Here is a 115,343-nt window from a genome sequence, read left to right on the forward strand (position 1 = left end):
AGACAAGAACATCAACAAGTTACCTATAAAAAAATCTGATGATAAAACAAACACCGTATTTTACTCTTTTCACTAAGCTAAACAGATAATTTTTCTTCTTCACAGACAGCGATTCATTTCCACTTCTCTGACCGACTGGACAGACCAGAGTTCAAAAAACAACCCCTCATTTACATTTTGAAACACTTTGTTGCAAATTCTTACTAAATTTTCTTTTTTGTAGCACTTTGTGAGTGGATAAAAATAACAACCAATGAAACACTTGACAGAGAAACAGACGACACTAAACTCTCACAAATAGTTCCGTAGATTTTTAAAGAATTATTTTTGGCAGTGGCGGGTGTCCGATATAACACCAATGAGGGTAATAATAATGACGAAGTGCAATGTTCTTGCAGTGATAATTCCAGCTCTGTTGGCTGCTGGCGCAGCAAATGCAGCTGAAATTTATAATAAAGACGGTAACAAACTGGACCTGTACGGTAAAGTTGAAGTACGTCACCAATTCGCTAACAACAACAGCGGCGAAGATGGTGATAACTCTTTTGCCCGTCTGGGTTTCAAAGGTGAAACTCAAGTCAATGACCAACTGACCGGTTTTGGTCGTTGGGAATACAATATCAAAGGTAACCGTGCAGAAGCCGTTGATGAAGAAACCAAAACGCGTCTGGCTTTCGCGGGCCTAAAATTTTCCGACTACGGTTCACTGAACTATGGTCGTAACTACGGTGTTGTTTATGATGTCAACTCTTGGACCGACGTGTTGCCAGTATTTGGTGGTGACTCTATGGCTCAAACTGACAACTTCATGACTGGTCGTTCTACAGGTCTGCTAACTTACCGTAATAGCGATTTCTTCGGTCTGGTTGATGGTCTGAGCTTTGCCCTGCAATATCAGGGTGAGAACAGTGACAACACCTCAAATAATCGTGGCAACCGTAAAGACAACGGTGATGGTTACGGTTTCGCTGCGATTTATGACGCAGGTTACGGTATCAGCGTCGGTGGCGCATACTCTAACTCTGCCCGTACTTCTGCACAAAAAACCACTTTTAGCTATGACCCGAAAGAAGGACCTGCTGGTTCTGCTGCTCTAGGTGACCGCGCTGAAGCGTGGAACATCGGTGCTAAATACGATGCCAACAACATCTACCTGGCGGCAATGTACGGTGAAACCCGTAATATGACTCGCTTCGGTGGAAAAGTTGATAGTGAAAACTGGGAAAATATCGCCAACAAAACCCAGAACATCGAATTAACGGCTCAGTATCAGTTTGATTTCGGCCTGCGTCCATCTCTGGCATACGTACAGTCTAAAGGTAAAAGCCTGTTCGGTGACATTAAAGGGGAAGAGAAAGAATCTGGCAACCACGATCTAGTTAAATATGTCTCTGTTGGTACTTTCTACAGCCTCAACAAAAACATGACTACCTATATTGATTACAAAATCAACCTGCTGGATGAAAACGAATTCACCAGAGCAATGGGCATCAGCACTGACAACGTTGTTGGTGTCGGTATGGTCTACCAGTTCTAATGACCATTGATAAATATGTTTAGCTGAATAAGTTAACCATCTTTAAACGAAAGCAGCGCTCAAGCGCTGCTTTTTTATTCTATCTTTTCTTGCTGTTATCTAAACTTTTTCTCACTCCGCAAACTGCCTCACAAGATTTTATTCTTTTTGCTACAAACAGTTGGCAAACTGTTTCTGCGGCGTTAACCTGACTACCCTTTTAGGCTTAACCCTGAGCTTTGGAATCACAAACATGTTTGAGAAAATCACAGCAGCGCCTGCCGACCCCATTCTTGGCTTGGCCGATACTTTCCGTTCTGATCCTCGTACAAATAAAATCAACCTTGGCATCGGTGTCTATAAAGATGAAACAGGAAAAACCCCGGTTCTGCCCAGTGTCAAGAAAGCAGAACAATATCTGCTGGAAAACGAAGCAACAAAGAATTACCTGCCGATTAGCGGCTTAGCCGAATTTGGCATTGTGACGCAAGAATTGCTATTTGGTAAAGATCACCCGGTGGTAACAGACAAACGCGCCCGTACAGTGCAAAGCCCAGGTGGTACAGGTGCTTTGCGTATTGCTGCGGATTTTATTGCCAAACAGACTAACGCTAAACAAGTCTGGATTAGCAATCCAACCTGGCCGAATCATAAAAATGTTTTTTCTGCCGCGGGTCTGGACATTCGCGAATATAAATACTACGACGCTGAAAAACACGCCCTAAATTTCGAAGACATGCTGGCAAGCCTGTCTGACGCTCAGGCGGGTGATGTTGTTCTGTTCCACGGCTGCTGCCACAACCCGACGGGTATCGATCCAACCCCAGCCCAGTGGGCCAAACTGGCAGAAATGTCGGCGGAAAAAGGCTGGCTGCCCATTTTTGATTTCGCTTACCAAGGATTTGCCAAAGGTCTGAACGAAGACGCAGAAGGCCTGCGTATTTTTGCGAAAAATCATAATGAACTGATTGTTGCCAGCTCTTATTCCAAAAATTTTGGCTTGTACAATGAACGTGTGGGAGCCTGTACTATCGTTGCCGGTGACAGCGATACAGCAGAAAAAGCGTTCAGCCAGGCTAAAGCCATTATCCGTGCTAACTATTCCAACCCACCCTCTCATGGTGCATCGGTTGTCGCTACTATTTTGTCAAATGAAGAACTAAAAGCCGCCTGGGAACAAGAGCTGACCACCATGCGCGAACGTATTCAACGTATGCGCCAACTGTTTGTGAACACCTTACAAGAAAAAGGTACAAAACAAGATTTTAGCTTCATTATCAACCAGAATGGTATGTTTTCATTCAGTGGACTGACAAAAGAGCAAGTTGAACGCCTGCGTACAGAATTTGGTATATACGCCGTCAGTTCCGGTCGTATTAACGTCGCTGGCCTGACACTGGAAAATATGGCTCCACTGTGTGAAGCCATTGTTACGGTACTCTGAATCAACATTCACCTGACTATGAAAAAGCCGCTCAATTTCAGCGGCTTTTATCGTCTGATATCGTTGCCAATCGGACAACTATCCTCCAAAACCCAAACCGACTCTTATTCAATTCCACATCACCAACTTGGTACTTCATCCTGTAAAAATGGATTAGTCTGCCGTTCATAACCCAGCGTAGACATTGGCCCGTGCCCTGGAATAAATTTATAATCATCACCAAGTGGCAGAAGTTTATCTTTAATTGAATTAATTAACTGCTGGTGATTACCACGTGGAAAGTCGCTGCGTCCAACCCCCCCTTTAAACAGTACATCCCCCATATAAATCAATTTATCTGCATGATTCACAAATACGACATGCCCGGGTGTATGGCCCGGACAGTGCAATACAGACAAACCGACCCCGCCAACATGTAACTCATCACCTTCATTCAGCCAGCGGTCAGGTTCAAATGATGCACATTCCTCAATGCCAAACATCCGGCTCTGAGCCTGCAAGCCTTCGATCCAAAAAGCATCTTCCTGCTGTGGTCCGTAAACCGGAACATTAAAATGTTCAGCGACTTCGGCTGTTGCACCAACATGGTCAAAATGACCATGAGTCAATAAAATCTGGGTCAATTTCAGGCCACGGCTTTCGATCTCAGTAATCAACTTTGCCGCTTCACCGCCCGGATCAACAATTGCCGCTTCCTTACTCTCATCATTCCAAATAAGGGTACAATTTTGCATAAAAGCAGTCACAGGAATAATTTGGTATTTCATTATTTCATTTACTCCATAGTCAAAACAAAATAGTTACTCACCAGATTACCACGTCCTGACGGGACCTGTATCAATATGAACAAAATTACTGTGTGGATAGTACCCCACACCACCCGCTTTCATTTTCAGAGCAGCTTTACAAATATGCCTAAGATCAACACCTTCAATATGGAAATCCATCGCCCGCCCGCGAGTATGGTAACTCTGTTTAGCCACGCCTTTACTTTTCTTGCGCAACTGATTGTTGGTCACCAGTGAGCGGTAACCAGAAATAAGTTGTACAGGCTTATTTATGCCCATCATCATTTGCAGCAAATAAATCTGATCAAATAACTGAGGATCAATAGTTTTGACTTTATTTTGCCGGTAATCCCGAAACAGATGATTCAGGCGAGCCAGCTCATCATTATTGTAACGATGGCCATCGAAAAATTCGGCTTTAATCGTTTCGCCCGTATGTAAATTGTCAAAACGTAAGATCCGGGGGCGGGGAGTGGTCAACGTCGCAAAAACATGCCCCGGTAACAAACTCAAGCCTAACGCAGCAGCCCCCACACCCAGCCACTTGCGGCGATTATGATCGATTATATCCATGAAGAAACATCTACCCAGATTATGAAAAAATAGGCCATCAGGCAACTGGTCTCTGTGACAACGCATAATGAAAATTAGTTGCATTTAGTTTTGTAAATGCAACAACTTTGACAAAAACGGGGAACCCTGTCGCACACTGTTATCATAGCCATAAATATCAGTGCGATACTGAGGCACACCCTGCTCATCTACCCAAGCAGTCAAATAATACAAATAAACAGGAACACGCTGTGGGATCTTGACATAAGCGGTATTGCCCTGTTTCAAAGCACTATCTACCTTGCTTTGAGTCCAGCCAGCATCTCCCAGTAACATACTTGCCAATTCTGACGCCTTATTAACCCTGACACAACCAGAACTGATCGCCCTGATATCTTTGCTAAACAGGCTATGATTCGGCGTATCGTGCAAATAAATGGCATCAGAATTTGGCATATTAAACTTATAGCGGCCTAATGAGTTAGCTGGCCCCGGAGCCTGCCATACCCGATAAGGAAAATTAGCCGGTGTAATCACATTCCAATCAATAGTGTAAGGATCAATCACACTGGCATCAGCACGCCAGTTTGAAAAAATAACGTACCCCCGGCGCTGGAAATATCCGGGATCATTAACCGCCCGCGGCGCAATATCTTTTCTTGTCAGGCTGGTTGGCACACTCCAGGGAGGATTAATCACGACATTATTCAGCACATTACTCATCATTGGCGTTTTACGGCTTGGACGACCAACGATCACTTTCGAGTTCAACACTTCCTGATCATTAAGATAATAATGCAACGAATAATCAGGAATATTGACCATAATTCCAGTGGAAACATGCCCTGGGACAATCCGCAAACGCTGGATATTAAGCGCCATTAACCCAGCTCTGGTTTGAGGTGACGTATTCAGCCAATCTCTGGTGCGTTTACCCATCACGCCATCGGGTGCCAATCCCTGCCACTGCTGGAAATTTTTTACTGCGGCTACCAATTCAGCGTCATAGATATTACCTGATTGAGTTGTCGCATTCTTCAGCATGCCGGTACGGATAAGTATTTCTCTTAAAGCAGTGATATCCGGGCTACTCTGCCCCGGTTTTAATGCACCTTTGCCAGAAACCTGTGGCCACGATTTACTTTCAGCCAATAGTTTCATCATCTCCTTATGCATATTTTCATATTGAGAGTGCTGTGGCATCCATGCTGCAACATAAGCGGCCACATTGCGATCTGTAATCGCTTGCTGCCACCGGTCTATGATTGCAGGTGAAGGTAAAACAATTTTGTATGGTGTCGTGCGATAGAGCCAGTTTTCACCCTGATGACTGACATCGGAGACAAATTGCAAATAACCTAACATAGCATCAGATAAAATGAGATCACGCCCCCTATCGCTCAATTGAGGATCATTGAGTTCAATCAGCCATTGGCCGAATTGCGGCTGAAACCCCGCCAATGCCAGTTCTAAAAGTTGTTGTTCAAAACGCTGAATAGCCGTTTTGTCCTGCCATAAAGGTTGCATCTGGTTAGATGAATACAGACTAACCAATCGGTCAAAGAAAATGGGCTTAACTTGCTCCGGTAACCAGCTTCGAAGCACTCTGCGATTCTCTTCTTGTGCAACCGCAGAAGTTTGAATGTGTACTTGTTTAAATATTGCTGTCTCAGACACCTTTTCAGTCTGCATTTTTGACAGATCCTGCATATCACTTTCCATCAGCCTATTCTGCTGATGGGCTAAAGCATAGCCAGCCACCATTAATGTACTGTAAATAACCAAAATGCACAGCGGCTTTATCGCTCTTTTTACCATAATCAGCATACCCACCCTCAGAACATTCTCATAAATTAATTCTAACTATGGCAGATCCAGAATCTAATCTAAGGAAAATAATAAGTTAATTACTTTATAAATTATTTGTCCACACAGGAAATATAATCAGCAACCGCAAGAAAACCAAATAAAAAAGTACCAAAAGACGCCGAAACGTCTTTTTCAAGAAATTTAAGCCTTGTTCCTAGCTCAACCAACATAATTAACATGGCATTAAAACTGTGAATTAACAATGACTTCCTCACCAAATCGGCCTGCTTTAGGCAATGGTTGATAAGTAGAATTTGCAGCACGCAGGATACGGACACCCCGAATATTCAACTCATGGGCGGCAGCAATATCTGCATCTGAATCACCGTAATAAATTTTCAATTTATTTTCTTTCATCCAACTGACTTTATTATTCTGACCAGGTTCATCTCCGGCAAAAATAACCGGATTCATTTTATCTGCGGGAATATTCAGACCTTCCTGCAAGTAATGCGTAACATTTTCAGTCGTGGTTTTACTGCGACCAGTAATGAAATAGATGTTATCACCGCGTTTCAAGTGCATTGCCACCAACTTAATCCCCACCTTCTTGGGAATACTGAACTGATCCCAACCGTTATTCATTTTTTCCCAGAACTTAGGATTTTTCAGATAACTAAAATCGTTTGGGGAAAACGCTAACTTACCGCGATAGAAACCTGGACTTGAAAACATAACAGTATCATCAATATCAAAACCAACAGCCATAGGTGGCTGACCTGACAGGCTTTTCTCGATTTGCTCGATAGAAACCCAATTCACTGCCTGCTGTTGAGCTAATTCAACAACCGTGACACCTTGATTAACCTGAGCAGGCATCAATATTTTTGCTTGCGAAAATCCATTCAGGCCAAAAGCAAAAACAGCGGTAACCAGTGTTAAAGTGACTTTACGCATGATCATTCTCTTGTCTTTATTCGACGGTATAGACGTTCCCTACCTGGATAACAGGAGGGTCCTTATTCAATTCCTCCCAATGGCTTCCATGATGGTGCAACCATTGTTGAAGAGGTATTATAATACAGCGAGAAACGACCAAACTGCGATCACAATTCGCTGAAATCTCTCCTCCGGGGTTGGTAAGCCACTCAGATTATTCAATTGTCTGGCTGCGCTGGGATTGACCACAGGGAATTGAATCCCCTCCCGCTGCTGCGATCATGTAATAAATAGCTGGGATTGATTTATTTAAAATAGAAACTGCTGTGCAATGAATTGCATGATTATGGACGGCTGCATTTGCATCAGATCTGGCAGGATAAACCGCCTGATGAAAGCGCCATTCTAAAAACGGTTTATTCCCTGCCATGTTTAATGTATTCACCAACAATGTTATCCTCCGGTTATTCTACATTTAACTGCCCTGCCATGACTATTTAAAGGGATACGAACATGTTTACTTCCAGATTAACGATCTGGCACTTATTATGTGAATCTACCCCTTTTATTTAAATTTGTGCCTTGAATCATTAAAAGTCCGTAAAATTATTCAGACTTTTAGTCAGTCAGTTTATTTAAAAACACCGCTAAACAATCAAATCACACTTGAAAACTGACGCCGCTATTCTATTATGAGCTTCCCGCCAATAGTGAAAAGCTGCCGGAAATACTGTCGGCTAAAAGTATCTTATTACACAGTGGAGAAATCACCCTCAAAGATAAAATCAACGCGGCTAATGATTTAAACATCATTTCTGAAAACGATATTACCCTTAAAAATTCAATACTTTCGACAGCCAATAATTTATCTATGGCTGCCGTCAATAATATCAATATCTGGCAAAGTGATATAAAAGGAAAGGATATCACCGCTATTAGCCGTCATGGAGATATTCTATTTCATAATGGTGATCAATTCGGTTATCTTTGGCGCCAACACAGTACCCATGATCATCCTGTATCCAATAAACTGGATGCTGTTAATAATTTAACTATCCACTCGGGTAAAAATCTCCTGTTACAAAACGTCTATTTACAACCGAGTAAAAATATCGCTCTGATAGCAAGTAATAATGTGACCGTAGAAAACCATGCGGACACCTATAATTTTGCAAAATTAAAGACAGCAAACAGGCATAACGCACCCATATCAGGGGTGTTAAATACCCTTGAATCACTGACAATCCATGCTGGAAATACTATTTCCGCTAAAGGCTCAGATACCTCTTCGGGGAAAGATATTGATTTGAGCTCCGCAGAATTAACCTGTCAAGATCATATCCTGCCTCTAGACTCAACAGAACTCAGCAGCAAAATCACCGCAAAGAATAATATCAGTATAATGAGTGGCGGGGATATTAATGGGAAAGCGGTTCAGATACAGGCTAACGGTAATACATTACTATCCGCCGGAAGAAATATCACATTACCGTCCCTGGCATATGCTGTAATTAACCCGGCTAATGATAACAACAAAGATGACCGACATATTATTGCTCAAATCCGGAGTGATAAAAAACTGACGATAGCAGCAAATGGGACCCTCACCACCGTGGGCGCTCAATTGACTTCTGATGGTGATGTCACCCTCTCCTCCGGCGGCAATATGCGTTTTGAACCGGTTCAGAACCACACCTACCGGGAAGGTCACAGGGAATTCACCGAATCCGTGACTCAGCAGGGCACTGAACTGACCAGTGGCGGCATACTCACGGTTATCTCAACCGGCAGTATTCTTTTCCAGTCCACCAAACTGGCTGCTAAAGGGGCGATGGATATCGCGGCACAAGGCGGTTATCTGTACGCTCAGGCGATGGAAGAATCCAGTCACTATGAGAAAACAGAGACCAAACGTCGGTGGTATGGCAAAAAGAAAACCACCACACGCACCCGTCATGATGTCACGAACAAAGTGACTGAATTTACCGCCGGCGGTGATATTAACCTGTTAAGCCGGGATGACAGCACTTATGAAGCCAGCACGCCACCCATCAAAATGCCAAACTGACCAGTACTCACGGTCAGGTTAATTTTAAAGCGGTAAAAAACAGCACCTTTGCGCAAACGATTACCCATTCCAAAGGGTTCTACATCAAGCAAACAGATAAAGGTTACACCGAAAATACCTGGGTGCTTCCCGCTATTCATCTCGGTGGAAAACTCACCGTAGAGGCCGCCAACGGGATCAACGCGGATATTAAAGCTAAAAATGGTCAGTCGTTACAAAATGTTGTCTCCGTCCTCGGTAATACCCCGGAAACCACCTGGCTGAAAGGGCTCAATGAAAGTCAGGATGTGCAATGGAACTTAGTCAAAGACGCGTATGACCGCTGGGATTATAAGAGCCAACATTTGAATCCGGTGGCTTCAGCGGTGATAGCGATTGCGGTGGCTGCTGTGACAGCAGGCGCAGGCATAACGGCTTCGGTGGCCGGATCAGCCGCAGGCACGGCAGGTTCAGCGGCGACGGCAGCGGGGGCGACCGCCAGCACCGCCGCTACCGTGGGCTCAATGGCTTACGGCGCGACGGCTTCCGGCATGGCGGCGCTGGCCTCTCAGGCAGCGGTCGCTCTGGTGGAGAATCAGGGAGACTTATCCAAAACCTTAAAGGCGATGGGCAGCAGCGACACGGTTAAATCCACTTTCACGTCCATGGCAATGGGCGGCGCACTGGCGGGCTTTGACACGGTGATGGGATGGGATAATGCGACAAAAGCCACCTTACCCCAACTGAGCAATCATGACTGGAGTAAGGTAGCTCAACGGGTCGCGGGCCAGTCCATTATCGGTGCCAGTCTGGGGACAACGATTAATGGCGGCAGCTTTAAAGACAATTTCACCACGGCTTTGCTGTCTAATATTGGTAGTCAGATTAATGCGGAAGGGGCCAATTTAATTGGGAAAAACGGCCAAATATTAGGTTTACCCGGCAAGGCGATTAGCCATACTGCGGTATCCGCTCTAGGTAGCGTCCCTTAATTATATAATCTCCGGCAAAAGAGTCGAATACAGCCTAATTTCACCATCGACAGATAGTTTCGTGCTGTTTTTTCATAGCGGGTGGCAATACGTCGATTACCTTTCAAAAAACCAAAACAGCGTTCGACAACATTACGGTCACAATAAGCCTGTTCATCAAATTGTGTACGACCATCACTATGCCCTTTTTCATTGATTTTATAAGGAATAATGCTCTTTATTCTCAATTTGCGCAGGTAACCGCGGAGTTTTCTTCCCGAATAGCCTTTATCTGCCAACACCGCTTTGCCACGCCGTTTCATAAAGCCATTCTTGCGTTGGACGCCAATGCCATCAAGCAAAGGAATAGCCGTTTGACTCTCATGGGCCTGGCCTGCCGTCAACATCAGGTTGAGTGGGAATCCCTTTCCGTCAGTTGCCAGGTGGATTTGGGTGCCATAACCACCGCGTGAGCGACCCAACGCATGGTCGTCAGCGATATCGGGATGTTTTTTTTCGCCCCGGCAGCCTCTTTACTGGCACGAACATGGCTGCCATCCAGACAAATTTCAGACCAGTCTATGAGGCATTTTTCATCCAGAGTAGACAGTAATCGGTTAAATATCTTATTGATAATGCCTGATGTTGACCAACGGTTAAATCGGTTATAAACCGTTTTCCAGGGACCGTAGCGTTCAGGCAAATCGCGCCAGGGCGCACCTGAACATAACACCCAGAACATCCCATTCATCACACGGCGGTGTTCAACATGTGGACGTCCTGCCCGCCCTGAACGTACAGGGGGCAAACAAGATTCTATCAATATCCAGGCGTCATCAGAAATGTCGTAACGTGCCATCATTTCGTTCCTGCATCGAAATCAATCAGATAATAATACTATTAATTGATATTAAGGGACACAACCTAGGATGGTATTTTTATGTCATACATGATTTACTTGTCTTTAAATGGTAAAAACCAAGGTCTCATATCTGCGGGGTGTTCAACCCTAGATTCAATAGGAAATAGATATCAATACGGACACGAGGATCAAATACAGGTACTCAGTCTGAATCATTCAATTACACGACAACAGAATGTCGGTCATCAACCCATACAATTTATTAAACCCGTAGATAAATCGTCACCATTATTAGCGATGGCTATAGATTCAAACGAATCTCTAAATGGCGCTTTTGTTTTTTACAGAACAGGCCAAGCTGGTCAATTGGAATTATTCTATGAAGTCAAAATCACGGAAGCCACTATCACAGATGTTTCTTGTATATACCCGCATTCTATAAATGATTTTGATGCCATGCCATATGAAAGAGTTACACTCAATTATAAATCCATCTCATGGAATCATATAACAGCCGGCACATCTGCTTATAGCATATGGGAAGATAGAAATTATTAATAAACATAAAACACTAAATACTTTTTCATGCAAGTGTCCTGCAATTTTGAAATCTTATTTAGTTATGTCGAGTAGCCTTCTGGTTACTCGACATAACTAAGCATATGCTCTTTATTATTAATAATTAGTGACAAAGTGAAATATCCCTAACATATTTATTTGGTGCCATCCACGAAGATTTATCACATGTTACATACCCCTCATTTTTTAATTTATCATCAACATAAAAAGATACAAATAAAGTAAGAATAAACCCTGTTATTGACACATATGAAACATAATTCCCTATTTTACTATTAAGACGTTTCACTTTACCCAATGAAATTCTATATAAAATAGAAGAAATATAAATCAATACAGGACTAAACCAAATAGCTCCCGCGCTTTTCCATGAAAATGTAATAACACCATCACTATTAAAAAAACCGACATAATCATTCAATGAAAAAAACACAGATAACACTACCATAAAAAGAATTAATAAAACCCCCAAATATAATTTAGTTTTATTTTTATTAACCACGGCTAAACCTACCCCACATATTAAAAAATTGATCTGCCGTAGGTGTTCCTACAGGAATATTATTTCTTTTACCATTTTTTAAATGTTTAATTATAGTTTCACTAATTTTAAAATGGTCATCTAACCAATATAAAGAAAGAGAAGCTAATAACCCAATAGCAAAAACTCCAAGAGATACAAGCATAAGACTTCCCCCTACAGCTAAGATTGGAGAAATAATTAGAGTCTTAGCAGCCGTAGCAATACCTATTGATACAGCTAATTTTGCACCATCCATTGTTAAATTAACAAACAAATCAACCAGTCCATATTCATCTTTAAATATTAATTCAACTAGTCTATATGCAGCTGAGAATACTATACCGAATCTAGCACCTTGCGCAATTCCAGCTTCAACACCTAGTGTACCTACCCCAAAATTCACTATATGTGGATTATTAGCAAGGTATCTTGCGGCGTTTAAATAGTCTCGTACACTAGGGTAACCTGATAACCTTATATATCTTCTTCCATCCTTACCAAAATGCTCTGTTGCGTTCACACCGAAACTTCTTAAGTCATTTGCTATTCTTGCTACTCCAACAGAATCATGGATATTACCAGCAAATGATGAAACTGGGTCAGTATATGAATAGATAGTTTTAATATTATTCTTCCATGAATTATAGAAATTATGATCTAGTGTTTTCATATAAGCTATAGCTTCCTCTTCTGTCAATAAAGCAATTAATCTCTTGGTTTAGTTTAAATTGACTCTCCAGCTCCAATAGCATACGGTTATATTTTTGATCTTCTATTTGTTTTTTAAAATTAAGATGATCTTCATATTTATAATCATCTTCAACAAATGTTCTTAAGCGTGGGTCATATTTCATTTTACAACTCCATTTATATTATATATTTCATTTGAATTTTGTCTCATATTTTATCGGACTCCGCTATTTTTTCTTTAGATTTCCTGAGTTATTGGGAACCGGATCAAGTTTCCCTGTTGGGGTATGGCATTGCGTTTTAAGCTGCTCGACCAGCTGATAAGTGTTGTATATGGCGGAGTAATTTCTGTCCACACCTTGCACTGAAGAAAAATTTGGCACTCAACCCAACGACAAGAGTCGTAACCAGCGCTGTAGACAGTATCGTTCCTCCGACAATTTTCCAAAGGTTCTTTTTCAACTGGTCATAAAGCGATGTAAGATCACGTTCCGCGCTCGCAATTTTATCCACAAAGCCACTACCACGCTGAGTCATCGTGTCAACCTGTGTGACTATCGCCTCCATCTGGGCATCCGTTCTCTGCCGGACAGCCCCCGCAATATCCGTTTGTTGGATAATAGCCATAATATTCTGGCCAAGTTCATTCGGTACGGTTTTAGCCAGTTCTCTAAACTGGAGTGCTGTCATATCCAATGAATTTATAGCACTCCGTTTAACCACATCCAGCTCTGCCAATTGCTGTTTCAGTGCCTCCGTTGCCAGATTCAGCGAAGCTTTAGACTCCAAGATGGCATCAAAAGCATCATTCTTGGCTTCTGCCATCTCGTTTATCATGTCCGTCACAATCGCCTGCTGTTCTTCCAGCACCGTGAGATAGCCGGCTATTTTTTCAAAGTCCGTTGACGTTTTCATGTGTATTCCTGCTAAAAGCCCAGGTCATAACCTGGCTTAGGGACGACGTTGCCATCTCAACGGTTTTCTCGGGTATGCCATAACCGCAGCACGTAGATGATTGAATCAACAACCTCGTAACGAATCTCGTACTCCCCAACCAAAATCCTCCTAACCTCCCGTGGTTCGAACTGGAACAGTTGTTCCCCAATACGAGGGTTGGTTAGCAAAATGGTCGGAACCTGAGTCAGTGCCTGCACGGCTCTAGCAGCAGCTGGCTTGTTAGCCAGAGACAGAAATTCATACAAGCGCGCCAAATCAGAGAGCGCCTTACTGGTCCACTTCAGTTCCATCAACATGGCACCGGCAGTTGCATGTCGGTACCGAGGCTGTCAGCCCAAGCCTGCACCTCCAGATGATCGATAACCCGACCCGTATCCACGTCTGCCAGCGCCTCTTGGGTCAGGCGATCCCGATCCTCTTCCTGGGCGATCCATGCAGAAAGTGCCTGTTTCATGATCCAGCCACGTGAACGTTCAAGTCGGGCTGCCATCTGGTCAACTTTGTCGGCCATCGGCAGTGGCACGTGTGCGGTCAGTACCTTGGTTGTTGCTTGTGTCATGTTGCTCTTCATTTACCGACTCCTTATTTTTATTTGATTCAAAGTTAATCATACTGATTTATTTTAAATCAATCAAGATAGTGTCAGCTTGGGCTATACCCTATCCTGATGTCAGATACCTTATACAAAGAGTGTCAGAATACAAAGAGTGTCAGAATAGAATCAGTTTTTGAATTTATTGACACCAATCATTAAAGGTCATAGAGTCTTTCCTGACACTTCAGAACACAAAAGGCAATGAAATGGGCGAACTTGTCATTTATCAACCAAGCAATGGGGATAAAGTTTCGGTAAGGCTGGAAGGCGATACACTTTGGCTCACACAACGGCAACTGGCGGAAATTTTAGAAACATCGACCGATAACATCAGCCTGCACCTCAAAAACATTTATGCCAGTGGTGAATTGACGGAAATAGCAACTACCGAGGATTTCTCGGTAGTTCAACAAGAGGGGCCTCGATCCGTTTCCCGAAAAATCAAACATTACAATCTTGATGCCATCATTTCTGTCGGCTATCGTGTCAATTCGAAACGGGGTACGCTATTTCGTCAATGGGCAACCGGTGTTCTACGCGACCACTTGATGCAAGGGTGGTCGCTGGATCGCACCCGTTTCGAGCGCAACGCAGCCGAACTGGAAGCCGCGCTGGCATTAGTCAGGAAGACGGCGCAATCTCCCAGTCTCATTGTCGAAACCGGCAGAGGTCTGGTTGAAATTGTTAGCCGTTATATTCAAACCTTCTTGCTATTGCAACGCTACGATGAAGGTTCATTGATTGAGCCCAAGGGAACAACGGGCGGGCTTATGCCCTCTATTGACGAAGTCAGACGTTCCATCACTGGGTTAAAAGCGGATCTTATATCACGGAATGAGGCCAGTGAGCTTTTTGGTCTTGAACGCGGTGATGCACTCGAAGCTATTCTCGGTAACCTCGACCAGACCGTATTCGGTGAGCCTGCTTATCCAACCATTGAACGTAAGGCGGCACATCTACTGTATTTCGTCATCAAAAATCATCCTTTGTCTGATGGTAACAAACGTACCGCTGCTTTTTTGTTTGTTGACTTCCTCAGCAATAACAACGCACTGATGCGAGATGGACAGCCTGTTATAAACGACATTGGACTCGCTGCGTTAGCGTTGCTTGTCGCAGAATCAGCACCGACGCAAAAAGAAACAATGACCCGTTTGATTGAAAACATGTTGGTTGGTGTCAGGTAAATTAGCATGAAAGGACAACGCATTGGCTACATCCGGGTGAGTACGTTCGACCAAAACCCAGAACGGCAACTTGAAGGTATTCAGGTTGACCGAACCTTTACCGATAAGGCATCGGGAAAGGACGTGAAGCGCCCGCAATTGGAGTCACTCATCAGTTTCGCACGTGAAGGCGACACCGTCGTGATACACAGTATGGATAGACTGGCTCGCAATCTCGACGATTTGCGTTGTATCGTACAAACGCTGACGCGGCGCGGCGTACTCATCGAATTTGTTAAAGAGCATCTCTGTTTTACTGGGGAAGATTCACCGATGGCAAACCTGATGCTGTCTGTCATGGGAGCGTTCGCCGAATTCGAACGGGCGTTGATCCGCGAGCGACAACGCGAAGGTATTGCTCTTGCTAAGCAGCGCGGGGCTTACCGGGGGCGCAAGAAAGCACTAGAACCAGATCGCCGTGCCGAACTACGGCGTCGCGCTGCTGCCGGTGAAAAGAAAACGCAGTTGGCGCGCGAGTTTTGTATCAGCCGCGAAACACTCTATCAATACCTGAAAATGGATAACTGACGATGCCGCGCCGCTCAGTTCTTTCCATCAATGAACGTATCAACCTACTTGCTATGCCGGAAAATCAGGAGGATTTGATCCGTTTTTACACCTTCAATGAGTCTGATATGGCGCTGATTCAACAATACCGCGGGCAGGCCAACCGACTGGGTTTTGCAGTTCAGCTTGCCCTGCTGCGCTATCCAGGGTATGCGCTGGGAACCGACACTCAGTTGCCAGCGTTGATCATCGAATGGATCGCCAGACAGATACAAGGTGATGCAAGCACATGGGAAAAGTATGGGAAACGCGATGAAACCCGGCGCGAACATTTTCAGGAACTGCGTACTTATCTCGTGTTGTCAACGTTTGGAATGGCTCGAATTTTGGTACAAACAGTCGCTGAGCTTGCGATGCAGACCGACAAAGGACTGTTACTCGCAGAACATGCGTTGGAGATACTTCGCCAGCGACGGGTCATTTTGCCAGTACTGACTGTTATTGAGCGAGTTTGTGGAGAGGCAATTACACGCGTCAATCGGCGCATTTACAAGATATTAAATGCGCCTCTGAGCGAACATCATCGGCACCGCCTTGACGACTTATTACGAAAGGTCTCCTTTGGCGCAAATCCATCATAGCTATAGAGAGCATAAAAATGTGTGGGGCACTTATGCGGCCAAACAGTTAAAGAAGTTTCACCTGGCAACCTAAAGCGTCGCAAAACCAGAGGGTTGACATGGATGAGAACCACTTAACGGTATAAGTATTCATGGGTCATAATCCGGTTGAATTACCTATTTTACAGCCAAACAACTCAAGTGCCCACACATTTTTATGCTCTCCATGGAGACATCTGGATACTGTTGTTGAAAAACGTATGCTCCGGCGGGATGCTGCCCGTCAGCTGAATCTACCGGAACGCCAGACTCAGCGTCTTATGAACCGCTTTCGTGAATCTGGTGCTGCAGGACTTGCCGGGTTATGTGGTGCTCTGTTACGAAATTGACTATTATCACCCTTTTTTATAGTAAGAAGATGCTTTAAAAATAATATTCTCACGACTAATTTTTTCCAACTTTAAACTCGTTCCATGGAATGTGTAGAACATCACAGTCATATATTTCCTGAATGGTCAACGCAGTCTTTTTCATTGTGGGGAAAAATACCAGAAAAAATAATTTCATTGAAGTAAAACCAAGCTGGGCATCTATATTTCCCCTATTTATAGAAATTTTACAAACAGTGTCGAAATATTATGGTTATTATTGAGGCATATATAAAAATAAGAATGTGAAAAAATTTTTTATGATCTAGGGGCTGTTGATGTTTTAAAGTCATTATTCAATCAACCCACATCGGCAACCAGACAATGATGAATGCGAGTGCCACCATACTGGTATAATTCCGTTCAAGTTTATCGTATCTCGTTGCTATTGCTCGAAAATGCTTAATTCGAGCAATAGCATTCTCGACTAAATGGCGATAACGGTATAAGCACTTATCAATACCCTGGTCTGTTTTTCGACTATTTTTACGATAAGGGAGCACTGGAGTCGCATCCCGTTGTTTAATAAACATCCTGAAACGCTGACTGTCATATCCTTTATCAGCAATAACTGCTTCGGAAGTGGGAGACTTGGAAATAAGGCTTTCTGCGTGAACACTGTCATGAACCTGCCCCCCCGAAAGTTCAAAATGAACGGGCAAGCCTCCGCTGTCTACCGCTAAATGGATCTTGGTTGAACGTCCACCACGACTTTTGCCTATCGCCTCGTCGTTATCTGAAGCAGCTCCAGCACTATGTTGATGAGCCCGAACGATAGTCCCATCAATGAACAACCACTCTGTATCTGCAATCTCAGATAACCCTTTGAAAATAATCTGTAAAATACCTCTCTTTGACCAAGCGTTGAAACGCGAAAAGACCGTATTCCATTTGCCGAATTCTGTGGGTAAATCGCGCCAGGGGATGCTTGTTCTCATCCGATAAATAATGCCTTCCAAGGTCAAACGGTGTTCAGGTTTATCATAAATCCAACCGGTGTGTTGCATGAATGCGGATAGCTTATTCCAGTAGAGATCTGTTAACATTGTTCTCGGCATGATGGTGAGGTCTGGTTGTTTTTTGGCGAAAGTAATTATATCAAATCATCATGCTGTCTAATAATCCCCCGAAAAACATCAACAACCCCTAGTATATCACGTGCTGTTTTAATGGTTTTTATAGACAAATGTTCTAATGCTGGATAAACAAGATCCCACTCTGACTGTGAAATACGTTTAATCTTCACATTTACCTCTTAAAGCACTTTACAAACTCTGAATTATATCAACTTATTGTAAATTATCGTTTTATTAATTATTTCATTTTGAAATAGAGAAAGTGAAACCCGACGCGGCAACGTGCGGGGTTTCTAGTTAAAACTTTACGAAGGGTAAAATACCCATTCATAGTATAAATCAAACTCACTTTATTTAACACTTCAAGCTATATACACTTCCCTTGTTCATGCTGCTTTGATCAGTTGTAGCTCGATGCCGGCGTTTGCTTATTTTATTTTTTACAGTGAGTTAGAGGTTTTACTATGCGAAGAAAGATGGTGATTATGATTTCATGGTGAAATTGTTGGGTCCTCCCCTTGTCGCCTAAACAAATGGAGAACCTTTTCTGAAAGTTGATAATTAGACTTGGTATTTAAACGGCTCTTTCTCTCACTATATATAATTCCATCCGGTGTTATATACTTGATTATTAACAAATCTGCTTTTCTTAAACGACTGCATAAACCGGATAGATTTTCTTTTGCAACGTTAGTTACATTGACTAATTCATCAATGCTAACCAAATTCACACCATCGTCATATTTATCTAGCATATAAAAAAATACAGCTATAGCCGTTCCTTTCCGACCAGTTTGTGAAAAAATGTCACCAATATCTGAAAATTTCATGTAGATTTGCCTAGTTTCTTTTCATGCCACTTAACAATGTTAAAACGCTCTAATTCTTCTATTGCAGCACATAACCAGCCAGTAATCGCTACATGAGAAGAGATATGTTGTGGTAATTGTACAAGTAAATCAGCTAACTGTGTTGATTTACTCATCGTCAAAAATATCGTTGCTAAACCAGCCCATTCTTCATCATTTGAAGGCATCCATTTGGATTCAAGTAGCATCAATAGTACCACTTTAGCTGCCCATAGTGGAGTTTCAACTTTTCTCATAGTCCATGATGTAAAGGGCGCACCAAATACAGGCTTATCGCGTCCGATAAGCCCATTTTCAACAGCAACTTTGGTTAATTGTGCTGCTCCCTGTGCTGCTGATAGGTCAGTCCCCATAATCCACATTTTGACAACTTTAGCCCGGAACGTTTTGGACATTGTAATTAATGGAGTTTGAATTATCATAGTTCAACCTTACTGTTTATTTAAACTGGTATTCCCCGCCATTCGCGGCGGGATTCATCATATCAGCGATTAATCTCACCATTGATAAAGTTCAACAAATAGATCCCCGCTGCACTAGGTACATCAAATATGCGCCTAGTAGCATCATATAATGGGGAACCTCTAAAAACTCTCAATACAAAAAATAAGATCAATTTTGCACTCACCAATAAATGACCTTATTGTGTATGACTTTTTCTTGCTTTTTCAGGGGAAAAAATAAACTCATCGCTTTTTCATCACATACCGGAATTAAAAGGCATGAATGCCCGATTTTCCAAAATAAACCAAACGTGGCAAATCATAGCAGGTTGACTTCAAAGTCATCACAAAATTGGCTCGCAGCTGGCCTATCGTTCGGATAAATTTTTCACCCATCTGAGAGAATGAGCCAAAGATATGTTCTACTCGTGCCCGGGTTTTCGCTATTTTCTTATTTCGGCCGTCTGATAAGGGCTTATTGCGTGACGCTTTCCTCTGAATATGAACACGATAGCCCTGTTCCTTCAGCCCACGTTCACGCATCTGGCTGGCATACCCTTATATCAGCATAAATGTCCCGACTTGTATTTGACCGATCCAAAACGGCTTCAAAAAAGGACAGCTGCGGTTCCTGTCGCGATGTGGCGGATCACTTTATATTTTGTATCGACATTAATGGTCAGTTTATAGCCAAAATAACTTTTACCGTTCTTTTTCGTCCAGGTTGCCTCGGTGTCTTTCTGGCATCGTTTGTTTGCTGTCCAGTTATCCGGGGTTTTACCCTGACGGATTTGTTCATACTCTTCCTTCTTATTGTGCTGCTTAGGAACTGGAATCAACGTGGCATAAATGATTTGACCACCTCCAGGAATGAATCCCTGTGTCGAAAGCTGATGCTTCGCCTTTCAAACAACGCTCTGGCACCTTCCAGGCCAATTCGTTTTTCGAAACACCAAATCGTGAGTCGGGAATGGCGGGCGTCCACCTTTGGGAGAAATAATACGTGGCGCGACACGGTCTATGGTGTCAGCCAGTGCCGAGAAATCAACATACTTATCAAGAACAAGTAGCGGATCACCTAATTCATCGATTTTTCGACGGTGATATTCAGATGCCAGCTTGTCTTTTTTTTAAGCAGAACGAGGCGGCGATTTTATTGTTAGCGTCAAAGGGAATCAAAAAACGCTCTCTGGGTTTGTTAAATCGCATTTTGCTGCGCATTATGATAACGACGAACTGGCTGAGTTTACGGAGAAAAGCAAGGGGCATGGACGGACAGAATTCCGTCATGTTATGCAAATTCATGCGGCATTGCCAGCAGCACTTCAGGAAAAATGGCCATCAATACAGTCTGTTATCGAAGTGGTCAGTGAACGCAGTGTGAAAGGCCAACCCGCCCACCGTGATTCACGCTGGTATGTGAGTTCGTTGCCTTTAGATGTGGAGCGGGCGGCCACGGCAATAAGAAAGCATTGGTCAGTGGAAAATGAGCTACATTGGGTTTTGGACGTCACCTTTCGGGAAGATGCTATCTCGCTTAAAGATCCTGATGGTGCAGCACAAATGGCTCTTTTTAATCGAATAGCATTAAATGTGATTAAACAAAATACGAGTATAAAAGATAGTCAAGCAGCGAAACGTCGAAGAGCGACTTGGTCAGGGGAATTTCGTAGCCAGCTTATCTTTGATTAAATTAAATACAAAGTGGAATCCCGCCCTGCCCCTGAACAGGATGAAGGCAGGCATCCTGTGACGAATATTAAATGGCTAGATACCGTTCTTTTTTCAAATGCATTAAGTGAGAAATTAAAACTCACTCCAGTATATTTTCAAAAAGGAAAGAGCGGATTCGACTAATAAGCGAAATATACACCGTTCCTAGAATTGGGTTGAGTCTTATCACCAGTTACGATCAGCCGTTGCCAGAGTGGGTAGAAAGAAGGAATTAACCGGAAAAACTGACATTGAAATCGAAATCAGCAACCAGTGCGGCCGATTGATCGCCAATGCGATCATTTATTACAACTCGGCCATCCTGTCACGAAAGACTATACTTTGAAGTATTGTTCACTTTCCTGAAATATACTTTTTCGAATAACCTCTCGTGGTTTACACATTATGGAATTAGAGTCATCATAACTAATAAGACAATGCTGGGAGTCCATCATTTTTTCCGAAACTTCATCCAAAAAATAATATAAGCTATCACTCAAGTTGCCGGATTCATAAGGGGATATAACATAGTCATAAACAGATAATACTAAGTTATTAATCATTGCTAAATCATTAATAAGAATTCGAGCTACTTCCTTTAATACACCATTATGATCATCAACGTTATTAATGCCACGCTACTCGCTTACCGGGCAACAAATGCGCTGGAGAATAGTCAGCAGGATGCCGCACACCTGCTGGATTTGGGACACAATACCATTAAGTAACTTAAAGAATTGATATTGATGTATAAGAGATTACCTTCATCCTTATCACCACTTTACAGCATTTAATATATCCCATTGCCCATTGTCAGGATTAAAGATCTAGACATTGATCGCATTTAACACTATCCATTCAGACGATAAATTAATACCACATTAGAATGGTTTAATAATGTCATTATCAAATTATTAATTATTACCTATGGGAAAATTACCGTTTTATCACCGCAGTCTGACCGGGCTTATTCTGCTGACAATCTCCGCACTGGCACCGGCGGCAATTCCTGTCAGCTCGGCGGATCAAGAAACGATCACGCAACAACAAAAAGCCTTGTTGCAGCAAGCCCAACAACAGCGGGAAGCGCTGCGCCACAATATCACCGTATCCCCATCCCCCGTTTTAACGCCGGATGCAGCTGAATCTGTTTGCCACACCATTCAACAGATTGAATTTGTGGGTGCAGAAAGCCTGTCAAGGTCAGTCAAACAGAACTTGACTCACCCTGACTTATCTCATTGCTTAACTTTGCAGCAGATTAATGCGCTGGTGCGTAAAGTATCGAATGCCTATATCGAACGGGGTTATGTCACTTCCCGTGCCGGCCTCAAAGCGCAGGATGTATCCTCCGGTACCCTCATGATTACCGTGAATGAAGGCAAAATTGAGTCAATCAGCCTTGATGATGAAACACCACGTTCACTCAAAATGGCCTTTCCGGGCATGATTGGCAAAACACTCAATCTGCGGGATATTGAACAAGGCATGGAACGCCTGAACCGCCTGCCCTCACAACAGGTCGCCATTGATATTCAGCCAGGAAAACAACCCGGTTATTCTGCGGTTATCTTAAAACGAACCTCGACGCGCTTACCGATCAGTGCCAGCTTGGGTGCGGATAACAGTGGTCAGAAAAGTACCGGCACCGGGCAAATCAATGCCAGTGTAAATCTGGATAATCCATTACATCTCGCTGATCAGTGGTCATTGTCTGCCAGCCATAACAGTGATTTTCGCCATAACCATCAAAACCGAAGCCTCACTTCTAATGTAACGATCCCTTATGGTTACTGGCTGTTCAGTTATCAGTACGCGTGGAATGATTCTTTTCAGAATATTCCGGCTGACTCGCAGGCCTATCGCTACGAAGGCGCCAGCCAGACGCACCGGCTGGCAATAAACCGGGCGTTATACCGTGATGGCGAACAGAAGCTGGCGCTGGATCTGGGATTGACGCGCCGCCAGACGACCAATTTGCTGGCAGGAGAGAAATTATCCATCAGCAGCCCGACGTTAAGCGCTATCAACCTTGGCATTAATTACAGTTCAGTACTGGCCGGTGGCTATATCACGTTTAACCCGGCAATCAGCCACGGTTTACCGGTGTTCAGTGCGACAAAAGAGGATCCCCATTTCCCGGATGCACCACGGAGTCAATTCCGTAAATTTAGCCTGAGTGCCAGCTATTTTATGCCGGTCACGGATTCCATTTATTACCTCTCATCCCTTTACGGCCAGACCACGCCCGACAACCTTTACGCCAGCGAACGCCTCATTCTGGGCGGACAATATTCCGTCAGGGGATTTAAAGAGCAATCTCTCACCGGCAATCGCGGCGGATATTGGCGCAATGAGCTGAACTGGCGAATCTCAGCGCTGCCTGTACTGGGAGAGCTCACCTTAACCGGGGCGCTGGATACGGGATGGTTACGAGGAAAAGCAGGACAAATTGATGGCGGTAATGTCACCGGCACCGCACTTGGTCTCGCACTGACTCACCGCCGATTCAATCAGGCGATAACTGTTGGTAAGCCACTCACTCACCCTGACCACCTGAAACCGGATCACTGGGTGGTTTACTGGTCTGCATCACTGATTTTGTAACAACGCAAGACATAACTTATTGAAACAAAACATTTCCATTGCAATAAAATAAGGACTGATACATGAGTCAACGTAGCACCCCTTTAACAAGGGCCACGAGTTATCTTTTAATTTACCTGACCGCCGTTTATCCCCTTCATCCGGCTATGGCGGCTGGGATAACGCCGGATAATCACCAAACACAGGTACAACATCAGGGCGATGTCCCGGTTGTCAATATCGCCACCCCGAATAACGCCGGGATATCCCATAACACCTACCAAGCGTTTAACGTTGCCACTCCGGGGGCCGTGCTGAATAACGCCACTCAAGCAGCCCAATCACAACTGGCCGGGCAACTTAACGCCAACCCTAATCTGCATGGCAACGCGGCGGAGCTGATTATCAATGAAGTCACCGGCAACGGGCGCTCTGAGCTGCAAGGTCAGCTGGAAATTGTCGGCAATAAAGCCAATGTGATGATTGCCAACCCTAACGGCATTACCTGTGATGGCTGTGGTTTTATCAATACTGCCAGTGCCACCCTGACCACCGGTAAACCCCAGTTTGACAAACAGGGCGCGCTGGAAGCATTGGAAGTTAAACAAGGCCAGATTACCATTGGCGGCAAAGGGCTGGATGGCAAAGCGACGGATTATGTCGATATCATCAGCCGGGCGATGGAATTAAACGGAAAGATTCAGGCCAACACGCTCTCTCTGACGCAGGGCGCCAACCGCATCAGCTTAAAAGACGGCACGGTTAACCCGCTCACCGGAGAAGGCGCTAAACCGCAATTAGCCATTGATACCAAAGCATTAGGCGGCATGTATGCCAATAAAATCCGGCTTGTCGCCACTGAGGATGGCATTGGGGTTAATTTGAAAGAGATGGTTAGCGACCAGCGTGAGATTACTTTAAACGTTAATGGCAAAATTGAATTAGGCAATGCCAAGGCTAAAACCGACTTCAATATTATGGGCAAAGAAACTGATATTGCCCCGAATATTACCGTGCAAGCAGAGCGGGATATTACCCTGGCAAACACCACGCTGGAGAATAAAGGCAGCGTAACCGCTGGCCGGGATATGCGGGTATTCGGAGATACCGTGCGAAACACCGGTGATAAAGCCTTACTGCAAGCCAGCGATAATCTGTGGATACAGAAAGATGCGCAGGGGAATAAAGGTCAGTTAGTTGAGAACAGATCGGCGACGATAAAAACTGTAAAGGGGGATTTGGTTGTCAGGACTCATGAGCTGAATAATGCCCGCAGTCTCTATTTTTTTGAAAAAAGAGAAGTCGCTCCTAACCCGGCAGATAAAAATTTCAACATCCTCGAAGCACAACATAAACATGGACATAATTTAAAAAGTATGCAACCCAGTGTCCTCACATCGGGTGGAAATATTTATATTAACAGTGAGATATTATCAAATCAGGAATTGAGCAAAATTGAAGCCGAAAAAGATATTTTCCTGACGGGGAAAAAACTTTTAAATACAAGCAGAATATTGGAAGAGGCATCAGGGTATTTTAATCTGTTTGAATACTTCCCTCAGGACACTTATGTCTCTATCACCGATTCACTGAATACCCCTTCCGGTATTTATAAACTCTCGTCTAATAAGCTCCTGGAAAAAATCAACACATATCACCCATGGGATGATAAAAGTTATCATATTTTACCGCCGGGTGAAGTAAAATACGATATAAAAAAAGACAACCTTATTCTTGAACGGGCAAGTATCATCGCAAAAGGTAATCTTATCGCTGACTTTAGCGACAGCATTAATATTGATACTGACTACCCACGTAAATCGCCGCCCAGTTCAGATTTCTATTATGAGCTTCCCGCCAATAGTGAAAAACTGCCGGAAATACTGTCGGCTAAAAGTATCTTATTACACAGTGGAGAAATCACCCTCAAAGATAAAATCAACGCGGCTAATGATTTAAACATCATTTCTGAAAACGATATTACCCTTAAAAATTCAATACTTTCGACAGCCAATAATTTATCTATGGCTGCCGTCAATAATATCAATATCTGGCAAAGTGATATAAAAGGAAAGGATATCACCGCTATTAGCCGTCATGGAGATATTCTATTTCATAATGGTGATCAATTCGGTTATCTTTGGCGCCAACACAGTACCCATGATCATCCTGTATCCAATAAACTGGATGCTGTTAATAATTTAACTATCCACTCGGGTAAAAATCTCCTGTTACAAAACGTCTATTTACAACCGAGTAAAAATATCGCTCTGATAGCAAGTAATAATGTGACCGTAGAAAACCATGCGGACACCTATAATTTTGCAAAATTAAAGACAGCAAACAGGCATAACGCACCCATATCAGGGGTGTTAAATGCCCTTGAATCACTGACAATCCATGCTGGAAATACTATTTCCGCTAAAGGCTCAGATATCTCTTCGGGGAAAGATATTTATTTAAGCGCAGCAAAAGATATTGATTTGAGCTCCGCAGAATTAACCTGTCAAGATCATATCCTGCCGCTAGACTCAACAGAACTCAGCAGCAAAATCACCGCAAAGAATAATATCAGTATAATGAGTGGCGGTGATATTAATGGGAAAGCCGCTCAGATACAGGCTAACGGTAATACATTATTATCCGCCGGAAGAAATATCACATTACCTTCCCTGGCTTATGCTGTCATTAACCCGGCTAATGATAACAACAAAGATGACCGACATATTATTGCTCAAATCCGGAGTGATAAAAAACTGACGATAGCAGCAAATGGGACCCTCACCACCGTGGGCGCTCAATTGACTTCTGATGGTGATGTCACCCTCTCCTCCGGCGGCAATATGCGTTTTGAACCGGTTCAGAACCACACCTACCGGGAAGGTCACAGGGAATTCACCGAATCCGTGACTCAGCAGGGCACTGAACTGACCAGTGGCGGCATACTCACGGTTATCTCAACCGGCAGTATTCTTTTCCAGTCCACCAAACTGGCTGCTAAAGGGGCGATGGATATCGCGGCACAAGGCGGTTATCTGTACGCTCAGGCGATGGAAGAATCCAGTCACTATGAGAAAACAGAAACTACACGCAGGTGGTATGGCAAAAAGAAAACCACCACACGTACTCATCATGATGTCACGAACAAAGTGACTGAATTTACCGCCGGCGGTGATATTAACCTGTTAAGCCAGGATGACAGCACTTATGAAGCCAGCAAAATCGCCACTCATCAAAATGCCAAACTGACCAGTACTCACGGTCAGGTTAATTTCAAAGCGGTAAAAAACAGCACCTTTGCGCAAACGATTACCCATTCCAAAGGGTTCTACATCAGGCAAACAGATAAAGGTTACACCGAAAATAGATGGGTGCTTCCCGCTATTCATCTCGGTGGAAAACTCACCGTAGAAGCAGCCAACGGGATCAACGCGGATATTAAAGCCAAAAACGGTCAGTCGTTACAAAATGTTGTCTCCGTCCTCGGTAATACCCCGGAAACCGCCTGGCTGAAAGGGCTCAATGAACGTCAGGATGTGCAATGGAACTTAGTCAAAGACGCGTATGACCGCTGGGATTATAAAAGCCAGCATCTGAATCCGGTGGTTTCAGCGGTGATAGCGATTGCGGTGGCTGCTGTGACAGCAGGCGCAGGCATAACGGCTTCGGTGGCTGGATCCGCAGCAGGCGCGGCAGGTTCAGCGGCGACGGCAGCGGGGGCGACCGCCAGCACCGCCGCTACCGTGAGTTCAGTGGCTTACGGCGCGACGGCTTCCGGCATGGCGGCGCTGGCCTCTCAGGCAGCGGTCGCTCTGGTGGAGAATCAGGGAGACTTATCCAAAACCTTAAAGGCGATGGGCAGCAGCGACACGGTTAAATCCACTTTCACGTCCATGGCAATGGGCGGCGCACTGGCGGGCTTTGACACGGTGATGGGATGGGATAATGCGACAAAAGCCACCTTACCCCAACTGAGCAATCATGACTGGAGCAAAGTGGCTCAACGGGTCGCAGGCCAGTCCATTATCGGTGCCAGTCTGGGGACAACGATTAATGGCGGCAGCTTTAAAGACAATTTCACCACGGCTTTGCTGTCTAATATTGGCAGTCAGATTAATGCGGAAGGGGCCAATCTGATTGGTAATAACGGCCAGGTTCTTGGTGTGCCGGGTAAAGCGATCAGCCATGCTGCTGTATCCGCTTTGGCCGCTGAGATAAGTGGCGGCAATGCAAAAGGTGCCGCGGCTGGTGCTTTAGCAGCAGAACTGGCAGCGATAACACTGGATAAAACTTTCAGCGACCCAATGAGCATTCAGGCTGGCGGTAAAATTATCGGCGGCGTTGCCGGGGCAATCGCAACCAATAGCACAGAAGGCGCTAACAGCGGTGCTAATGCTGGGGAAATCGTGATCCTCTTCAATCACCTGCATTCCATGAATGTTTACAATCTAACCAGAGAACTTCAAGAGGCCAATAAGCAAGGCACCGCTACCGAAGCCATCTGGAATAAATACGGAGAACTGAGCGCCGCGCAACGGGCAGAAATGTTGTCTGACTGTGCCGGGAGCGGTGGGTTATGCACACTGACCTACCAAGCCGAAATGGAAGGTGGGATAAAAACAGCCGATGCCATTAGTGGCCTGAGATGGATGTTTGGCTTGTCGGCGGAAGATGCTCAACGTCTTAGCCAGTTTGTGACCACCGAAAACCAAAACGATTTAGGGCTGTTATATAACTCACTGCCTGCCTGGGAAAAAGGTGCATTAATAGCCAAAGAAGCGGTAGAATCTGCCGGTATTGGTGGTGCTATTGGTAGTCAGGTTTCAGTTGCTTCCATTATTGGGAAGAATAAACAACCTTATCAGCTGAATAAAGGTGCTGTTGGTAATATGAATGAATTTCTGAAGCAACCGGGATTTGGGCACCAAATTAAAGGAAATACTCAAAAAACCAGCAAGATATATGATGGACAGAGTGTTTACTCTGCAAAAGATGACATTGATAAATATATCAAGAAAGGCGATCAGATTTACTTAGATGGCGATCATAAAAATCATCTTGAAGTTTTTGATAAAAGAGGAAATTTTAGAGTTGTACTTAACTTAGATGGTTCAATTAATGAGGCTAAAACTAAAGCTGCGGAAGGGAGAAAATTAAAATGATGGAAACTTTAAACAAGCTTAACTATTGTCTTAACTGTCTCTCACTTAGGAAAAACATCCGGGTTGAGTTGAATATGAATTCAGATATTATTGAAAAATATAAGGAATATATTTACGATCTTGAACAGGCCACAATGTTACTTAACAAAACCATTGAAGATAATGATCAAATAGCTATTCAATGTGCGCTAACAAGAATTCGGATTGCATCATTGAATCTGTCTAATCTATATGAAGATATTATTGATGATGTTGTATTAATAAATAATCAGGACTCTTGGCCGGAGATTCCAGAAGACTATAAAATTCCTGAGCACTACGATTATCCTTCGAAGAAGTAAAATAAATCCCGCCCCTATGAGCTGTCTCTTAATCAGATCTCTCGGTTAAGAGACAGAACAAAACAGCCGATGCCGTTAGTGGCCTGAGATGGATGTTTGACTTATCGGCGGAAAATGCTCAACGTCTTAGCCAGTTTGTGACCACCGAAAACCAAAACGATTTAGGGCTATTGTATAATTCATTGCCCGCTTGGGAAAAAGGTGCATTAATAGCCAAAGAAGCGGTAGAATCTGCCGGTATTGGTGGTGCTATTGGTAGTCAGGTTTCAGTTGCTTCGATTGTTGGGAAACACCGAAGAAGCGCAATACCGGTACCGGAGCCAATAGTCGCTTCTAATGGGCTGACTTATAAATCGAATCCCAAACACACTCTTGGTCAGCAAGGTAATCGACCTAATGCAGGAATTGAACCTAAAAACTCAGTGGATTTATTTAATCACTCTATTCCTTCTACATCTAAAGAAAAGCAAAGATATTCCTTTGATTCTGAAAGAAATGTTCATCGCTTTTCTTACAGCAATGATGGTACATGGCATTGGTCTGGTAGTACTGGAGATCAAAAAAACCCATTAGATAGACAAGAAATTCCTAATGATGTGAAGAAAAGTTTTGGCTTACCTGGTAAATGGAGGTAGAAACTATGATTTTCGGTGATCCATATCGCTTTGCGATATTAGTAGAATATATTCCCTATTGGAGTGATAGTTCATTCAAAAATGGATTATTCCATTTTTATATTAATGGAAAAATGTTCCCTGATGAACTAACCACCGCAACATTAAATGTGGATATTTTTTCTTTAGATGATAAAAATGCATTGGTTTCTTTTCCTGAAAATAAAGATGTATTTGATAAAGAAATCAAAGAAGCATTTAACATAATGTTAGGTATGATATCTCCTAATCTGGTTGATAGTAACAGTGATATACCTGAGGATTTTGAATCATCATATATTTATAAAGCTTCGACAGAGAATATTGATGACTTTGGTAGTTCTGTATTTGCTGTTTCTTACAATAATATTGTTAGAATCATCGGAGCAAAACGACGTATTTTGAGATATAATAATAATGGTCGTGGTTATTGGGAAAATATTCCTAACCCGAATTTTTATGAAATAAAACTTCATAAAAATGAAGTTAAAGAGATAATTGCTAATATGAAAAAATATTATATATCATTATAATATCTATATAGCCTCAACCTTGGTTGGGGTTGACTTATTTACTGATTATCACTTATTTATCAGTGAAATAATCCACAATTCTCTCTTTTGAGTTATACACTAATACCTGTAATCTAACCAGAGAACTTCAAGAGGCCAATAAGCAAGGCACCGCTACCGAAGCCATCTGGAATAAATACGGAGAACTGAGCGCCGCGCAACGGGCAGAAATGTTGTCTGACTGTGCCGGGAGCGGCGGGTTATGCACACTGACCTACCAAGCCGAAATGGAAGGTGGGATAAAAACAGCCGATGCCATTAGTGGCCTGAGATGGATGTTTGGCTTATCGGCGGAAGATGCTCAACGTCTTAGCCAGTTTGTGACCACCGAAAACCAAAACGATTTAGGGCTATTGTATAATTCGCTGCCCGCCTGGGAAAAAGGTGCATTAATAGCCAAAGAAGCGGTAGAATCTGCCGGTATTGGTGGTGCTATTGGTAGTCAGGTTTCAGTTGCTTCGATTGTTGGGAAGAATCGTAATAATGTTAGTAGCGCAACAGCTTCGGGCAAAAATAAAGAAACCCAAATTTGGACAGAGACAAATAAAAAAGAACCTGTAGCAAACGCCTATGGTCACTGGGACAAACATAAAAATGAATTCCCTGAGTACCAAAACTCAAAACAATATGTTGAAGCTACCCATAATTTTGTTAAAAATCCGCCAAAAGGAACTTTAATCAAAGCTCGAGCTAACGGAGATACGTTGTATTACAATCCAACAACAAATATTTTCGCAGTAAAAAATGCAGATGGTGTGCCCAAAACTATGTTTAAGCCAAATCCGGCAGATCATGGACATAAAACAAATTTGGATTACTTTAATGCGCAGAAATAATAGATTATATATATGCCGTGTATGTGGAGCAGAACAGTTAGAGCCTCCATGGGGTGAAGATGGCAATTCACCAACATTTGATATCTGTGACTGTTGTGGAGTGGAATTTGGCTATGAGGACTCTACTTTAACAGCACTAAAAAATTACAGATCTAAATGGTTGGATAAAGGGGCAAGATGGAACTCCGAAAAATCCAAGCCAGAAAATTGGTCGTTAGAGAAGCAGGTATCAAATATACCCAAAGAATACTTGTGACATTCAAAAGACTGTAAATAGATTTATGTAATTTCCTGTTAATGAAATAATCACACTCACCCTGTTAGCGGTACGCTGGCAGGGTGGATACCCTCTACAATATTCAACATAGGGGCTATCAGGTGAAACTCATATCTCCGCAGTTTATTCGCCCTTTCGTAAATTTAGGCTGGCGGCAAAATTATCGACGGCGTTGCCAGGGAAATCATGATCTTCTTCAACCACCTGCATTCCATGAATGTTTACAATCTGTGACTACAGAAAACCGGAACGATTTAGGGCTGTTGTATAACTCGCTACCCGCCTGGGAAAAAGGTGTATTGATAGCCAAAGAAGCGGTAGAATCTGCCAGTATTGGTGGTGCTATTGGTGGTAAGATTTCAGTTGCTTCGATTGTTGGGAAGAATAAACAATCTTATCAACCGAATAAAGGTGCTGTTAGTGATATGAGAGAATTATTTAAGCAATCGGGGTTTGGAGATCAGATTAAAAGCGGTACACTTAAAACCACTCAATATAGAATGTAAGAATCGCTTTACAGATTTTTCATCTTTTAAACATAGTTTACTTTCTCTTTTTACTTTTTTTCCCTTTTTTGGCAATCAGAAAGCTGCTTTTTTCGGTGATTAGTTAGCTAAGAGTAAAAAAACAGATGCCCATTAATACCAGATTTTGAAAAGGTACAGAATAACTAAAAACGGCTTATTCCCTGTCATGTTTAATGTATTAACCGACAATGTTATCCTCTGGTTATTTTACATTTAACTTCCCTGCCATAACCATTTAAAAGCACTAAAACAAAGATATTAAAGCTTTTATATAAAAGACGGATTTAACTGTAAATACAAATTTTTAAAATGATGTTAATTAGATTTAATCGAAATCCATTAACCATCAAAAGAAAATTAAAAATAAACCAGAAAAAAGAATATTATCCGAAAAAATATAAAATGCTATCTTTATGCCATCAAGTAAAAACCACTCAGGATTGCCAGTAAAACAACGCCAATAAAGATAAAATCGAGTATAACCAACATTGATTAAACATAAAACACAATATACCATGATGATTAAACTTAATAAAAAGCAAATGTTAAAAGCAGTAAAAACAACGGCTAAAACCTTATTATATCGATTAAAATAAAATATTAAAGAATGGACTTTAATAACAGTTTAAAATTTTTTAATTATAAAAATATCGGCAAAAGACAATTGGGATTATTAATGATAATATACCCAGTAAAAAAGGTGTAAATAAGAATTTTAAATAGATTGATTAGATAATGTATTTTTAAAAATGAACCAAATTTAATAACGTTTTTAACCTGTAAATAAAATTTACATCAGCCAGTTAAATAACCGAAAATAAAAAATTAGTAAAAAAATCCGCAAATACATGATTTAAATTACAGTCTCTTAAATCGCCCATTTAATCTTGTTTTACACTATTTTTTCCTACCCAACAGCATTGCTTTTATACGGTTTTATTTAAATCGTTAATCTTTTTATTACCTTTAATGTGATGAAACGCTTAAATACCTGTTTAATCATTACAACCTTTCTGGCTGGTTAATCTGCCAGAATTTTCACCATTGTTGATGTAATAAGTCGTGATTAAATGAATTTACCGATTCATTTAAATTAACATCGGTAAATGGAGTTAAATAAAAATATAAAATCACATGACGAGCCTATATTAATGAAACCAGGATAAAAAGCGTAAAAAAAGATATCCTAAATATAAAATAAATCTATTTTTTAAAATTTAAACACTTTTTATTTAAATCTATGCCTTAAACCATTAAAAGCGCGTAAAATTTTGCAGACTTTTAGTCAACCAGTTTATTTAAAAACACCGCCAAACAATCAAATCACGCTTGAAAACTGACACCGTTACTCACTTACCGGTCAACAAATGCGCTGGAGAATAGTCAGCAGGATGCCGCACGCCTGCTGGGTTGGGAACGTAATACCATTAAGAAACTTAAAGGATTGTTGTTGATGTAAAAAAAGAGCATTCCATCCTTATCACCACTTTACAGCATTTAATATATCGCATTCCCCATTGTCAGGATTAAAGAACCAGATACTGATCACATTTCGCACTATCCATTCAGACAGGCAAATAATCACACATTAGAATAGTTTTCTTATGTCACTATAAAATTATCAATATTTCCTATGGAAAGATGACCGTTTTATCACCGAAGCCAGATTAACTTAAGAAAAGAGAAAGTACGATGGATCAACGCAACACCTCAGTGGTCAGGGCCACGAGTTATCTTTTAATTTATCTTACCGCCGTTTATCCCCTTCATCCGGCTATTGCCGCCGGGATAACACCGGATAATAGCCAGACACAGGTACAACATCAGGGCAATGTCCCGGTTGTCAATATCACCACCCCGAATAACGCCGGGATATCTCACAACACCTATCAAGCGTTTAACGTTGCCACCCAGGGCGCCGTACTCAATAACGCTACCCAAACGGCACAATCACAACTGGCCGGGCAACTTAACGCCAACCCTAATCTGCATGGCAACGCGGCGGAGCTGATTATCAATGAAGTCACCGGCAACGGGCGCTCTGAGCTGCAAGGTCAGTTAGAAATTGTCGGCAATAAAGCCAATCTGATGATTGCCAACCCTAACGGCATTACCTGTGATGGCTGTGGTTTTATCAATACTGCCAGTGCCACCCTGACCACCGGTAAACCCCAGTTTGACAAACAGGGCGCGCTGGAAGCATTGGAAGTTAAACAAGGCCAGATTACCATTGGCGGCAAAGGGCTGGAGGGCAAAGCGACGGATTATGTCGATATCATCAGCCGGGCGACGGAATTACATGGAAAGATTCAGGCCAACACGCTCTCTCTGACGCAGGGCGCCAACCGCATCAGCTTAAAAGACGGCACGGTTAACCCGCTCGCCGGAGAAGGCGCTAAACCGCAATTAGCCATTGATACCAAAGCGCTGGGCGGCATGTATGCCAATAAAATCCGGCTTGTCGCCACTGAGGATGGCGTTGGGGTTAATTTGAAAGAGATGGTTAGCGACCAGCGTGATATTACTTTAAACGTTAATGGCAAAATTGAATTAGGCAATGCCAAGGCTAAAACCGACTTCAATATTATCGGCAAAGAAACTGATATTGCCCCGAATATTACCGTGCAAGCGGAGCGGGATATTACCCTGGCAAACACCACGCTGGAGAATAAAGGCAGCGTAACTGCCGGCCGGGATATGCGGGTATTCGGTGATACCGTGCGGAATACCGGTGATAAAGCTTTACTGCAAGCCAGCGATAATCTGTGGATACAGAAAGATGCGCAGGGGAATAAAGGTCAATTAGTTGAGAACAGATCGGCGACGATAAAAACTGTAAAGGGGGATTTGGTTATCCGCACGCATAAATTGAATAACGTGCGCGATGTTTTCACCCCCCAGTGGCATGAAAAAACACCGGATTCACAAGCATTCACCGCCAATGTGCTTGGGAACGGTTGGAAAGATGATCCTAATCTGTTGATCATCATCGAGCCTTATCTGAACAATCCCCCGGCAGGAAAATGGTTCGGCCATGTCAACATTAAAGACAATCCCCATGTCAATGACAGCCAAAAAACCTTAACCGTCACCGGGTCCAGCCCGGAAGCGCAAATACTGGCGGGTAATCACCTGTATCTAAACGGCGATCAGATTGTGAATGCCCAGAGTAAAATCGCGGCGAATAAGAATCTTATTATGACGGGAAACAGTTATCTCAATAGCAGTGTCTCCCTCGGCAGTTTGCATGGGTTTACGTCATATTCTTTCCCCGAAATAAATGAACATTTCCGATGGGAAAATGGCATTGGTCACTCGATAGACGATGCCAAAAAGCAATTTCCCGACATGGAACTCGATCCAGTTTATGTCGATCTGATTAAACAGGACAAAAGTACCGCTTTTTATCCGTCAGGGGCCGTCATGGGCACGGTTTCCGCCGGGGAAAATTTTGTCGCGGACTTCAACGATGACATCAAATTTGACACCCCATCTTTCATGGGGGATACCCCGCTTAAGGCGCGTGGGTATAACGGCGTCAACACCGTGGTCTCCGCCAATAACATCGTGCTGCATACCAAGAATATCTGGGGTGAAAGCGGTTTTCAGGCAAAACAGGATTTGTCCGCCATTGCCGAAAATAATCTCCATCTGCAACATGCCGGCCTCCAGGCCGGTCATTCACTCTCCCTGCTGGCCATTAATAACCTGAGTGCCACACAAACCGTGTTGGGCGGCAAAGACATCAACCTGATTGCCCGCCAGGGCGATATTCGATTCAGTGAACCCGATATTCACTATTATGACAGTGACGGCCAGCCGCACGTTTCCCAACTGAATGCCCGTGAAAAAATGACGTTACAGGCGGGCAACAATATTCAGCTGGAAAACGTGGCGGTCGCTAAAAACACGCGACTGGGACTGTATGCCGGTCAGGATATTCAGCTGGTACGCAATGAAAGCTGGCTCACCCACGCGCCACTCGGCAAGCCGCCCGCTAATTATGAATCCCGACTGAAACAGGTGGGAGGGTGGGAAAGTGCCGGGGATATGGTGGTCTCTGCGGGTAACACCCTACAGATTCAAGGACTCACCTTCAATGCCGGTCAATCAATCAGTCTGCATGGCGGACAAGATATCAATTTATCCCCCCGTGCGCTGAATCAAGACGATGATAACGCCTTTAAAACGCAACGCCGTCCAGAAATGCGCACACAACTGCTTGCCGGTCACCATCTCACATTAAATGCCGCCCGGGATATCGACTTACAAGGCGCCAACCTCCGGGCCAAAAATCAGGCAACCGTTCTGGCCGGCCGGAATATGACGCTGGGGGCATTACCGTATTCCGCCCTCATCAACCCGTCGGATGAAGATCAGGATGAACGCCATCAGGGGACCGACCTCCGGGGAGAAAAGGGGCTGACGCTGGCCGCTAATGGCACCCTGACCACGCAAGGCAGCACGCTGAACTCAGCTGGACACATCATGCTCGCCAGCGGGGGCAATATGCGCGTTGAATCGGTGCAGAACCATACGAGCGGAAGCGGAACCGAACGCTACACCCCGCAAGGCACCGAGATAAACAGTGGCGGTCATCTGACGATACTCTCCGGTGGGAGTATTCTGTTCCAGGCAACAAAACTGATGGCGAAAGGCGCGATGGACATTGCGGCGCAAGGGGGTTTTCTGTACGCCCAGGCCATGGAAGAAACTTATCGATGGGAAGAAAAAAAGAAAAGTTGCAAAAAAGTCCTGGGAATTAAGTCCTGCACCGTTTTTGGCTCTAAGACAGAAACCCGGAGAAAAGAGAGCGCCACGAATAAAGTCACCGAATTTACCGCCGACGGTAATATTAATTTGCTGGCAAAAGATGATGTGACGCTGGAAGCCGCACGGGTTAACACGCAGAAAAATGCCAACATCACCAGCCGCACAGGTCAGGTGAATTTCAAGGCGGTGAAGAACACCACGTTTGAACAGACCATTACCGAGTCCACAGGCTTTTTTATTACCCACAGTGATAAAGGCTACATTGAAAATACCTGGGTGCTTCCCGCTATTCATCTCGGTGGAAAACTCACCATAGAGGCCGCCAACGGGATTAGCGCGGATATTAAAGCTAAAAATGGTCAGTCATTACAAAATGTTGTCTCCGTCCTCGGTAATACCCCGGAAACCGCCTGGCTGAAAGGGCTCAATGAACGTCAGGATGTGCAATGGAACTTAGTCAAAGACGCGTATGACCGCTGGGATTATAAAAGCCAGCATCTGAATCCGGTGGTTTCAGCGGTGATAGCGATTGCGGTGGCTGCTGTGACAGCAGGCGCAGGCATAACGGCTTCGGTGGCTGGATCCGCAGCAGGCGCGGCAGGTTCAGCGGCGACGGCAGCGGGGGCGACCGCCAGCACCGCCGCTACCGTGGGCTCAATGGCTTACGGCGCGACGGCTTCCGGCATGGCGGCGCTGGCCTCTCAGGCGGCGGTCACCCTGATTGATAATCAAGGAGACTTATCCAAAACCTTAAAGGCGATGGGCAGCAGCGACACCGTTAAATCCACCTTCACATCCATGGCAATGGGCGGCGCACTGGCGGGTTTTGACACAGTGATGGGATGGGATAACGCGGCGAATGGCGGGAAGCTGGATCCGGCAAAAGCCACCTTACCCCAACTGAGCAATCATGACTGGAGCAAAGTGGCTCAACGGGTCGCAGGCCAGTCCATTATCAGTTCCAGTCTGGGGACAACGATTAATGGCGGCAGCTTTAAAGACAATTTCACCACGGCTTTGCTGTCTAATATTGGCAGTCAGATTAATGCAGAAGGGGCCAATCTGATTGGTAATAACGGCCAGATTCTTGGTGTGCCGGGTAAAGCGATCAGCCATGCTGCTGTATCCGCTTTGGCCGCTGAGATAGGTGGAGGCAATGCAAAAGGAGCAGCGACAGGTGCTTTAGCCGCGGAACTGGCAGCGATAACACTGGATAAAACTTTCAGCGACCCAATGAGCATTCAGGCTGGCGGTAAAATTATCGGCGGCGTTGCCGGGGCGATTGCGACTCATAGCGCAGAAGGCGCTAACAGCGGTGCTAATGCCGGTGAAATCGTCATTGTCTATAATTCACTGGCCCATCTTCTCTCCGCGGCAGAAAAAGAAAGACTGGGTACAATCAAAGCTTACGAGGAGAAAAAGAAGGCCTTTTGTCAGCAGTCACCGGAGGCGTGTAAGCACGCCGGAGAAATTATCAGCGTTGGTACTGACTTCGTGCCGGTTATCGGGGATATTAAAGGTCTTGTCGAGGCTGAGAGTGCATTAGATTATCTAGTCGCCGCGATAGCTATTATTCCCGGTGCAGGTGATGCCGCTGGGAAGACCATCAAAGCGGTAGAGAAAGCACTGAAGAACGGGGATGTCGGAAAAGCGTCTAAACTGATTAATAAAGTCAGTGATGAAATCTCTGCATATAACTCGGCAACTTATCCAAAATTGAAACATGACTTGGCAAAACAAAATTTGCACAATATTGCTTCGCAGGATTCAAGGCTAGCAGCAGCGATTAAAGGGGACAATGGCAAGGTTAACTTTAGTATAGGAAATGGAAGTCGTGAAGAAGCTGATCGGTTGGGTAACATTTGGGTTGGTGATGGTGCGAGGCCAATCAGTGATGGAACGGGATTAGCTAGTGCTGATGGTACTCGTATATATCGTTTCCCGGCAGAAAAGAAAAACAGTAAGCATGCATCAACAGGAACTCAAGCTAATTTTGAAACCTTTAAAATAAACCCATCTACAGGCGATAAAATTAAGATAGGAAACGGTCATTTGGATATCCAATAGGATGAATTTTTATGAAAGCGGAACTAAAAAGCATATCTAGTGATGATTATGATCTAGATTCATATTTTCCTGATAACGAAGAAGAATTCTTATTAAGAGTCATATTGCGCATTGGAGAAAAAGATAGTGAAGGGGCCGATAATTTTGATTTATTTATCTGTACTCCAGATTGGCTATTAAAACATCACTGGACACCAGAATTAATCAGGCATATGTTACTTGTACGCAAATATGATCTGGTTGATATCACCAAAACCATAACAGATTATATAGATAAGTGTGAATGTAAAGACTGGGAGGAAATAGCTGAAAAGCTCTCCCGTGTTTTTGCTTGGGAATATGAGGATTATCAAAGCTAATATTGACAGCCCCAGCCCTATACTTGCCTCTCAATCCGATCTCTTGGTTAAGAGACAGAACTTGGCTGGGGTTTCTTTATCCTCTGATTACTACTTATCTATCAGCAAAAATTGGTCACAAAGCCAGCGGCAATAACGTTGGATAAAACCTTCAACGACCCGATGAACTTCAGGTGGGTGGCAAAATTATCGGCGGTGTAGCCGTGCCATCGCAACCAATAGCGCAGAAGGCGCTAACAGTGGTGCGCTAATGCCGGGGAAATCGTCATTCAAAGCTTATGAGGAGAAAAAGAAAGCCTTTTGTCAGCAGTCACCGGAGGCGTGTAAGCAAGCCGGGAAAATTATCAGCGTTGGTACTGACTTCGTGCCGGTTATCGGGGATATCAAAGGTTTTGTTGAAGCTGAGAGTGCATTAGATTATCTGGTCGCCGCGATAGCTATTATTCCCGGTGCAGGTGATGCTGCCGGAAAGACTATCAAAGCAGCAGAGAAAGCCTTACAAAAAGGTAATGTTGGGGAAGCCTCTAAATTTATCAATAAGGCCTGTGATGAAATAAGACAGTTACCAAAACCAGGAACTACATCACTCCCCAGTAATGGAGTTGGAGCAGGAAGTGTTTTCAAAGTTGATGATGTTCAGTTAGGAAAAAAACTTGGAAAGCATGTTGAAGATTTTGGCGGTAATGCATCAAATGCTACAGATAGAAAAATGCTGCTGGATAAAATAAATGATATAGGTAACAACGCAGATAAAACAATCCCAGGAGTTTTTGCTGGACAGGGCCCTAATGGAACAAGAGGTGGTGTGTTCTTCAAAATAAAGGGTAATGATGTTGTTGTTACTAAACCAGACGGAACTTTTGTTACTATACTAAAAGATGGGGTTAATAATACTTCTGTCAAAAATGCCCTAAAAGGAGAACCTCGTTGAATATTATCTCTAAAGAAGCCCATGATTGGGGAATGGGCATTATTGGAAACCACCTTAAATCTGTTCAGGGATTAGTCTATATGCTACATGTAGAGGATATAGAGCACCCTCAAGAATTATTTTTCGAATTTGAAGGGGCTGGTATATCAAGGAAGATATCTTGCGGTCAAGACGGCTCATCACTAGCTGTATGCAATAAGCCGATGATCGAGAGTGACTTAGGTGAATACGGGAAACAAATAATTAAGGATATATCCCAACATTCAATATTCAATGGATTGATAGGACAGAAGTTATCTTGTTTTAATGCTATTTACTCTGAAATTGAGCAATGTGTCATTGGCTTTAGTTTTATTTTTTATAATTATGGTCAGATTAGCCTGCTTAATTTGGGAGATGAAATATATATATATAACGATATTCCAGAATGTATTTTTCTTGAGGAGAAAATCACTTTAGTAAAAATAGTAAATCTATAATTTTAACCCCAGTATGAATATGACCTGCCCCCAAAAGTTGGACAGGTCACACTAGGCGGCTAATGATACCTGCGTCTGGAACTCAACCAGACGCAGGCCATTTAACCTTGAGTACTTTTTCCACTGAATTAGCTACAATTATAATGGAATAGAGAAATCAGATTAGCGATTCCGGCGAATACAACAAAGATCAGGATTATTGGGCTGGTTGCTACAGTACTAATGAGTTTTTACTTATTGAAATTTATTCTGGATTAGGAATGGTTGGGGGCGATCCTTTATTTCCCCTCCATCTACTTGCACCAGATGCTAATAATAAAGATATCGGTGAAACACTGATACAAGCTCTGTCAGATAGTCGAACATTAACTTCTCTTGATGAACGTGTGGCTTTTTTTGATCTCGAAAAAGGTAAACAGCAATATGCTGCTTGGATAGCAATGTTGATTGAAAAGTATGGCTATAAGACCAAACGTGCGTTATTTAAGGGAATGAAACGATGTTCAATTCATGGTGTTAATAGCCTAATAACCATGAGACCTAGCTACCACGAAAAGCTTGAAGCTTGGAGCGGTGATAGAATTAAAGAATCTGATTATGTTGTTCTTCCGATAGATAGTTCTTCGGAGGAAATTGGAGCAGCTCTTAGATTAGCTTTTAGTCGTTGTATCGGTTAAATCAAGATCCCAGCGATAAAAAAGCTGGGATTTTTTCCCTTTTTGGTCGATCCACCAGTTGTTTTCTTTTCGGTGATGAGTTATCTGAGAGTAAAAAAACAGGTATCCATTAATACCAGATTTTAAAAAGGTACAGAATCACTAAAAACGGCATATTCCTTGTTATATTTAATGTATTCACCGACAATAAATAACTTTCCAAAATAGTGCTCCACTTCGTACAACGCTTTGTGTAGCAAGGGTTGTGCGCTATGCATAGCAGAGCGATAAGTTAGTGCTGCCTCATATACAGGCTCTTAAGCAGTAACTGTATATTTTAGATAGAAAAAAGGCTTCATTTATGATCTGATAATCGTCGCCAAACTAATACCAAAACCACGGATGAAGCCTGTGACGATTATCGCTATAAAACACCAATTAATGCAATTCTTCAGTGACGTTTCTTTGCAAAAAATGGCGCTTCGCTGCGGGTTTATTCAGCGCGTGAGAAATATCGAGCCTCATACGCTTATTCTCAGTCTTATCACAGCGCTCAGTTCGGGGAAAGTGACGTCTATAGCTCAGCTACACCAAAAATTTAATGGCCTGTGCCCCGATGAAAAACAACACGTTAGCTACCGTCCTTTTTATAATCAGCTACGGAAAGCGGCTTTTGTTGAATTTGTCAAAATATTGGTCAGGTTTGCCATGGCACAATGGGCTGAAAAGCACCTCGTCCTGCCCAAAAAACTCGCCAAATTTCAAAATGTTATTTTACAGGATGGCAGTTCATTTAAAGTCCATTCGGCACTGGCTGATGTTTTTCCTTGTCGATTTCAGGCAACCGCAGCGGCAGTGGAATGTCACATGACCTTGTCATTATTAACCCAGTCTCCCGTGAAAATGGCTGTTACTGCAGATACCGCCTCTGAGCGGACTCACCTGCCTATTCCGGCAACATTGCATGACCAATTATTATTAGCGGATGCCGGTTATGTCGATTTTGAGTATTTTGAACAACTCTCACGCTCAGGCGGTTCGTTTATTGTGCGGGGCGGTAAATCGCTTAATCCCCAAATAATCAGGGCACGCAATGGTCAGGGAAAAATCTTATCGAAGCTGTCCGATAAGCCCCTGAAATCCGTGACACGCAGAACGAATCGTTCTGAGGTGTTGGATCTGATTTGTCGGCGTAATGGCTATGAGTTTCGCCTGATCCGCCGTTGGTTTGCTGAAGAAAAACGTTTCTGTCTCTGGCTGACTAACTTATCAGTCGAGGAATTTACAGCCAATGACATCATGGATATTTATCGTTGCCGCTGGCAAATAGAACTGTTGTTTAAAGAACTCAAATCACACACGAACTGGCACCGGTTTACGACACGAAAAGAAACGTTGGTCACGGGGCTTATCTGGCTGAGCTTATTAGCGTTGTTGCTCAGACGCTCGCTGGCAAGGCGATTATTCCCAGCGGTTTCACTGCTTAAAGCGGCCCAAAATACGGAGATCTGGTTAAAACCCATAATAGAAAATCTCCTCCAAAGGGCATGGTCGGAAACGTGTTTTTGGCTGGAAAAAGCCAAAGTCTATTTATCCCAGAATGCATTCAAAACACCGCAAAGAAAGTCGTCTAAAAACAAAACATTGGATGCGTGTTTTGAACGACTTAATTCTTAAGATCCTGTATATGAGTGCTGCCTATCAAGCATCAGACTTGCACTACTCGGACATTAATCAAATAGACCAACTGTATCGGTATTATGAAAAGCTATTTATTATCCTCCAATTATTTTACATTTAACTGCCCTGCCATGACTATTTAAAAGAATGAAAACAGAGATATTAAAAATTTTATATAAAAGACGGTTTTAACTATTAAAAGAATGTTAATTAAGTTTAATCGAAACCCATTAACTATCACCATTAGCAGCGAGTTAAAAATAAACCAGAGAGAAAAAGAACATTATCTTAAAAACCTGATATAAATGTGATTTTTAGTCGTTTCTTTATAATAAATGGATAAAACGGTTAATCTGGCAGGATTTAAACACTTAAAAAAGAGGTTGATTATCCGAAAAAAAAATAAAAGAGTATCTTTATACCATCAAACTATTTACAGGTTGATTTATGAAGATAAAATAAAGGATTATGATTTATAAAAACTGCTCATAACTGCCAGTAAAACAGTGTCAGCAAAGATAAAATCAAGTATAATCAACGTTGATTAAACGTAAAATACAATATACCATAATGATTAAACTTAATAAAAAGCAAATGTAAAAGCAATAAAAACAACGGCTAAAACCTTATTACATCGATTAAAAAATGGACTTTAATAACAGTTTAAAACTTTTCAATTATAAAAATATCGGTAAAAAACAATTGGACTTATTAATGATTATATACCCAGTAAAAAAGGGTAAATAAGCATGTTAATTAGATGATATATTTTTAAAAATGAACCAACTTTAATAACTTTTTTAACCTGTAAATAAAATTTTTATCCGCCAGTTAAATAATCGAAAATGAAAAAAGGAGTAACAAAATCCACAAATACATGATTTAAATCACAGTCTCTTAAATCGCCAATTTAATCCTGTTTTACACGACACTATCCTGCCCAATGGCATTGCTTTTATATGGTTTTATTTAATTACCTTTAATGTGATTTAACGCTTAAATATCTGTTTAATCATTATAATATTTCTGGGTAATTAATTCCCCAAACTTTTCACTATTGTTAATTTAACAAGACATTATTAAATTAATTTACCGATTTATCTAAACATCATTTAAATAAATATGAGTGAATGGAGTTAAATTAAAATATAAAATCACATGACGAGCCTATATTAATGAAAACAGGATAAAAAGCGTAAAAAAAGATATCCTAAATATAAAATAAATCTATTTTTTAAAATTTAAACACTTTTTATTTAAATCTATGCCTTAAACCATTAAAAGCGCGTAAAATTTTGCAGACTTTTAGTCAACCAGTTTATTTAAAAACACCGCCAAACAATCAAATCACGCTTGAAAACTGACACCGCTACTCGCTTACCGGGCAACAAATGCGCTGGAGAATAGTCAGCAGGATGCCGCACACCTGCTGGATTTGGGACACAATACCATTAAGTAACTTAAAGAATTGATATTGATGTATAAGAGATTACCTTCATCCTTATCACCACTTTACAGCATTTAATATATCCCATTGCCCATTGTCAGGATTAAAGATCTAGACATTGATCGCATTTAACACTATCCATTCAGACGATAAATTAATACCACATTAGAATGGTTTAATAATGTCATTATCAAATTATTAATTATTACCTATGGGAAAATTACCGTTTTATCACCGCAGTCTGACCGGGCTTATTCTGCTGACAATCTCCGCACTGGCACAGGCGGCAATTCCTGTCAGCTCGGCGGATCAAGAAACCATCACGCAACAACAAAAAGCCTTGTTGCAGCAAGCCCAACAACAGCGGGAAGCGCTGCGCCACAATATCACCGTATCCCCATCCCCCGTTTTAACGCCGGATGCAGCTGAATCTGTTTGCCACACCATTCAACAGATTGAATTTGTGGGTGCAGAAAGCCTGTCAAGGTCAGTCAAACAGAACTTGACTCACCCTGACTTATCTCATTGCTTAACTTTGCAGCAGATTAATGCGCTGGTGCGTAAAGTATCGAATGCCTATATCGAACGGGGTTATGTCACTTCCCGTGCCGGCCTCAAAGCGCAGGATGTATCCTCCGGTACCCTCATGATTACCGTGAATGAAGGCAAAATTGAGTCAATCAGCCTTGATGATGAAACACCACGTTCACTCAAAATGGCCTTTCCGGGCATGATTGGCAAAACACTCAATCTGCGGGATATTGAACAAGGCATGGAACGCCTGAACCGCCTGCCCTCACAACAGGTCGCCATTGATATTCAGCCAGGAAAACAACCCGGTTATTCTGCGGTTATCTTAAAACGAACCTCGACGCGCTTACCGATCAGTGCCAGCTTGGGTGCGGATAACAGTGGTCAGAAAAGTACCGGCACCGGGCAAATCAATGCCAGTGTAAATCTGGATAATCCATTACATCTCGCTGATCAGTGGTCATTGTCTGCCAGCCATAACAGTGATTTTCGCCATAACCATCAAAACCGAAGCCTCACTTCTAATGTAACGATCCCTTATGGTTACTGGCTGTTCAGTTATCAGTACGCGTGGAATGATTCTTTTCAGAATATTCCGGCTGACTCGCAGGCCTATCGCTACGAAGGCGACAGCCAGACGCACCGGCTGGCAATAAACCGGGCGTTATACCGTGATGGCGAACAGAAGCTGGCGCTGGATCTGGGATTGACGCGCCGCCAGACGACCAATTTGCTGGCAGGAGAGAAATTATCCATCAGCAGCCCGACGTTAAGCGCTATCAACCTTGGCATTAATTACAGTTCAGTACTGGCCGGTGGCTATATCACGTTTAACCCGGCAATCAGCCACGGTTTACCGGTGTTCAGTGCGACAAAAGAGGATCCCCATTTCCCGGATGCACCACGGAGTCAATTCCGTAAATTTAGCCTGAGTGCCAGCTATTTTATGCCGGTCACGGATTCCATTTATTACCTCTCATCCCTTTACGGCCAGACCACGCCCGACAACCTTTACGCCAGCGAACGCCTCACACTGGGCGGACAATATTCCGTCAGGGGATTTAAAGAGCAATCTCTCACCGGCAACCGCGGCGGATATTGGCGCAATGAGCTGAACTGGCGAATCTCAGCGCTGCCTGTACTGGGAGAGCTCACCTTAACCGGGGCGCTGGATACGGGATGGTTACGAGGAAAAGCAGGACAAATTGATGGCGGTAATGTCACCGGCACCGCACTTGGTCTCGCACTGACTCACCGCCGATTCAATCAGGCGATAACTGTTGGTAAGCCACTCACTCACCCTGACCACCTGAAACCGGATCACTGGGTGGTTTACTGGTCTGCATCACTGATTTTGTAACAACGCAAGACATAACTTATTGAAACAAAACATTTCCATTGCAATAAAATAAGGACTGATACATGAGTCAACGTAGCACCCCTTTAACAAGGGCCACGAGTTATCTTTTAATTTACCTGACCGCCGTTTATCCCCTTCATCCGGCTATGGCGGCTGGGATAACGCCAGATAATAGCCAGACACAGGTACAACATCAGGGCAATGTCCCGGTTGTCAATATCGCCACCCCGAATGACGCCGGGATATCCCATAACACCTACCAAGCGTTTAACGTTGCCACTCCGGGGGCCGTGCTGAATAACGCCACTCAAGCAGCCCAATCACAACTGGCCGGGCAACTTAACGCCAACCCTAATCTGCATGGCAACGCGGCGGAACTGATTATCAATGAAGTCACCGGCAACGGGCGCTCTGAGCTGCAAGGTCAGCTGGAAATTGTCGGCAATAAAGCCAATCTGATGATTGCCAACCCTAACGGCATTACCTGTGATGGCTGTGGTTTTATCAATACTGCCAGTGCCACCCTGACCACCGGTAAACCCCAGTTTGACAAACAGGGCGCGCTGGAAGCATTGGAAGTTAAACAAGGCCAGATTACCATTGGCGGCAAAGGGCTGGATGGCAAAGCGACGGATTATGTCGATATCATCAGCCGGGCGACGGAATTACATGGAAAGATTCAGGCCAACACGCTCTCTCTGACGCAGGGCGCCAACCGCATCAGCTTAAAAGACGGCACGGTTAACCCGCTCACCGGAGAAGGCGCTAAACCGCAATTAGCCATTGATACCAAAGCATTAGGCGGCATGTATGCCAATAAAATCCGGCTTGTCGCCACTGAGGATGGCATTGGGGTTAATTTGAAAGAGATGGTTAGCGACCAGCGTGAGATTACTTTAAACGTTAATGGCAAAATTGAATTAGGCAATGCCAAGGCTAAAACCGACTTCAATATTATGGGCAAAGAAACTGATATTGCCCCGAATATTACCGTGCAAGCAGAGCGGGATATTACCCTGGCAAACACCACGCTGGAGAATAAAGGCAGCGTAACCGCTGGCCGGGATATGCGGGTATTCGGAGATACCGTGCGAAACACCGGTGATAAAGCCTTACTGCAAGCCAGCGATAATCTGTGGATACAGAAAGATGCGCAGGGGAATAAAGGTCAGTTAGTTGAGAACAGATCGGCGACGATAAAAACTGTAAAGGGGGATTTGGTTGTCAGGACTCATGAGCTGAATAATGCCCGCAGTCTCTATTTTTTTGAAAAAAGAGAAGTCGCTCCTAACCCGGCAGATAAAAATTTCAACATCCTCGAAGCACAACATAAACATGGACATAATTTAAAAAGTATGCAACCCAGTGTCCTCACATCGGGTGGAAATATTTATATTAACAGTGAGATATTATCAAATCAGGAATTGAGCAAAATTGAAGCCGAAAAAGATATTTTTCTGACAGGAAAAAAACTTTTAAATACAAGCAGAATATTGGAAGAGGCATCAGGGTATTTTAATCTGTTTGAATACTTCCCTCAGGACACTTATGTCTCTATCACCGATTCACTGAATACCCCTTCCGGTATTTATAAACTCTCGTCTAATAAGCTCCTGGAAAAAATCAACACATATCACCCATGGGATGATAAAAGTTATCATATTTTACCGCCGGGTGAAGTAAAATACGATATAAAAAAAGACAACCTTATTCTTGAACGGGCAAGTATCATCGCAAAAGGTAATCTTATCGCTGACTTTAGCGACAGCATTAATATTGATACTGACTACCCACGTAAATCGCCGCCCAGTTCAGATTTCTATTATGAGCTTCCCGCCAATAGTGAAAAACTGCCGGAAATACTGTCGGCTAAAAGTATCTTATTACACAGTGGAGAAATCACCCTCAAAGATAAAATCAACGCGGCTAATGATTTAAACATCATTTCTGAAAACGATATTACCCTTAAAAATTCAATACTTTCGACAGCCAATAATTTATCTATGGCTGCCGTCAATAATATCAATATCTGGCAAAGTGATATAAAAGGAAAGGATATCACCGCTATTAGCCGTCATGGAGATATTCTATTTCATAATGGTGATCAATTCGGTTATCTTTGGCGCCAACACAGTACCCATGATCATCCTGTATCCAATAAACTGGATGCTGTTAATAATTTAACTATCCACTCGGGTAAAAATCTCCTGTTACAAAACGTCTATTTACAACCGAGTAAAAATATCGCTCTGATAGCAAGTAATAATGTGACCGTAGAAAACCATGCGGACACCTATAATTTTGCAAAATTAAAGACAGCAAACAGGCATAACGCACCCATATCAGGGGTGTTAAATGCCCTTGAATCACTGACAATCCATGCTGGAAATACTATTTCCGCTAAAGGCTCAGATATCTCTTCGGGGAAAGATATTTATTTAAGCGCAGCAAAAGATATTGATTTGAGCTCCGCAGAATTAACCTGTCCAGATCATATCCTGCCGCTAGACTCAACAGAACTCAGCAGCAAAATCACCGCAAAGAATAATATCAGTATAATGAGTGGCGGGGATATTAATGGGAAAGCGGTTCAGATACAGGCTAACGGTAATACATTACTATCCGCCGGAAGAAATATCACATTACCGTCCCTGGCATATGCTGTAATTAACCCGGCTAATGATAACAACAAAGATGACCGACATATTATTGCTCAAATCCGGAGTGATAAAAAACTGACGATAGCAACAAATGGGACCCTCACCACCGTGGGCGCTCAATTGACTTCTGATGGTGATGTCACCCTCTCCTCCGGCGGCAATATGCGTTTTGAACCGGTTCAGAACCACACCTACCGGGAAGGTCACAGGGAATTCACCGAATCCGTGACTCAGCAGGGCACTGAACTGACCAGTGGCGGCATACTCACGGTTATCTCAACCGGCAGTATTCTTTTCCAGTCCACCAAACTGGCTGCTAAAGGGGCGATGGATATCGCGGCACAAGGCGGTTATCTGTACGCTCAGGCGATGGAAGAATCCAGTCACTATGAGAAAACAGAGACCAAACGTCGGTGGTATGGCAAAAAGAAAACCACCACACGCACCCGTCATGATGTCACGAACAAAGTGACTGAATTTACCGCCGGCGGTGATATTAACCTGTTAAGCCGGGATGACAGCACTTATGAAGCCAGCAAAATCACCACCCATCAAAATGCCAAACTGACCAGTACTCACGGTCAGGTTAATTTTAAAGCGGTAAAAAACAGCACCTTTGCGCAAACGATTACCCATTCCAAAGGGTTCTACATCAAACAGACAGATAAAGGCTACACCGAAAATAGATGGGTGCTTCCCGCTATTCATCTCGGTGGAAAACTCACCGTAGAAGCAGCCAACGGGATCAACGCGGATATTAAAGCCAAAAACGGTCAGTCGTTACAAAATGTTGTCTCCGTCTTTGGCAATACCCCGGAAACCGCCTGGCTGAAAGGGCTCAATGAACGTCAGGATGTGCAATGGAACTTAGTCAAAGACGCGTATGACCGCTGGGATTATAAGAGCCAGCATCTGAACCCGGTGGTTTCAGCGGTGATAGCGATTGCGGTGGCTGCTGTGACAGCAGGCGCAGGCATAACGGCTTCGGTGGCCGGGTCAGCCGCAGGCACGGCAGGTTCAGCGGCGACGGCAGCGGGGGCGACCGCCAGCACCGCCGCTACCGTGAGTTCAGTGGCTTACGGCGCGACGGCTTCCGGCATGGCGGCGCTGGCCTCTCAGGCAGCGGTCGCTCTGGTGGAGAATCAGGGAGACTTATCCAAAACCTTAAAGGCGATGGGCAGCAGCGACACGGTTAAATCCACTTTCACGTCCATGGCAATGGGCGGCGCACTGGCGGGCTTTGACACGGTGATGGGATGGGATAATGCGACAAAAGCCACCTTACCCCAACTGAGCAATCATGACTGGAGCAAAGTGGCTCAACGGGTCGCAGGCCAGTCCATTATCGGTGCCAGTCTGGGGACAACGATTAATGGCGGCAGCTTTAAAGACAATTTCACCACGGCTTTGCTGTCTAATATTGGCAGTCAGATTAATGCGGAAGGGGCCAATCTGATTGGTAATAACGGCCAGGTTCTTGGTGTGCCGGGTAAAGCGATCAGCCATGCTGCTGTATCCGCTTTGGCCGCTGAGATAAGTGGCGGCAATGCAAAAGGTGCCGCGGCTGGTGCTTTAGCAGCAGAACTGGCAGCGATAACACTGGATAAAACTTTCAGCGACCCAATGAGCATTCAGGCCGGGGGCAAAATTATCGGCGGCGTTGCCGGTGCGATTGCGACTCATAGCGCAGAAGGCGCTAACAGTGGAGCCAATGCCGGTGAAATCGTGATCCTCTTCAATCACCTGCATTCCATGAATGTTTACAATCTGACCAGAGAACTTCAAGAAGCCAATAAACAAGGCACCGCTACCGAAGCTATCTGGAACAAATACAGAGAACTGAGCGCCGCGCAACGGGCAGAAATGTTGTCTGACTGTGCCGGGAGCGGCGGGTTATGCACACTGACCTACCAAGCCGAAATGGAAGGTGGCATAAAAACAGCCGATGCCGTTAGTGGCCTGAGATGGATGTTTGACTTATCGGCGGAAGATGCTCAACGTCTTAGCCAGTTTGTGACCACCGAAAACCAAAACGATTTAGGGCTATTGTATAATTCATTGCCCGCTTGGGAAAAAGGTGCATTAATAGCCAAAGAAGCGGTAGAATCTGCCGGTATTGGTGGTGCTATTGGTAGTCAGGTTTCAGTTGCTTCGATTGTTGGGAAGAGTAAAAGCAAGCAACCCTATGAACCCAATAAAGGAGCTGTTGGTAATATGGGGGAATTTTTTAAGCAACCGGGGTTTGGGAATCAGATTAAGGATGGCACACTTAAAACCAGTAAGCGGTATCAAGGACAGAGTATTTATCAAGCTCAGGGTAAACTAGGTGAGATAATCAAGAAAGGCGATCAAATATATCTAGACGGTTCACATAAAAATCACCTTGAACTTTTTGATAGTAAAAATAATTTTAAGGCAGCCCTTAATTTAGATGGTTCAGTAAATGTGGGTAAGACCAAAGCTGGTCAAGGGAGGAAACTTAAAGTTGGCTGAAATAAACAAGTTAAATGACATAAAAACGGTTTTAGTCGAGCTAGCAGCGGCCTGCAATATCTCGAAAAATGAGCTTGATAATGATGGCAGCCTTGATTATTCGTTAAATCTGGATCATGAACTGCAAGATGAGCTTAAAAAATTGATATCCATGTTCGCAGTATCAAAAAAAGCCCTTGACCGAAATGACATGATTGCAGTTCAAACAGCATTAGTGATGGCTAGGATCTATGCAATGAATCTACGTAATTTTTTTGATGAAATCTTTGAAGACATAGAAATGATCGGTTGGACAGATCGATATGATTGGCCCAAAATTCCCGAAGATTACAAAATACCTGATCATTACAACTATCCATCCAAAAAATAACTCATAGCCCCAGCCACAGCTGGGGTTTCTTTATCTACTGGTTACTACTTACGTTGCCGGGGAAATCGTTATTTTTTTAATCATCTGCATTCCATGAGCACCTACAATCTGGTCAGTTTCAAGAGGCTAATAAACAAGGCACCTCTACCGAAGCCATCTGGAACAAATACGGAGAACTGAGCGCCGCGCAACGGGCAGAAATGTTGTCTGACTGTGCCGGGAGCGGTGGGTTATGCACACTGACCTACCAAGCCGAAATGGAAGGTGGGATAAAAACAGCCGATGCCATTAGTGGCCTGAGATGGATGTTTGGCTTGTCGGCGGAAGATGCTCAACGTCTTAGCCAGTTTGTGACCACCGAAAACCAAAACGATTTAGGGCTGTTATATAACTCACTGCCTGCCTGGGAAAAAGGTGCATTAATAGCCAAAGAAGCGGTAGAATCTGCCGGTATTGGTGGTAAAGTTTCTGTTGCTTCGATCATTAAAGGGAATAAATCAACGACTAACATAGGGAAAGGAAATAATGTACGTATTAATAATGAATCATCTGTAAGATCAAATAATCAGGTAACTATTCCCGAGTCACGAGTTGGACATATTTTCCGCAAATCGGAAGGGCACATTGCTGATACTTCTGAAAATAGAAAATTAATATTGGATGTTGCAAATGATAAAACAGCTATTTTAGGTAGTGATCGTTATGGTAACAATTGGTCTGCACGTATGTTGCCAGATGGAACTCAAGCTTGGGTTCAAACTCGTGGGGATACAGTGATAAATGCTGGGATAAATAACCCACCTAAATCATATGATCCTCAGGCGGGACTATCTTCGCTGAAGCCAAGAGGTAGTAAAAATGGAAAATAAGATGATTACAATAGAACAAGCTTATAAAGCTATGTTTTATTTTTTAGAGCATGAATATAAATTGACTAAATCGGATGATGTCGGTTGCTTATTGGGATCAATGGATTGGACGATCTGGGATGATTCATCCGGCCCTGCGGATCCAGCTATGTGGGAAGATTGGCTGGCCGCAGTCAAACGGGTTTTATAATAGATTAGCTCCCGACCAGAGAGTCGGGAGCTCCCCTTTTGGTTGTCAGTCCATCTCAGCTAGTTTGTGGCTACAGAAAACCAAAACGATTTAGATAGACAAGAAATTCCTAATGATGTGAAGAAAAGTTTTGGCTTACCTGGTAAATGGAGGTAGAAACTATGATTTTCGGTGATCCATATCGCTTTGCGATATTAGTAGAATATATACCCGTTATCTTTCAAGTTGCCTTTTTGTTGGCTGCACTCGCTCACCCCGGTCACATAGTTATCTATGCTCCCGGGGATTCACTCTCTTGCCGCCGCGATGCATCTTGAAATCCATAGGGTATATTCCCTATTGGAGTGATAGTTCATTCAAAAATGGATTATTCCATTTTTATATTAATGGAAAAATGTTCCCTGATGAACTAACCACCGCAACATTAAATGTGGATATTTTTTCTTTAGATGATAAAAATGCATTGGTTTCTTTTCCTGAAAATAAAGATGTATTTGATAAAGAAATCAAAGAAGCATTTAACATAATGTTAGGTATGATATCTCCTAATCTGGTTGATAGTAACAGTGATATACCTGAGGATTTTGAATCATCATATATTTATAAAGCTTCGACAGAGAATATTGATGACTTTGGTAGTTCTGTATTTGCTGTTTCTTACAATAATATTGTTAGAATCATCGGAGCAAAACGACGTATTTTGAGATATGATAATAATGGTCGTGGTTATTGGGAAAATATTCCTAACCCGAATTTTTATGAAATAAAACTTCATAAAAATGAAGTTAAAGAGATAATTGCTAATATGAAAAAATATTATATATCATTATAATATCTATATAGCCTCAACCTTGGTTGGGGTTGACTTATTTACTGATTATCACTTATTTATCAGTGAAATAATCCACAATTCTCTCTTTTGAGTTCTACACTAATACCTGTAATCTAACCAGAGAACTTCAAGAGGCCAATAAGTTAGTGGTCTGAGATGGATGTTTGGCTTGTCGGAAGAAGATGCTCATCGTCTTAGCCAGTTTGTGACGACAGAAAACCAGAACGATTTAGGGCTGTTGTATAACTCGCTGCCTGCCTGGGAAAAAGGTGCATTAATAGCCAAAGAAGCGGTAGAATCTGCCGGTATTGGTGGTGCTATTGGTAGTCAGGTTTCAGTTGCTTCGATTGTTGGGAAGAATCGTAATAATGTTAGTAGCGCAACAGCTTCGGGCAAAAATAAAGAAACTCAAATTTGGACAGAGACAAATAAAAAAGAACCTGTAGCAAACGCCTATGGTCACTGGGACAAACATAAAAATGAATTCCCTGAGTACCAAAACTCAAAACAATATGTTGAAGCTACCCATAATTTTGTTAAAAATCCGCCAAAAGGAACTTTAATCAAAGCTCGAGCTAACGGAGATACGTTGTATTACAATCCAACAACAAATATTTTCGCAGTAAAAAATGCAGATGGTGTGCCCAAAACTATGTTTAAGCCAAATCCGGCAGATCATGGACATAAAACAAATTTGGATTACTTTAATGCGCAGAAATAATAGATTATATATATGCCGTGTATGTGGAGCAGAACAGTTAGAGCCTCCATGGGGTGAAGATGGCAATTCACCAACATTTGATATCTGTGACTGTTGTGGAGTGGAATTTGGCTATGAGGACTCTACTTTAACAGCACTAAAAAATTACAGATCTAAATGGTTGGATAAAGGGGCAAGATGGAACTCCGAAAAATCCAAGCCAGAAAATTGGTCGTTAGAGAAGCAGGTATCAAATATACCCAAAGAATACTTGTGACATTCAAAAGACTGTAAATAGATTTATGTAATTTCCTGTTAATGAAATAATCACACTCACCCTGTTAGCGGTACGCTGGCAGGGTGGATACCCTCTACAATATTTAACATAGGGGCTATCAGGTGAAACTCATATCTCCGCAGTTTATTCGCCCTTTCGTAAATTTAGGCTGGCGGCAAAATTATCGACGGCGTTGCCAGGGAAATCATGATCTTCTTCAACCACCTGCATTCCATGAATGTTTACAATCTGTGACCACAGAAAACCAGAACGATTTAGGACTGTTGTATAACTCGCTACCCGCCTGGGAAAAAGGTACATTGATAGCCAAAGAAGCGGTAGAATCTGCCAGTATTGGTGGTGCTATTGGTGGTAAGGTTTCAGTTGCTTCGATTGTTGGGAAGAATAAACAATCTTATCAACCGAATAAAGGTGCTGTTAGTGATATGAGAGAATTATTTAAGCAATCGGGGTTTGGAGATCAGATTAAAAACGGTACACTTAAAACCACTCAATATAGAATGTAAGAATCGCTTTACAGATTTTTCATCTTTTAAACATAGTTTACTTTCTCTTTTTACTTTTTTTCCCTTTTTTGGCAATCAGAAAGCTGCTTTTTTCGGTGATTAGTTAGCTAAGAGTAAAAAAACAGATGCCCATTAATACCAGATTTTGAAAAGGTACAGAATAACTAAAAACGGCTTATTCCCTGTCATGTTTAATGTATTCACCGACAATGTTATCCTCCGGTTATTTTACATTTAACTTCCCTGCCATAACCATTTAAAAGCACTAAAACAAAGATATTAAAGCTTTTATATAAAAGACGGATTTAACTGTAAATACAAATTTTTAAAATGATGTTAATTAGATTTAATCGAAATCCATTAACCATCAAAAGAAAATTAAAAATAAACCAGAAAAAAGAATATTATCCGAAAAAATATAAAATGCTATCTTTATGCCATCAAGTAAAAACTACTCAGGATTGCCAGTAAAACAGCGTCAATAAAGATAAAATCGAGTATAACCAACATTGATTAAACATAAAACACAATATACCATGATGATTAAACTTAATAAAAAGCAAATGTTAAAAGCAGTAAAAACAACGGCTAAAACCTTATTATATCTATTAAAATAAAAGATTAAAGAATGGACTTTAATAACAGTTTAAAATTTTTTAATTATAAAAATATCGGCAAAAGACAATTGGGATTATTAATGATAATATACCCAGTAAAAAAGGTGTAAATAAGAATTTTAAATAGATTGATTAGATAATGTATTTTTAAAAATGAACCAAATTTAATAACGTTTTTAACCTGTAAATAAAATTTACATCAGCCAGTTAAATAACCGAAAATGAAAAAATGAGTAAAAAAATACGCAAATATATTATTTAAATCACGGTCTCTTAAATCGCCCATTTAACATTATTTTACACTATTTCTTCCTACCCAACAGCATTGCTTTTATACGGTTTTATTTAAATCGTTAATCTTTTTATTACCTTTAATGTGATGAAACGCTTAAATACCTGTTTAATCATTACAACCTTTCTGGCTGGTTAATCTGCCAGAATTTTCACCATTGTTGATGTAATAAGTCGTGATTAAATGAATTTACCGATTCATTTAAATTAACATCGGTAAATAGAGTTAAATAGAAATCTAAAATCACATGACAAGCCTATTTTAATGAATCCAGGATAAACAGCGTAAAAAAATATCCCAAATATAAAACAAATCTCTTTTTAAAAAGTTAAAAACTTTTTATTTAAATCTGTGCTTTGAACAGTCTGTAACACCAAACCCAACCTCAAATACGTGGCCTGAATTCACAGTGACCATTACCCTGCAAGCACAAGACATTCATGTTGTAACGATCATTCATAAACCCAGTCACTTCGCAAATTTCCGTCACCATTCGCCCCGGTTCTGTCGCAATCTTTTCTATCACGATCACCAGATTTACGCTTCTGGCAATCATCCAGCCGATCGTCCCGGGAGTAAAACCCTGCGCGGCTTCATCTTCATAAATGTAATGCGCCAATTTTTGCAACCCCTCCTCAGATGAGTTGGCATGCGTTGTCGTTACTCCTCCAGGGTGCCCGGAGTTCCAACTTTTGAGCAAAGTATAAGCTTCACCACCGCGAATCTCGCCTACCACGATACGGTCCGGACGCAAACGCATTGTCGTTCGCAGTAAGCGGCGCATATCCACATCCTTACTGGTTCGTAACAGTGCACGATTAGCATTGTTAAGCTGCAATTCCATTGTATCCTCAATCGCCACGATACGGTCACTCGGGCATTGCAGGCTAATCTCATGCAAAATAGTATTCGTCAGCGTCGTTTTCCCGCTACCGGTACCGCCAACGATCAAGATATTCTTGCGCATGATCACCGCTTCACGGATTGCCTCAATCGGGTGCTCAAAGCTGCGTTTGTGGATCGCTAACCCGGAAGTCTGCCGCAGGGCGGTAGCGCCTATCGGCTTAATAATGCCGCTTTTCCGGTAATCAGACAGCGATAATACAACAGGCGAGTGTTTGCGAATGGCAATAGCAGGCGCATTGGCAAGCGGAGACAATACGCCTGCAATACGGGCGCTGCCCAACGGGAATTCACCTTCAATCAGGCCCACATCGGTACCAATATCCGATTTTTGCAATAAAGCAGAAATCAGCAAAATCCGCGCTGCCGCCTCTGCCGGAAAATCGGATTGCGCTTCATTCATGTTCTGGTTATGCAATTCAATCCACAGTTTTCCATCTGGATTAATAATGATTTCCACCACATTCTTATCATCAAGCGCCTGGAGGATAACCGGCCCACAAGCTTGTTTAAGCTCATCCAGCATTTCCTCACGATATGCACTATCCGTTCCCTGAATTTCACGGGTTCCAGTTTCAATGTCCTGTCTAGTTTTCATCATTCATTTCAACGTTAAGCAGACGGTAAAGATAACGACTGTTCAATGGCATTTTCAATACCAGACACCGCCGTAACAACCAACATCAACATGCCACCAATCATCAGGATCGAAGCCAGCAGGAATCCGCGGGTGACTATCTGAACTTTGACTATCGTTTCATCCAGCCAGTGCCGGGCAAACTTCGCCATTGACTGATCAAAACCCTGCAATCGTGACAATAGCCTCAGATAACTGATCGCCTCGTTATCAGGAAAACGATAACCCGTATCGCGGAGCGCCTCGCCAAAACCAGCCCCCATTGAAATATGTTCAAGCGTGGCAGCAATACGGACATACAACCAACGCGAACCCGCCTGTTCCAACAGCAATTCCAGCGCCGATTGCAACATCATCCCTGAGCGGATCAGCAACGATACATTCAGTATGAACATGCTGCCATGAATGGTTCTGTACAGTGACCACGGCGGAAACCGGTCAAGCACCGTTCTCAACCGCCCGCCCAGAAAAGGCAATGACAATGACAACAGAACTATCAATATCACCAGGAATATCAGCGAATACAGCCCATAGTCATTAACAAATGTTCCCATCACATAAAGGGTATAAGCCGCGCCATCCCAGGTTTCCGGCTTAGAAACCGCCGCCAGTTTGGGAACCAGACTACCCGCCACAATGTGCAATAAGACGCATATCATTCCAATCAGCACCGCCGGATAAATAGAGGCACCGATAACCGCATTGCGGATCTTGCTACCCGCTTCGATCATGGCGATCGCATCCATGAAAGCACTATGTATGTCACCAGAGCGCTCGCCCGCAGCAATCACCGCGACTTCATTAGGACCAATCCATTGCTGCAAGCTGGCTGCCAAAGTGCAGCCCTCACTCACCGATTCATAGCAACTACTCAAGACCAACGCATAACCACCGTTGGGTTTCTGGCCTTCATTGCTGGCGACATTATACATTTCGCGTAATGCATCAATCAGCATGACTCGATTTTCCAGCATCATAATAAGATGCCCGTAGAAACGAATCCGCGCTTTCTTACCAAACTGTATCTTCGCCATTAGATAGTTCAGTCTTTCAATAAAATCGGTCAGGAACATGGTGTTTTACTCTATTTGATGGATCGGGGGGATAATCGGCCCCATAACGCGCTCTCCAGCACGAGGATCGATGATGCCGTCATTTATTTTGTGAATAAGTGCATCGATCTTGCTTAATCCGCCCATTTCCATCATCCAATACCGGGTTGCCCCGTGATGATGGCCGGTTCGATAAGCTTGCATTAAGCCCGGAGAAGTACGCACCACTTCAGCAACTACCGTTCGGCCCACGATGCCGCTCTGCTTGCAATAATCACAACCTTCCCCCTGTAGGCAAACCGATTCCGGCTGGCAATAAAGATTCAGCCGTTTTAACAGACGCCCAGAAATTTCCTGCTCATGCCCTTGTAAGGGAACTTTGCAACGAGGGCATAACACTTGAACCAACGATTGACTAACTAAACCAATCACCAGCCGCGAATCCATCAACAGTGATTCCATTACCGCCTCATCCTGCAAACGGGGCAGGATCGCTAAAGCATCGTTTGCATGTATCGTGGTCCAAATGAGATGGCCTGTCATTGCGGCGCGGAACGTCATCTTTGCGGTAACCGCATCACGTATCTCACCGACCATGATCACATCGGGATCGAGTCGCATCGCATCAGCGATTGCCATTGCCCATTCTTGTTCAACAACCACGCTATCACCACGATCGCCGGTTATGGGCGACTGATTGGCACCTTCAATCTCATATTCAGGTGGGTCTTCCAGTGTGAGCAAGTGAATCCCCGCTTGTTCAGCTATCAACTTCTGCATCACAACTTTCAGGGTCGTGCTCTTGCCGCTACCGGTCGCGCCGGACAAAAGGACGACCCCAGCCCGATGGTCCATCAGCTCTTCCAATATCTGACACTGTTCCGGCAAATAGCCCAAATCACTCAGGGTGCATACCGTACCGGGGCTATCCGCATACAACAATCTCAGTACCATTAACATGCCACGATCAAGCGGACGGGTATTAATCCGCGCCCCGGAAAGCCCGCATTCGGTAAGAAATTCATCCTTCATGCGTGCACGCTGTGCCTGCATCGGCTTAAACGTTGGCTCTGCTACGTCGCACATACTTTGGTAAATCGTCGCGCACAGCCGTAATCCTTCTTCCGGACGCAACTGCTCCACAGGCCGCAAATAACCATCAATACGACACCGGATCTCACAATAATTATGCCGGGCGACGATATGTAAATCCGACGCTCGCTCCTGCGTAGCTTCTCCGATTAAGCGAGTGATATACCGCTGAACATCGGACTCAGTGCCTCCCAACCCATGACTATGATGATGACTCTTGCTGAGACGGTACAACTCCAATATGTTCCCCATCCCACAGGTGACTATCTGATAAATGAAACCGTGTCTTTTAACCGTTTCCTCATAAGCCAGTACATGGGGATCAAGCCGGTGAGAGGCAGACACAGCAAGCACGCATTGCCCCTGTTGCTGAGGTAACTCAATCAGACATATCAAACTGCGATTCGCCAACTCTATTTCAAGTGCACCGCTCAGGGCGGATAACACTTTCGCCCCCTGCCTGACCATACACAGCAGATCGGAACTTGTTATTACCATAGGAATTTCCACCTATCAGCCACTAACGACTTAACGGCAACGGCGGTGCAACCATTAAATCCAGACTATCCAATAACGATGCATCATTAGTCGCAGTCAGTCCCACATCATAGAATCGTCCCTGTTTGGCAAAAGTGACCACACCGTTATTAATGCGGATCACTTTGTAACCATTCGGCAACCGCTCCCCGGCTTTCACATCCATAATGCCTCCCGAACGAAACCGCAGCGTGGCAATCAGCGCACTGTTGCGCCCAAAAATTGACTTAACTAAAGGCAGATCATTATTAGCCGCACCGTTTTTATTCACGACACTGGAAATTTTATCGAGTTCAGCCTGCGCATTTGCCCTGGCAGTCTCAGCTTTAAGTAACATCACCTCGGTCTGTAACTTTGCCAATTGTTCAGCAACACTGTCAGTTGTTGCCGCCGGCAATGCCGGTTTCTGCACAACGGGCTTTGCCTGAACCGCCGGGATCTCAGTAGGTGATGTTTGTGCATATGCCAGGGAAAATACCGACACCACAAATACACTGATCGTAAACTGACTAATTTTTTGCATAGAAAACTCCACTAAGCTCCCACTGAGGAAAACCATCAGATAACACAATTCTGGCACTGGTGACCCTCAATCCAGGGAGTGGCTTACCTGAAAATAAGGCATCTGGCGGTAATTGAGAAGAGAGCGTCCAGCTATAAGTCTGCCAGTCAGGGTTAGCCCACACATGAGTCTCTCCTTCTACCGTAGGAGGCGGTGGGGGTGGCAGAACAGAAACGCTTTCAGTTAAAACCGGAGGCGGCAAACCCAATGCCTGGAAATAAGATATTAATCCAATCAGCGCCTGATCTGACGACGGCAATGCGTCGTCGTCGCCTTCCGGCAGATCCTCACTCTGCTGATTGAACGGTATCAATACCTGTGCCTGCTCTCCCCCATTGGAAATCACAGGGCCAGACCGGAATATATTGATAGCAGCAACCTGAAAAATATTGATCGGCATCCCTTCATGACGCTGGTAGCTTACGGAAACCGTATCAGTATCCAGGAGAATGGATTCAATCTGCCAACCAGCAAGGGATAAGGGAACCCTGGCTAAGGCTCTCTTCCATGCAGAGAACTGCCATTCCATTCGTGGTTGTGCCAGCCACGGATGCGGCGGTGGAATTTCCACTTCGTTGGGGACATCCGGTATGATCAATACCGTATTCTGCTCATAATAGATGTGCCACCCCCACCAGCCACCGACCAGCAAAAGCACCAAACCCGTGGTCATGCCAAAGAGCTTAATTTGATACTTCGACATTTCACCCGTTAAACTTTCCAACTGACCAACAGATTTTTTCAATGCAGATTTCGACAACAACTGTACCAACGGCATCTCCGGCCACAACGATTCAAACTCTTTCGGTGCATAAATCGCATTCCATATCCCGTTAGCTCCCTCTACCAACTGGACCGTATCATGCAACTTCGCTTCGATCTCTTCGCGGGGTCCGATCAAGTCACGCCCAGCCATTATTGCGCCCTGATGTACCGCGACTAACGCATAATGTCCATCAGACAAACGAAACGCACCTATCCAGTTAGGTTTATCTACCACTTTGGCAAGGGCCGCAGCCAATGAATAATCACCCGGTGCCCCAGCCTCCTTGGGTATATAACCGACCTGAATACCTTGCCCGACACGATGCCGAACAGCCAAGGTAAACCCCGCCGCAATCCCATTTCTGCGCATGTTAGAACGCGCTAACACAGTTACCGGTGGTCGCCAGATGATGCCTGCCACCAGAGTCTTACCATATAACTTGATTTGCATGACGTGCTCCACGTCTGTCTCTGTCTTGGTCAACTTTCAATCTACCACTATAGGGGTAATCATGACCACGATCACATTATGATTCCTTTTACCCTCGCGACTTCCCCCCAGGAACTGATTATCCGGGCTGCCCAAGCCACTGCGTTCACTGGTATCCGACTGTTGCTCGAATCCTGACAGCACCAGGGTTTCACCTGAATGCAGCCGCACCTTCTGACTGAATGCACGTAAATCTATTGTCGGCAATTGCACCTGACCGGTCTCTTCCTTGCCAAATTTCGCCAGCTTTTTCAAATCGCTCAAACTAATGTTGTATTGCAACAATATTTGCTTGTCGGCCATGGCATAAGGCAACATCAACATATTAAAACCGGTCGTCACTGTCGCGGGTTCAATCCCCACCGAAGTCCCGATTTGTGGTGTCAGCGTGCTAGAAATTGATGAAACATAACCGGTCTGGGTTGCCACCTGCATCGGTACCGCCTGCAAATTCAATGTGGTAACAGAGGGTTGAGTCACTATGGATACTTTGCCTTGAGCCGATAGCGCCTTAATCAGCAAAGTGCTGTCACTGAAAGGTCCTTTAAGAATGTGGATATTCGTATTGATACTTCCCTCATCAATCGCACTCGAGTTCTTATCAACCAATCCGATGTGAGCGCTTTTATAAGCCAACGACCAATCGACACCATACTGATCATCCCGATCAAACGTCAGATTAAGGATCTTGACATTAAGCACCACCTGCGTAGTCAGCAATTTATTCTGCTGATCAATATAATCCTTCACTCTGTCGAGTATTTCAGGTGAGTCGGTTACCGCCAATGATGCCGTTGCCATAGACAAGGTTAGATTACCTTCATCCGGCGTCAGCATCCCTGACACCGTTTTTTGGATCTCATCCATCACTGAACGTGTCAACGATGTCGCAAGAGTTTGAGTACTACCGCTGTTACCACTATCAGTCCCACCGGCTCCACCACCGAACGTCGCACTGGTCGTCGCGGTCACGCTGGAAGACAACGCATCCGTACCCGGCAATGCATATATTTGAAACACCCTCGTCTCTGTTTTGAAAATAGACACTGCGCCATTATGTACTTTCCAATGCAACCCTGATGATAAAATGACTGAATCGAGCAAACCCGCCAGAGATCCATGCCAATTCACATTGATTTTCAACGCTTCCGGTTCACTGCCTTCAGATACTGACTGTGTACCTGAATTGACAACCACCACCCCCCCCTCACTTCCCTTTTCACCCGATGACGAGCTGGGATACGCCGCAAGCCGCGCATCAGCGCTGATCACTACCGGTACACCGCAAATCCGTTTGATCTTGCCGGCAAACTCATTCAACGTCATCGGCTCTGCTTCCTGCAAAGTCAAGTTACAGGAGACGGTTTCACTCTCCTTCTTCGATGGGATCTCCTTAGTTGACACCCAATAACCATGTTCATGAATATGCACCGCAGTGGCGGCGGCACTATTGCGTAATCCCTTAATAATTTCGGTCGCATTCGCCATCTCAGTATCCGCCTGATGATCGACCTTGTTGATTGCCGCACAACCTGACAGACCAGCAGCTATGCAAGACAGCAATATCAATCTGGGAAACGTCAAAAACTGGATATACATGTTATTACCCCTGAGCCTGTACATGAACAAGCCGCTGTTCCTGATAAATATCAACAGTAAAAGGACGGTTCGCCATCGTGTAAGCGTCGAATAGCTCACTCATCGCCTGAATAAACGTACCATTGAAACGCAGGCCAGCCCGGATCGGAAAATCATAAGAGGCATCCCATACCACTTCATAGCCGGACCTGCTCGCCCATGCTTGCGTAACATCACGCAGAGTTTGCCCCGGCGTTGCTGTCCACACCGTAGCCAAAGGAACCCGCGCTGGCACAGGTGTTGCGTAAACGGCGACATTCGATATACAAATAAGAGCCGTAAAAACATATGCGATTATTTTGTTCATTCGATCTTTCCAAAGAAAAAGAAGCAGCCAAAAAACCTATTAATCAACCAGTTACCCTAAATAACCCACTTACCGAACAGCAATTACAGTATTTCCACCAGCGCACCGTCAGACACAAATTTCCGCACACCATCGGGTAATTGTCTGGCAAGCGGGCTGCCTATTCGTTTTCCCCTGCCGTCGATCAGCCTGGAACCGTTCTTGAAACCGATCTGATCAGGTTCCGCCCCCCATCTCAGCAATTCCGCAAAAGCGCCATGTAGCAACACATTGTCACCGTAGCTGATATTTTTGCGGAAAATATAGACATGCGCCCCTGAGATAAATGCTCCCCAGAGACACTTGCCAGACTTGCCAGACTTGCCAGAAAAGTTGTCACACCAGGCATCGGTGTTCACCCACTCCATGTGCATTGCGGTCAATACCTGCCGCATCTTCCGGTGCCTGACCTCGCCCTGAACATGATGATTAAGCAGTTGCTCACTGGCTGAAGCATAACTACGAAACAACGCAGCCACATCCGTTCTGGCCCGCACCGATTGCACACGGACTTCATGCAATAACTGGCCGAAAATCAGTTGCATGAAAAATACGATGACAATCCCAACAATAGCTAATGACCACATTTTTGTTCTCCTGCAAGTTAAAGACAGCAGAAATTCACTAAACCAAATTCATTCATTCCAAATAACAAGGTGCACGGGAGCTGCCTGATCATCAGTTATCACTTCCCCAATTTGGTCGCTGTTTTTAGAAGCGTGAAACACGCTGGTAATGTTATATTTGCGGTGCGGCCCGGCAATGAATGTCACAGCACAAGTCCGGGTATTCTGTAGGTGTATATTGGCACTGCTTTCCAGATAATCCGCCAATCCAGAACCCTGAAAAACTAGCGGTAAATCAAATGGTTGACTGTTACCATTTTTATCCGCTTCATACACGGCTAATACGCAACGCATATGATAACCATCAGAAAATGGTGACGTGGAGGCAGTGACTCGCACCGGAGAACCCGAATTATTGAAGAAAGGCTGACTGTGTGCCTTACCACCACTGCTGGCATAATAGGTCGCTATCTCCCCCGTCAATTCAGGTTTCACCCCCGCCGCAGACCAGTAGCCGCTGCCGATGACCGCCTGTTTCGCAAACAACCTCCCGCCGCCTCCGGTAGCCTCTCTCCATTGCAAAGCCGGAATACGGGCGCTTATTTGCTGACACACCAGCAGTTCTCCCTGCTTACTCATGGAGACATTACCCAGCGCCGGACAATCACCACCGGCAAAGCTTCCGGTTTTGGTGTTTATCACTAAATTGTTGCCAACAACCACATCCTTATCTGCATGAACATCACCAACGGCCAAGGTACCTTTCCTATTAGAACTGGCGTTACCATCCAGGATAAACAACGTACCATGCGCCGGATTGACAACAATTTCGCCATCATCACCTTGCGCGACATAAGATTGTTTTTCCTGAAAACGGGAAGAAAAAACCACCTTATTCACACCATTAACAACACCAGCACCTTGCATCGACAGCGTATCCACCTGATCGAGTCTATTGCCGCCCATATTGATGCTGGTTTCCATCCGATTCCACTCAGGATGAGCGTCTATTTTTTGTCGGTGAAGCAAGTCACCGGCTAATGTACCGGGCCCATAGGTTGACGCGTCCCGGATGAACGGAGCATAAAAAATGCGTCCGATTTCATTAGGTTGCTCATGGAAGAAACCGGCAAAAGATTCAGGCGCATTAACCTGACCGTAGCTGTTCCAATAAGTGGCCGGATTATGACTGTCACGATCCCTGTAATCCAGGTAGAGACCACCAACCCCAATCAACTGCGCGATTCTCATCGAATGACCCGCAACATCCGGCGGCTTGCCGTCAGCCATTGCCGGTACGGTGTAAATCAACGGATCAATACGTTTCTTGCCATTGGGCAACATGACGACACGTAATACGCCATCATATTTCTGGCCTAGTGGATTGACCGTATTTTGGTCCAATCCCGGGGGTAAATAGGGGAGCATTTCTGCCCAATTGATGGGTGTCGGAGTGGGCCCCTGACTTAACGCGGTGTAATTATCATTCACATAATCCGCCACTGCATCGCCAAGATGCTGGATCTGCCCGGCAACCACCTGATTAACCAGCATATCACTCTGCCTGTTCAGATAAACCACACCAACCACCATCATTGACGCCAGCACCATCAGTGCAACCGTCACTTCCAGTAAAGTGAAACCTGCATTACGGCGGCGTATCGTTAATATGGACACAGATTCATCATGCATAAATAGCCCTTCTTAAAAGTATGAAATGAACATTTATTTCATCCGATGAATTCTTTACCCAAAAGAGATTCCACCCAAGAGCGCTACGCCGAGCTCATATCCGGCTATCGATGGAAAAACGCCACAATTAATCCAGCCATCGCCAAACCTGGCCCGAAAGGTATCTCTGGGACCGTTTCAATTTTGCTTCGCCAGTGAATCACCAGATAAGTTATCAACGTAAACTCTGCCGCCAACAAAGCCACTGATGGGAGCGCTTCCACCCCCAACCAGGCACCCAGCGCCGCCAGGAATTTGGCATCCCCCATTCCCAATGCATCACGCTGAGTCAATCGCCGGGCGATCCACTCAACCAGCCGGAAAAACAGGTACCCACAAGCCGCACCACTCACGGCCAAAGGCAGTGCCACAAATCCAGCGGATTGCAGATTGAACAGTAGCCCCAGCCACAACAAAGAAAGTGTCAGTTGATCCGGCAGCAACAAATACTCGAAATCAATTACCGCCAACGCTATCAACAAAGAACTCAGCACCAACAGCCCCAACAGCGAATAGCTCCAGCCCATATCTAAAGCCAACAAAGAGAAAAGCACTGCCACCGTTCCCTCAACCAGCGGATAGCGGATTGAAATCATCTCGTTACAATATCGACAGCGCCCTTTCTGACATAAATAGCTCAACAACGGAATGTTATCGCGGACCGCTAACACATGACGGCAACGTGGACAATGTGAACGGGGAAAACAGAGATTAAAGCCAGCCGCCTCATTATTGATTTCAGAGAAAATCATGATCGGCAGACGGCAGATCACCACATTCAAAAAACTGCCCACACACAACCCCAGCAACCCCGACGCCAGGACCAAACACCCCGCAGAAGATTGCAGCCATCCCATTACCATGATGATCTCCCGACATATTTAACGCGAAACGCGCCCCATTCAGTAAAGAAAATAAGCAGTGAGGAAACACCAACAAAACCAAAGCAGACCGACCATTTTCCTGCACCACAGAAAGTGTAGCTTGAGAAGTCTTCAACAAAACGACCAAGCTACACATCACATAAAGACTGAATAAAATGACCTAACTGGCAGAAATAAATGTCACCGTATTGGCATCATTGGCATTACATGCAGTATTAATTTGAGCCAACGTCGAATCCGGCTTAATTTCCGTGGCCGACTGTTGCCCCTTCCCACCACCACCGACGGTCATTTTCGACCAACCCGCCACCCGCAACTTCAACGAAAGTTGCTGGCAAGCCTCATCAGGCACATTCTGATACTCAATCTTAAACGTCTGAGCGGTAGCATCTCCCGGCGAAATAAGCACCTTGCCATTCCAACTATTAAAAATAATTCCGCTGGTACCATCCTGAGTCATATTGGCCGGAACAACCTTATAATGGATGGCAATCTTGTTATCCAAACTGTCATAACCTTTGGCACCATTTTTAATTGATTTCAAATTTGCTGCCATCTGAGTAATATTCGACGATTCTGTTGAAATTTCCGAAGCCCGGAACAACTTACCAATCCCCGCTGCGGCTGCGGCTAATATCACAATACCAACAATCATGACAACCAACGCTTCAATCAACGTAAAGCCCGATTGACGCTTGGTTCTGAGTAACACACTGACTTTCTTATTCATGCTAATCACTCCAAAATCAAAATGATAGACGCGCTACAACACGCGACTTCAGAACTGCCGCCTGAACTGAAAACTCACATGCTTCAAAAAGAAATAAAACATATACGTTATAATCACATTAATCAAAATATTTATAAAACTTAAATATTTCAAATTGAAATAAATCTTATGCGTTATAATTTGAAAAGTGAAATTGTTTAAAACGTTCAAAAATCACACGATCGATCGTTAAAAACTATCAAATATATTAATTTCCATCGTGAGTATCGATTAAAATTAATGATATAGCTCATTAAAAAACCAAAGGATTTTATTCTGTCAATTAGTTAGAAATGATTACTTATAAATATTTTTAATTAGTTTAACACGACCGTTGTTAAGCCTTGCTGTTGTAATGTGTCTGTCACAGATCACATTTTGGTAATAGTGGACATGCCACAGTGCTCCTTGCTAAAGAAAAACACCTTTCATTAACCCAGTTTTTTAAATGCCGACAGAGAATTTTTGCTCACTATCTATTGAGAAAGGGAATAGGGAATTAAATACTCAATTAAAGCCAAATAACACCAACTCATCTTTTAAATAACAGAACGAAATACACATAATGATTATAAGTTGATCAAATAAAAAATAAAATTAAGTCATTCTATTAATGATGATATAGACAGTGCTCCATTAGAAATCGTGTCTGATTTAAATACCGTGATGGGATATAGTTCTGTTAATTTAGATCAAATTCAGGACAATGCATTCTGGGTACATAAATTGACAGCAATGGTTTCGCGTTATTGTTCCGTGTAGTGATTGCTATAATCGTTTTATTTTATTCAGCCACGATGAATAAGACCGGTAAACTTTTAAGCCCTTCCAGCCCATGTAATGTAAACCACTCAACTCCACAATTGACAGAAGAACGTGCGGCACAAAGGGTTTTGGCAACATGAATTACTAATATATTTCCTAAAAAAATCGACAGGTGATAATATGGTCAAAAAATATAGCGAAAAAGAAAAGCAAAAAAATCCCGTCACAATAGAATAATTCCATTAAGCACGATGAAGCAGATATGCCAAATAACACTTAAAAATAATAGATCATCTGGAGGGAACTCAGACAAATTTTTGCGATCTGAACATCCAAGATTAACGGAAATATCCCCTATGGATTTCAAGATGGATCGCGGCGGCAAGGGAGCGAATCCCCGGGAGCATAGATAACGATGTGACCGGGGTGAGTGAGTGCAGCCAACAAAGAAGCAACTTGAAAGATAACGGGTATATAAGTAATCGATATTTTGATAAAGGGATTATCATTATGCGAATGCAAGTTAAAAACTGATTGAAATGAATGGCTTTCATAAAGTAGTTATTGTAAATATAATATTTTCTCGTTTTTCCTTTTCTGGTATTTGATTCTTTAGGCTCTTATATTAATGCATTCGATAAAGATTTGCCTGAGGAAATCTGAGACAATGTTTTTTGTAACTTGGCAGAAATACTATAAATGGTAATGACTAACTAATAAGACAGAGAAACAGATTGTGGCAAAGAAAGAAAAACGGCCTCACCATGACTCACTATTCAAGCATTTTTTAACGCAGCCTGAAACGGCCAGGGAGTTTTTATCCCTTTATCTGCCCGAAGAGATCCAGTTGTTGTGTGATTTAGCCACATTGAAACTGGAACCCGGCAGTTTTGTGGATCAGCATTTACGTCAACTGCACAGTGATGTGCTGTACTCGGTTGAAACAGCTGGGGGACAAGGCTATATCTATTGTCTGATTGAACATCAGTCCACCCCTGACCCGTTGATGGCCTGGCGACTGATGTATTACGCCATGTTAGCCATAGCGGCTCACCTGAAAAAAGGCCATACTGAACTCCCGTTGGTGGCACCTCTGCTGTTTTATCATGGTGAGGTTCGGCCTTATCCTTACTCAAACCGGTGGCTGGATTGTTTTACGCTCCCTGAACAGGCGGCTCGCTTATACGGCCAAGCGTTTCCGTTGGTGGACGTCAGTGTGCTCAGCGATGAAGAGATCCTGACACATAAAGGGGTTGCCCTGATGGAACTGGTGCAAAAACACATCCGCTGCCGAAATGCACTAATGTAATCACCCCTCAACATTAATGATCATCTTTAGTCATGAAAATTAAGTTAATTAATTGATTTTAAATTGAAATTTACTTTTCATGGGTTCGTCTTAATCAGTGATAATCATAAATATTCATATTGTGTCATGAAAATTATGTACATACCGGTGTACATAAATTACATTAAGAGCCATATTATTTTGAGGAAATTAATATGGCTATTACTGATTCATGGCTGCGTTCAGTCAGCGGCAAACCACAAGAAAAAATGATTACCAAGTCTGATAGGGATGGCTTATCCGTCCGTGTTACCCCAAAAGGGAAGGTTATCTTTCAATTTAGATATCGATGGGGCGGTAAAGGGGATCGAATAGATATCGGCACTTATCCAGCAACGAGCTTAAAAGATGCTCGTGATGCTGTGATTTCTTATCGCGGAGAACTGGAGCAACATCGTAATCCCAAAATAGTTAAGAGAGTTCGAAAAGAATCTGCATTGAGCGCGGTCACTGTGGAAAAGCTTATCCGGGAATGGTGGAAAACGACAATGCAAGGTTCAAAAATTAACGCCGATCAAATATTGCGTTCTTTCGAAATTCATGTTTTCCCCAAAATTGGTAAACTGCCTCATGATGAGGTAACACTGCATGTCTGGCTTACTTTAATCGAAGAAGTCTCAAAACGGTTTCCATCAATCGGAGAGCGGATATTGACCTATTCTAAAACTGCGCATAGATGGGCTGTTCGGCGAGGAATGACCCACACTACTCCTTTGTCTGATGTGGTATCTAATGATTTGAAAGGGAAGGAGCCTGATACTGACATTGATGTTGATATCGATACTGACACGGGAGAAAGGGCATTAAGTGAAGATGAGCTGGTGGTTCTTTTCCATATTATTGATGCTCCTAGATATAATCCACGCAATGCATTAATAATAAAATTATGTCTGTTATTTGGGTGTCGCATTGGTGAATTACTGAAAGCTAAAGTTAATGATTTTGATTATGAGAAAAATATCTGGACTGTTCACCCTGCAAACCATAAAACAGGGAGAAAATCCAAAAAACCTATTGTCAGACCGATTATTTCAGAAGCTAAAAAATTAATTGAGCATGCAAAAAAATTAAATCACGGGAGTGAATATTTGTTTACTGTATTTGATGGTAAACCCTTCACGAGGGGATCACATGCGGGCATCATTGATGGTCTCAATAAAAAGATGGCTCCTCACTTTAATCCCTATATACGTTGGTCAATCCACGATTTGCGCAGAACTATGCGCACCGGGGTTTCTGAATTAACACCGCCCCACGTTGCTGAAACGATGATCGGTCATAAACTGCCAGGGGTTTGGCAGGTGTACGATAAGCACACCTACCTGAATGAACAAAAGGAGGCATATGAACGCTGGTGGGCGAAGTTGACTAAAATCGTTTCCCGTTCTCCCAATCCTCAATGTCCTTCCTAGAGAAGCTGTTTTCTCTCCCGCGAAATCTGGGTTTTGGGAAACCTTCTTTTTTCTGTTTCCCATCCCCACACCACGTTCTGATAGTGTGGGGTGTAACCCGCAACTTTTTAGCTAGCTCGCGTGTAGTAATATATTCAGACTCTTCCATACTCATTTTTCACTTCCTCTCTGATAACCATTCTCCAAAATTATCCTTGCCACTGTTGCCGGAGTTGTTTTATCACTCCAGACAAGATCATCAATCAGAAAGTTCAGTTCAGCAGCAAGCACGGATTCTACATCTTTAGGCCAATACTCACGTGGAATATCGCTGTGATGAGAATCCTTGATGGCTTTAAGTGTCATCAATACCATCTCTTCCGATGTTCTGTCAGCTTTTCTGTAACCGGCGTTCCAGATTGCATCTGTAATATTAGATGGATCACCCCATGCTGAGGCGATTACCTGTGTTAAGTGGAATGAGTTATTGATCATTGTTTTTTCCTCTGGTGACTAACAGTATCTATATCTTGTCCGCAAAAAGGGCAGTAATTCACCATAACGCCAGTGCCGACAAATTCACCGGAATGTAACTGAACGATATCAGTGCCCGGCTCCCCGGTTTTTATGATGAACCTCGTTGGTAAAAATAAGCCCTTGCTTCGTTTTGTGGGTGAACCAAGTTCAAGGGATTTTGCTAGTGCGCTACAGGCGGATAATTTATTTCCGTTCTTTTGGCATTTATTCACTTTCCTGCTCCTTGTTACGTAATTTGCGACGTTTCTTAGTCTTCTTAACTGGCGTTAACTTCACATTCGCCACCTGCGGCGCTGGTGGTAGAGGAGGGCATTTGCCCTCATGGATATAAAAATTACGTTTCATGCGGTGGATGATTCGCTGTGTATAGTCCCTGCCATCATCGATATGGAATGTCGTTCTGACCAGTTCATCATCGGTATCTGCTATCTGGCTGTGCTCTTCTGTCACTGTTCGCTCTCCCTGCAAATGATTTTATAGGCCCGCAATATGTGAGCTGTTTTGCCGGTGATAGTGGCTTTCCTTAATAGAAAGCCAGTAGACCAGGCACGAACAGGTACCATTAACAGGGCGGCATCGATACAACGGTTGTGTTTGCGGCGTTCAGTGATGAAACTGGTAACGACGATCTGCGCAATGTTACCCTTGTCTAAGTATTCGATTTTCATCGCAATGACTCCTACACCCGGCACGGCATGACAATAAATTGAGGATTGCCATAACGCTGATTGATGTTGTCGCCAAACTTCATTAAGCAACCATCTGTCATACTGGATGGGTACATAGAAACAGTGATAAGCCCTGTATCAGCCCCAAACATTTTGTAAGGATAGGCTAGGTAACGCGCCTGAAAGTGAGGGATAACATTTTCCACTTTCTTTGGAAGAATCCGCTCTAAGTCAGGGAAACGACCATCCAATATTGATAGAGCGGTAAATCCAACTCTCACCCCGGTAATACTCCTGTGCACGGCATAAGGTTCTTTGGTGAAATGCAGTTCCGTTGTTTCTGCTTTCCTTGGTACTCTCCCGTGAAATTGAATGATAGCTTTGCGGCGAGTGTTAACGCCGTGCTCTAACCGTAAAGCTACGCAGCCGTTTGTTGACTCCAGGTATTTGGGAGTGATGTGTAATCCGTAAAGGTAGTAGCGCAGATCATCTTTAGCGACACACACCAATGCAGCACGTAATAGACATGAACGAATAATCATTGCTTTTCCTCCCACCCGATAACCTGAAACAGCCCCATTTTTGGGTGATGCCATTTGGATTTACGTTGCTCAGCTTCGCTCATCATCAGACGGAACGCGCTCATAAAGTCCTCTTTAAATATGATTTTCATCGGGCGAGGCTGGCCGTCTGGTGCCATAATGGTGATGCTGTCCGTTGGTACGTTGTACTGTTCGGCCAATGTACGGCACTTGGCATTGGTTAATCCTGATTCAGTCGCAGACAGAGAGAACCCAATCCAACCTGTGGGAATAGCTCCCTGCTTGATTTGCTCAATGGTTTCATGAACCTGTTCAACTTTTTCTTCGACCTGATTAAGGCGGCGCTCCTGTTCTACTTGTGCTAAGGCGTAGGCAAGGTTAAGTTCAGCCTGGGATTTTGGTTTTGTGGCACCAGACTCCAGAGTAAACCAGCGATCAATGATGGCGGCACGACGTCTTACGTCATATCCGGTTATCAGAATTTCGGTATTCCGGCGATCAAGGAGAATTTCACTGATAAAGCCCCTCTCATCAACAGCAACAGCAATCCCGGCAGTAAACATAACCTGTTGATTTCTATGATTCCTCAAAAATGAGGAATCGAATTCAACGCTATAGACGGCTTTCAGAACTTCCCGGATGTCACGAATAACGTTATCGTGGCGCTTATCTGTCAATTCCGCAATTTCACGGCTGCCCATCATGGACGCTTGATTGTTGGTGACTCTGGACTCCCGGCTAACAGAAGTCACACCGGCTGTATGGGGTTTGTTTTGACAGCTCATTACAATCCCTCCGCTCTATTTGGTAACCGGGCTTCTCTTGAACAACGACTGGCATCAAGAGCACAACATTCGCGCTCTTCATCCGTCAGCGCCCAGTCAATAGCCTCGCTATAGGTATTGGCTGCGCGTCTAAACAGGCCGCGTTCCTCAAGCTCTTTGGCTTTCTCTTTTAACTCGTGAAAGCTTTTCATGCTGATGCCTCCTCTTTATCCATACGGGCCTTAAGTGCAGCAGCAAGCTTTTTGGCCACCCATTCTTCCCTGCGGTGCTGACTGGCGCGGGCTTTCAGTTCTTCATAACGCTGATGTAACGTGTGGCGTTTTAAATTCAGTTCAGCACGGCATTCAGCCCATTTTTGGTTAGCTGGATGTTTGGCGTGTTCAGCGACTTTCTTCCAGAGGATCGCCGCCATTTCATATTTTTCATCTTTCTCACTTTGAATAGCTCTCTGTGAGAAATTAAAATGAGTAATGTTCATTTCGCTGGTCCTTATTTACTGAAATGTATATTCGGGTGAAAATCCGCTGTATTTAACCCTTTCTGTAATTACCTTAACAAGGGCACACATAAAATCATTGCCTTCCTTTGTTAACCCGCCGTATTTAGAGAGATAATCTCTGTAGCTATTTAAAATATATTTACCGGCTTTCTCTCGTTTATGTTCGTTATAAACAGGGACCTCAAAGAACACATGCAAAGCCGTCTTTAATATTTCCCCAGATAACTCGATAGTACACATAGAACCATCGTTAAGACTGACAGCAATACAATGACTGTGAGTCTTCTTCATCATTGCATCAAGTTTTGCCGCGATTAAACGATTTCTGTAACGTTCAATTAATATTTGATTACTCATAGATACCCCTTTGCTTAGGCTGAGATAATCCCCAGCCATTAAGCTGTAATTAAAAGTTAACTGATTACTACATTAGTAAGAGTTTATATTTAAAACTCACCTCTACTTATTTTAATTAATGCATCACAATGTTGCTGAGCAGCTTCTTTTGTTAAATGAATCTGACCTCTTTTTAATAAACGCATATCAGTGTCACCGGCATCCCAGTGATATATATAACAATCCCAATCAGCCACCCAGTACCCCGCACCTGTTTTTAATTCATAATCAACAGGCTTCGGAAAACTGACTTTTCCGACTGTTATCATCTCGGGCTTGCGGCGATATTCATAAAAATCGATCCATTTTGGATTAGAACCGCATTTTAGCCATCCATCACCTTTTTGCCTCCATTCATATAGCTCCCAAGGTTTATCAGTCTTCGAAGCATCTATCGCATATTCCATCATTAACTCAGCGTGCACGTGTCTTTTATTGTCTGACATTGTTTAATCCTCGCCTTTAGATATACCAATCATTTTGTTTAAGTCTTCAACTTTTACTGACAGTGAAGTGTTTATACTTCTGATTTCCTCAGATGGAATTAAATCTTTCGCTTCCTGCCAGACTTCAATAAGTCGCTTTGTTGTAGTGACTGAATTTAAAATAGCGTAAACGTTATTTTTTATTTCCTCTTTCTTATTGTTTAGCTCACTGACTTTTTTTTCTATCTTCGTAAATCGAACAGAGAGTTCATTGTCCGCTGGAAAACGACAATGTTTCCGCTCAGGTGTTATTAACTTAATGTCTTTTCCCAATTCATCTTTGCCGTAAGGTAATCTTCCCGACTGTAACCCACCAAACGCCGCACATATCCCGTAATCTGTTGCCTTATAAATATGAATATCGCTGTCAATATTAACTTGAAACTCTTTAATAGCTTCAAGTGCCTTATCATATATGAGATTGTAATGTTTGGATTTTTCTTCTCCGCCCAACGCCGCAATTCGGACGTCTTTTGCGAGTTGGTACTTTTCTTGCCCCAATTGTACATATGATTCAGAAATCCCGGCTAATGACAACGCATTATTGACTATTTCTTTCTTTAAATCTTTTGTTAATTTCTTTGACATTGTTTAGTCCTCATTTTTAATTAATAATTGGCTTCCGTGCTGATGATTCCTTTTGTATTCCCGGCGTAGCGAAATTATTTTTTCATCCCCATTAATCTAAATTCAACATTGGACTCATCAAATATATCTCGCAATAATTCAACTTCGCATTTTGCGTCATCGTCGTTATCAGCTTTAACCCAGACTGTTGTCGCCTGACTGTTGATTGAGAGATATATAATTTCAACTTCGTACATTTTTTTAACTCCTTAACCAAGATGTAGCCGGACTGTTTTTGGCAATAGCATTGAGACATTCTTTTTTTAATTTCATGGTTTCGGCGAAAGCGTGACGATATTTGTCGAACAATATATCAATTTCTTTCTGTCGCCTAAGTAACAATTTTATTCGCCTGACTGCCCTTTTATGACACCGGATATATTCAGGAAATAATTCCCCTATTTTCCAGCGTACTTCATTGTCTTCACCAATAATTGTCTGAGTCGGGTAATTGGTTTGGTGTCCGGCCCGGTTAAATACTTTCTGCGTCATGATATGCGCTAATTTATTAATGGCACTATCACGACTAAAGCGTTTGTAATAACGACCGTGGCGATTAACAACATACACAGGCAAACTTTTTACACCGAATGCGTTTTCAATGGCGCTATCACTAATAGGCTCATCGTCATCAAAGCAGGAATAAGCAATTTTTTCTAGTTTCATAATTTAAGCCCCTTCCAATGTTCTTATTTCTTGCGCAATGTCGCTCGCCAGACTAGAAGCGAGATTTGTTTGTATTTGCATAACTTTTAAATTCATGTCGGAAATACTATTAGCTAAATAATTCGTCACCTTTCTTCTTTTTTAGCACTTCACTGGCAACTAAATGAATAACGCTGATAAGTTCACGGCACAACATTTCCTCTTCTTTGCTGCCATCCAGATAACCTGCCGCAGCCGCTAGTGCTTCTATTTTTCCGAGTGCATCCTCTGTTTCGAAATCAATGCAAGGAGCGCTGTGTTGTTTATTTAGAGAATTGCTATTCATTCTTCACCCCCACTATTTAAGGCTGCTTCAAGGGAACGATGAATCTCCGAATTAATTTGCCCCATCCATACAATGGAATATCCTGACAGTATTTCAGATAATGCATCTTTAGCTTGCTGATAACTTTCAGCCACATATTTAACTTTAACCATGAGCTGTTCAGTGTCTGCTTTTCTTTTGACTGCAAAAGTGAAAATCTTTGTGATACAATTCGCGTTGAACATAGTAATCATTCCTCAAAGTGTTTATTTTGTTCAGGCTCTGGTGTCTGATTGGTGTCGGTACCAGAGCCATTTCTAAATCAGTTCAGTCCAAATTAAGGACGTCTGCACCCAATACAGCTTCAAGAGAACAATTGACTTCATAGTTAATATCACACACAAGAGCAATTAGTTCGCACAACTCGCCTGAACATTTTTCTTTGTCAGCCATGCTCGTAATGACTTCATAAAGTGAACAGGCTAGACCTGAGCGATATTTTGCATCGTCTAAAGTAATTGGTTTACGCATGATCTACCTCCATGTTATGGCGTTTTATTGCTGAAAAAATAAAAGTCTTCTTGAACATAATAATCATACCTCGGTGTGTTTATTGTTGTTCCTGCCCATTCAACCACTTCTGTTTCTTCTGGTGATTAAGTTATCACCTTAGTAGTATTAAATCTATCACTATAGTTCTAATTATTCTAGACCTATAGTGATAAAAAATTATTTTTTATTTTATGAGATTGAAATAAAAGAAATTTTTGTTAAAAAACAAAAAATGTTTTTTTATCTTGATAATTGTAATGATTTAGTTAAAAATTAAGATACTGTACGTCTAAACAGTATCTTAAGGGGGAGGAGGAATGCCAGAGCTGCTGCGAACGCACCCAGGGATTTATGCTACAGCAATCGAAATTGAACAGGGTTATTATCGTCTTCGTTTCATATCACGGAACAGGTATATAATAACACCCACTAATTCAACGTCAGGACTGATAGGAGTTAATGGTACTCTAGCGTCATCAACAGATAGAAAGCCGAAAGCACCACCTTGTACAAAACGATATACAGAGTAGTTTTCTCCTATGCGCGCATATACCAAATCATTGTTAGCTGCTTTTTCTGATCTATCGATTACAATTAAAGAACCTTCTGGAGCTTCTGCGCAGCCGGTATTCTGGGTGATTCTATACGCTCTGTATGTGTCAGATGATTCAAAGAATCCCGGAATCATAATTGTATCCCCTGTATCGCGCTCGGCATCATAGATTTTTACAGGAAATGATTTGGTGCACTTTACCACCACTGAGGCGGGTAAGTTACCTGGGTGCATGGGACCGCTGCCATCACTAAGCCACTCTGGACGCACACCGAGAACTCTAGCTAAATCAACAACTTTAGTAGTGCTTTGCGCCTTCCCTGTGGTTAATTTCCATATCATGGACTGAGCCATGTCTACTTCCTTGGCAAGAGAAGACTGTGTGAAGTCTTTCTTTCTCATTGCCTCTTTTAGTCTTTTCGCGAATGTCATACCTACCTCTTCAATAAGTTTTGTTAATTCTATCTCTAAAGTGATATCTTTGCAAAAAACACCATAGTGATTGATTTATCTTTTTGGTGATATTAATATCACTATGGAGTTAATTAGAGGATGGAGTATGAAAAATATTGCGGTAGAAAAGGCTATAAAAATTGTAGGTAATCAAACGATACTTGCTAATGCATTAGGGTGTCAGCAGTCACTAGTTAGCGCTTGGTTGCATGGGAAGAGACGCGTTTCCGTCTCATCTGTTCCTGACATTGTGGACCTCACAAAAGGCGAAGTTCAACATCACGAATTACGCCCAGATCTTCCAAAGGTGTTCCCACCGCCCGGAAATTATTAACTATGTTCCCTAATTCCTACGCCCAAGTATCAATGCCATCTCGGTATTTTTCTGATGATGGCAAATGGATACAGGAGATGTTACTGAGTCTAGATCCGGCTACACGAGCAAAAATCACCGTGAAGTATGCCGAGGTGTATGAAGCAGCCTGGGATGAAGAACCAATTTCATATCGAAAAGATAACGCAGCAAGACGGGCGGCCAATATCCGACTGAGAGAATTCGTTAGAAGGTATGCAAGAGCGAGTCAGGGTTATACCGAGAAGCCGCTTAGGGCATCGAAAGCACCGCCAGAGAACCAGCCCCAATCGGAGGTGGCAGGATGATCGCAGTGTTATCAGGAAGTACGGGAAAGGCTGTGTCTTCTGGCTGTGGTAGCAGTGGTTAGGGGATCACTAGGGCTAAGTATGAGAAAAATAGCCAAATGAGAATGATTATCAAAGTGGGCAAAAAACCCAAAAAAGTGGCAGGTACGGAAAAGTATTAAATAAGTACCCCCTTATTTTTTAGGACAAATGAGAATGATTATCAAAAACGAAAAAGCAGAAAAGATTATCAAAAAACACCGTGCTCTCGTGAGCTGGAAGCCTGCGCGAGCCATTGCTGAATTAGTCGCTGCGGGCCTGTCAGAGGCTGAGGCCGCCGCCATGGTTAAGGCCAACGCGCCAGCACGGAAAACACACAAGCCTCACAACAGCCATGCAAAGCCGCTGGATCTGGAAGCGTTGAGCACTCACTACCTTGTGGTGGGTGATTATGACCTGCTGAGCCTCAAGCATCAGGACGCATTGATTGCCGCTATCCGAAATGGAAAAGGCAAGAGCTCATGGCATGATGAACCAATGGCGGTAACGCTGTTCGGATTAGTTAAAGCCTATCCGATTATCACGACAGCCGAGGTGAATAAATTCCTCAGCCGTGATGCATTCATCGACAGTATTCCATTGTTCATTGACGGGGAGAGGATCGAAGGTGAAGCCATGCCGTCAGCGAATAACGACAGCGTGAAGGGGGTTTTTCGTGCAGTGAAGCAACTGAAAAAAATCACTGACCATCTGGTCGATACCGGAGAATTAACCTTTAAAAAATACCTCGACCGTGTACCAACTGACGAGGATGTCGAGCGCGCGGTGGGTATCGTTGCGCCTGTAATCATTAATCCCTATTTCCACAAAATTGACTATGAGCGCCAGTACAACGATATGCCTGCACGTGAACACAATGAGGACAGTAAGCGGATTATCAATGCGTGGAAAAACAAACTGAAAATCAAGGGAAGCAAGAAACCGAACAGCGATACTTTAGCGAGCTCGTTTGATTCGGTTCTTGCAAAGGAGACGAAATAATGAACATCACATCTCAAAGAGATTATGCCACCAATACCGACTTATTCGCAACCTTATGTGGTACTCAGCAATTGGTTGATGTTGCTATCACGCTGATTAGGGAGGGTCGAAATCTTGAGGCCGAAAGCATATTGCGAAGGGTGAATACGGACTCTTCGTCCTCTATCGAACATCACAAGACAGCATTATTGCGTAAATGAGGGGGATCCATGCTGACGATCACCCCCAACACAACCCAGAGCCGGGCATTGTCTATGTTGCGCCAGAACTGGAAACAACACAGTACCTTCATGGTATATGCGCCCACGGGGAGCGGTAAGACAGGCTTATCGGCATTCATCACTGCCGGTTTCGTTTCTCGCGGTATGCGGGTGATGTTTGTCGCACCTTACCTAACCTTAGTGCGCCAGACTGCCACCCGGTTCATTCAGTACGGACTGCCGGAAGAAGAAATTGGTTACGTGTGGCGGGATTACCAGCCTCATGATCCGAACCGCTTAATTCAGATTGCGTCGGCTGACACGCTGATCCGCCGTGACTTCCCGGACAATATTGATTTGCTGATTATTGACGAGGCCCATTTGCGCCGTAAAAAATTGCTTGAAGTGATCCATTACCTGGCAGAGAACACAGACGTAAAAGTGATTGGACTGTCAGGAACGCCGTTTTCTCCGTTTCTGGGAAACTATTATCAGCAGCTCCTGAAGCCAACCACGATGAAAGAACTTATCGCTAAAGGTGAACTCAGCACTTATGAATTTTATGCCCCCACCAAGCCGGACCTGAAAGGCGTAAAACTGACTTCCAGTGATGACTTTGGACAGGATTACAAAGAAGACCAGCTAGCCGAGATCATGGGTGATTCAACGCTGGTGGGCGATATCGTCAAGAACTGGCTGGTGAACGGTAATGATGAGCCAACCATCTGCTTTTGCGTCAATGTGGCCCACGCCAATTTTATCACAGTCGAATTTAACAAAGCCGGTGTTAATGCCGAGGTAATGATAGCTGAGACACCCCCGGAAGAAAGACAGATCATCATCCATCGATTTGAGCAGGGTGTAACAAGAATATTAGTTAATGTCGGCACACTGATTGCCGGGTTTGATAGTGACGTCCGGTGCATTATTTGCGCTCGTCCGACTAAATCAGAAATTCGTTGGGTTCAAATTCTTGGCAGAGGCTTAAGGGTTGCATCGGGAAAGAAAACGTGTCGTATCTTCGATCATAGTGGTTCAGTTCATCGGCTTGGTTATCCAGACGACATCGAGTATGACAAATTGCCTTCAAAAAGTGACGGCATGAAAGAGGCTTCTCGCCGTACTGACAGCGACAAAGCTGAAAGGCTCCCGAAGGAGTGCCCCAGTTGCCACTTTATGAAGCCCGTGGGCGTTTATGTCTGCCCGAAATGTGGGTTTAAGCCCCTAAGCGGTGAAGATGTGGAAGTTGACTGTTCTCGCGGACTGAAAAAACTCAACGGCAAGGACCGCACCTACAGCAAGAAAGAGAAGCAAAGCTGGTGGTCACAAATCAAATATTACCAGCACCAGAGGGCCAACCAAGGCAAGCCTATTTCAGATGGCTGGTGCGCCCATACCTTCAGAAGCAAATTCAGTGAGTACCCCAATGGCTTACATGATCATCCGGTCGAGATCACTCCGGAAGTCAATAATTTTATCAAATGGAAGCTGATTTCATGGATAAAAAGTCAGGAGAAAAAACAACTCAGTTCAGCGACGCAGGGAGATAACTAATGAAAACAGCAGATGCGGTAACTGGACAATGGGCTAAAGTTTTCGAGTATTACGGTTTGCCGCCTATTACGGGGAAAAAACATTACAAAGGCAAGTGTCCGATATGTGAGCGGAAAGGTAAATATCGTTGTGATGATCGGGATGGGCGGGGAACCTTCATTTGTAGCTGCGGCAACGCGGGTGATGGATGGGCACTACTCCGACTGACTCAGAAGAAAGACTTTAAAACGCAAGCAAAAGAAGTTGATGAAATTATTGGCAATACGTATGCACATCAGCCTGAAAGCGTTCAGTCTTCTGCCAATAAAAATGACCGGTCATTATTTCGTGACAAGGTGATTAGGAAGTATTCTACACTGGTGAGCCTGCGCGGAACGTCAGCCGAAAGTTATTTACGCCACCGGGGGATCAACTGTTTACCCGTCGAACAAATCAGGTATTGCCATCATCAACCCGTAGGAACGAACACTTTTCAGGCCATGTATTCCCTGGCTACGGATGATAAAGGCACGCTCTGTTATCTGCACAGAACGCTATTAGAGGGTGATAAGAAAGCCAATATGGATATCGCCAAAAAGACGTATTCCCTACAGTCTGATGATTATTTAAAGCACACAGGATCTGTTGCTATTCGTATGTTCCCAGTTTCATCAACGTTGGGGATCACTGAGGGCATAGAAACTGCACTGTCATGCAAGCAGATATACGGCTGCAATACGTGGTCAACGATGAATGCGGGATTTATGGGGAAATTCCGGGTGCCAAACGGGGTTAAACACTTAATTATTTTTGCAGATATGGATTTGCATTCAGCCACCGGGCACGCAGCCGCGTTTGAGTGCGCCAGGGGCAATCTCATTGCCAAAAACGATTTAGAAACGGTCAGTATTCGCTGGCCCGATCATGGTGATTTCAATGACGTACTTGTTAACGGTGATGAAGTACGTGAACTGTCTTTTAAGAAGTGGGTGGAATAATAATGAAACTCGAATCAGCATTAAAACATTTCAGCCCGAAAGGACTGGCAATCAGTAATTCATCCAAATGCACATCAACAGACCGGATCACGGGTACGGATGTGATGGCGGCATTAGGGATGGCTGAATCTAAAGCGACGTTTGGGATGGCTGCGTTCTTGGGTAAACACGGTGTCAGCAATGAAGATACCATACGAACCGTTGAGCAACTGACCTTGTATGCTAAACGTCAGGTCCCCAAACTCATTACCAAAGCGAGTGGGCGCCAGTTGGGAAAATGCCTGGTGATCTTGGCAAAAATGGCCTTTGAAGAATATTCCCGATCTGCCGCTACAATCAGCACATGCTCACATTGCAATGGGCGCGGGCTAATCTCTGTTCAGCGTGATGTGATTAAGTACGCAGGATATAAGGACGTGATAGAGCAACGGGTAGAAACCGAGCGGGTAGATGAACTTTGCTCTCCTTGTAATGGCAAAGGGATCGCATCCAGTCGTTGTCGTTGTAACGGTACCGGCAAAGTCGTTGACCGTGAAGCAACGAAAGCTACGGGTGCGCCCGTGATTAAAATCTGTGAGCGTTGTTCTGGCCGTGGTTATAGTCGGGTACCGTCATCAGTGGCATATGCAGCAATTAAGGCTCTCCTGCCAGAACTAACACAATCAAGCTGGTCACGTAACTGGAAGCCATTCTATGAAAAGCTGGTGGCGAAATGTGATATCGAGGAAAGCAGAGCAGAATCTGAATTTAGCAAAGTAACGCGATAAAAAGAGAGGGCTTGCGTTTTGCATAAACTTGGCGTAACCTCTCCAGATAGTGGGGAATTGTAACTATGCTCACTAAAGAACATTCAGGCCCGCCGATGAGCGGGTTTTTCTATTTCAGGGCTTGCCATACTTTATTGCTCTCAATCGCGAGAGATAAAAGTGAATATTCATGAAGTAAGGCGTAGATTTGAATTATTTATGGATAAATATTACAGTGATGTCTCTCTATCTTGTAAAACAAAACATGGGATGTATTTTCTTTACTTTGGCAGCGAAACTGATATCAAATATGAGAACCCCGGCACTCAATTAATGTGGAAACTGTTTTTATCGGGCGCACAATCAGAGAGAAAAAATATTGCAGTCTCTTTACCTGCCTGCAAATCTCCGCCTGATGGTTTTTATGACGCTGGTTATAACGAAGGTATTCAGGACTGTAAAAAAGTTCTCTTGGCTTCTGGAATAAAAATACGGAATTAAATTATTTTAAAAATAGAGGCCAATCCATTGGCCTTGTTTGTTTTTATGAGATAAAATTTTTTAATTTTATCTATAACGAGATTGGGTTTTAAGCGCAATGGCTCAACTTATTAGCCACTTTGGACCGAAGCTGGCTTTGTGATTTCCAATTACAGGTAAATCTACCCAAATGTTAGCTGTGAGCTGAATGTCAAATGAAGATGAGTGCTTAATTCGTACCGTATAGTCCGCCCCCAAGTAGTCTTTTCCAACGCGCTCGTAGCGCTCAATTTCTTCGCCAACAAATTTAAGAGTTGATTTCCCAATTTCAAAACCGGGAACGGATGATATTACAGTAGCTATGTAGCCATCCGTAATTTGTTCGACTTTTATTGAAATTTTAAAAATTTTTATATCTACTTCAAAATCTAGTGGAAATCCAGAAGATCGAGGTTGATTTTTGAAGATGATTGGACTGTCAGCAGGAGGGTTGTTACCATAAACAAGCTTAATGAGCTCAAGATATTTTTCCTTGAAATCAAATTCTGAATACCCTGATTTCTCAAATAATTCTTGTACATCTTGGCTTTTAAATTGATCTCTAACAATATTTCTGAGAATGGTTTGTTCGCTCATAATATATTTCCTTTTGTGTTTTTTTGAAATGGTTCAATATTTAATTTAGTTTGGTTTTTTTGATTGTCAAATATTCTTCTTTGTTTTATATTGCCCAGGTTTTTATTGTTTAATTGTTGATTTTTTCTTTTAATATATTTTAAAATTTAATTAATTTTATTTTTAATTGTTTTTTTGTATTTATATGGAATTAAATTAAACACTTTTTTAACTTCTTTTTTAGAAAGAAGGACTTTATTAATTGATTGATTTCGCCCGCGTTCTCGGCGCTAAAGGGAGAATATGAAAATGCATAACAAATCCCGGATTATGGGTGGAGCCCATCAATGGGTTGAAAAATGCCCGACCTTAATTGCTGGACTCGATAATAATTGGCATTGTTTGTTTCGGTAGGTTGATGCTCGCTAAAAAGGAATGATGGCAGATAGTAAGATTGCCGTAAGTGTTTCTTAGGTGTCTTAGCTGAATCCCAAGCCTCGCACTCGCGGGGTTTTTTTCATATATAGGGCTACGCATTGCGTGGCTTTTTTTTGTTGCGGTGTAAGGAATTAGTTTAGCTCTTTTTCTTCTAATTCAGCTTTTTGAAGATTACTAGATGATTCAATCTGCATATTTTGGAAGTCTAGCTCTTTAATATCTAAATCTTCCAATTTTTTATTCAGTAATTTTTTATGTTCCTCTGATGGTGAATTATTAATCATTTTTTTCAAAGCAGTCCTTTGCTTTTTTACTGATATTTTAAACATCATCGCCGGAAGACTTGGCACGTTAATTAAGACCAATAACAGAATTATTACGTGCGCGATACCCACGGATATTCCTGGCAAGAAAGGAAGAAGACTATCTAAAGTGACTAGATATGCTTTAATTAACTTACTAAGTATATGGTTGATTATTGGAATCAACCAAGCTTGCATCAACAGGTACTTAGAACCACCAATCAATTGGAGTGTTCCTTGTTTTGAGTATTTTTCTTTATCTCACTAAGTGTTGCGGCAAGCTGCTCTGCATCCTCTTCTCTGAGAGATATTTTTTTGGAATGTTTAGTTCCATTCCTGTCAGTGTAAATTACATTCACATATTTACTTGGGAAAAAAAATGCCAGCAGGTAATACACCCCAAATCTTGCGAATTGGAATGAGATCACCAGTACTGTTATTAATATCATGATATTCATGAACATGTTGGCATCTTCTTCTCTATGTGATTACACAATTTTTCTGTCGTTTGCGGCTCGATGGCGCATAACCTGTTCAATTGAGTATCTTGGATTACCCACCAGAACACCATCGGTTTTGGTCTGAGTTTTAGTATACTTCACTTGGAATAAATCATCTTTGCTGAACGATGCTTTATTCAGGTTTATCCTTTCAATGAAAGCAGCATCATTCATTGAAATCGAAACCTCTTCCCCATCGTGGAACATCATTTTCCAACCGGTTTTCTTGGTGAAATTAACACTGGTTATGTGGACTTCACTGGTATGAGTTTCTGAGTCTTTCTCAGATTTGATAGGAGAACGGCTAAGTTGAAAAACATTTTTTTCCGTTTTCTCTATAGTCTCAAGTGGCAAGTCGTCCTTTATGAATGTCACGCTGGATATTTCGTCATCAGTCAAAGGAGCGTATACGATATCATTCACTCCTCTCATAACGATGTCTGATGATATGAGTTTTTTAACGGTCTCTGTGCACTCAATCTTTTCGTTATCTTTTGTTATCAAAGAATAAGTATCTGTATCCGCATCATATTCGCTGTCAGCAACTTTACGGCCTTTAAGCCACTTGATTACCCCAAACAAACTACCGATGGTTGCACCTGTGGCGGCTGTTTTTGTCAATCCAATGACATCAAGCACATCAACATTTGACATGTCTTGGGCAATGGAAAGCAGTAATTCAAACGATCCTTCTTTATGTGCTCTGACATCTATGTGAATCTCTGATGATTCGCCATTGATTATTTTGTTGGATTGCTCGATTAAATCGCATAAAGACACCATTGATGTCCCCAGTAATCGAGCGTCAATTTGGTGATTTAATGGGCCATTTTCAGTGTCACCGTCATATTTTATTCCAAAATTTATAACGTTTAATTCTTCCTGCTCCATGACTATGTCTCATAAAAAAAATATTAATAGGCCACTAAAAATATACTATAGATGAATGAATGTCATGTGAATGAATTCGTACTGATATACAAATCACAGTGTACATATCGAGGCTTTTTACTGGCAACAACAAGAGCATTGGAGCGTGACAGACTCGGCCGAACGCATCGCTCACATAGGCAGGACCACAGTTTAAATTCAAAAACCACGTGGGATAACACCCGCTAAACATTACACATTGCGTATCCGCCGTCGCCAGTTCGGGGCGGCATCCTATTAACTCATTCACGGGGCGAACATAGCTCACCCCCACGGACGCCCATTTTATGGGGGTGGAAATGAAACTCATGGACAAGCAGCCTGATATATGGATGCAGCTATGGTTATGGCTGTTATCAGTCAAAGAGCAAGGTTTAGGCGCGGCACTGGCTGCAACAATGGCATATCTCAGAGGCCGATATAACGGCGGTAAATTTTGGAAGACAATGATTGATGCGCTGATGTGTGCACTTATCGCATGGTTCATTCGTGACTTACTCGTCTTCTTAAATCTGAGTACCGACTTAGCATATATCGGCAGCGTCATTATTGGTTATCTGGGCACTGATTTTTTCGGCCAGTTGATGCGTGGGACTTTGAATCGTAAAGCGGGGGTATCAGATGCAAATCAGTGAAAAGGGTTTAAAAGCACTCAAAATCTACGAAGGGTGCAGTCTGATGGCGTATCGCTGTCCCGCGGGTGTCTGGACAATTGGCTATGGTCATACATTGGAAGTAGAGCCAGGTGATGTAATCACAGATGAGCAAGCTACTCAGTTCTTGCTTGATGACTTAGCCCCGGTTTACATCACTTTGGAAAACTCAGCCAAAGTGCCACTGACTCAGGGCCAATTTGATGCTCTGTGTTCATTTATCTTCAACTGTGGTGTCAGTGCTTTCGTTCGTTCTACGTTGCTGAAAAAGCTTAACGCGGGTGACTACAAAGGGGCAGCAAATGAGTTTATGAGATGGAATCAGGCTGGTGGGCACGTCTTACCCGGTCTTGATGCGCGACGGGCATCTGAAAAATTGATGTTTTTATCATGAAATTCAACCAAGTTATAAGGAATTGAGTGATGAGCATTATTCAGATTCTGGTTCCGGTAATTTATTTTGTCGTTGTGATTGCGGCATTGATTATTTTTACATTGATAGAAAAACAATCTAATTACCCGGCGGAATTTGGGTTAATTATGTTTATGTCAATCATATGGCCGCTATGGGTTATTTTGATGCCAATTGTTGTTGGATTCGTTTTTTTTAACGAGAAATACAATCAATTTGTTGGCAGGCGGTCATGAAATTCAACGCTCATTACTACACGATACTCGCATTAATCGTTATCTCTCTGACAGCGTATTACTATCACTCTGAGTTACAGAGAGAGCAACGAATTACAAAGCAGCAGCAATCAGAAATTCAGCAACTCACAGACACTATCAACTATCAGAACTCTCACATCACGATGTTGAACGAGCTTGATGTGAAACATACAAAAGAGCTTGCTCATGCCAAATCTGAAATTGATGCTCTTCGTGATGATGTTGCCGCTGGCCGCCTCCGGTTGCGTATCGCGGCAACCTGTAATCAAAGTGAAACCGGTTCCTCCTCCCGCCTGGGCGATGCAGGAACCCCACGATTTAACCCGGCAGCTGAACAAGATTATTTCGCTCTCCGAAGAATGATTGTTGAGAACGAAAAGCAAACTAAATACTTGCAGGAGTACATCAAAACTCAGTGTCAGTAACAGCCTCGTTTAATTCGGGGCTTTTTATTATCTAGCGCATTCACACGCGCATCTATTTCTAAACGCAGAGCCTTACAGAAAGCGAACCTGAGAAAAACGTTAAATGGTATTTCTGCGGGCGGTATTTCTGTGTGAACAGGTTCGTCTTTCTATAGGGTAATACCATGAGCACATCATTAACTTTCAAAAATCACACTATTGTCCCGTTCGATAATCATGACGGGAAAACCTGGTTCACGAGTAAGCATCTTGCAGAGTTGCTTGAATATAAAAATGAGAAGTCTGTAACTAACCTTTTTAACTCAAATAAAGATGAGTTCACTAGCGATATGACAATGGTCACTGAATCAATGACCATTGGAATAAACAATAGCTTACGTAAGAAGAAGGTCAGAATTTTCTCTATCAGAGGCTCTCATTTACTTGGCATGTTGGCAGATACAGAAGCCGCCAAGCAACTTCGTCGGTGGTTACTTGATTTGGCAGACAAGGAGAGTCAGACAGATCTCTCTTTGATGGACATGGAAAGCTTAAAGTCACTGACACTTAGTGAGATGCAGAATCGAGTAGTTGCCGCTGATAAGTGGTCTTATAGCAACTTTGGTAGACCCGGTAGTGAAATGATGAATCTTCGTAAGCGTCATCTAAAGAAACTACGCAAGGCCAGGCAAACCATTCTGGAATTATCGCAGCTTACGTTGCCCGGCTTTGATGACTTCTCTGGCGGAGAGCCGCAAACATGAATCATGAGCAATTCATAGCGAATAACATACAGGCCGAGTTAGTTAAGCTCGGCTTTTCTTCATCTATTTCAGGAATGGCAAGTGACAAAGCACTCGATCACTATCGAAGAGCTTCATCAGCGAGTCGTAAGGGCAAGATGTACGATGACTGTCTTCATATAGCCAGGGCGTGGGCGAGTAAATACAGTTCAGTCAGGCCATCCCCAAAGTGAGGACCTCGGAGAAATCAATGAGATGTCTATCAGAAACAGGAAAAATCAAATGTTCAGATATAATTTAAAGCAGGCTGTCAAAATCAACATCAGCGGTGAAGTGGGTGAAGTCAAAGGCCGGGCAGAATATATAAATAACCTCAATGACTATTTGATTAGTTATAGGGCTTCAAATGGTTGCGCATCTGAGAAATGGTTCGATGAAAGTGAGATTTCATCAGCAGATGAAGAGTAGTCATTCATTCAGAGCATTCTGCTGACAGAGTGCTCGATAGTAGTGATTCAATCCGAGACGGTATTTAAAATGCCGGGGATTTATCAGACTGAAAAGTAGAAAGTTCTGATTACAACTGTTTCCGGTTTAGCGAGGGTTTAAAATGAAATTTGAAGACTTAACAATCGATTCACAAGTCGCAGCACGTGAAGTATTAGCGGATATGCTGAGAATGAAATATCAACAATTATCTGATTTACCGGATGGTACAGCGAGGTTTTTAGGCCACCGTGTGAGAGATTCATTTGTGGCCTTGGAAAGCGAAGAGCCTCCGGTAGAAAGTGATTCAGACTGCGCAGATGCTGATTAGGTCTTTTTCAGTCCTTCCCATGTTCTACCCTTAGACTCAGTTACCAATACTGATGGATTCTTTTTTATTGATTTAGCCACCCCATACGCTAAATCTAAAACATCACCACGTTTTTTTGTGCTGGAACTGTAATCATACTCAGCATCAGGTAATTTATAAGCAACTCCATTATTAGAGGCGATCGTCTTGCTAAATCCTTTAGCTTCCATCTTTTTATGAAGTAAATCATAGTCATCAGAATCGGCATTATGAAGTTCTATACGGACAGTGAAATCTGCCATTTTGGTTACTCCTCATTTGACTGTGGAATGATCAACATATCAATTTTTCTTGACTGTGGAAAGCGAGAAACCCGCGCCGCCTGAGTGGGTTAACAAAGCAGGCATATAATCAGATAACCGGTCGCCCAGTGCGGCCTTTTTTATTTTGAGGAAATAGCACGATGACAACAGATGAACAAACAATACTGATGTTTCGAGGGTTAATTGCTTCATTGCCAGAGCAGCAACAGGAAAACTGTCGTGCTTGTGAAAAGGTAATGCATAAAATGTTGGCTGATTACCCGGATGGAGAGGCCCTTCTTGCAATTGGGTTGATTGGTGTTGAGTTACAGATATCTTAGAATATTAAGGTTGGTCTGATGGCAGGATTAAAAGAGCTGTCTAATAAACTGACTCAAATAAAGAAGCAAATTCCATTTGCCACAGCGCAAGCATTAACAAAAGTTGCCCGGCAGATTGAACAAGCTGAAAAGAAAGCGATAGAGCGTAAGCTGGATAATCCCACTCCTTTTACTATTAACTCAGTTCGTTCTGTGGGTGCGCGCAAAAACAATCTGAAAGCTAAAGTTTTTGTTATGAAAACCGCCGCTGGTTACTTAGAGCCGTTTGAAGTTGGTGGTGTGCATAAGCTCAACGGCAATGCTCTATTAAACCCAAAGGATATTAAGTTAAATAAATACGGCAATTTACCCCGCAATAAGCTCCAACAGTTAAAGGCCAAGCCCGATGTATTTATCGGTGAAGTAACAACCCGATATGGTAATAACGTTAATGGCGTATGGCAGCGCAAAAAGGCCAAGAAAGTTAAAAAAGGTAAGAAGCGGTTAAAGCGTTCTCCGAACGGTACTCGTCGAGATAGAGCAAAGCAAAGACCGCCGAAGCTATTAATCCGGTTCGGTGATGCATTACCTGTTGCACCTGTCTTGGGTTATCAGGAACGTGCTATGAAAATGGCAGATGCATTAATGCCACAAGCTATGAGCCAGGCTCTAGATGAAGCTATTAAAACAGCTAAGTGAGGTTGTAATGAAGTATGAATTGATTCCAACAGTAACACTACCCACGCAAGAATAAGAGGTGACAAATGATATCAAGAGAACAGTCTGAAAAAGCCATCATCGATGCTTTTAAAGAATTTAAAGATAAGCTGAGAGATAACATAATTGTTAGGGTTTATAAGAAGGATGATCATCTAGTTATCGAATCAAGTCTCTATGTGCCTTGGTGTACTGATGAAAATTATCTAAAGCTGGCTCAACCAATAGATAGAGTCAGTCATTACGACTGCGATATAAGCCCTGCCAAACAGCTTGTTTTAATCTATGAAAATATTACGAATGAGCAAAAGGAAAACCTCTTGTCGAGTGTCGATTATTACCTTAAATCTGGCTGTCACAATCATCAGCTAATGCAATCCATGTTCACTTAAAGAGGGGGAGTGATATGAAAAGTCAAATGCAGCTAGCACAAGAAGCTATCGCTCGTCTGAAATCGATGAGTAAGCAGGAGCTAATATCTGAGCTAGTGGATGCTGGAATTGCCGATAGACACAGCGATATGGTGTCTTCTGTCATCAAAGAGTCATCTAGGTAAGTGATAATAATTCTCATTTTATTTGAATGGGTCCTTCCCAGCGCCTTTATATATCACGGGCATTGCGCGCCCCGATGTTTCACTAGCTATGAGATTTTGAAATTCAGGTAACAGGTAACACCGAGGTAACAGATGAATCAGTCAGAATTTGCCAAATTACACGGCGTCAGCCGCAAGACGGTTACCCAATGGAAAGCCCGTGGCTGGCTGGTTACGGATGGTGACGACATTAATGTTGAGGCATCAAATACCAACATTGCGCGTTACCGGAAAAGTGTTACCCGACCGGAAAAAAAAGCAGCAGGTAACAAACAGGGTAACAAGTCAGGTAACAGATCTCAGGGTAACAAACCTGACAGCGGACGTACTGAGTCGCCGACAAAAATCGTCGAGCGGATGATCGCTGAAAAGGGCGCAACGATGACATTCGATGAGGCCCGGACGTTAAAAGAAAACTTTCTCGCGTTGCTCACTCAATTAGAGTACGAAATTAAATCCGGTCAGGTGCTGCCGTATAAAGACATGATTGAAGCTGTTGGACAAGAGTACTCAAGAATGCGTACTCGCTTAATCGCTATTGCTCCCGAACACGGCCCGCGCTTACGTGTATTGGCCTCTACCACTAATGATACGGAATTTGTACAAGCGTTACAGGAGGTGGTTTACGAGGCGATGGAGGAATTAAGCCTTGATGAGAATAACAACAGAGGAGAAAACTAACGCCTCCGCCTGGCAAAATTTCACACAAGAATTATATGAGCGCCGTTCTGATATCCGGCCTCCCGAACCGCTTTCATTAAGCGCATGGGCGAATAAATACGCTGTACTGTCAAAAGAGAATGCGGCTCAAACGGGCAAATTTCGTTCGTTTAAATATCAGGACGGCATGATGGATGCCATTACCGATCCTCGCGTGACGCAGGTCTCTGTGATGAAATCCGCCCGTGTGGGCTACACTAAGATTCTGGATCACGTTGTGGGCTATTACTTGTCACATGACCCGTCCCCTATTTTGGTGGTGCAGCCCCGCGTGGAAGATGCGGAAGACTACAGTAAGACCGAAATCGCCCCAATGTTACGGGATACCCCGGCATTGAAGGAGATAGCCGGTGAAGCGAAAGCCAAAGATTCTAACCAGACCATCCTGAAAAAAACCTTCTCCAACGGCGCGAACCTGACGCTGGTCGGTGCTAATTCACCGGGTGGCTTTCGGCGCATCACCTGCCGCATCATCCTGTTCGATGAAGTGGACGGCTATCCCTCCGGCGGTGCTGGGGCGGAAGGTGACCAGATAGCACTGGGCATCAAGCGAAGTGAAACTTTCTGGAACCGCAAAATCGTATTGGGTTCAACTCCTACAGTGAAAGGCACAAGCAGGATTGAAAAGTCGTTCGGCGATAGTGACCAGCGTTACTATTACGTTCCTTGCCCACATTGTAATGAATACCAGATATTAGAGTGGGGCGGACCGGATACACCCTACGGGATCAAATGGGACAAAGACGAAAACGGAAATGGCTTGCCTGATACTGCATATTACGTTTGTCGTCACAATGGTTGCGTGATCCATCACAACGAAAAAGGCGGCATTGTGAAGCGCGGAGAGTGGCGGGCAACGAAGCCGTTTAAAGGTCATGCCGGATTTCATATCTGGGCGGGATACAGTTTGTTTCAGAACGCCGCGTGGAAATACTTAGTTGCAGAATGGTTACGGGTAAAAAATGACCCTCTTATGCGTCAGACATTTATTAACTTAGTGCTGGGTGAGCCGTATGAAGATCGGGGAGAAAAGGCATTGAGTGAAAGAAAACTGCTCGAACGCTGTGAAGTCTTTGCCGCCGAAGTGCCTGACGGCGTAGCTGTTTTGACGGCGGGTATCGATACGCAAGATGATCGCTTTGAGATTGAAGTTGTTGGCTGGGGCCGCAATGAAGAAAGCTGGTCTATTGCTTATGATGTAATTGAAGGCGATTTGGAAACTGATGAGCCGTGGAAACGTTTAGATGCTTACCTGAAACAGATATGGCGGCGGGCGGATGGGCGTGGCTTTACGATTATGGCCGCATGTATGGACTCTGGCGGACACCATACTCAGAAAGTTTACGAGTTCTCTAAGGCCAGAATAGGTCGCCGGGTATGGGCGATAAAAGGAGAATCGGCACGCGGCGGTAAACGCTCCCCAGTGTGGCCGACTAAAAAACCGACGTCGCGCACTAAGTCGAGTTTCAAGCCGATAATCATTGGCGTTAATGCTGCTAAAGATACAGTTCGCGGGCGTTTGCATCTTGATCCCCCGGCAGTGGGTGAGCCTTCTGCAAGTTATATGCACTTTCCGGCAGACAGAGACTTGAATTATTTCAGTCAACTTTTAGCCGAGCGCTCTGTATTAAAAGAATCTGGCGGGCAAAGGTTCCGAGTGTGGGAGCAGTTGCCGGGCAGGGCTAACGAGGCGCTTGACTGCCGTGTCTATGCGTATGCCGCGTTGTGTGGATTGCTGCATATGGGGTTGAAACTGAATGCACTAGTGACAAGCATCACAGAAAATCCGGGCCGATTGTTACCCCCTACGGTTGAGCCAGAGGAAAAAATCAGCTTGCAATATCCCGGCGTTATTATTCAAGAACCTGAAAAGCCGAAACGAAAAAGTTTGTCTCAGCTTTTGCCGTCCTAAAATTTCCAAAGGATCACTATGTTTAACTCCAAAACCAGCTTGCTGGCTGGCGCAATGACGCGCGAGCAACTTCAAGCTGCATTGATGAAAGCGCAGCAGGCTTATATTGAACTAGCTGCGGGCAGCCGTGGAGTGTCGTTTTCATACACACAGGGAGATGGGACCCGCTCAGTGTCATATCAGCAATCAGGCATAGCTGATCTGATGGCGCTGATTCAATTATTGCAAGCCCAACTTGGCATTGTACCGCGTCCGCGTCGCTCGGTGAGGTTTAGGTTCTGATGAATACAGTAAGAATTTTAGGCCCGGACGGGCAACCACTGCCGCCTTCCCGACCGAAGCTATCTATGTTGGTCGGCGGTAGTCGTGTACCGTATGACGCCGCTGATTCATCTAGTGATCAGCTTGCAAATTGGCAACCCGCTCTATGGTCACCAGACAATGAAATTAATATTTATCGTGATCGGATTGTTTCGCGTGTACGTGATTTAGCGCGTAATGATGGTTGGGCTAGTGGTGCGATAACCCGGGTTCTTGATAATGCTATCGGTGCCAATTTCCGGCCCATTATTAAGCCTGATTACAGAATGTTGGCGCTAGTGACTGGTAATAAGGCTTTTGATGCAACTTGGGCTGACGAGTACGGAAAGGTTGTTGAGGCGCACTGGCGTTCTTGGGCCAATGATCCGGGCCGTTACTGTGATGTTGAGCGTAAGCAAACTGTTTCCCAAATGCTGCGTTTGGGGTTCAGGCATAAACTGTTGGATGGTGATGCACTGGCAGTGCTGCAATACAGGTTGGATAGACTTGGGTTGGGCAAAGGGCGTTATGCAACGACCATTCAGATTGTAGACCCTGACCGGCTCAGTAACCCGCAACAAAATTTTGATATGCCGCATATTCGCGGTGGCGTAGAGATAGACGATGACGGCGCACCTGTGTTCTATCACATCAGGGAAGCCCATGTCGGCGACTGGTGGAGCGGTGCAAAAACGATGACGTGGGAGCGTGTACCGCGTGAAACGCAGTGGGGGCGTCCGCATGTGGTTCACGACTTTGATCATGAACGCGGCGCACAGCACCGGGGCAATGGCATTCTAACCCCGGTTGTTCAGCGTCTGAAAATGCTCATTAAATATGATCAGTCAGAGCTTGAGGCCGCAATACTCAATGCGATATTCGGCGCTTATATCGAATCCCCGTATGACCCTGCGTTAGTTGAAGCCGCGTTGGGTGAAAGTGAAGATGAAAATTTAGGCGCGTATCAACAGGGGCGTGTTGAGTTTCACAATGATCGCCGTTTGTCATTACAAAACGGGGCACGCATCCCGATTATGTACCCCGGCGAGAAAATTACGACTGTTAATGCAGCACGGCCCCATAGCAATTTTGAAGGTTTTGAAAGTGCGGCGCTGCGCAATATCGCAGCAGCAACAGGACTTTCTACTCAGCAAGTGACGCAAGATTGGTCGGATGTGAACTACAGTTCTGCGCGTTCAGCCATGTTAGAAGCGTGGAAAACGTTAACCCGGCGTCGCGCTGATTTCTCAATCGGCTTTGCTCAACCCATTCTGACCGCCTTTATCGAAGAAATTCACGACATAGAAGATTTACCGCTACCAGCTGACGCACCTGATTTTTTAGAAGCGCGTGCCGCCTATTGTCGTGCGCAATGGATGGGGCCGGGGCGGGGATGGGTTGATCCGGTTGCGGAGAAGAAAGGGGCAATTCTTGGGATGGATGCCGGTTTATCTACGTTAGAAATGGAAGCCGCAGAAAACGCCGGGGAGGACTGGGAGGAGATGCTCGATCAGCGTAAGCGTGAACTCGATGCATTCAAAGAGCGCGGACTAACACCGCCGTCATGGGCGCAACTGGATGTTCCCGCTGATAAAACTATTCAAGATCCCAAGGTAGAGTAATGATTAATTTACCCCATTTAGCACAACGGCTATTTAACACTCCGCTGGCGCTGCATCCGCGCAAGGCCGAAATTGTAATGGCCGCACTAACTGATCGGTTCGGTATGACACGGATTAACGCCATGTCGGATTGGGACGATGACGGTAGTTTTTCACGCCCTAAAAACGATGCCGGTTATGACGTTGTGGAAGGGATTGCGGTAATACCAATACAGGGAACATTAGTCCAAAAACTGGGTTCTTTACGTCCTTATAGCGGCATGACCGGGTATGACGGTATCAGGCAATCCTTTTTGACCGCACTGTATGATCCCGAAGTAACTGGTATCTGTTTAGATATCGATTCGCCGGGTGGCGAAGTCGCAGGATGTTTTGACTTAGTGGACGAGATTTATGCCGCTCGTGGAACAAAGCCCATTCATGCCATTTTGACAGAAAGTGCTTACTCCGCTGCTTATGCGTTAGCCAGTGCCGCCGATAAAATCTGTGTTCCCCGGACTGGAGGAGTCGGTTCAGTCGGCGTAATCGTTATTCACTGTGACTGGTCACAGCGTATTAAAGAGGATGGTCTGCAAGTGACAATCATCACTTACGGGGACCGTAAAGCTGAAAGCAATCCGTATGTGCCGTTAACCGATGAGGCCCGCACCGCGATTCAAGATGATGTAGACGCGATGGGAAAACTGTTTGTGAGTACTGTTGCCCGCAACCGTGGCATTTCTGAAAAAACTATTCGCGATACTCAGGCAGCCTGTTTTTTAGCCGCCGAGGGTGTCAAGTTAGGTCTTGCAGACGAGGTTATCACTCCCGATGCTGCATTCCGAAAATTACTTAGAGAATCAGGAGTTTAACACATGTCTAAGTTGAGTTTCGCCCATTTGCTGGGCATTAAAAAATCAGCGTCAGAAGATGATGATGACAAAGAAAAAAGTAAAAAAGCGAAATCCCGCCGTGCCGAAGAAGAGGACCGCGACGAAGAAGACGCCGAAGATGATGAGGACGATACCAGCGCCGATGAGGATGATAAAGACGATCCTGACGCTGATGATGACCAAGATGATAAGGATAAATCGTCTAAAAAAGGGAAAAAGGCCAAGTCTCGCCGTGCTGATGATGACGATGATGATGCGGACGCCGAAGAGAATGACGATAAAGAAGAAGGTCGCAGAGCCGAACGTAAGCGTTGTGCTGCAATCTTTGGCAGTAAACACGCTGCGGGCAGACCGGACATGGCCGCGCATTTAGCGTTCAATACTAACATGTCAGCACGTGAAGCTATCAGCACCTTAGCATTAACGGGATCAGCACCTGTTTCACGCCGAAACTCGTTGGATGAGCGCATGCAACAGGCGCAACAAGTCAGGTTAGGGCCTGATGCCCGACAGCCCGCTAGCGGCTCTGTTGAAGCACTGGTTGCTAATGCGACTCGTCTCTACAACTCAGCAAAAGGTAAAAAATAATGGAACAAATCGGACAAAACCCATTCGCACCGGGAATGACATCAACAATGTTTGTTCCCGATCAGCTAGTCTCCGGCCCTTTGCAGCTAGTGACTGACACAGTAACTATTGCAAAAGTAGGGTTGTTGAAGCGTGGAACAGTTTTAGGGCTTATCACTGAATTAAAAGAGTATGCTTTAAGCGTTAAAACATCGACAGACGGCAGAGAGAAACCCATTGCCATTCTCGCTGATGATGTTGATACAACAACAGAATCAAAGACTTGTGGTGTTTATCTGCTTGGTGAATTCAACCAACACAGACTCATTTTTGATGCAAGCTGGACACTTGAAGATCTGAAAACTGCATTACGCCCCTCAGCGATTTTCATACGCGATAGTATTCAGGCTCCGATAGCCTAATCTCTTACCCCATTATTGCATTCGATGCCATCACTTGGCAGGGATGCGTGCGTTTTAAATTCAGTCTGGTGGCCCCGGCTGCCAGCTATTGCATATAGAGAAATTGCATGAGTAATAATATTAGCATTTACGATACCAACGTATTAGTGCAAGTCGTCCCGAATCTAATGACCAGTCAAAATTTTCTATTAGATCGATTTTTCCCCAATGTAATAACAGAGGATACAGAGAAGGTATCAATTGATGTAGATGTGGGTAAACGCCGGATGGCACCGTTTGTTTCTCCGCTCGTGGAAGGAAAAGTAGTAGAAAGCCGTCAATACCAGACCAACACTTTTAAACCCGCATATATAAAAGATAAGAGGGCACCTGATTTTCGTAAGCCTATTCGTCGTCAAATTGGGGAACGTATTGGGGGCGAGTACACCGCTGCTGAACGTGAAATGCTGAATCTGCAATTCGAGATGTCCGATCAAATCGACATCTTGAACCGTCGCCTGGAGTGGATGGCTGCTAACGCTTTGGTTAAATCACAAATCACGGTTGTCGGTGAAGGTTTCCCGGCAACAGTGATCGATTTTGGACGTTCATCTAACCTGACGATTACCTTAAGCGGTTCGGATAAGTGGCCGTTGAAGGTTGCAGCAGGAGCAACAAACACGCAGCCGTCTGATGATATTGAATCATGGCAGACATTAATTCTGAAAGAATCGGGTTCGGTACCAACGGATTTAGTCTTTACACCTTCTTCATGGAAAGCATTCCGTCTGGATACGTCTATCAAGGATACCGCGATAACTTTCCCATCGTTGAACCCATTCGGCAACCAAGTGAATATCGGTCCAACAGTTCAAAAAGGCGGGGTATTTAAAGGAATTTGGGGCAACTTCAATCTCTGGTTGTATAACGACTGGTTTATTGATCCTGTTGATAACATCGAAAAACCGATGTTGCCAGATGGTGCGGTTATTATGAGCGGGCCCGATTTGATGGGAACACGTGCGTTTGGTGCGATTCTTGACCCCACTTTCAACTACGGACCTTTGGCTTATGCGCCAAAAAGCTGGTTAAACCCCGATCCGGCACAACGTTATCTCTTGATGCAATCCGCGCCGTTGGTCATTCCAAGCCGGGTTAATGCTGCTTTGTGTGCGACGGTGGTGTGATATGGCAAAAAATAAACAACAAGAAACCGAATTGGGCGGCTTGCCGCCTGAATTAATGGTTGACGGCCAAGAGCTGCCGGTTTCTCAGATTGAAGCGGTGAAAGAAGATCCCACCGTTCCCAACACCGACGAGCACGAAAACCTTATCGATGATCAGGCAATTGTTGTTGTGCTGAAAGGTCAGACAGTTAAACACAATGGCAAAGAATACAAAGAGTTCGTGCAACTCACTCTAAGCCCGGAAGATGCCGTTCGCTTGATTGAACTGGAGGTTGTTGCTGACGTTAACAAGCTGCGACAACAGGCCCTTATTCAAAATGGCCCGACTGTTACGGTCAATGACGGCGTTAAAATCAGTCATGAGGCTTGATTGTCATGGGAATCAATTGGGACCAGCATTTACTTGAACCGCTACACAACGTGTTTGGTGACAGGGTTGAATACCGTCCGTCTGGTGGAAATCCCTACTTTATAAACGGTATTTTTGACCGGGCGTATACTCAAACAGTCGAATCACTGGATGACACTAGCACTATCAATACAACTTCTCCCGTGCTTGGGGTGCGGGATGCTGAGTTTCAGGCACCGCCAAAAAAAGGGGATCGGGTATTTGTTGGCATAGTTGGCGGCGTTCCAGTCAATACTTTGTTTGCCGTGGCAGATGTTCAGCCGGACAGCCACGGCGGGACAAAATTAATACTGAATAGGGTGAAATCATGAACGCGGCAGGTATCAGGGCGCTAGTCATTGACGCGCTCAAACATAAGACTGACGCAGAAGCGCGAGTTTACTCCCCGCGAGACTGGTCAACAACGGAAGATATGTACCCGGTCATTTTGGTACAGACGCCAATCGATGTTAAAAATTCACTGGGACGTAACGCACCCCAGTTTAATACGGTTACGACGGTACGTATTACCGGCCGGTTACAGGAACTTGATAGTGAGGCGGAAGACGATGGCGCAGCCAAAGCCGAAGAATCTCTCGAACGGTTACGCGAACAGATAGAGCGAGCCGTTATCAACAGTTATGAACTCACTCGTCAAACGCAACAATATCAACAGATACGTTCAACAATCGATGTGGATGCGTCTGGGGAAGGCCATACAGCGCAATTGTTTATGGAATTAGACATCGAATATTATCAGGGCCCGGAAGATTTCTACGAAATTGAAGCGGCCGAACTGGACGAAATCGACGTCACAATCGCTATGCCTGACGGCACCCCCGAACCTCATTTTCGAGTTAATTTTCCAAATTAATTCTCAGGAGTAACCCATGTTTGTAAAACCCGTTGCCGGGAGGCGTGTACGCGATCCCGTAAAGGGCACATTTTTGCCCGAAGGTTGTACAGAAGTACAAGACAGCCTGTTTTGGCATCGTCGCGTAAGAGATGGTGACGTTGAAATATGTCAGCCCGAAAAAGCAGTTAAGAGGGCAATTAAGGAGAATGAATAATGGCCATTCCTTTTTCACGTGTGCCCAACAATATTCGGGCACCGTTGTTTTATGTTGAGTTCGATAATTCGATGGCGAACAGCGCAATTGCGACACAGCGCACACTGATCATTGGGCAGATGCTGAGTACATCGACAGCAAAACCGGATATCCCGGAGCGTATTTCTTCTGCGGCGCAAGTCGCTAATTTATTCGGTAACGGCTCAATGCTTCATGCCATGACTGAAGCCTATTTCGCGAATGATCAGGCGGCTGAAATCTGGGTTCTTCCCTTAAGTGATGCCGATCACATGGTCGCGGCTAAAGGCAGTGTAAAAGTATCCAGCCCAGCGACGGATACCGGGGTTATTTCGCTGTATATCGGCGGTCAGCGTGTACAGGTCACTGTAGTCGCAACGGATAAAGCCGAGCAAGTCGCGACTGCATTGTCAGACGCAATTAACAAAAAAGTGACTTTGCCGGTCACAGCGATAGTCGCGTTCGATTCGGCTGATACGGTGACTTTAACCGCCAAAAACAAAGGTTCGGCGGGTAACAGCATCGATTTACGGCTCAATTATCGGGGTCAATCGGGCGGTGAGTTTACCCCCGCAGGCATGGAACTGAAAATCACTCAGATGGCAGGCGGCGCAGGAGCGCCAGATCTCAAAAATGCTTTGGGTAATCTCAAGGACCGCTCATTCGATTTTATTGCGAATCCGTACACTGATACCGCGTCATTAGATGATGTGAAAGCGTTTTTGTCTGATACAACTGGTCGCTGGTCGTGGGAACAGCAACTTTATGGCCATTCTTATGGCGCCATAAATCGAGCATACGGGGAACTGGCTAATTTCGGCGAACAAAGAAATTATCAGCATGAAACATTATTGGGAGTCACTAAGTCCCCGACGCCTAACTACATCTGGGCCGCTGCTTTGACGGGTGCAATCGCCCCAAGTTTACGTAACGACCCCGGCAGGCCGGTGCAGACATTACCGATTAATGGTGTGCTGGCTCCGGGATCAGAGGACCAGCTTGACTTAATCGAACGTAACAATCTTCTACATAGCGGGATTTCAACGTTTACTGTGGCTGATGACGGCACAATTCAGGTTGAAAATATCATCACGACGTATCAGAAAAATAGCTTCGGTGATAACGATGACAGCTATCTTGAAGTGGAAACCTTGTACTTACTGATGTACGTCACGCGCTATATCCGCACACAGATAACGAGCAAATTTGCACGGATGAAGCTGGTGAAAGACGCCAGCCGCTATGCACCCGGCTCGGCAATTGTGACCCCGAATGTCATCCGTGCGGAGCTTATCGCGCAATATCGTACTTTGGAATACAACGGCTATGTACAGGATTCGAAAAGCTTCGCGAACGGGCTGATTGTCGATATCAATCCGCAGAATCCGAACCGCATAGATGTTCTGTGGACAGGTACATTGATAAATCAGTTGCGGGTTTTTGCACTGCTCAATCAATTCCGCTTACAACCGGCCGCTTAAGAGGTAAACATGGGTAATACATCAAACAGGCTGGCGGGTACCGCTTATGTCACAGTTGACGGGATATCGATCATGGTTGCGGGAGACTTCACATGGAGCCCCTCAAAAGTCACCCGCGAAACCCTTACCGGGATGGACTACGTACATGGCTACAAAGAGAAGCCACAAGCGGGTTTTATCTCATGCAAAGTCCGTGACAGTGGCGGCACAACGGTGTCGGATTTCAATGATCAGACCAATGTCACTATCGTTGCCGAACTCGCGAACGGCAAAACGATTATTGGTGAAGGGATGTGGACCGTTAACACACAAGAAGTCGCAAGCGAAGATGCGACATTTGAAGTGCGCTGGGAAGGCACTTCGGTTACTGAAAATTAATTTGGAGAATCAACATGTTAGAAACCACTAAAACTATCGTATTAAACACCCCTATCGAAAGCAATGACGGCAAAGTCCGCTACGAGCAGATTGATTTGAAAGAGCCGGTACTGATTCAGGTTGAGCAGTTTTATGAAGTACAAAGCAAATCAGCGAGTTCATTGCCTTCCATGCGATTGTTAATTTCTCTGGTGTCTGGCGTCCCTGAGTCAGTATTGAAAAAAATGGCTATCAGTGACTTTAGTCAGTGTCAGGAGTTTCTTTTGGGTTTTTTGGACTCGAAGCGCTCAATAGCTGGCAACAATTAGCCGCTGACATCACATTTTATTACAAGTGGGGGCCGCGTGATGCGTGGCTCTTAACCCGATCACGGCTTGAATGGTGGGTTGAACAAGCTAACCGGATAAGTAAGGAACGAACCAATGGCTAACGCTTTCGATTTTGAGCTAAACGCTGACGAGAACGCCACGAAAGTTATTGATGAAATCAATGCAAAGTTGAATAGTCTCAATCCCAATCTGGCAAAAACCAGAGAGGGGTTGAAATTCGGTGGTTCTGAGGCTTCTGATGGCGTAGAAACCATCGGTACAAAGTTACGTGATATGTCACGTTATGCAAAAGATAACGTTCAGCATATCGGTGATATGGTACCCCCGCTTAAAAACTTCGGCGAACTGGCAACGAAATATGGCGGGATAGCAACGAAATTAGGTGGTGTTGGGCTAGTAGCATATGGCGTGACAAAAGCTTACCAAACAATGAAAGAAGCAGGTAAAGAAGCCTATAAGATAAATGTAGGTGCCAAAAACTCCGCAATGAGTATCGAAAATTTCACAAGATTGGCTGGTACTATGCGGATATTAGGAGCAAGCGCAGATGATGCTTTTAACTCTGTAGAGGGATTATATAAGTCCTTCAATGAGCCACTACAAGTTAGAAATGCAAACCAATTAGCTCAATTGAACGGGATGGGGGTGCATATCTATGAAAATAAAGATGGTACTGCGGATGCGTATAAAACCATTCAAGAATTAGCTAAAGCGTTTCCTAAATACTCCTCTGATAAACAAAAGACAATCGCGGATTTTCTTGGGCTTGATGAACATACGCTGGCTCTACTGAGGGATGGTGCTAGGCTTAAAGAGTTATTGGTTAAGTCTGATGAGTTCGGACTAACAGTCCCGGATAGTCTGAATCAACAATTAACTAAAGTTAACTCCCAGTTAAATGAAATATCAGCAAAATGGGAGGGTAATACAGAAAAATGGAAAAATCAGTTTTGGCTTTCAGATCCGGGACAAACAGTACTTTCAGTTCTGGATAGAACAGTGACAGATGGGATTACATCTGGCTTTTCATTGTTTAATTTTAATTCTGGAGGTAAGCAAAAGGAGCTTTTGGAAAAAGCGCAAAAAGATGAAAAATTCAAAGATACACTAACATGGAAGGAATCATTAGATTTAAAACTTACCTATGCGTCCGAAGACCTTATTAAGAAATTAAATGCGTACTATTTTCCCAATTACAAAGAAAAATCTATCGGCGACAAAGTACCCGATCCGTCTAAGGTTACAGAACAGCCGAAAATAGAACCTCCTAAGTATCCAGATCCTCACGGAAAACCGGTAAAAGATTCATTCGGTCTAAGAAACAATAATCCCGGTAATGTACGTGATGCGCCAAACGGGATCGGATACGGCAAGGGGCAAAGCGGAACATTTGTCAAATTCGCTAATAGTCATGATGGGAATGCGGCATTAGCTCGTCAACTAATGCTTTACGGTGACAGAAGAATAAACACGTTAAATAGCATAATTAGCACCTACGCACCCAAAAAAGATAGAAATAATACCCAGGCATATATCGATTTCGTATCAAAAGAAACAAGTTACCCTGCTAATCAGCCCTTAGATCTACATGAACCTCAAGTGCTGGAAAAACTGATTAACGCAATGATAAAACAAGAAAATCATGGTCAACAGCCGTTTAGCCAAAAGGAAATTACAGACGCAATAACCGCTGCCATCTTTGATCCGCGCTGGCAGGGGAAGCGTGACAAATATTATCTAAATCAACAGCGTATGATTAATCAACCCGCGCTGCCTGAATCGGATAAAAGACCTGTGTCCATCTTTGCAAATCAAGCAAATAATAGCGAGCTTGCTCAGAACATGGCTGAGGCCATTCAGGCAGCCATAGGGGAAAACAAATTCCAAGTTGAAATCACACTGGTGAACAGTAAGACCGGAGAACGGCAGCAATTTAATGCAAAAACCGGAGGTAGGGTAACAACATCTATGCAGTACCCTTGAGAACATTTTATCTTCCATTCTTTAATATAATTATTATCATGTTTTGAATGGCTGTGGATGAATGACACACGGATGTGGATAACTGAATAGGTGATGGATAGATATGACTGAGATTTGGGTTGTCCTTATAGTATTCATAGTCTCGCTGGTGATTGCGCGTTCTTCGAAGCCAACATGGTGCAGAGCAACAGCTACTGTGATAGCTTCTTTAATCGGCGGGGTTGGTATTTTAGCATTAGTTATTTTTTGGGGTGGACTTCTTAGTTCTGATTCCAGTCTTGGATGTGATAATAAATCTGGCGGTATTTACGAAAACAAAGGTAAGCTTTGTTATAATGAAAACGAATTCTCGACACTAGAAAATAAAGTTAATGGTAAAGTTACATCTGTTGTTAAATTTACTGTTTTAGATAAAGGTAAAGCTATTATTCATACTAATGATGATAATGATTATATCATATTGGATGAGAATGATGGGATTGAAGTTTATCCTTATGAAGCATATGAATTAGCGAATCAACCAAATGAAGATGACTCTAATAATTCAATAGTTGCAAATAAGATTAATTGTCATGATTTTTACATGAACGATAAATATGATGGTTTTACTTTTCCATCAACAGGATCTTCTGTAGTTCGTCCCTATGATGTCAATGGTCTTGTTTGTTATCAGGGCAGGGATATAACTTCATGGGTTGCTGGAGAAGGGATGAAAGTTACAACAGCCATTATCCCAAATCCCAAAGAATCATTAGCCATAGTTACAGTTGAAGAGGAGCACCCCGAAACATTTGAGTCAAAAAGTAGCATTAGAGTAATTTATGTTACCCAAAATGGGTTGCGTGGGAAAAAAGATATTATAAGACAGAGATACACAAAAGATCCCAAGACAACATTATCTGACATGAAAATTGTAGGTTACAACTACGAAAAAGGAATTGTTTATTTTTCAGTTCCAGCTTGGGCTGTAAGTAATGCGATACATGCCTTCACAATCCCTTTTGACAATAATTACTCTAATATAAGAGAAAAGTTTATTACAGATGGTGATTTGACATTTGTAAATATGTCTAATTTATTAGGTAAGCCAGAGTATAATAAATACATAGGAAGTTTGATTGTTGAACAGAGTGCCATAAAGGAAGGTGAGGGGCGTGTTTATGGTCAGTATCTGGTATCACCAGAAGGTAAAGAGGTCTGTGAATTAAATACAGAAGTCGATACTTGGAGGGTATATCTGCCTTGCAAGGAATAACCCCACTTTGATCGCGTCACTACCGCACAGGCAGCTTAAAAGGTTACCCCAAGCCAGGGATGGCAAATCTGAAACATTTTGATACATCACAGAACAATAAGAATACAATTTTGGTTGTTAAATGCGTTGAATTAGAGGCGTAATCGAACTATTATCACAATAGCGATATCGCAATTTGATAACTGCTAAATATCTATTTACTTTAATTTCATGATGTTAGGAGAGAACTATGACTAAATTAGCAAGAGCGATGCGTTACTTTATTGCGCCTCCTGATAAAATTCTAATGCGGATCACAAAAACCTCTGCTCACGAAACCACGGCAGATGATAGGAAGATAATGGTTGATGAGAATGGAAACTTATCGTTAAATCCAAATAATAAAGAAGCTCAAGAAGCCTTTCTTGCAAACGTAAAAGTGATAAGTGGAATGTAATGTTGGGAGCCGTTCTTATTCTGGTTGTTCTGGTATGTGGTTACTTTTATACGAGTAACCATTTACCTTCTCGTTTTAAGCAAAAGGAAGCCGTTGGCTGGAATGCTTATTTTGATGTTGCACTCCACGGAAGCCTCTTTCTGCTCCAGGGGATCATTCTAGCGATTGGATTGTGGGCGGTGTTGGCATGCATAATGTTTTTGTTGAATGCTCCATTGCATCTTGGAGCAAGTTACACGCCTTTTACTTTTGCTTTTTCTATTCTCAGTTCTGATATTTGGGGCCTTAAGCTACCTCTGATTTTCATCGTAACATTGACAATTATTAGATGTATTTCATCCGCCAGAGCTGCATCTAAAGAATTGAAGGACCCTGAAAAGCGAATAAAATTGTATAAAGAAATAGCATCAACTAACTCAGTAGAGAAGATTTTATTTGAATCTCTTGAAGCGGATTTGCTGGTGTTGGTCACTTTAAAATCAAGGAAGGTTTACGTAGGGATGGTTGATGAGTCACGATTTGAGTCTTTAGATACGGATACGGTGGTACTTATTCCATTCTTAAGCGGATATAGGGATAAGGATACGCTGACTTTTCATGTTGAACATAATTATGCAATACATTACGCGGAACGCCGGATTACATTGAAGTCCGAGCCGTTGTCTGTCCATCATTACCGCCATGCTTTACCGCGAGAGCAAATAGAATCTATTTCTTTGTTTGATTTTGAAACTTATGAAGCATTCCAGCTTAAGTTGAAGAAAGCAGAAAACGCAAAGCAGAATGTTAATTAATTTATAGACCTCGCTCCAAACGGGGTTTTTCATTTCCAAGCCGCTTAACTGCGGTTTTTTTACATCTGAAATAACCATAGGTGGTGATATGCCATTGATTAAAGACGCCATTTCATCATTTTTGGGGAAAGATCAAGAATGGAAGTGGTCGGAACACCTACGCCCCGCTTCGTTCCGAGGAGTGCCATTTGCCGTCGTATCCGGTGAAAGCGTCTTCGGCAGACGTCAGGCAGTGCATGAATACCCCTACAGAGACACGGCCTGGATTGAAGACTTGGGGCGCAGTAGTCGAAAAATTACTCTTCGTGGCTTTATCATTCAAGACAGTAAAGTGTATTCCGCGCCGGATGTGATCACGCAGCGGAATAATCTGGTTGCAGCGTGTGAAGAGGGAGTTAGCGGCACGCTGATTCACCCTACTCTTGGCGAATTAACTGTCAGCGTCACCGAGTCCGGCTTGCGTGTAAATGAAAGTGCGGATAATGGCCGGATGTTTGAGTTCACGCTTACAGTAATTGAGTCTGGTCTGAAAGTCTTTGCTATTACAAATAGCACGGCGGCAGACAGCAAAGTAAATACCAATTGGCTCAGAACGGCTACAACAACAGCCGCCAAATTCATATCAATGGTAAAAGGTGAGATCCGCACTGTCACCCAGGCTGTTAAAACCATCAAGCAGACCATTAATTTTTGGGAAAGGATGGTGCAGTCATCAATCGATGAGGTGACTAATCTCAGTGATATGTTGAATTCTACCTTTGGTAGTAAGCGCTACGGGCGTTACAGTCGCGGCAAGATTGGCGGCTCTGTTTCTGGGGCAACCGGCGTTGTACTGCGAAATAATGACAGTGAAAACTATAAAAGCGTGGTTAATGAAAAAATGTCCGGGGCAGTGATGGGGCGAGAAGCCATATCAAAAGCCCTCTCACAACTCGATAACGCTAATTCGATTGAAGGGTTGGCGGGTGGCGTGCAGTTAGTTATCAATGCAATTATTAATACAACAGGCAGTACAACAGAGAAAGTGCGGGTATTTGAAAAGCTTGCCAGCTTTAAAAATACACAATACCAGCAGAGCAATGTAGATAAGAATGTCGCAGAAGCCACGACATTGTTGATCATCGTTCTATCGTCTGGAGCAATGGCAAAAACAGCAAGCGAACTCATTCCCGCCAATCGTGATGAAGCAACAACAATTCAGCGGCGTGTTTGTGAGTCTATCGACCACGCTATTATTAAAGCGGGTGATCTGGCGGCTGATGACGTTTTCCGGGATCTTGTTCAGCTACGTTATGAATTTATTGAAAGTTTCTCGCTGAAAAATGCCAGGGGGAGATTAACACAGTTTAATTTACCCTCTGTGTTACCAGTCTTGAATATTGCTAACCGAATTTATCAAGATGCTGAGCGTAGTGATGAGCTTGTACAAGCTGTCTCCCCCATTCACCCGGCATTTATGCCAGTAAAATTCAAGGCGCTGAAACAATGAAGAGTGATGAGTTGTCATTAGTGATCGGTGGCCGAAGGATATTTGGGTGGGACAGTGTGAGAGTGACAAGAGGTATTGAACGATTACCTTCTGATTTTGATTTGATGCTCATGGACTACTACCCCGGTAATGATGAGAAGCAACTTGTAGAGCCGGGTGAAAAGTGTGAAGTGTTTTTGGGTGATGATCGGGTAGTTACGGGCTATATAGATAGCTGGAACCCGTCTATTTCAAAAAATAAGCACGAAATAAAAGTGTCTGGTAGGGGGAAATGTCAGGACTTAGTAGACTGTTCAGCAAAGTGGCCCAACAACGTTATTAGTCAAGCTACTCCGCTACAGATTGCGCAAAAATTAGCTCAATGGTACGACATTCAGGTCACATCTGATGTAGAAGATATGCCGATTGTCCCTCAATTCACATTGAATTGGGGCGAGTCATCACAAGAAGTGATTGATCGTGTTACCCGCTTTGCCGCACTTCTTTACTACGATTTGCCAGACGGCAATTTAATCATGACAAGGGTAGGCACAGAGCTAGCAGCAAGTGGGGTTGAGCAAGGGAAGAACGTCGAAACGTCAGATTACAATAGCTCAATGAATGAACGGTTTTCTGAATATACTGGCCTTTCATTTGCTATTAGCGGATTGAACGAAACAAGTAATGACAGTGGTTATGATGTCGTCACGTTAGCAACAGCTAGTGATCCAGAAGCAAAAAAGATGCGCTATCGGAACTATGTCACCATCATAGAAAGCACGCTCATATCAGCAAAGCGCTCGCAAGAGTCTATCGACTGGGAAATGAACCGCAGGTATGGGCGTTCAAAAGTACTGAAAGTGACAGTCGATTCGTGGAGAGACAGCAGCGGTAAGCTGTGGCAACCCAACACGTTGATCCCTATTCACATGCCTATTTTCGGTTTGGAAAACGAGCAATGGTTATTGTCAGAAGTCACTTATACACGGAACGGCGACAACGGTACACAAGCGCAATTAGTTTTAATGCCACCAGCCGCTTTTGCCGTACAACCCTACGAATTTTACGCAATTTTGAGAGAGACTATCAGATGATGAATGATGCAATCAGAAAGTTATCTCGCAGGGTTGAGATGATGTTGGGACTTGGCAAAATTGAGACTTCACGTGATAGCGGAAATATTCAAGTTGTTCAGTACCAGACACCAATTGAGGTTCGGGACAACACTGCGAGAATGGCTGAATTTGGCTTCTCGTCTGCATTGCCGCCCGGAACTGATGTCGTAATTGGTTATCTTGGCGGGGATCGTTCAAGTGCTGTAGTAATTGCAAGCAACAATAAAAAATATCGGCATAAGAATTTAAATTCTGGTGAAACCGTACTCTATAACCAGTGGGGATTGCATATCTTGCTGACTGAATCCGGGATCACTATTGAAGCAAAAGGACAGCCGGTAACAGTAAATAACGCCACTCAGGTAACAATCAACGCTAGTGAATCAGTGCTCTGTAATACCCCTCTTTTGAAAGTGACTGGTGATATTGTTGATAACTGCAATAGTAACTCTTCAACAATGAAACAGTTGCGTGATTCCTATAATAATCATACACATAAAGTGTCCGGTGTGGAATCTGGTGGCTCAACAGTAACAAGTCAGCAAACCGGGGCGCCAGTGAAATGAGTGATATTACCTCTTATTGGGATGTGAATAAGATTCATGCTGACTGGCTGGTGGGAAACGGGGATTTAGTCACTGGAGACGACTTGCAAACGGCTATGATAGTTAGTCTATTTACAGATAGACAGGCACGCAGTGATGATGAAATTGACGGAGCGGATCGCCGCGGCTGGTGGGGTGATGTCGGCTCTGAATATCAGATTGGTTCGCGATTGTGGTTGATACGTCGCCAAAAACTCACTACCGCCGTAGCGCTTAAGGCGGAAGATTACGCACGTGAAGCGTTGCAATGGATGCTAGACGATGGCGTTGTCGCTTCTGTAAATATCAACACTCAAATCGTTTATCCAAGCCGCTTAAACATGATTATTCGCTATCAGCGCCCCGGAAGAGAAAGCGAAGACCTGAGATTTTTCTGGGTATGGGAAAAAAATAATGCCATTTAAACGACAAACACTATCTGAATTACGCGAGCAGAACCGCAGCTTTTTACAATCTGAGTTAAATGATGTTGGTACATTGCTGAGATATTCAAATATGGGCGTTCTTGCCGACATGGACGCGGGGATGGCTCATCTTCATTACGGCTATCTTGACTATATCGCACTGCAAACCACCCCGTTCACTGCAACTGATGAACATCTGGCAGGTTGGGGAGCAATGAAAAAGGTCTTTCGCAAACCTGCAAATGCGGCAATTTGTAACGATTACCAGTTTACCGGTGCCGAAGGTACGATGATCCCGGCAGGGACCATACTAAATCGCGGCGACGGCTATCAATACAAAACGCTTTATGACGTTCGTATAGCACAAGATGGCACAGCTAATGCATTAATAACCGCAATTCTGCCTGATATCTCTGATGATGTTACCGGTGGCGGAAGTGCAGGTAATGCTGACGCGGGGACAGTGTTAACACTCGATCAGAGTATTGCTGGTGTTGATGTTCAGGGAAAAGCTGTAACGCCCATACTTGGCGGGGCAGATATTGAAAATGAAGAGGATTTTCGTTCCCGGATTCTGCTTGCTTATCAGGGACTTTTGTCCGGTGGTTCAGATGATGATTACAAGCTGTGGGCCTTGTCCGTGCCGGGTGTTACTCGTGTGTGGATTCGCCGGCGAGCGATGGGTGCTGGTACCGTTGGTATCTATATCATGTGCGATAACAACGGAAAAGGTGGTTTCCCAACCGGTACTGATGGATTTTCTAAGTTGGAAAATTACGGTACGTCAGCAACGGGAGATCAAGCAAGAGTTGCCGATCACATCTACCCTTTGCAGCCGGTTACTGCATTGATCTGGGTTTGTTCCCCAATTCAGCGGAAAATTGACATTATAATCAATGGTATATCGTATGTTAGTCGTGATGTGACGAATGCGATTGCAGACGCTATTGATAATGTATTTTTTGAAAGCGGAAATCCTGATGGAACCGGGAAAGTTCTTATTTCAGAGTTGCAATATGCTATTGCTGATGTGCCGGGAACGGCGGGATTTGTGATAACAAACCCGACAAGCAATATTAAGTTAGGGATCGGGGAGCTACCGCTAAGAGGGGAGGTTATCTATACATGAGTCGATATAGTGTAGAAAACTATACATTAGCGTTAAACGGGCTATTGCCTTCTGGCTTAGCGTGGACTCGTCAGCCCTCATCTGTTATGAATGCAGTAACAAGAGCGATTGCGCATTCATATTACCGAAGTGATCGAGACGCATGGGGATTGATTGAAGGGGCTTTTCCGGCGACTGCCACTATCATGTTACCGGAGTGGGAAAAATCACTAGGTTTGCCGGATGATTGCGGGATTGGTGAAGTCGATACTATTCCGCTCAGGCAGAAAACCGTGGTCTCGCGATTATTAAGAGATGGTGGGCAGTCAAAAGAGTTTTTTATTAATCTGGCCGCAGCAATGGGTTATACCATTACGATCACTGAGTACAGACAAGCGCGGGCGGGCCAGTCAGTTTGCGGGGAGACTTTGAATGGTGAAGACTGGCCGTTTACATGGCGTATCAATGCGCCCAAAACTACTATTTTCTATGCCGTAGCTGGTGGGAGTTATTGCGGTGATCCGTTACGTTCGTGGGGTAATAAACGGTTAGAGTGTCAATTTAATCACCTTTGTCCATCTCACACAATTCTGCAATTCGGTTACAGCAACTAAATAATCCTTTATTTATTATTTTCTAATCACCTTATGAGTGAGGTTTTGCTATGCAAAAAATTGGTGATATTACAAATACCGCCGATAAAAACGGTGAATTTACGAATGGCAATGTCGCGGCGGGTATTGCGCCAACATTATTAGATGCCGGATGGTTTAATACCGTTCAACGTGAATTAATTAATGCAGTACAAGGCGCAGGAATTAAATTAGATAATAAAAATGACAGTCAGCTTTTTGCTGCTATCAAAAGATTAATTGACAACAGCGCGGTAGAAATCCATGACGCCTCATTAACCCAGAAAGGCATTGTTCAACTCACAGATGTAACCGGTAGTAGCAATACACTGGCTGCAACTCAGAAATTGATTACAGACGTCAACAACAACGCCAACACTAAGCTCTCAAAGAGTCAAAACGGCGCAGACATCCCCGACAAAAACGCGTTTGTGAAAAACCTCGGATTGGTGGAGACGGTGAGTAAGGCCAATAATGCGGTACCGGGCAGCAGGAAAGTGAACGGTAAGGTGTTGACTGGGGATGTCAGTTTGAATGCCGGGGATGTGGGGGCGTACTCTAAACCGGAGTCTGACAGTCGATTTATTCAGTTAAATACGAATACAAAAACATCAGGCTATATATTAACTAAAACAGCAAATTATTTTGATGATCCTAATTCCCGCAATCTTGGCCGTTCAGGTTTTCTTAGACCGAATGGATTAGATAATCTTGGAGACTTAGCAATTCATATCGCTCATCCGGGCAGTGATGGACCATCTTGGGCACGCGGCATTTCTTTTAGCTATGGCAACGATTATGGCAACTTTGACATATCAACTTACGCTTTCGATGGAGATGGAAAATTTAAAGGTAAAAAGAGAATTTTGACGGAAGATGATGTTAATACGCCAGTTGGCCCCCCCATCCCGTGGCCGCAACCCAATCCCCCATCAGGTTACCTGACGTGCAACGGCCAGGCATTCAATAAATCCCTATATCCGCAATTGGCGGCAGCATACCCATCAGGAACACTGCCCGATTTGCGTGGTGAGTTTATTCGGGGGTGGGATGATGGGCGTGGTGTGGATAGTGGTCGTGGGATTTTGAGTTGGCAGCCACAACAAGTTCAGTGGCACCAGCACATTGGTGGTCACGGTGGTCGAGCACAAGGAGCATTCGGTGTAACAAATCAAGCCGGCCATCCCGGCTCGTATAATGATGACAGCCGGCAAACTTTACCGTTTACGAATAACGGCGGTGATTATCAAGGGCTTACAAACAACGGTGCTGTTGGCAACGAAACCCGTCCCCGCAGCGTCGCATTTAACTATATAGTGAGAGCAGCATAATGACAGAACAAAAATACTCTTTAGAACATGAAACAGCCGTATTGGGTAAAGATGGATTAGCCACTCAAGCAGGGTGGATAAAGGTTTATCACTCGAATCAGATAACGAGAGAATTCATAGCATCGGATATTGAATATGTGATGCTCGGTGTCAGCTTATCAGCCGGTGCTTATCCAGATGCTCCTGAGCTACCTAAATCTCATGATGAAGCTGTTTGCCGCAGTATAGACAGTAAGTGCTGGGAAATCCTCCCGGACTATCGCGGAAAAATTGCTTACGACACGTTAACACGAGCATCGACTGAGATAACCGAAATCGGTGAGCTGCCCGACACGCTGACCTTCAAGAAACCTCCCACCGATTTTGACACATGGAACGGCAAAGAGTGGGTAGTTGATAAAGACTTGCTCAAGTCTCATCAAATCAACGAAGCAAAACAACAGCAGGCAGCACTGTTACAACAAGCAAATGAAACACTCTCATTGCTACAAGACTCTGTTGACTTAGAGGTTGCTACCGATGCAGATAAAGAAGCACTGCTTGAGTGGAGAAAATACAGAGTATTGCTTACCCGTGTAGATGTGA

The 115,343-nt window shown here is 43.6% G+C and carries 121 protein-coding genes and 12 pseudogenes (1 of these 133 only partly in view); 81 read left to right on the top strand and 52 right to left on the bottom strand.

Annotation, left to right across the window (positions count from 1 at the left end; genetic code table 11):
- Nucleotides 1–373 precede the first annotated feature (373 nt).
- Both ompC and ACUN2T_RS15745 read left to right on the top strand, forming a co-directional pair.
- Nucleotides 374–1,537 carry a porin OmpC gene (gene ompC / locus ACUN2T_RS15740; protein WP_445493952.1) on the top strand — a complete coding sequence of 388 codons (1,164 nt, stop codon included), beginning with the start codon at nt 374–376 and terminating at the stop codon, nt 1,535–1,537.
- A gap of 232 nt (nt 1,538–1,769) precedes the next feature.
- Nucleotides 1,770–2,960, top strand: coding sequence for an amino acid aminotransferase (locus ACUN2T_RS15745; RefSeq protein WP_445493953.1), 1,191 nt, complete (start codon nt 1,770–1,772; stop codon nt 2,958–2,960).
- Between the two features lie 119 nt (nt 2,961–3,079).
- Here the strand turns inward: ACUN2T_RS15745 and ACUN2T_RS15750 are convergent, their stop codons facing one another.
- The 5 genes and pseudogenes from ACUN2T_RS15750 to ACUN2T_RS15770 all read right to left on the bottom strand — a co-directional run.
- Nucleotides 3,080–3,727 (bottom strand): MBL fold metallo-hydrolase, encoded by a 648-nt coding sequence (locus tag ACUN2T_RS15750; RefSeq protein ID WP_445493954.1) that lies wholly within the window; start codon nt 3,725–3,727, stop codon nt 3,080–3,082.
- A 45-nt stretch (nt 3,728–3,772) separates the two neighbouring features.
- Complete coding sequence (locus ACUN2T_RS15755; protein WP_445493955.1) at nt 3,773–4,321, bottom strand: DUF882 domain-containing protein; 549 nt, start codon at nt 4,319–4,321, stop codon at nt 3,773–3,775.
- An 84-nt stretch (nt 4,322–4,405) separates the two neighbouring features.
- The gene (gene ldtD, locus ACUN2T_RS15760) at nt 4,406–6,118 is read right to left on the bottom strand and encodes a L,D-transpeptidase (RefSeq protein WP_445497892.1); all 1,713 of its coding nucleotides are present in this window, start codon (nt 6,116–6,118) and stop codon (nt 4,406–4,408) included.
- 234 nt (nt 6,119–6,352) lie between these two features.
- Complete coding sequence (gene aphA / locus ACUN2T_RS15765) at nt 6,353–7,066, bottom strand: acid phosphatase AphA (protein ID WP_445493956.1); 714 nt, start codon at nt 7,064–7,066, stop codon at nt 6,353–6,355.
- A gap of 229 nt (nt 7,067–7,295) precedes the next feature.
- Nucleotides 7,296–7,472, bottom strand: a pseudogene (locus ACUN2T_RS15770) (class II aldolase/adducin family protein); the annotation flags it as partial.
- A 936-nt stretch (nt 7,473–8,408) separates the two neighbouring features.
- On the opposite strand from ACUN2T_RS15770, the pseudogene ACUN2T_RS15775 reads away from it, so the two are divergent.
- Nucleotides 8,409–10,078, top strand: a pseudogene (locus ACUN2T_RS15775) (DUF637 domain-containing protein); the annotation flags it as partial.
- A 5-nt stretch (nt 10,079–10,083) separates the two neighbouring features.
- On the opposite strand, the gene ACUN2T_RS15780 reads toward ACUN2T_RS15775, so the two are convergent.
- A protein-coding gene (locus tag ACUN2T_RS15780; RefSeq protein WP_445497893.1) for an IS5 family transposase occupies nt 10,084–10,925 on the bottom strand; the annotation gives its coding sequence in 2 pieces (ribosomal slippage) (nt 10,084–10,583 and nt 10,583–10,925; 843 coding nt in all).
- 81 nt (nt 10,926–11,006) lie between these two features.
- On the opposite strand from ACUN2T_RS15780, the gene ACUN2T_RS15785 reads away from it, so the two are divergent.
- Entirely contained in the window at nt 11,007–11,486 is a 480-nt protein-coding gene (locus ACUN2T_RS15785; protein WP_445493957.1) for an Hcp family type VI secretion system effector, read from the top strand.
- 124 nt (nt 11,487–11,610) lie between these two features.
- Here the strand turns inward: ACUN2T_RS15785 and ACUN2T_RS15790 are convergent, their stop codons facing one another.
- From ACUN2T_RS15790 to ACUN2T_RS15815, 6 genes are all read right to left on the bottom strand, one after another.
- Nucleotides 11,611–12,009 (bottom strand): DUF1240 domain-containing protein, encoded by a 399-nt coding sequence (locus ACUN2T_RS15790; RefSeq protein WP_445493958.1) that lies wholly within the window; start codon nt 12,007–12,009, stop codon nt 11,611–11,613.
- Complete coding sequence (locus ACUN2T_RS15795) at nt 12,002–12,700, bottom strand: hypothetical protein (RefSeq protein WP_445493959.1); 699 nt, start codon at nt 12,698–12,700, stop codon at nt 12,002–12,004. The genes ACUN2T_RS15790 and ACUN2T_RS15795 overlap by 8 nt, the downstream gene beginning before the upstream one ends.
- A complete protein-coding gene (locus ACUN2T_RS15800; protein WP_445493960.1) occupies nt 12,681–12,884 on the bottom strand; it encodes a hypothetical protein in 204 nt (67 codons plus the stop codon). The genes ACUN2T_RS15795 and ACUN2T_RS15800 overlap by 20 nt, the downstream gene beginning before the upstream one ends.
- Before the next feature lie 136 nt (nt 12,885–13,020).
- A complete protein-coding gene (locus tag ACUN2T_RS15805; protein ID WP_445493961.1) occupies nt 13,021–13,635 on the bottom strand; it encodes a hypothetical protein in 615 nt (204 codons plus the stop codon).
- Between the two features lie 56 nt (nt 13,636–13,691).
- A complete protein-coding gene (locus ACUN2T_RS15810) occupies nt 13,692–13,967 on the bottom strand; it encodes a type II toxin-antitoxin system RelE/ParE family toxin (protein ID WP_445493962.1) in 276 nt (91 codons plus the stop codon).
- A complete protein-coding gene (locus tag ACUN2T_RS15815) occupies nt 13,967–14,248 on the bottom strand; it encodes a CopG family ribbon-helix-helix protein (RefSeq protein ID WP_445493963.1) in 282 nt (93 codons plus the stop codon). The genes ACUN2T_RS15810 and ACUN2T_RS15815 overlap by 1 nt, the downstream gene beginning before the upstream one ends.
- Nucleotides 14,249–14,478: 230 nt before the next feature.
- Between ACUN2T_RS15815 and rhuM the strand changes: the two genes are divergently transcribed.
- From rhuM to ACUN2T_RS15835, 4 genes and pseudogenes are all read left to right on the top strand, one after another.
- Nucleotides 14,479–15,459, top strand: a complete 981-nt coding sequence (gene rhuM, locus ACUN2T_RS15820; protein WP_445493964.1) for a RhuM family protein — start codon at nt 14,479–14,481, stop codon at nt 15,457–15,459.
- A 6-nt stretch (nt 15,460–15,465) separates the two neighbouring features.
- A complete protein-coding gene (locus tag ACUN2T_RS15825) occupies nt 15,466–16,026 on the top strand; it encodes a recombinase family protein (protein WP_445493965.1) in 561 nt (186 codons plus the stop codon).
- 2 nt (nt 16,027–16,028) lie between these two features.
- Nucleotides 16,029–16,616 (top strand): annotated as a pseudogene (locus ACUN2T_RS15830) (DUF4158 domain-containing protein); the annotation flags it as partial.
- 161 nt (nt 16,617–16,777) lie between these two features.
- Complete coding sequence (locus tag ACUN2T_RS15835) at nt 16,778–17,014, top strand: hypothetical protein (protein WP_445497990.1); 237 nt, start codon at nt 16,778–16,780, stop codon at nt 17,012–17,014.
- 335 nt (nt 17,015–17,349) lie between these two features.
- Here the strand turns inward: ACUN2T_RS15835 and ACUN2T_RS15840 are convergent, their stop codons facing one another.
- The 5 genes and pseudogenes from ACUN2T_RS15840 to ACUN2T_RS15860 all read right to left on the bottom strand — a co-directional run bounded on the left by ACUN2T_RS15840 (nt 17,350) and on the right by ACUN2T_RS15860 (nt 20,559).
- Complete coding sequence (locus tag ACUN2T_RS15840; RefSeq protein WP_445493966.1) at nt 17,350–18,111, bottom strand: IS5 family transposase; 762 nt, start codon at nt 18,109–18,111, stop codon at nt 17,350–17,352.
- Between the two features lie 35 nt (nt 18,112–18,146).
- Nucleotides 18,147–18,299, bottom strand: a complete 153-nt coding sequence (locus ACUN2T_RS15845) for a hypothetical protein (RefSeq protein WP_445493967.1) — start codon at nt 18,297–18,299, stop codon at nt 18,147–18,149.
- 321 nt (nt 18,300–18,620) lie between these two features.
- Nucleotides 18,621–18,959 (bottom strand): hypothetical protein, encoded by a 339-nt coding sequence (locus ACUN2T_RS15850; RefSeq protein ID WP_445493968.1) that lies wholly within the window; start codon nt 18,957–18,959, stop codon nt 18,621–18,623.
- Nucleotides 18,956–19,420: a hypothetical protein gene (locus tag ACUN2T_RS15855; protein WP_445493969.1), complete on the bottom strand. Its 465-nt coding sequence runs from the start codon at nt 19,418–19,420 to the stop codon at nt 18,956–18,958. Before ACUN2T_RS15855 ends, ACUN2T_RS15850 begins: the two co-directional genes overlap by 4 nt.
- Before the next feature lie 291 nt (nt 19,421–19,711).
- Nucleotides 19,712–20,559: pseudogene (locus ACUN2T_RS15860) on the bottom strand (IS5 family transposase).
- A 19-nt stretch (nt 20,560–20,578) separates the two neighbouring features.
- Here ACUN2T_RS15860 and ACUN2T_RS15865 point away from each other — a divergent pair.
- The 24 genes and pseudogenes from ACUN2T_RS15865 to ACUN2T_RS15980 form a co-directional block, all read left to right on the top strand.
- Nucleotides 20,579–21,133: pseudogene (locus tag ACUN2T_RS15865) on the top strand (ISAs1 family transposase); the annotation flags it as partial.
- Nucleotides 21,134–21,163: 30 nt separating this feature from the next.
- A pseudogene (locus tag ACUN2T_RS15870) lies at nt 21,164–21,280 on the top strand (spore coat protein CotH); the annotation flags it as partial.
- Nucleotides 21,281–21,302: 22 nt separating this feature from the next.
- Nucleotides 21,303–21,482: pseudogene (locus tag ACUN2T_RS15875) on the top strand (Tn3 family transposase); the annotation flags it as partial.
- Between the two features lie 599 nt (nt 21,483–22,081).
- The gene (locus ACUN2T_RS15880) at nt 22,082–23,761 is read left to right on the top strand and encodes a ShlB/FhaC/HecB family hemolysin secretion/activation protein (protein ID WP_445493970.1); all 1,680 of its coding nucleotides are present in this window, start codon (nt 22,082–22,084) and stop codon (nt 23,759–23,761) included.
- Between the two features lie 62 nt (nt 23,762–23,823).
- Nucleotides 23,824–28,902 carry a DUF637 domain-containing protein gene (locus tag ACUN2T_RS15885; protein ID WP_445493971.1) on the top strand — a complete coding sequence of 1,693 codons (5,079 nt, stop codon included), beginning with the start codon at nt 23,824–23,826 and terminating at the stop codon, nt 28,900–28,902.
- 74 nt (nt 28,903–28,976) lie between these two features.
- Entirely contained in the window at nt 28,977–29,243 is a 267-nt protein-coding gene (locus ACUN2T_RS15890; RefSeq protein WP_350307657.1) for a hypothetical protein, read from the top strand.
- A gap of 92 nt (nt 29,244–29,335) precedes the next feature.
- Nucleotides 29,336–29,878, top strand: coding sequence for a hypothetical protein (locus tag ACUN2T_RS15895; protein WP_445493972.1), 543 nt, complete (start codon nt 29,336–29,338; stop codon nt 29,876–29,878).
- A 5-nt stretch (nt 29,879–29,883) separates the two neighbouring features.
- On the top strand, nt 29,884–30,429 hold the full coding sequence (locus ACUN2T_RS15900; protein WP_445493974.1) for an immunity 42 family protein: 546 nt from the start codon (nt 29,884–29,886) through the stop codon (nt 30,427–30,429).
- Nucleotides 30,430–30,530: 101 nt separating this feature from the next.
- Nucleotides 30,531–31,304 (top strand): annotated as a pseudogene (locus ACUN2T_RS15905) (DUF637 domain-containing protein); the annotation flags it as partial.
- A gap of 378 nt (nt 31,305–31,682) precedes the next feature.
- Complete coding sequence (locus ACUN2T_RS15910) at nt 31,683–32,087, top strand: hypothetical protein (protein WP_445493975.1); 405 nt, start codon at nt 31,683–31,685, stop codon at nt 32,085–32,087.
- Nucleotides 32,088–33,800: 1,713 nt separating this feature from the next.
- Complete coding sequence (locus ACUN2T_RS15915) at nt 33,801–38,948, top strand: DUF637 domain-containing protein (protein WP_445493976.1); 5,148 nt, start codon at nt 33,801–33,803, stop codon at nt 38,946–38,948.
- An 11-nt stretch (nt 38,949–38,959) separates the two neighbouring features.
- Nucleotides 38,960–39,307 (top strand): immunity 8 family protein, encoded by a 348-nt coding sequence (locus tag ACUN2T_RS15920; protein WP_445493977.1) that lies wholly within the window; start codon nt 38,960–38,962, stop codon nt 39,305–39,307.
- A 250-nt stretch (nt 39,308–39,557) separates the two neighbouring features.
- Entirely contained in the window at nt 39,558–40,238 is a 681-nt protein-coding gene (locus ACUN2T_RS15925; protein WP_445493978.1) for a hypothetical protein, read from the top strand.
- Nucleotides 40,235–40,717 (top strand): hypothetical protein, encoded by a 483-nt coding sequence (locus tag ACUN2T_RS15930; RefSeq protein ID WP_350307677.1) that lies wholly within the window; start codon nt 40,235–40,237, stop codon nt 40,715–40,717. Before ACUN2T_RS15925 ends, ACUN2T_RS15930 begins: the two co-directional genes overlap by 4 nt.
- Nucleotides 40,718–40,878: 161 nt before the next feature.
- Nucleotides 40,879–41,394 (top strand): contact-dependent growth inhibition system immunity protein, encoded by a 516-nt coding sequence (locus tag ACUN2T_RS15935; protein ID WP_445497894.1) that lies wholly within the window; start codon nt 40,879–40,881, stop codon nt 41,392–41,394.
- A 390-nt stretch (nt 41,395–41,784) separates the two neighbouring features.
- Nucleotides 41,785–43,050: an IS4 family transposase gene (locus ACUN2T_RS15940; RefSeq protein WP_445497895.1), complete on the top strand. Its 1,266-nt coding sequence runs from the start codon at nt 41,785–41,787 to the stop codon at nt 43,048–43,050.
- 1,661 nt (nt 43,051–44,711) lie between these two features.
- Nucleotides 44,712–46,391 (top strand): ShlB/FhaC/HecB family hemolysin secretion/activation protein, encoded by a 1,680-nt coding sequence (locus tag ACUN2T_RS15945; RefSeq protein ID WP_445493979.1) that lies wholly within the window; start codon nt 44,712–44,714, stop codon nt 46,389–46,391.
- A gap of 62 nt (nt 46,392–46,453) precedes the next feature.
- Nucleotides 46,454–51,544, top strand: coding sequence for a DUF637 domain-containing protein (locus ACUN2T_RS15950; protein WP_445493980.1), 5,091 nt, complete (start codon nt 46,454–46,456; stop codon nt 51,542–51,544).
- Nucleotides 51,537–51,914 (top strand): DUF6853 family protein, encoded by a 378-nt coding sequence (locus tag ACUN2T_RS15955; protein ID WP_445493981.1) that lies wholly within the window; start codon nt 51,537–51,539, stop codon nt 51,912–51,914. Before ACUN2T_RS15950 ends, ACUN2T_RS15955 begins: the two co-directional genes overlap by 8 nt.
- Nucleotides 51,915–52,114: 200 nt before the next feature.
- On the top strand, nt 52,115–52,783 hold the full coding sequence (locus ACUN2T_RS15960; protein ID WP_445493982.1) for a hypothetical protein: 669 nt from the start codon (nt 52,115–52,117) through the stop codon (nt 52,781–52,783).
- 1 nt (nt 52,784) lies between these two features.
- Nucleotides 52,785–52,973, top strand: coding sequence for a hypothetical protein (locus tag ACUN2T_RS15965; protein ID WP_445493983.1), 189 nt, complete (start codon nt 52,785–52,787; stop codon nt 52,971–52,973).
- A gap of 313 nt (nt 52,974–53,286) precedes the next feature.
- Complete coding sequence (locus ACUN2T_RS15970; RefSeq protein ID WP_445493984.1) at nt 53,287–53,805, top strand: immunity 42 family protein; 519 nt, start codon at nt 53,287–53,289, stop codon at nt 53,803–53,805.
- Between the two features lie 331 nt (nt 53,806–54,136).
- A pseudogene (locus tag ACUN2T_RS15975) lies at nt 54,137–54,526 on the top strand (hypothetical protein); the annotation flags it as partial.
- A 378-nt stretch (nt 54,527–54,904) separates the two neighbouring features.
- Nucleotides 54,905–55,309 carry a hypothetical protein gene (locus ACUN2T_RS15980; protein ID WP_445493985.1) on the top strand — a complete coding sequence of 135 codons (405 nt, stop codon included), beginning with the start codon at nt 54,905–54,907 and terminating at the stop codon, nt 55,307–55,309.
- Nucleotides 55,310–56,603: 1,294 nt separating this feature from the next.
- Here ACUN2T_RS15980 and ACUN2T_RS15985 read toward each other — a convergent pair.
- The 13 genes and pseudogenes from ACUN2T_RS15985 to ACUN2T_RS16045 form a co-directional block, all read right to left on the bottom strand.
- Nucleotides 56,604–57,722 carry an ATPase, T2SS/T4P/T4SS family gene (locus ACUN2T_RS15985; protein WP_445493986.1) on the bottom strand — a complete coding sequence of 373 codons (1,119 nt, stop codon included), beginning with the start codon at nt 57,720–57,722 and terminating at the stop codon, nt 56,604–56,606.
- Between the two features lie 11 nt (nt 57,723–57,733).
- Nucleotides 57,734–58,831, bottom strand: coding sequence for a type II secretion system F family protein (locus ACUN2T_RS15990; protein WP_445493987.1), 1,098 nt, complete (start codon nt 58,829–58,831; stop codon nt 57,734–57,736).
- A 6-nt stretch (nt 58,832–58,837) separates the two neighbouring features.
- Nucleotides 58,838–60,400, bottom strand: coding sequence for a GspE/PulE family protein (locus ACUN2T_RS15995; RefSeq protein ID WP_445493988.1), 1,563 nt, complete (start codon nt 60,398–60,400; stop codon nt 58,838–58,840).
- 22 nt (nt 60,401–60,422) lie between these two features.
- A complete protein-coding gene (pilP, locus tag ACUN2T_RS16000; protein ID WP_445493989.1) occupies nt 60,423–60,962 on the bottom strand; it encodes a type IV pilus biogenesis protein PilP in 540 nt (179 codons plus the stop codon).
- Nucleotides 60,949–62,217, bottom strand: coding sequence for a type 4b pilus protein PilO2 (pilO2, locus tag ACUN2T_RS16005; RefSeq protein ID WP_445493990.1), 1,269 nt, complete (start codon nt 62,215–62,217; stop codon nt 60,949–60,951). Before pilO2 ends, pilP begins: the two co-directional genes overlap by 14 nt.
- A gap of 36 nt (nt 62,218–62,253) precedes the next feature.
- A complete protein-coding gene (gene pilN, locus ACUN2T_RS16010; protein ID WP_445493991.1) occupies nt 62,254–63,855 on the bottom strand; it encodes a PilN family type IVB pilus formation outer membrane protein in 1,602 nt (533 codons plus the stop codon).
- Between the two features lie 4 nt (nt 63,856–63,859).
- Complete coding sequence (locus ACUN2T_RS16015) at nt 63,860–64,201, bottom strand: toxin co-regulated pilus biosynthesis Q family protein (RefSeq protein WP_445493992.1); 342 nt, start codon at nt 64,199–64,201, stop codon at nt 63,860–63,862.
- An 83-nt stretch (nt 64,202–64,284) separates the two neighbouring features.
- Nucleotides 64,285–64,827, bottom strand: coding sequence for a hypothetical protein (locus ACUN2T_RS16020; RefSeq protein WP_445493993.1), 543 nt, complete (start codon nt 64,825–64,827; stop codon nt 64,285–64,287).
- A 48-nt stretch (nt 64,828–64,875) separates the two neighbouring features.
- Entirely contained in the window at nt 64,876–66,498 is a 1,623-nt protein-coding gene (gene pilV, locus ACUN2T_RS16025) for a shufflon system plasmid conjugative transfer pilus tip adhesin PilV (RefSeq protein ID WP_445493994.1), read from the bottom strand.
- A 104-nt stretch (nt 66,499–66,602) separates the two neighbouring features.
- Complete coding sequence (locus tag ACUN2T_RS16030) at nt 66,603–67,394, bottom strand: prepilin peptidase (RefSeq protein ID WP_445497896.1); 792 nt, start codon at nt 67,392–67,394, stop codon at nt 66,603–66,605.
- Nucleotides 67,276–67,536, bottom strand: a complete 261-nt coding sequence (locus ACUN2T_RS16035; RefSeq protein WP_445497991.1) for a hypothetical protein — start codon at nt 67,534–67,536, stop codon at nt 67,276–67,278. Before ACUN2T_RS16035 ends, ACUN2T_RS16030 begins: the two co-directional genes overlap by 119 nt.
- A gap of 45 nt (nt 67,537–67,581) precedes the next feature.
- Nucleotides 67,582–68,151 (bottom strand): type 4 pilus major pilin, encoded by a 570-nt coding sequence (locus tag ACUN2T_RS16040; RefSeq protein ID WP_445493995.1) that lies wholly within the window; start codon nt 68,149–68,151, stop codon nt 67,582–67,584.
- 847 nt (nt 68,152–68,998) lie between these two features.
- Nucleotides 68,999–69,100 (bottom strand): annotated as a pseudogene (locus ACUN2T_RS16045) (IS630 family transposase); the annotation flags it as partial.
- 591 nt (nt 69,101–69,691) lie between these two features.
- On the opposite strand from ACUN2T_RS16045, the pseudogene ACUN2T_RS16050 reads away from it, so the two are divergent.
- Both ACUN2T_RS16050 and ACUN2T_RS16055 read left to right on the top strand, forming a co-directional pair.
- Nucleotides 69,692–70,252 (top strand): annotated as a pseudogene (locus tag ACUN2T_RS16050) (Rpn family recombination-promoting nuclease/putative transposase); the annotation flags it as partial.
- A 206-nt stretch (nt 70,253–70,458) separates the two neighbouring features.
- Nucleotides 70,459–71,715: a tyrosine-type recombinase/integrase gene (locus ACUN2T_RS16055; RefSeq protein ID WP_445493996.1), complete on the top strand. Its 1,257-nt coding sequence runs from the start codon at nt 70,459–70,461 to the stop codon at nt 71,713–71,715.
- Here ACUN2T_RS16055 and ACUN2T_RS16060 read toward each other — a convergent pair.
- The 17 genes from ACUN2T_RS16060 to ACUN2T_RS16140 all read right to left on the bottom strand — a co-directional run bounded on the left by ACUN2T_RS16060 (nt 71,672) and on the right by ACUN2T_RS16140 (nt 78,740).
- Nucleotides 71,672–71,869 carry a helix-turn-helix transcriptional regulator gene (locus tag ACUN2T_RS16060; RefSeq protein ID WP_445493997.1) on the bottom strand — a complete coding sequence of 66 codons (198 nt, stop codon included), beginning with the start codon at nt 71,867–71,869 and terminating at the stop codon, nt 71,672–71,674. The genes ACUN2T_RS16055 and ACUN2T_RS16060 overlap by 44 nt on opposite strands.
- A complete protein-coding gene (locus ACUN2T_RS16065; RefSeq protein WP_445493998.1) occupies nt 71,866–72,189 on the bottom strand; it encodes a hypothetical protein in 324 nt (107 codons plus the stop codon). Before ACUN2T_RS16065 ends, ACUN2T_RS16060 begins: the two co-directional genes overlap by 4 nt.
- Before the next feature lie 246 nt (nt 72,190–72,435).
- Entirely contained in the window at nt 72,436–72,681 is a 246-nt protein-coding gene (locus tag ACUN2T_RS16070) for a hypothetical protein (protein ID WP_445494000.1), read from the bottom strand.
- On the bottom strand, nt 72,678–72,899 hold the full coding sequence (locus tag ACUN2T_RS16075; protein WP_445494001.1) for a hypothetical protein: 222 nt from the start codon (nt 72,897–72,899) through the stop codon (nt 72,678–72,680). Before ACUN2T_RS16075 ends, ACUN2T_RS16070 begins: the two co-directional genes overlap by 4 nt.
- A gap of 11 nt (nt 72,900–72,910) precedes the next feature.
- Nucleotides 72,911–73,441: a hypothetical protein gene (locus tag ACUN2T_RS16080; protein ID WP_445494002.1), complete on the bottom strand. Its 531-nt coding sequence runs from the start codon at nt 73,439–73,441 to the stop codon at nt 72,911–72,913.
- A complete protein-coding gene (locus ACUN2T_RS16085) occupies nt 73,438–74,226 on the bottom strand; it encodes a Rha family transcriptional regulator (RefSeq protein ID WP_445494003.1) in 789 nt (262 codons plus the stop codon). Before ACUN2T_RS16085 ends, ACUN2T_RS16080 begins: the two co-directional genes overlap by 4 nt.
- Complete coding sequence (locus ACUN2T_RS16090) at nt 74,226–74,417, bottom strand: PerC family transcriptional regulator (protein ID WP_350305547.1); 192 nt, start codon at nt 74,415–74,417, stop codon at nt 74,226–74,228. The genes ACUN2T_RS16085 and ACUN2T_RS16090 overlap by 1 nt, the downstream gene beginning before the upstream one ends.
- Complete coding sequence (locus tag ACUN2T_RS16095) at nt 74,414–74,704, bottom strand: ANR family transcriptional regulator (protein WP_445494005.1); 291 nt, start codon at nt 74,702–74,704, stop codon at nt 74,414–74,416. Before ACUN2T_RS16095 ends, ACUN2T_RS16090 begins: the two co-directional genes overlap by 4 nt.
- A 15-nt stretch (nt 74,705–74,719) precedes the next feature.
- The gene (locus tag ACUN2T_RS16100) at nt 74,720–75,082 is read right to left on the bottom strand and encodes a hypothetical protein (RefSeq protein ID WP_350305549.1); all 363 of its coding nucleotides are present in this window, start codon (nt 75,080–75,082) and stop codon (nt 74,720–74,722) included.
- An 89-nt stretch (nt 75,083–75,171) separates the two neighbouring features.
- A complete protein-coding gene (locus tag ACUN2T_RS16105) occupies nt 75,172–75,567 on the bottom strand; it encodes a hypothetical protein (RefSeq protein WP_445494006.1) in 396 nt (131 codons plus the stop codon).
- A 3-nt stretch (nt 75,568–75,570) separates the two neighbouring features.
- Entirely contained in the window at nt 75,571–76,194 is a 624-nt protein-coding gene (locus ACUN2T_RS16110; RefSeq protein WP_445494007.1) for an Nmad5 family putative nucleotide modification protein, read from the bottom strand.
- Nucleotides 76,195–76,268: 74 nt separating this feature from the next.
- Nucleotides 76,269–76,430 carry a hypothetical protein gene (locus tag ACUN2T_RS16115; protein ID WP_445494008.1) on the bottom strand — a complete coding sequence of 54 codons (162 nt, stop codon included), beginning with the start codon at nt 76,428–76,430 and terminating at the stop codon, nt 76,269–76,271.
- Between the two features lie 4 nt (nt 76,431–76,434).
- Nucleotides 76,435–76,899, bottom strand: a complete 465-nt coding sequence (locus ACUN2T_RS16120; protein ID WP_445494009.1) for a hypothetical protein — start codon at nt 76,897–76,899, stop codon at nt 76,435–76,437.
- 109 nt (nt 76,900–77,008) lie between these two features.
- The gene (locus ACUN2T_RS16125) at nt 77,009–77,224 is read right to left on the bottom strand and encodes a hypothetical protein (RefSeq protein ID WP_445494010.1); all 216 of its coding nucleotides are present in this window, start codon (nt 77,222–77,224) and stop codon (nt 77,009–77,011) included.
- Entirely contained in the window at nt 77,221–77,448 is a 228-nt protein-coding gene (locus ACUN2T_RS16130; RefSeq protein WP_445494011.1) for a hypothetical protein, read from the bottom strand. The genes ACUN2T_RS16125 and ACUN2T_RS16130 overlap by 4 nt, the downstream gene beginning before the upstream one ends.
- 82 nt (nt 77,449–77,530) lie before the next feature.
- Nucleotides 77,531–77,734: a hypothetical protein gene (locus ACUN2T_RS16135; RefSeq protein ID WP_445494012.1), complete on the bottom strand. Its 204-nt coding sequence runs from the start codon at nt 77,732–77,734 to the stop codon at nt 77,531–77,533.
- A 403-nt stretch (nt 77,735–78,137) separates the two neighbouring features.
- A complete protein-coding gene (locus ACUN2T_RS16140; RefSeq protein ID WP_445494013.1) occupies nt 78,138–78,740 on the bottom strand; it encodes a helix-turn-helix domain-containing protein in 603 nt (200 codons plus the stop codon).
- 127 nt (nt 78,741–78,867) lie between these two features.
- Between ACUN2T_RS16140 and ACUN2T_RS16145 the strand changes: the two genes are divergently transcribed.
- From ACUN2T_RS16145 to ACUN2T_RS16180, 8 genes are all read left to right on the top strand, one after another.
- On the top strand, nt 78,868–79,095 hold the full coding sequence (locus ACUN2T_RS16145) for a YdaS family helix-turn-helix protein (RefSeq protein WP_445494014.1): 228 nt from the start codon (nt 78,868–78,870) through the stop codon (nt 79,093–79,095).
- Between the two features lie 77 nt (nt 79,096–79,172).
- Nucleotides 79,173–79,421, top strand: coding sequence for a hypothetical protein (locus tag ACUN2T_RS16150; RefSeq protein WP_445494015.1), 249 nt, complete (start codon nt 79,173–79,175; stop codon nt 79,419–79,421).
- A 195-nt stretch (nt 79,422–79,616) separates the two neighbouring features.
- Nucleotides 79,617–80,441, top strand: a complete 825-nt coding sequence (locus tag ACUN2T_RS16155) for a hypothetical protein (RefSeq protein ID WP_445494017.1) — start codon at nt 79,617–79,619, stop codon at nt 80,439–80,441.
- Nucleotides 80,441–80,641 (top strand): hypothetical protein, encoded by a 201-nt coding sequence (locus tag ACUN2T_RS16160; protein ID WP_445494018.1) that lies wholly within the window; start codon nt 80,441–80,443, stop codon nt 80,639–80,641. Before ACUN2T_RS16155 ends, ACUN2T_RS16160 begins: the two co-directional genes overlap by 1 nt.
- 9 nt (nt 80,642–80,650) lie before the next feature.
- Nucleotides 80,651–82,195: a DEAD/DEAH box helicase family protein gene (locus ACUN2T_RS16165; RefSeq protein WP_445494019.1), complete on the top strand. Its 1,545-nt coding sequence runs from the start codon at nt 80,651–80,653 to the stop codon at nt 82,193–82,195.
- The gene (locus ACUN2T_RS16170; protein WP_445494020.1) at nt 82,195–83,172 is read left to right on the top strand and encodes a DUF7146 domain-containing protein; all 978 of its coding nucleotides are present in this window, start codon (nt 82,195–82,197) and stop codon (nt 83,170–83,172) included. The genes ACUN2T_RS16165 and ACUN2T_RS16170 overlap by 1 nt, the downstream gene beginning before the upstream one ends.
- A 2-nt stretch (nt 83,173–83,174) precedes the next feature.
- Complete coding sequence (locus ACUN2T_RS16175) at nt 83,175–83,939, top strand: antitermination protein Q (RefSeq protein WP_445494021.1); 765 nt, start codon at nt 83,175–83,177, stop codon at nt 83,937–83,939.
- 159 nt (nt 83,940–84,098) lie between these two features.
- The gene (locus tag ACUN2T_RS16180; protein WP_445494022.1) at nt 84,099–84,419 is read left to right on the top strand and encodes a hypothetical protein; all 321 of its coding nucleotides are present in this window, start codon (nt 84,099–84,101) and stop codon (nt 84,417–84,419) included.
- A gap of 102 nt (nt 84,420–84,521) precedes the next feature.
- On the opposite strand, the gene ACUN2T_RS16185 is transcribed toward ACUN2T_RS16180, so the two are convergent.
- The 4 genes from ACUN2T_RS16185 to ACUN2T_RS16200 form a co-directional block, all read right to left on the bottom strand.
- Nucleotides 84,522–85,034, bottom strand: a complete 513-nt coding sequence (locus ACUN2T_RS16185; RefSeq protein WP_445494023.1) for a hypothetical protein — start codon at nt 85,032–85,034, stop codon at nt 84,522–84,524.
- A gap of 548 nt (nt 85,035–85,582) precedes the next feature.
- Complete coding sequence (locus tag ACUN2T_RS16190) at nt 85,583–85,978, bottom strand: hypothetical protein (protein WP_445494024.1); 396 nt, start codon at nt 85,976–85,978, stop codon at nt 85,583–85,585.
- Nucleotides 85,975–86,217, bottom strand: coding sequence for a hypothetical protein (locus tag ACUN2T_RS16195; RefSeq protein ID WP_445494025.1), 243 nt, complete (start codon nt 86,215–86,217; stop codon nt 85,975–85,977). Before ACUN2T_RS16195 ends, ACUN2T_RS16190 begins: the two co-directional genes overlap by 4 nt.
- 24 nt (nt 86,218–86,241) lie before the next feature.
- Complete coding sequence (locus tag ACUN2T_RS16200; protein WP_445494026.1) at nt 86,242–87,144, bottom strand: hypothetical protein; 903 nt, start codon at nt 87,142–87,144, stop codon at nt 86,242–86,244.
- 338 nt (nt 87,145–87,482) lie between these two features.
- On the opposite strand from ACUN2T_RS16200, the gene ACUN2T_RS16205 reads away from it, so the two are divergent.
- The 7 genes from ACUN2T_RS16205 to ACUN2T_RS16235 all read left to right on the top strand — a co-directional run bounded on the left by ACUN2T_RS16205 (nt 87,483) and on the right by ACUN2T_RS16235 (nt 90,469).
- Nucleotides 87,483–87,818 carry a phage holin, lambda family gene (locus ACUN2T_RS16205; protein ID WP_445494027.1) on the top strand — a complete coding sequence of 112 codons (336 nt, stop codon included), beginning with the start codon at nt 87,483–87,485 and terminating at the stop codon, nt 87,816–87,818.
- Nucleotides 87,805–88,230 (top strand): lysozyme, encoded by a 426-nt coding sequence (locus ACUN2T_RS16210; RefSeq protein WP_445494028.1) that lies wholly within the window; start codon nt 87,805–87,807, stop codon nt 88,228–88,230. Before ACUN2T_RS16205 ends, ACUN2T_RS16210 begins: the two co-directional genes overlap by 14 nt.
- A gap of 29 nt (nt 88,231–88,259) precedes the next feature.
- Entirely contained in the window at nt 88,260–88,484 is a 225-nt protein-coding gene (locus ACUN2T_RS16215; protein ID WP_445494029.1) for a hypothetical protein, read from the top strand.
- The gene (locus tag ACUN2T_RS16220; protein ID WP_445494030.1) at nt 88,481–88,930 is read left to right on the top strand and encodes a lysis protein; all 450 of its coding nucleotides are present in this window, start codon (nt 88,481–88,483) and stop codon (nt 88,928–88,930) included. The genes ACUN2T_RS16215 and ACUN2T_RS16220 overlap by 4 nt, the downstream gene beginning before the upstream one ends.
- 164 nt (nt 88,931–89,094) lie before the next feature.
- Nucleotides 89,095–89,673, top strand: a complete 579-nt coding sequence (locus ACUN2T_RS16225; protein ID WP_445494031.1) for a BRO-N domain-containing protein — start codon at nt 89,095–89,097, stop codon at nt 89,671–89,673.
- Nucleotides 89,674–89,934: 261 nt separating this feature from the next.
- Complete coding sequence (locus ACUN2T_RS16230; protein ID WP_445494032.1) at nt 89,935–90,120, top strand: hypothetical protein; 186 nt, start codon at nt 89,935–89,937, stop codon at nt 90,118–90,120.
- A gap of 142 nt (nt 90,121–90,262) precedes the next feature.
- Nucleotides 90,263–90,469: a hypothetical protein gene (locus ACUN2T_RS16235; protein WP_445494033.1), complete on the top strand. Its 207-nt coding sequence runs from the start codon at nt 90,263–90,265 to the stop codon at nt 90,467–90,469.
- Here ACUN2T_RS16235 and ACUN2T_RS16240 read toward each other — a convergent pair.
- The gene (locus tag ACUN2T_RS16240) at nt 90,466–90,750 is read right to left on the bottom strand and encodes a type V toxin-antitoxin system endoribonuclease antitoxin GhoS (protein ID WP_445494034.1); all 285 of its coding nucleotides are present in this window, start codon (nt 90,748–90,750) and stop codon (nt 90,466–90,468) included. The genes ACUN2T_RS16235 and ACUN2T_RS16240 overlap by 4 nt on opposite strands.
- Nucleotides 90,751–90,911: 161 nt before the next feature.
- Between ACUN2T_RS16240 and ACUN2T_RS16245 the strand changes: the two genes are divergently transcribed.
- From ACUN2T_RS16245 to ACUN2T_RS16400, 32 genes and pseudogenes are all read left to right on the top strand, one after another.
- A complete protein-coding gene (locus ACUN2T_RS16245; RefSeq protein ID WP_445494035.1) occupies nt 90,912–91,091 on the top strand; it encodes a hypothetical protein in 180 nt (59 codons plus the stop codon).
- An 18-nt stretch (nt 91,092–91,109) separates the two neighbouring features.
- A complete protein-coding gene (locus ACUN2T_RS16250) occupies nt 91,110–91,769 on the top strand; it encodes a hypothetical protein (protein ID WP_445494036.1) in 660 nt (219 codons plus the stop codon).
- Between the two features lie 65 nt (nt 91,770–91,834).
- Complete coding sequence (locus ACUN2T_RS16255; protein WP_445494037.1) at nt 91,835–92,179, top strand: hypothetical protein; 345 nt, start codon at nt 91,835–91,837, stop codon at nt 92,177–92,179.
- Between the two features lie 26 nt (nt 92,180–92,205).
- Nucleotides 92,206–92,343: a hypothetical protein gene (locus ACUN2T_RS16260; protein WP_445494038.1), complete on the top strand. Its 138-nt coding sequence runs from the start codon at nt 92,206–92,208 to the stop codon at nt 92,341–92,343.
- Between the two features lie 132 nt (nt 92,344–92,475).
- The gene (locus ACUN2T_RS16265; RefSeq protein ID WP_445494039.1) at nt 92,476–93,063 is read left to right on the top strand and encodes an RNA polymerase subunit sigma-70; all 588 of its coding nucleotides are present in this window, start codon (nt 92,476–92,478) and stop codon (nt 93,061–93,063) included.
- A complete protein-coding gene (locus ACUN2T_RS16270; protein ID WP_445494040.1) occupies nt 93,035–95,014 on the top strand; it encodes a phage terminase large subunit family protein in 1,980 nt (659 codons plus the stop codon). Before ACUN2T_RS16265 ends, ACUN2T_RS16270 begins: the two co-directional genes overlap by 29 nt.
- A gap of 18 nt (nt 95,015–95,032) precedes the next feature.
- A complete protein-coding gene (gpW, locus tag ACUN2T_RS16275) occupies nt 95,033–95,296 on the top strand; it encodes a gpW family head-tail joining protein (RefSeq protein ID WP_445494041.1) in 264 nt (87 codons plus the stop codon).
- The gene (locus ACUN2T_RS16280; RefSeq protein ID WP_445494042.1) at nt 95,296–96,936 is read left to right on the top strand and encodes a phage portal protein; all 1,641 of its coding nucleotides are present in this window, start codon (nt 95,296–95,298) and stop codon (nt 96,934–96,936) included. Before gpW ends, ACUN2T_RS16280 begins: the two co-directional genes overlap by 1 nt.
- A gap of 2 nt (nt 96,937–96,938) precedes the next feature.
- Entirely contained in the window at nt 96,939–97,787 is an 849-nt protein-coding gene (locus ACUN2T_RS16285) for a S49 family peptidase (protein WP_445497897.1), read from the top strand.
- Between the two features lie 3 nt (nt 97,788–97,790).
- Nucleotides 97,791–98,396, top strand: a complete 606-nt coding sequence (locus ACUN2T_RS16290) for a hypothetical protein (RefSeq protein ID WP_445494043.1) — start codon at nt 97,791–97,793, stop codon at nt 98,394–98,396.
- Nucleotides 98,396–98,797 carry a head decoration protein gene (locus ACUN2T_RS16295; protein ID WP_445494044.1) on the top strand — a complete coding sequence of 134 codons (402 nt, stop codon included), beginning with the start codon at nt 98,396–98,398 and terminating at the stop codon, nt 98,795–98,797. The genes ACUN2T_RS16290 and ACUN2T_RS16295 overlap by 1 nt, the downstream gene beginning before the upstream one ends.
- A 107-nt stretch (nt 98,798–98,904) precedes the next feature.
- On the top strand, nt 98,905–99,963 hold the full coding sequence (locus ACUN2T_RS16300; RefSeq protein ID WP_445494045.1) for a major capsid protein: 1,059 nt from the start codon (nt 98,905–98,907) through the stop codon (nt 99,961–99,963).
- Between the two features lies 1 nt (nt 99,964).
- Nucleotides 99,965–100,333, top strand: a complete 369-nt coding sequence (locus tag ACUN2T_RS16305; protein ID WP_445494046.1) for a hypothetical protein — start codon at nt 99,965–99,967, stop codon at nt 100,331–100,333.
- 5 nt (nt 100,334–100,338) lie between these two features.
- Nucleotides 100,339–100,683: a head-tail joining protein gene (locus tag ACUN2T_RS16310; protein ID WP_445494047.1), complete on the top strand. Its 345-nt coding sequence runs from the start codon at nt 100,339–100,341 to the stop codon at nt 100,681–100,683.
- Nucleotides 100,680–101,225: an ATP-binding protein gene (locus ACUN2T_RS16315; RefSeq protein ID WP_445494048.1), complete on the top strand. Its 546-nt coding sequence runs from the start codon at nt 100,680–100,682 to the stop codon at nt 101,223–101,225. The genes ACUN2T_RS16310 and ACUN2T_RS16315 overlap by 4 nt, the downstream gene beginning before the upstream one ends.
- Before the next feature lie 16 nt (nt 101,226–101,241).
- The gene (locus ACUN2T_RS16320; RefSeq protein ID WP_445494049.1) at nt 101,242–101,421 is read left to right on the top strand and encodes a DUF2635 domain-containing protein; all 180 of its coding nucleotides are present in this window, start codon (nt 101,242–101,244) and stop codon (nt 101,419–101,421) included.
- On the top strand, nt 101,421–102,920 hold the full coding sequence (locus tag ACUN2T_RS16325) for a phage tail sheath subtilisin-like domain-containing protein (RefSeq protein WP_445494050.1): 1,500 nt from the start codon (nt 101,421–101,423) through the stop codon (nt 102,918–102,920). The genes ACUN2T_RS16320 and ACUN2T_RS16325 overlap by 1 nt, the downstream gene beginning before the upstream one ends.
- 9 nt (nt 102,921–102,929) lie before the next feature.
- Complete coding sequence (locus tag ACUN2T_RS16330) at nt 102,930–103,298, top strand: phage tail tube protein (RefSeq protein WP_445494051.1); 369 nt, start codon at nt 102,930–102,932, stop codon at nt 103,296–103,298.
- Nucleotides 103,299–103,312: 14 nt separating this feature from the next.
- Entirely contained in the window at nt 103,313–103,606 is a 294-nt protein-coding gene (locus ACUN2T_RS16335; RefSeq protein WP_445494052.1) for a phage tail assembly protein, read from the top strand.
- A gap of 114 nt (nt 103,607–103,720) precedes the next feature.
- Nucleotides 103,721–105,610, top strand: a complete 1,890-nt coding sequence (locus ACUN2T_RS16340) for a hypothetical protein (RefSeq protein WP_445494053.1) — start codon at nt 103,721–103,723, stop codon at nt 105,608–105,610.
- A gap of 103 nt (nt 105,611–105,713) precedes the next feature.
- Nucleotides 105,714–106,865 carry a hypothetical protein gene (locus tag ACUN2T_RS16345; protein WP_445494054.1) on the top strand — a complete coding sequence of 384 codons (1,152 nt, stop codon included), beginning with the start codon at nt 105,714–105,716 and terminating at the stop codon, nt 106,863–106,865.
- Between the two features lie 229 nt (nt 106,866–107,094).
- Nucleotides 107,095–107,301, top strand: a complete 207-nt coding sequence (locus tag ACUN2T_RS16350; RefSeq protein ID WP_445494055.1) for a hypothetical protein — start codon at nt 107,095–107,097, stop codon at nt 107,299–107,301.
- Nucleotides 107,301–108,095, top strand: a complete 795-nt coding sequence (locus tag ACUN2T_RS16355) for a hypothetical protein (RefSeq protein ID WP_445494056.1) — start codon at nt 107,301–107,303, stop codon at nt 108,093–108,095. Before ACUN2T_RS16350 ends, ACUN2T_RS16355 begins: the two co-directional genes overlap by 1 nt.
- Nucleotides 108,096–108,183: 88 nt before the next feature.
- A complete protein-coding gene (locus tag ACUN2T_RS16360) occupies nt 108,184–109,584 on the top strand; it encodes a DNA circularization protein (RefSeq protein WP_445494057.1) in 1,401 nt (466 codons plus the stop codon).
- Nucleotides 109,581–110,657 (top strand): phage baseplate assembly protein, encoded by a 1,077-nt coding sequence (locus ACUN2T_RS16365; protein ID WP_445494058.1) that lies wholly within the window; start codon nt 109,581–109,583, stop codon nt 110,655–110,657. The genes ACUN2T_RS16360 and ACUN2T_RS16365 overlap by 4 nt, the downstream gene beginning before the upstream one ends.
- The gene (locus ACUN2T_RS16370) at nt 110,657–111,244 is read left to right on the top strand and encodes a phage baseplate assembly protein domain-containing protein (protein ID WP_445497898.1); all 588 of its coding nucleotides are present in this window, start codon (nt 110,657–110,659) and stop codon (nt 111,242–111,244) included. Before ACUN2T_RS16365 ends, ACUN2T_RS16370 begins: the two co-directional genes overlap by 1 nt.
- Nucleotides 111,241–111,687: a phage GP46 family protein gene (locus ACUN2T_RS16375; RefSeq protein ID WP_445494059.1), complete on the top strand. Its 447-nt coding sequence runs from the start codon at nt 111,241–111,243 to the stop codon at nt 111,685–111,687. Before ACUN2T_RS16370 ends, ACUN2T_RS16375 begins: the two co-directional genes overlap by 4 nt.
- Nucleotides 111,677–112,816, top strand: a complete 1,140-nt coding sequence (locus tag ACUN2T_RS16380) for a baseplate J/gp47 family protein (RefSeq protein ID WP_445494060.1) — start codon at nt 111,677–111,679, stop codon at nt 112,814–112,816. The genes ACUN2T_RS16375 and ACUN2T_RS16380 overlap by 11 nt, the downstream gene beginning before the upstream one ends.
- Nucleotides 112,813–113,409 carry a YmfQ family protein gene (locus ACUN2T_RS16385; protein ID WP_445494061.1) on the top strand — a complete coding sequence of 199 codons (597 nt, stop codon included), beginning with the start codon at nt 112,813–112,815 and terminating at the stop codon, nt 113,407–113,409. Before ACUN2T_RS16380 ends, ACUN2T_RS16385 begins: the two co-directional genes overlap by 4 nt.
- A gap of 50 nt (nt 113,410–113,459) precedes the next feature.
- Nucleotides 113,460–113,762 (top strand): annotated as a pseudogene (locus ACUN2T_RS16390) (tail fiber protein); the annotation flags it as partial.
- Nucleotides 113,763–113,924: 162 nt separating this feature from the next.
- Nucleotides 113,925–114,758 (top strand): tail fiber protein, encoded by an 834-nt coding sequence (locus ACUN2T_RS16395; RefSeq protein ID WP_445497899.1) that lies wholly within the window; start codon nt 113,925–113,927, stop codon nt 114,756–114,758.
- Nucleotides 114,758–115,343, top strand: partial view of a tail fiber assembly protein gene (locus ACUN2T_RS16400; protein ID WP_445494062.1) — the 5' portion only. It continues 41 nt past the right edge of the window; only the first 586 of its 627 coding nucleotides appear in the window; it begins with the start codon at nt 114,758–114,760; its stop codon lies off the right edge, out of view. The genes ACUN2T_RS16395 and ACUN2T_RS16400 overlap by 1 nt, the downstream gene beginning before the upstream one ends.

This window comes from Photorhabdus machadonis, assembly GCF_052657765.1.

Excerpts from the sequence above, each read along its gene's own strand:
- ompC (WP_445493952.1), top strand. The coding sequence starts at position 374 with ATGACGAAGTGCAATGTTCTTGCAGTGATAATTCCAGCTCTGTTGGCT.
- ACUN2T_RS15745 (WP_445493953.1), top strand. The coding sequence starts at position 1,770 with ATGTTTGAGAAAATCACAGCAGCGCCTGCCGACCCCATTCTTGGCTTG.
- ACUN2T_RS15750 (WP_445493954.1), bottom strand. The coding sequence starts at position 3,727 with ATGAAATACCAAATTATTCCTGTGACTGCTTTTATGCAAAATTGTACC.
- ACUN2T_RS15755 (WP_445493955.1), bottom strand. The coding sequence starts at position 4,321 with ATGGATATAATCGATCATAATCGCCGCAAGTGGCTGGGTGTGGGGGCT.
- ldtD (WP_445497892.1), bottom strand. The coding sequence starts at position 6,118 with ATGGTAAAAAGAGCGATAAAGCCGCTGTGCATTTTGGTTATTTACAGT.
- aphA (WP_445493956.1), bottom strand. The coding sequence starts at position 7,066 with ATGCGTAAAGTCACTTTAACACTGGTTACCGCTGTTTTTGCTTTTGGC.
- ACUN2T_RS15785 (WP_445493957.1), top strand. The coding sequence starts at position 11,007 with ATGTCATACATGATTTACTTGTCTTTAAATGGTAAAAACCAAGGTCTC.
- ACUN2T_RS15795 (WP_445493959.1), bottom strand. The coding sequence starts at position 12,700 with ATGAAAACACTAGATCATAATTTCTATAATTCATGGAAGAATAATATT.
- ACUN2T_RS15800 (WP_445493960.1), bottom strand. The coding sequence starts at position 12,884 with ATGAAATATGACCCACGCTTAAGAACATTTGTTGAAGATGATTATAAA.
- ACUN2T_RS15805 (WP_445493961.1), bottom strand. The coding sequence starts at position 13,635 with ATGAAAACGTCAACGGACTTTGAAAAAATAGCCGGCTATCTCACGGTG.
- ACUN2T_RS15810 (WP_445493962.1), bottom strand. The coding sequence starts at position 13,967 with ATGGAACTGAAGTGGACCAGTAAGGCGCTCTCTGATTTGGCGCGCTTG.
- ACUN2T_RS15815 (WP_445493963.1), bottom strand. The coding sequence starts at position 14,248 with ATGAAGAGCAACATGACACAAGCAACAACCAAGGTACTGACCGCACAC.
- rhuM (WP_445493964.1), top strand. The coding sequence starts at position 14,479 with ATGGGCGAACTTGTCATTTATCAACCAAGCAATGGGGATAAAGTTTCG.
- ACUN2T_RS15825 (WP_445493965.1), top strand. The coding sequence starts at position 15,466 with ATGAAAGGACAACGCATTGGCTACATCCGGGTGAGTACGTTCGACCAA.
- ACUN2T_RS15835 (WP_445497990.1), top strand. The coding sequence starts at position 16,778 with ATGGGTCATAATCCGGTTGAATTACCTATTTTACAGCCAAACAACTCA.
- ACUN2T_RS15840 (WP_445493966.1), bottom strand. The coding sequence starts at position 18,111 with ATGCCGAGAACAATGTTAACAGATCTCTACTGGAATAAGCTATCCGCA.
- ACUN2T_RS15850 (WP_445493968.1), bottom strand. The coding sequence starts at position 18,959 with ATGAAATTTTCAGATATTGGTGACATTTTTTCACAAACTGGTCGGAAA.
- ACUN2T_RS15855 (WP_445493969.1), bottom strand. The coding sequence starts at position 19,420 with ATGATAATTCAAACTCCATTAATTACAATGTCCAAAACGTTCCGGGCT.
- ACUN2T_RS15880 (WP_445493970.1), top strand. The coding sequence starts at position 22,082 with ATGGGAAAATTACCGTTTTATCACCGCAGTCTGACCGGGCTTATTCTG.
- ACUN2T_RS15885 (WP_445493971.1), top strand. The coding sequence starts at position 23,824 with ATGAGTCAACGTAGCACCCCTTTAACAAGGGCCACGAGTTATCTTTTA.
- ACUN2T_RS15890 (WP_350307657.1), top strand. The coding sequence starts at position 28,977 with ATGAATTCAGATATTATTGAAAAATATAAGGAATATATTTACGATCTT.
- ACUN2T_RS15895 (WP_445493972.1), top strand. The coding sequence starts at position 29,336 with ATGTTTGACTTATCGGCGGAAAATGCTCAACGTCTTAGCCAGTTTGTG.
- ACUN2T_RS15900 (WP_445493974.1), top strand. The coding sequence starts at position 29,884 with ATGATTTTCGGTGATCCATATCGCTTTGCGATATTAGTAGAATATATT.
- ACUN2T_RS15915 (WP_445493976.1), top strand. The coding sequence starts at position 33,801 with ATGGATCAACGCAACACCTCAGTGGTCAGGGCCACGAGTTATCTTTTA.
- ACUN2T_RS15920 (WP_445493977.1), top strand. The coding sequence starts at position 38,960 with ATGAAAGCGGAACTAAAAAGCATATCTAGTGATGATTATGATCTAGAT.
- ACUN2T_RS15925 (WP_445493978.1), top strand. The coding sequence starts at position 39,558 with ATGCCGGGGAAATCGTCATTCAAAGCTTATGAGGAGAAAAAGAAAGCC.
- ACUN2T_RS15945 (WP_445493979.1), top strand. The coding sequence starts at position 44,712 with ATGGGAAAATTACCGTTTTATCACCGCAGTCTGACCGGGCTTATTCTG.
- ACUN2T_RS15950 (WP_445493980.1), top strand. The coding sequence starts at position 46,454 with ATGAGTCAACGTAGCACCCCTTTAACAAGGGCCACGAGTTATCTTTTA.
- ACUN2T_RS15960 (WP_445493982.1), top strand. The coding sequence starts at position 52,115 with ATGTTGTCTGACTGTGCCGGGAGCGGTGGGTTATGCACACTGACCTAC.
- ACUN2T_RS15965 (WP_445493983.1), top strand. The coding sequence starts at position 52,785 with ATGATTACAATAGAACAAGCTTATAAAGCTATGTTTTATTTTTTAGAG.
- ACUN2T_RS15985 (WP_445493986.1), bottom strand. The coding sequence starts at position 57,722 with ATGATGAAAACTAGACAGGACATTGAAACTGGAACCCGTGAAATTCAG.
- ACUN2T_RS15990 (WP_445493987.1), bottom strand. The coding sequence starts at position 58,831 with ATGTTCCTGACCGATTTTATTGAAAGACTGAACTATCTAATGGCGAAG.
- ACUN2T_RS15995 (WP_445493988.1), bottom strand. The coding sequence starts at position 60,400 with ATGGTAATAACAAGTTCCGATCTGCTGTGTATGGTCAGGCAGGGGGCG.
- pilP (WP_445493989.1), bottom strand. The coding sequence starts at position 60,962 with ATGCAAAAAATTAGTCAGTTTACGATCAGTGTATTTGTGGTGTCGGTA.
- pilO2 (WP_445493990.1), bottom strand. The coding sequence starts at position 62,217 with ATGCAAATCAAGTTATATGGTAAGACTCTGGTGGCAGGCATCATCTGG.
- pilN (WP_445493991.1), bottom strand. The coding sequence starts at position 63,855 with ATGTATATCCAGTTTTTGACGTTTCCCAGATTGATATTGCTGTCTTGC.
- ACUN2T_RS16015 (WP_445493992.1), bottom strand. The coding sequence starts at position 64,201 with ATGAACAAAATAATCGCATATGTTTTTACGGCTCTTATTTGTATATCG.
- ACUN2T_RS16020 (WP_445493993.1), bottom strand. The coding sequence starts at position 64,827 with ATGTGGTCATTAGCTATTGTTGGGATTGTCATCGTATTTTTCATGCAA.
- pilV (WP_445493994.1), bottom strand. The coding sequence starts at position 66,498 with ATGCATGATGAATCTGTGTCCATATTAACGATACGCCGCCGTAATGCA.
- ACUN2T_RS16030 (WP_445497896.1), bottom strand. The coding sequence starts at position 67,394 with ATGGGATGGCTGCAATCTTCTGCGGGGTGTTTGGTCCTGGCGTCGGGG.
- ACUN2T_RS16040 (WP_445493995.1), bottom strand. The coding sequence starts at position 68,151 with ATGAATAAGAAAGTCAGTGTGTTACTCAGAACCAAGCGTCAATCGGGC.
- ACUN2T_RS16055 (WP_445493996.1), top strand. The coding sequence starts at position 70,459 with ATGGCTATTACTGATTCATGGCTGCGTTCAGTCAGCGGCAAACCACAA.
- ACUN2T_RS16060 (WP_445493997.1), bottom strand. The coding sequence starts at position 71,869 with ATGAGTATGGAAGAGTCTGAATATATTACTACACGCGAGCTAGCTAAA.
- ACUN2T_RS16065 (WP_445493998.1), bottom strand. The coding sequence starts at position 72,189 with ATGATCAATAACTCATTCCACTTAACACAGGTAATCGCCTCAGCATGG.
- ACUN2T_RS16075 (WP_445494001.1), bottom strand. The coding sequence starts at position 72,899 with ATGAAAATCGAATACTTAGACAAGGGTAACATTGCGCAGATCGTCGTT.
- ACUN2T_RS16080 (WP_445494002.1), bottom strand. The coding sequence starts at position 73,441 with ATGATTATTCGTTCATGTCTATTACGTGCTGCATTGGTGTGTGTCGCT.
- ACUN2T_RS16085 (WP_445494003.1), bottom strand. The coding sequence starts at position 74,226 with ATGAGCTGTCAAAACAAACCCCATACAGCCGGTGTGACTTCTGTTAGC.
- ACUN2T_RS16090 (WP_350305547.1), bottom strand. The coding sequence starts at position 74,417 with ATGAAAAGCTTTCACGAGTTAAAAGAGAAAGCCAAAGAGCTTGAGGAA.
- ACUN2T_RS16095 (WP_445494005.1), bottom strand. The coding sequence starts at position 74,704 with ATGAACATTACTCATTTTAATTTCTCACAGAGAGCTATTCAAAGTGAG.
- ACUN2T_RS16100 (WP_350305549.1), bottom strand. The coding sequence starts at position 75,082 with ATGAGTAATCAAATATTAATTGAACGTTACAGAAATCGTTTAATCGCG.
- ACUN2T_RS16105 (WP_445494006.1), bottom strand. The coding sequence starts at position 75,567 with ATGTCAGACAATAAAAGACACGTGCACGCTGAGTTAATGATGGAATAT.
- ACUN2T_RS16110 (WP_445494007.1), bottom strand. The coding sequence starts at position 76,194 with ATGTCAAAGAAATTAACAAAAGATTTAAAGAAAGAAATAGTCAATAAT.
- ACUN2T_RS16115 (WP_445494008.1), bottom strand. The coding sequence starts at position 76,430 with ATGTACGAAGTTGAAATTATATATCTCTCAATCAACAGTCAGGCGACA.
- ACUN2T_RS16120 (WP_445494009.1), bottom strand. The coding sequence starts at position 76,899 with ATGAAACTAGAAAAAATTGCTTATTCCTGCTTTGATGACGATGAGCCT.
- ACUN2T_RS16125 (WP_445494010.1), bottom strand. The coding sequence starts at position 77,224 with ATGAATAGCAATTCTCTAAATAAACAACACAGCGCTCCTTGCATTGAT.
- ACUN2T_RS16130 (WP_445494011.1), bottom strand. The coding sequence starts at position 77,448 with ATGTTCAACGCGAATTGTATCACAAAGATTTTCACTTTTGCAGTCAAA.
- ACUN2T_RS16135 (WP_445494012.1), bottom strand. The coding sequence starts at position 77,734 with ATGCGTAAACCAATTACTTTAGACGATGCAAAATATCGCTCAGGTCTA.
- ACUN2T_RS16140 (WP_445494013.1), bottom strand. The coding sequence starts at position 78,740 with ATGACATTCGCGAAAAGACTAAAAGAGGCAATGAGAAAGAAAGACTTC.
- ACUN2T_RS16145 (WP_445494014.1), top strand. The coding sequence starts at position 78,868 with ATGAAAAATATTGCGGTAGAAAAGGCTATAAAAATTGTAGGTAATCAA.
- ACUN2T_RS16150 (WP_445494015.1), top strand. The coding sequence starts at position 79,173 with ATGTTACTGAGTCTAGATCCGGCTACACGAGCAAAAATCACCGTGAAG.
- ACUN2T_RS16155 (WP_445494017.1), top strand. The coding sequence starts at position 79,617 with ATGATTATCAAAAACGAAAAAGCAGAAAAGATTATCAAAAAACACCGT.
- ACUN2T_RS16160 (WP_445494018.1), top strand. The coding sequence starts at position 80,441 with ATGAACATCACATCTCAAAGAGATTATGCCACCAATACCGACTTATTC.
- ACUN2T_RS16165 (WP_445494019.1), top strand. The coding sequence starts at position 80,651 with ATGCTGACGATCACCCCCAACACAACCCAGAGCCGGGCATTGTCTATG.
- ACUN2T_RS16170 (WP_445494020.1), top strand. The coding sequence starts at position 82,195 with ATGAAAACAGCAGATGCGGTAACTGGACAATGGGCTAAAGTTTTCGAG.
- ACUN2T_RS16175 (WP_445494021.1), top strand. The coding sequence starts at position 83,175 with ATGAAACTCGAATCAGCATTAAAACATTTCAGCCCGAAAGGACTGGCA.
- ACUN2T_RS16185 (WP_445494023.1), bottom strand. The coding sequence starts at position 85,034 with ATGAGCGAACAAACCATTCTCAGAAATATTGTTAGAGATCAATTTAAA.
- ACUN2T_RS16195 (WP_445494025.1), bottom strand. The coding sequence starts at position 86,217 with ATGTTCATGAATATCATGATATTAATAACAGTACTGGTGATCTCATTC.
- ACUN2T_RS16200 (WP_445494026.1), bottom strand. The coding sequence starts at position 87,144 with ATGGAGCAGGAAGAATTAAACGTTATAAATTTTGGAATAAAATATGAC.
- ACUN2T_RS16205 (WP_445494027.1), top strand. The coding sequence starts at position 87,483 with ATGAAACTCATGGACAAGCAGCCTGATATATGGATGCAGCTATGGTTA.
- ACUN2T_RS16210 (WP_445494028.1), top strand. The coding sequence starts at position 87,805 with ATGCAAATCAGTGAAAAGGGTTTAAAAGCACTCAAAATCTACGAAGGG.
- ACUN2T_RS16215 (WP_445494029.1), top strand. The coding sequence starts at position 88,260 with ATGAGCATTATTCAGATTCTGGTTCCGGTAATTTATTTTGTCGTTGTG.
- ACUN2T_RS16220 (WP_445494030.1), top strand. The coding sequence starts at position 88,481 with ATGAAATTCAACGCTCATTACTACACGATACTCGCATTAATCGTTATC.
- ACUN2T_RS16225 (WP_445494031.1), top strand. The coding sequence starts at position 89,095 with ATGAGCACATCATTAACTTTCAAAAATCACACTATTGTCCCGTTCGAT.
- ACUN2T_RS16230 (WP_445494032.1), top strand. The coding sequence starts at position 89,935 with ATGTTCAGATATAATTTAAAGCAGGCTGTCAAAATCAACATCAGCGGT.
- ACUN2T_RS16235 (WP_445494033.1), top strand. The coding sequence starts at position 90,263 with ATGAAATTTGAAGACTTAACAATCGATTCACAAGTCGCAGCACGTGAA.
- ACUN2T_RS16240 (WP_445494034.1), bottom strand. The coding sequence starts at position 90,750 with ATGGCAGATTTCACTGTCCGTATAGAACTTCATAATGCCGATTCTGAT.
- ACUN2T_RS16245 (WP_445494035.1), top strand. The coding sequence starts at position 90,912 with ATGACAACAGATGAACAAACAATACTGATGTTTCGAGGGTTAATTGCT.
- ACUN2T_RS16250 (WP_445494036.1), top strand. The coding sequence starts at position 91,110 with ATGGCAGGATTAAAAGAGCTGTCTAATAAACTGACTCAAATAAAGAAG.
- ACUN2T_RS16255 (WP_445494037.1), top strand. The coding sequence starts at position 91,835 with ATGATATCAAGAGAACAGTCTGAAAAAGCCATCATCGATGCTTTTAAA.
- ACUN2T_RS16260 (WP_445494038.1), top strand. The coding sequence starts at position 92,206 with ATGCAGCTAGCACAAGAAGCTATCGCTCGTCTGAAATCGATGAGTAAG.
- ACUN2T_RS16265 (WP_445494039.1), top strand. The coding sequence starts at position 92,476 with ATGAATCAGTCAGAATTTGCCAAATTACACGGCGTCAGCCGCAAGACG.
- ACUN2T_RS16270 (WP_445494040.1), top strand. The coding sequence starts at position 93,035 with ATGAGAATAACAACAGAGGAGAAAACTAACGCCTCCGCCTGGCAAAAT.
- gpW (WP_445494041.1), top strand. The coding sequence starts at position 95,033 with ATGTTTAACTCCAAAACCAGCTTGCTGGCTGGCGCAATGACGCGCGAG.
- ACUN2T_RS16280 (WP_445494042.1), top strand. The coding sequence starts at position 95,296 with ATGAATACAGTAAGAATTTTAGGCCCGGACGGGCAACCACTGCCGCCT.
- ACUN2T_RS16290 (WP_445494043.1), top strand. The coding sequence starts at position 97,791 with ATGTCTAAGTTGAGTTTCGCCCATTTGCTGGGCATTAAAAAATCAGCG.
- ACUN2T_RS16295 (WP_445494044.1), top strand. The coding sequence starts at position 98,396 with ATGGAACAAATCGGACAAAACCCATTCGCACCGGGAATGACATCAACA.
- ACUN2T_RS16300 (WP_445494045.1), top strand. The coding sequence starts at position 98,905 with ATGAGTAATAATATTAGCATTTACGATACCAACGTATTAGTGCAAGTC.
- ACUN2T_RS16305 (WP_445494046.1), top strand. The coding sequence starts at position 99,965 with ATGGCAAAAAATAAACAACAAGAAACCGAATTGGGCGGCTTGCCGCCT.
- ACUN2T_RS16310 (WP_445494047.1), top strand. The coding sequence starts at position 100,339 with ATGGGAATCAATTGGGACCAGCATTTACTTGAACCGCTACACAACGTG.
- ACUN2T_RS16315 (WP_445494048.1), top strand. The coding sequence starts at position 100,680 with ATGAACGCGGCAGGTATCAGGGCGCTAGTCATTGACGCGCTCAAACAT.
- ACUN2T_RS16320 (WP_445494049.1), top strand. The coding sequence starts at position 101,242 with ATGTTTGTAAAACCCGTTGCCGGGAGGCGTGTACGCGATCCCGTAAAG.
- ACUN2T_RS16325 (WP_445494050.1), top strand. The coding sequence starts at position 101,421 with ATGGCCATTCCTTTTTCACGTGTGCCCAACAATATTCGGGCACCGTTG.
- ACUN2T_RS16330 (WP_445494051.1), top strand. The coding sequence starts at position 102,930 with ATGGGTAATACATCAAACAGGCTGGCGGGTACCGCTTATGTCACAGTT.
- ACUN2T_RS16335 (WP_445494052.1), top strand. The coding sequence starts at position 103,313 with ATGTTAGAAACCACTAAAACTATCGTATTAAACACCCCTATCGAAAGC.
- ACUN2T_RS16340 (WP_445494053.1), top strand. The coding sequence starts at position 103,721 with ATGGCTAACGCTTTCGATTTTGAGCTAAACGCTGACGAGAACGCCACG.
- ACUN2T_RS16345 (WP_445494054.1), top strand. The coding sequence starts at position 105,714 with ATGACTGAGATTTGGGTTGTCCTTATAGTATTCATAGTCTCGCTGGTG.
- ACUN2T_RS16350 (WP_445494055.1), top strand. The coding sequence starts at position 107,095 with ATGACTAAATTAGCAAGAGCGATGCGTTACTTTATTGCGCCTCCTGAT.
- ACUN2T_RS16355 (WP_445494056.1), top strand. The coding sequence starts at position 107,301 with ATGTTGGGAGCCGTTCTTATTCTGGTTGTTCTGGTATGTGGTTACTTT.
- ACUN2T_RS16360 (WP_445494057.1), top strand. The coding sequence starts at position 108,184 with ATGCCATTGATTAAAGACGCCATTTCATCATTTTTGGGGAAAGATCAA.
- ACUN2T_RS16365 (WP_445494058.1), top strand. The coding sequence starts at position 109,581 with ATGAAGAGTGATGAGTTGTCATTAGTGATCGGTGGCCGAAGGATATTT.
- ACUN2T_RS16370 (WP_445497898.1), top strand. The coding sequence starts at position 110,657 with ATGAATGATGCAATCAGAAAGTTATCTCGCAGGGTTGAGATGATGTTG.
- ACUN2T_RS16375 (WP_445494059.1), top strand. The coding sequence starts at position 111,241 with ATGAGTGATATTACCTCTTATTGGGATGTGAATAAGATTCATGCTGAC.
- ACUN2T_RS16380 (WP_445494060.1), top strand. The coding sequence starts at position 111,677 with ATGCCATTTAAACGACAAACACTATCTGAATTACGCGAGCAGAACCGC.
- ACUN2T_RS16385 (WP_445494061.1), top strand. The coding sequence starts at position 112,813 with ATGAGTCGATATAGTGTAGAAAACTATACATTAGCGTTAAACGGGCTA.